The organism is Streptomyces atratus (assembly GCF_040655115.1).
In the GTDB taxonomy this organism is placed as follows: Bacteria; Actinomycetota; Actinomycetes; order Streptomycetales; family Streptomycetaceae; genus Streptomyces; species Streptomyces atratus_D.
Genome location: NZ_JBFAJH010000002.1, coordinates 79,981 through 192,334, shown reverse-complemented (window position 1 = coordinate 192,334; position 112,354 = coordinate 79,981). Strand labels below are relative to the sequence as shown.

The 112,354-nt window shown below is 70.3% G+C and carries 104 protein-coding genes, 1 tRNA gene and 11 pseudogenes (1 of these 116 cut by a window edge); 50 read left to right on the top strand and 66 right to left on the bottom strand.

Annotation, left to right across the window (positions count from 1 at the left end):
• From AB0I23_RS03885 to AB0I23_RS03860, 6 genes and pseudogenes are all read left to right on the top strand, one after another.
• On the top strand, positions 1-278 hold the end of the coding sequence (locus AB0I23_RS03885; protein ID WP_359106561.1) for an amidohydrolase family protein. It extends 991 nt beyond the left edge of the window; the window shows 278 of its 1,269 coding nt (coding positions 992-1,269); its start codon lies beyond the left edge, outside the window; its stop codon occupies positions 276-278.
• Between the two features lie 34 nt (positions 279-312).
• Positions 313-969 carry an SDR family oxidoreductase gene (locus AB0I23_RS03880; protein WP_359106559.1) on the top strand — a complete coding sequence of 219 codons (657 nt, stop codon included), beginning with the start codon at positions 313-315 and terminating at the stop codon, positions 967-969.
• A gap of 448 nt (positions 970-1,417) precedes the next feature.
• Complete coding sequence (locus AB0I23_RS03875; protein ID WP_359106557.1) at positions 1,418-2,596, top strand: PP2C family protein-serine/threonine phosphatase; 1,179 nt, start codon at positions 1,418-1,420, stop codon at positions 2,594-2,596.
• Positions 2,572-2,676, top strand: a pseudogene (locus AB0I23_RS03870) (telomere-protecting terminal protein Tpg); the annotation flags it as partial. The gene AB0I23_RS03875 and the pseudogene AB0I23_RS03870, both read left to right, overlap by 25 nt.
• The gene (locus AB0I23_RS03865; protein WP_359106956.1) at positions 2,659-2,796 is read left to right on the top strand and encodes a hypothetical protein; all 138 of its coding nucleotides are present in this window, start codon (positions 2,659-2,661) and stop codon (positions 2,794-2,796) included. The pseudogene AB0I23_RS03870 and the gene AB0I23_RS03865, both read left to right, overlap by 18 nt.
• A gap of 512 nt (positions 2,797-3,308) precedes the next feature.
• A pseudogene (locus AB0I23_RS03860) lies at positions 3,309-3,539 on the top strand (site-specific integrase); the annotation flags it as partial.
• 180 nt (positions 3,540-3,719) lie between these two features.
• Here the strand turns inward: AB0I23_RS03860 and AB0I23_RS03855 are convergent.
• A tRNA-Tyr gene (locus tag AB0I23_RS03855) sits at positions 3,720-3,801 on the bottom strand.
• Between the two features lie 168 nt (positions 3,802-3,969).
• Between AB0I23_RS03855 and AB0I23_RS03850 the strand changes: the two genes are divergently transcribed.
• From AB0I23_RS03850 to AB0I23_RS03840, 3 genes are all read left to right on the top strand, one after another.
• On the top strand, positions 3,970-4,458 hold the full coding sequence (locus AB0I23_RS03850) for a YajQ family cyclic di-GMP-binding protein (RefSeq protein WP_030926258.1): 489 nt from the start codon (positions 3,970-3,972) through the stop codon (positions 4,456-4,458).
• Positions 4,459-4,649: 191 nt separating this feature from the next.
• Positions 4,650-5,159 carry a methylated-DNA--[protein]-cysteine S-methyltransferase gene (locus tag AB0I23_RS03845; protein ID WP_359106555.1) on the top strand — a complete coding sequence of 170 codons (510 nt, stop codon included), beginning with the start codon at positions 4,650-4,652 and terminating at the stop codon, positions 5,157-5,159.
• Between the two features lie 75 nt (positions 5,160-5,234).
• The gene (locus AB0I23_RS03840; protein WP_359106553.1) at positions 5,235-5,894 is read left to right on the top strand and encodes an alpha-ketoglutarate-dependent dioxygenase AlkB family protein; all 660 of its coding nucleotides are present in this window, start codon (positions 5,235-5,237) and stop codon (positions 5,892-5,894) included.
• A 14-nt stretch (positions 5,895-5,908) separates the two neighbouring features.
• Here the strand turns inward: AB0I23_RS03840 and AB0I23_RS03835 are convergent, their stop codons facing one another.
• Together AB0I23_RS03835 and AB0I23_RS03830 are read right to left on the bottom strand one after the other, a co-directional pair.
• A complete protein-coding gene (locus tag AB0I23_RS03835; RefSeq protein WP_359106551.1) occupies positions 5,909-6,181 on the bottom strand; it encodes a GlsB/YeaQ/YmgE family stress response membrane protein in 273 nt (90 codons plus the stop codon).
• A 286-nt stretch (positions 6,182-6,467) separates the two neighbouring features.
• Positions 6,468-6,767 carry a YccF domain-containing protein gene (locus tag AB0I23_RS03830; RefSeq protein ID WP_359106549.1) on the bottom strand — a complete coding sequence of 100 codons (300 nt, stop codon included), beginning with the start codon at positions 6,765-6,767 and terminating at the stop codon, positions 6,468-6,470.
• A 110-nt stretch (positions 6,768-6,877) separates the two neighbouring features.
• Between AB0I23_RS03830 and AB0I23_RS03825 the strand changes: the two genes are divergently transcribed.
• On the top strand, positions 6,878-7,279 hold the full coding sequence (locus tag AB0I23_RS03825) for a YccF domain-containing protein (RefSeq protein ID WP_359106547.1): 402 nt from the start codon (positions 6,878-6,880) through the stop codon (positions 7,277-7,279).
• 348 nt (positions 7,280-7,627) lie between these two features.
• Here the strand turns inward: AB0I23_RS03825 and htpX (AB0I23_RS03820) are convergent, their stop codons facing one another.
• The 12 genes from htpX (AB0I23_RS03820) to AB0I23_RS03765 all read right to left on the bottom strand — a co-directional run bounded on the left by htpX (AB0I23_RS03820) (position 7,628) and on the right by AB0I23_RS03765 (position 19,157).
• The gene (gene htpX / locus AB0I23_RS03820; protein ID WP_359106545.1) at positions 7,628-8,491 is read right to left on the bottom strand and encodes a zinc metalloprotease HtpX; all 864 of its coding nucleotides are present in this window, start codon (positions 8,489-8,491) and stop codon (positions 7,628-7,630) included.
• A 215-nt stretch (positions 8,492-8,706) separates the two neighbouring features.
• Entirely contained in the window at positions 8,707-9,168 is a 462-nt protein-coding gene (gene mscL, locus AB0I23_RS03815; RefSeq protein ID WP_359106543.1) for a large conductance mechanosensitive channel protein MscL, read from the bottom strand.
• Between the two features lie 106 nt (positions 9,169-9,274).
• Positions 9,275-10,822 (bottom strand): NADH-quinone oxidoreductase subunit N, encoded by a 1,548-nt coding sequence (locus AB0I23_RS03810; RefSeq protein ID WP_359106541.1) that lies wholly within the window; start codon positions 10,820-10,822, stop codon positions 9,275-9,277.
• Positions 10,819-12,369, bottom strand: a complete 1,551-nt coding sequence (locus AB0I23_RS03805) for a complex I subunit 4 family protein (protein WP_359106932.1) — start codon at positions 12,367-12,369, stop codon at positions 10,819-10,821. The genes AB0I23_RS03810 and AB0I23_RS03805 overlap by 4 nt, the downstream gene beginning before the upstream one ends.
• A 27-nt stretch (positions 12,370-12,396) precedes the next feature.
• Positions 12,397-14,397 carry an NADH-quinone oxidoreductase subunit 5 family protein gene (locus tag AB0I23_RS03800; RefSeq protein WP_359106539.1) on the bottom strand — a complete coding sequence of 667 codons (2,001 nt, stop codon included), beginning with the start codon at positions 14,395-14,397 and terminating at the stop codon, positions 12,397-12,399.
• On the bottom strand, positions 14,394-14,807 hold the full coding sequence (nuoK, locus tag AB0I23_RS03795; protein WP_359106537.1) for an NADH-quinone oxidoreductase subunit NuoK: 414 nt from the start codon (positions 14,805-14,807) through the stop codon (positions 14,394-14,396). The genes AB0I23_RS03800 and nuoK (AB0I23_RS03795) overlap by 4 nt, the downstream gene beginning before the upstream one ends.
• Complete coding sequence (locus AB0I23_RS03790) at positions 14,807-15,361, bottom strand: NADH-quinone oxidoreductase subunit J family protein (RefSeq protein WP_359106535.1); 555 nt, start codon at positions 15,359-15,361, stop codon at positions 14,807-14,809. The genes nuoK (AB0I23_RS03795) and AB0I23_RS03790 overlap by 1 nt, the downstream gene beginning before the upstream one ends.
• Complete coding sequence (locus AB0I23_RS03785) at positions 15,358-15,945, bottom strand: NuoI/complex I 23 kDa subunit family protein (protein WP_266982664.1); 588 nt, start codon at positions 15,943-15,945, stop codon at positions 15,358-15,360. The genes AB0I23_RS03790 and AB0I23_RS03785 overlap by 4 nt, the downstream gene beginning before the upstream one ends.
• Positions 15,945-16,913, bottom strand: coding sequence for a complex I subunit 1/NuoH family protein (locus tag AB0I23_RS03780; protein ID WP_359106533.1), 969 nt, complete (start codon positions 16,911-16,913; stop codon positions 15,945-15,947). The genes AB0I23_RS03785 and AB0I23_RS03780 overlap by 1 nt, the downstream gene beginning before the upstream one ends.
• Positions 16,910-18,139, bottom strand: a complete 1,230-nt coding sequence (locus AB0I23_RS03775) for an NADH-quinone oxidoreductase subunit C (protein WP_359106531.1) — start codon at positions 18,137-18,139, stop codon at positions 16,910-16,912. The genes AB0I23_RS03780 and AB0I23_RS03775 overlap by 4 nt, the downstream gene beginning before the upstream one ends.
• Positions 18,136-18,765, bottom strand: a complete 630-nt coding sequence (locus tag AB0I23_RS03770; RefSeq protein WP_359106529.1) for an NADH-quinone oxidoreductase subunit B — start codon at positions 18,763-18,765, stop codon at positions 18,136-18,138. Before AB0I23_RS03770 ends, AB0I23_RS03775 begins: the two co-directional genes overlap by 4 nt.
• A complete protein-coding gene (locus AB0I23_RS03765; protein ID WP_266358778.1) occupies positions 18,756-19,157 on the bottom strand; it encodes an NADH-quinone oxidoreductase subunit A in 402 nt (133 codons plus the stop codon). Before AB0I23_RS03765 ends, AB0I23_RS03770 begins: the two co-directional genes overlap by 10 nt.
• A 177-nt stretch (positions 19,158-19,334) precedes the next feature.
• Here AB0I23_RS03765 and AB0I23_RS03760 point away from each other — a divergent pair, with 177 nt between their 5' ends.
• From AB0I23_RS03760 to AB0I23_RS03735, 6 genes are all read left to right on the top strand, one after another.
• Positions 19,335-20,534: a sensor histidine kinase gene (locus AB0I23_RS03760; RefSeq protein ID WP_359106528.1), complete on the top strand. Its 1,200-nt coding sequence runs from the start codon at positions 19,335-19,337 to the stop codon at positions 20,532-20,534.
• Between the two features lie 249 nt (positions 20,535-20,783).
• On the top strand, positions 20,784-22,139 hold the full coding sequence (locus tag AB0I23_RS03755) for a sensor histidine kinase (protein WP_359106526.1): 1,356 nt from the start codon (positions 20,784-20,786) through the stop codon (positions 22,137-22,139).
• A 203-nt stretch (positions 22,140-22,342) separates the two neighbouring features.
• Positions 22,343-23,002, top strand: coding sequence for a response regulator transcription factor (locus AB0I23_RS03750; protein ID WP_037693221.1), 660 nt, complete (start codon positions 22,343-22,345; stop codon positions 23,000-23,002).
• Between the two features lie 261 nt (positions 23,003-23,263).
• On the top strand, positions 23,264-25,237 hold the full coding sequence (locus AB0I23_RS03745; RefSeq protein WP_359106524.1) for a 2-oxoacid:acceptor oxidoreductase subunit alpha: 1,974 nt from the start codon (positions 23,264-23,266) through the stop codon (positions 25,235-25,237).
• A complete protein-coding gene (locus tag AB0I23_RS03740; protein WP_359106522.1) occupies positions 25,230-26,309 on the top strand; it encodes a 2-oxoacid:ferredoxin oxidoreductase subunit beta in 1,080 nt (359 codons plus the stop codon). The genes AB0I23_RS03745 and AB0I23_RS03740 overlap by 8 nt, the downstream gene beginning before the upstream one ends.
• Positions 26,310-26,613: 304 nt before the next feature.
• The gene (locus AB0I23_RS03735; protein WP_359106521.1) at positions 26,614-28,569 is read left to right on the top strand and encodes an APC family permease; all 1,956 of its coding nucleotides are present in this window, start codon (positions 26,614-26,616) and stop codon (positions 28,567-28,569) included.
• Positions 28,570-28,749: 180 nt separating this feature from the next.
• Here the strand turns inward: AB0I23_RS03735 and AB0I23_RS03730 are convergent, their stop codons facing one another.
• A complete protein-coding gene (locus tag AB0I23_RS03730; protein ID WP_359106519.1) occupies positions 28,750-29,145 on the bottom strand; it encodes a winged helix-turn-helix transcriptional regulator in 396 nt (131 codons plus the stop codon).
• Positions 29,146-29,253: 108 nt separating this feature from the next.
• Between AB0I23_RS03730 and AB0I23_RS03725 the strand changes: the two genes are divergently transcribed.
• Positions 29,254-30,114 (top strand): SDR family oxidoreductase, encoded by an 861-nt coding sequence (locus AB0I23_RS03725; RefSeq protein ID WP_359106518.1) that lies wholly within the window; start codon positions 29,254-29,256, stop codon positions 30,112-30,114.
• 130 nt (positions 30,115-30,244) lie between these two features.
• Positions 30,245-31,237 carry an EamA family transporter RarD gene (gene rarD, locus AB0I23_RS03720; RefSeq protein ID WP_359106516.1) on the top strand — a complete coding sequence of 331 codons (993 nt, stop codon included), beginning with the start codon at positions 30,245-30,247 and terminating at the stop codon, positions 31,235-31,237.
• A gap of 340 nt (positions 31,238-31,577) precedes the next feature.
• On the opposite strand, the gene AB0I23_RS03715 is transcribed toward rarD, so the two are convergent.
• Positions 31,578-32,402 (bottom strand): SAM-dependent methyltransferase, encoded by an 825-nt coding sequence (locus AB0I23_RS03715; RefSeq protein WP_359106514.1) that lies wholly within the window; start codon positions 32,400-32,402, stop codon positions 31,578-31,580.
• Positions 32,403-32,697: 295 nt separating this feature from the next.
• Here AB0I23_RS03715 and AB0I23_RS03710 point away from each other — a divergent pair, with 295 nt between their 5' ends.
• Positions 32,698-33,501, top strand: a complete 804-nt coding sequence (locus tag AB0I23_RS03710; RefSeq protein WP_359106512.1) for an HAD family hydrolase — start codon at positions 32,698-32,700, stop codon at positions 33,499-33,501.
• 131 nt (positions 33,502-33,632) lie between these two features.
• Positions 33,633-34,187 (top strand): flavodoxin family protein, encoded by a 555-nt coding sequence (locus AB0I23_RS03705; RefSeq protein ID WP_359106510.1) that lies wholly within the window; start codon positions 33,633-33,635, stop codon positions 34,185-34,187.
• A gap of 267 nt (positions 34,188-34,454) precedes the next feature.
• Here AB0I23_RS03705 and AB0I23_RS03700 read toward each other — a convergent pair whose 3' ends face one another.
• The 4 genes from AB0I23_RS03700 to AB0I23_RS03685 form a co-directional block, all read right to left on the bottom strand.
• Entirely contained in the window at positions 34,455-35,339 is an 885-nt protein-coding gene (locus AB0I23_RS03700) for an ABC transporter permease (RefSeq protein ID WP_359106508.1), read from the bottom strand.
• Positions 35,326-36,312, bottom strand: coding sequence for an ABC transporter ATP-binding protein (locus AB0I23_RS03695; RefSeq protein WP_359106506.1), 987 nt, complete (start codon positions 36,310-36,312; stop codon positions 35,326-35,328). Before AB0I23_RS03695 ends, AB0I23_RS03700 begins: the two co-directional genes overlap by 14 nt.
• 89 nt (positions 36,313-36,401) lie before the next feature.
• Positions 36,402-37,652 carry a LolA family protein gene (locus tag AB0I23_RS03690; RefSeq protein WP_359106504.1) on the bottom strand — a complete coding sequence of 417 codons (1,251 nt, stop codon included), beginning with the start codon at positions 37,650-37,652 and terminating at the stop codon, positions 36,402-36,404.
• Positions 37,653-37,939: 287 nt separating this feature from the next.
• Positions 37,940-38,950 carry a polyprenyl synthetase family protein gene (locus tag AB0I23_RS03685; RefSeq protein ID WP_359106502.1) on the bottom strand — a complete coding sequence of 337 codons (1,011 nt, stop codon included), beginning with the start codon at positions 38,948-38,950 and terminating at the stop codon, positions 37,940-37,942.
• Positions 38,951-39,599: 649 nt separating this feature from the next.
• Between AB0I23_RS03685 and AB0I23_RS03680 the strand changes: the two are divergent.
• The 4 genes and pseudogenes from AB0I23_RS03680 to AB0I23_RS03665 all read left to right on the top strand — a co-directional run.
• Positions 39,600-40,122: pseudogene (locus AB0I23_RS03680) on the top strand (CocE/NonD family hydrolase); the annotation flags it as partial.
• A 137-nt stretch (positions 40,123-40,259) separates the two neighbouring features.
• A complete protein-coding gene (fahA, locus tag AB0I23_RS03675; protein WP_359106500.1) occupies positions 40,260-41,489 on the top strand; it encodes a fumarylacetoacetase in 1,230 nt (409 codons plus the stop codon).
• Entirely contained in the window at positions 41,486-42,166 is a 681-nt protein-coding gene (locus tag AB0I23_RS03670; protein WP_359106498.1) for a GOLPH3/VPS74 family protein, read from the top strand. Before fahA ends, AB0I23_RS03670 begins: the two co-directional genes overlap by 4 nt.
• A 175-nt stretch (positions 42,167-42,341) precedes the next feature.
• Positions 42,342-42,950: a Uma2 family endonuclease gene (locus tag AB0I23_RS03665; RefSeq protein ID WP_359106930.1), complete on the top strand. Its 609-nt coding sequence runs from the start codon at positions 42,342-42,344 to the stop codon at positions 42,948-42,950.
• Positions 42,951-42,978: 28 nt separating this feature from the next.
• On the opposite strand, the gene recQ is transcribed toward AB0I23_RS03665, so the two are convergent.
• The 15 genes from recQ to AB0I23_RS03590 all read right to left on the bottom strand — a co-directional run bounded on the left by recQ (position 42,979) and on the right by AB0I23_RS03590 (position 61,198).
• The gene (gene recQ / locus AB0I23_RS03660; RefSeq protein ID WP_359106496.1) at positions 42,979-45,021 is read right to left on the bottom strand and encodes a DNA helicase RecQ; all 2,043 of its coding nucleotides are present in this window, start codon (positions 45,019-45,021) and stop codon (positions 42,979-42,981) included.
• 203 nt (positions 45,022-45,224) lie between these two features.
• Positions 45,225-46,889 carry an NADH-quinone oxidoreductase subunit NuoN gene (gene nuoN, locus AB0I23_RS03655; protein ID WP_359106494.1) on the bottom strand — a complete coding sequence of 555 codons (1,665 nt, stop codon included), beginning with the start codon at positions 46,887-46,889 and terminating at the stop codon, positions 45,225-45,227.
• Positions 46,886-48,457 carry an NADH-quinone oxidoreductase subunit M gene (locus tag AB0I23_RS03650; protein ID WP_359106492.1) on the bottom strand — a complete coding sequence of 524 codons (1,572 nt, stop codon included), beginning with the start codon at positions 48,455-48,457 and terminating at the stop codon, positions 46,886-46,888. Before AB0I23_RS03650 ends, nuoN begins: the two co-directional genes overlap by 4 nt.
• A gap of 5 nt (positions 48,458-48,462) precedes the next feature.
• Positions 48,463-50,358 carry an NADH-quinone oxidoreductase subunit L gene (gene nuoL, locus AB0I23_RS03645; RefSeq protein WP_359106490.1) on the bottom strand — a complete coding sequence of 632 codons (1,896 nt, stop codon included), beginning with the start codon at positions 50,356-50,358 and terminating at the stop codon, positions 48,463-48,465.
• Positions 50,359-50,372: 14 nt separating this feature from the next.
• A complete protein-coding gene (gene nuoK, locus AB0I23_RS03640; RefSeq protein ID WP_037693122.1) occupies positions 50,373-50,672 on the bottom strand; it encodes an NADH-quinone oxidoreductase subunit NuoK in 300 nt (99 codons plus the stop codon).
• Entirely contained in the window at positions 50,669-51,496 is an 828-nt protein-coding gene (locus AB0I23_RS03635) for an NADH-quinone oxidoreductase subunit J (protein WP_359106488.1), read from the bottom strand. The genes nuoK (AB0I23_RS03640) and AB0I23_RS03635 overlap by 4 nt, the downstream gene beginning before the upstream one ends.
• Complete coding sequence (nuoI, locus tag AB0I23_RS03630; RefSeq protein WP_359106486.1) at positions 51,493-52,107, bottom strand: NADH-quinone oxidoreductase subunit NuoI; 615 nt, start codon at positions 52,105-52,107, stop codon at positions 51,493-51,495. Before nuoI ends, AB0I23_RS03635 begins: the two co-directional genes overlap by 4 nt.
• The gene (nuoH, locus tag AB0I23_RS03625; RefSeq protein ID WP_359106484.1) at positions 52,100-53,527 is read right to left on the bottom strand and encodes an NADH-quinone oxidoreductase subunit NuoH; all 1,428 of its coding nucleotides are present in this window, start codon (positions 53,525-53,527) and stop codon (positions 52,100-52,102) included. The genes nuoI and nuoH overlap by 8 nt, the downstream gene beginning before the upstream one ends.
• Positions 53,524-56,070 (bottom strand): NADH-quinone oxidoreductase subunit G, encoded by a 2,547-nt coding sequence (locus AB0I23_RS03620; RefSeq protein WP_359106482.1) that lies wholly within the window; start codon positions 56,068-56,070, stop codon positions 53,524-53,526. The genes nuoH and AB0I23_RS03620 overlap by 4 nt, the downstream gene beginning before the upstream one ends.
• The gene (gene nuoF, locus AB0I23_RS03615) at positions 56,067-57,449 is read right to left on the bottom strand and encodes an NADH-quinone oxidoreductase subunit NuoF (RefSeq protein ID WP_359106480.1); all 1,383 of its coding nucleotides are present in this window, start codon (positions 57,447-57,449) and stop codon (positions 56,067-56,069) included. Before nuoF ends, AB0I23_RS03620 begins: the two co-directional genes overlap by 4 nt.
• Positions 57,446-58,207: an NADH-quinone oxidoreductase subunit NuoE gene (gene nuoE, locus AB0I23_RS03610; protein WP_359106928.1), complete on the bottom strand. Its 762-nt coding sequence runs from the start codon at positions 58,205-58,207 to the stop codon at positions 57,446-57,448. Before nuoE ends, nuoF begins: the two co-directional genes overlap by 4 nt.
• A 29-nt stretch (positions 58,208-58,236) precedes the next feature.
• On the bottom strand, positions 58,237-59,559 hold the full coding sequence (locus AB0I23_RS03605; protein WP_359106478.1) for an NADH-quinone oxidoreductase subunit D: 1,323 nt from the start codon (positions 59,557-59,559) through the stop codon (positions 58,237-58,239).
• Entirely contained in the window at positions 59,559-60,269 is a 711-nt protein-coding gene (locus AB0I23_RS03600) for an NADH-quinone oxidoreductase subunit C (RefSeq protein ID WP_359106476.1), read from the bottom strand. The genes AB0I23_RS03605 and AB0I23_RS03600 overlap by 1 nt, the downstream gene beginning before the upstream one ends.
• A complete protein-coding gene (locus AB0I23_RS03595; protein ID WP_030926341.1) occupies positions 60,266-60,820 on the bottom strand; it encodes a NuoB/complex I 20 kDa subunit family protein in 555 nt (184 codons plus the stop codon). Before AB0I23_RS03595 ends, AB0I23_RS03600 begins: the two co-directional genes overlap by 4 nt.
• An 18-nt stretch (positions 60,821-60,838) precedes the next feature.
• On the bottom strand, positions 60,839-61,198 hold the full coding sequence (locus AB0I23_RS03590; RefSeq protein ID WP_003992243.1) for an NADH-quinone oxidoreductase subunit A: 360 nt from the start codon (positions 61,196-61,198) through the stop codon (positions 60,839-60,841).
• A gap of 783 nt (positions 61,199-61,981) precedes the next feature.
• Between AB0I23_RS03590 and AB0I23_RS03585 the strand changes: the two genes are divergently transcribed.
• Positions 61,982-62,791, top strand: a complete 810-nt coding sequence (locus tag AB0I23_RS03585; protein WP_359106474.1) for a C40 family peptidase — start codon at positions 61,982-61,984, stop codon at positions 62,789-62,791.
• Between the two features lie 165 nt (positions 62,792-62,956).
• On the top strand, positions 62,957-63,469 hold the full coding sequence (locus AB0I23_RS03580; protein ID WP_359106472.1) for a DinB family protein: 513 nt from the start codon (positions 62,957-62,959) through the stop codon (positions 63,467-63,469).
• Between the two features lie 126 nt (positions 63,470-63,595).
• Here AB0I23_RS03580 and AB0I23_RS03575 read toward each other — a convergent pair whose 3' ends face one another.
• Positions 63,596-64,879, bottom strand: coding sequence for a geranylgeranyl reductase family protein (locus AB0I23_RS03575; RefSeq protein ID WP_359106470.1), 1,284 nt, complete (start codon positions 64,877-64,879; stop codon positions 63,596-63,598).
• Positions 64,880-65,233: 354 nt separating this feature from the next.
• Entirely contained in the window at positions 65,234-65,929 is a 696-nt protein-coding gene (locus AB0I23_RS03570) for a demethylmenaquinone methyltransferase (protein WP_359106468.1), read from the bottom strand.
• 146 nt (positions 65,930-66,075) lie between these two features.
• Here AB0I23_RS03570 and AB0I23_RS03565 point away from each other — a divergent pair, with 146 nt between their 5' ends.
• From AB0I23_RS03565 to AB0I23_RS03555, 3 genes are read left to right on the top strand one after another with little or no spacing between them, the layout of a single operon-like run.
• Positions 66,076-66,585 (top strand): SigE family RNA polymerase sigma factor, encoded by a 510-nt coding sequence (locus tag AB0I23_RS03565; RefSeq protein ID WP_359106466.1) that lies wholly within the window; start codon positions 66,076-66,078, stop codon positions 66,583-66,585.
• A gap of 11 nt (positions 66,586-66,596) precedes the next feature.
• Positions 66,597-67,517, top strand: a complete 921-nt coding sequence (locus tag AB0I23_RS03560; RefSeq protein WP_359106464.1) for a hypothetical protein — start codon at positions 66,597-66,599, stop codon at positions 67,515-67,517.
• Entirely contained in the window at positions 67,507-68,424 is a 918-nt protein-coding gene (locus tag AB0I23_RS03555) for a DUF3152 domain-containing protein (protein WP_359106462.1), read from the top strand. Before AB0I23_RS03560 ends, AB0I23_RS03555 begins: the two co-directional genes overlap by 11 nt.
• A 15-nt stretch (positions 68,425-68,439) precedes the next feature.
• Here AB0I23_RS03555 and AB0I23_RS03550 read toward each other — a convergent pair whose 3' ends face one another.
• From AB0I23_RS03550 to AB0I23_RS03535, 4 genes are all read right to left on the bottom strand, one after another.
• Complete coding sequence (locus AB0I23_RS03550) at positions 68,440-69,093, bottom strand: amidohydrolase family protein (RefSeq protein WP_359106460.1); 654 nt, start codon at positions 69,091-69,093, stop codon at positions 68,440-68,442.
• Positions 69,094-69,300: 207 nt separating this feature from the next.
• The gene (gene mqnC, locus AB0I23_RS03545) at positions 69,301-70,500 is read right to left on the bottom strand and encodes a cyclic dehypoxanthinyl futalosine synthase (protein WP_359106458.1); all 1,200 of its coding nucleotides are present in this window, start codon (positions 70,498-70,500) and stop codon (positions 69,301-69,303) included.
• A gap of 72 nt (positions 70,501-70,572) precedes the next feature.
• Positions 70,573-72,294 carry a serine/threonine-protein kinase gene (locus AB0I23_RS03540; RefSeq protein WP_359106456.1) on the bottom strand — a complete coding sequence of 574 codons (1,722 nt, stop codon included), beginning with the start codon at positions 72,292-72,294 and terminating at the stop codon, positions 70,573-70,575.
• Between the two features lie 370 nt (positions 72,295-72,664).
• Positions 72,665-73,543 carry a menaquinone biosynthetic enzyme MqnA/MqnD family protein gene (locus tag AB0I23_RS03535; protein WP_359106454.1) on the bottom strand — a complete coding sequence of 293 codons (879 nt, stop codon included), beginning with the start codon at positions 73,541-73,543 and terminating at the stop codon, positions 72,665-72,667.
• 374 nt (positions 73,544-73,917) lie between these two features.
• Between AB0I23_RS03535 and AB0I23_RS03530 the strand changes: the two genes are divergently transcribed.
• The gene (locus tag AB0I23_RS03530) at positions 73,918-74,121 is read left to right on the top strand and encodes a cold-shock protein (RefSeq protein WP_037693088.1); all 204 of its coding nucleotides are present in this window, start codon (positions 73,918-73,920) and stop codon (positions 74,119-74,121) included.
• A 120-nt stretch (positions 74,122-74,241) separates the two neighbouring features.
• Positions 74,242-74,319 (top strand): annotated as a pseudogene (locus AB0I23_RS03525) (MerR family transcriptional regulator); the annotation flags it as partial.
• Here the strand turns inward: AB0I23_RS03525 and AB0I23_RS03520 are convergent.
• Positions 74,312-74,437, bottom strand: a pseudogene (locus AB0I23_RS03520) (amidohydrolase family protein); the annotation flags it as partial. The pseudogenes AB0I23_RS03525 and AB0I23_RS03520 sit on opposite strands and share 8 nt — an antisense overlap.
• Before the next feature lie 298 nt (positions 74,438-74,735).
• Here AB0I23_RS03520 and AB0I23_RS03515 point away from each other — a divergent pair.
• The 3 genes from AB0I23_RS03515 (at position 74,736) to AB0I23_RS03505 (ending at position 78,441) form a co-directional block, all read left to right on the top strand.
• Positions 74,736-77,699: an AfsR/SARP family transcriptional regulator gene (locus AB0I23_RS03515; RefSeq protein WP_359106452.1), complete on the top strand. Its 2,964-nt coding sequence runs from the start codon at positions 74,736-74,738 to the stop codon at positions 77,697-77,699.
• Between the two features lie 201 nt (positions 77,700-77,900).
• Positions 77,901-78,074 carry a hypothetical protein gene (locus AB0I23_RS03510; protein ID WP_359106450.1) on the top strand — a complete coding sequence of 58 codons (174 nt, stop codon included), beginning with the start codon at positions 77,901-77,903 and terminating at the stop codon, positions 78,072-78,074.
• 190 nt (positions 78,075-78,264) lie between these two features.
• Positions 78,265-78,441 carry a hypothetical protein gene (locus AB0I23_RS03505; RefSeq protein WP_359106449.1) on the top strand — a complete coding sequence of 59 codons (177 nt, stop codon included), beginning with the start codon at positions 78,265-78,267 and terminating at the stop codon, positions 78,439-78,441.
• A gap of 60 nt (positions 78,442-78,501) precedes the next feature.
• Here the strand turns inward: AB0I23_RS03505 and AB0I23_RS03500 are convergent, their stop codons facing one another.
• From AB0I23_RS03500 to AB0I23_RS03490, 3 genes are all read right to left on the bottom strand, one after another.
• Positions 78,502-78,897: a hypothetical protein gene (locus AB0I23_RS03500; protein WP_359106448.1), complete on the bottom strand. Its 396-nt coding sequence runs from the start codon at positions 78,895-78,897 to the stop codon at positions 78,502-78,504.
• Positions 78,897-79,184, bottom strand: coding sequence for a hypothetical protein (locus tag AB0I23_RS03495; RefSeq protein WP_359106446.1), 288 nt, complete (start codon positions 79,182-79,184; stop codon positions 78,897-78,899). Before AB0I23_RS03495 ends, AB0I23_RS03500 begins: the two co-directional genes overlap by 1 nt.
• A gap of 152 nt (positions 79,185-79,336) precedes the next feature.
• The gene (locus AB0I23_RS03490; protein ID WP_359106445.1) at positions 79,337-79,885 is read right to left on the bottom strand and encodes a hypothetical protein; all 549 of its coding nucleotides are present in this window, start codon (positions 79,883-79,885) and stop codon (positions 79,337-79,339) included.
• Between the two features lie 189 nt (positions 79,886-80,074).
• On the opposite strand from AB0I23_RS03490, the gene AB0I23_RS03485 reads away from it, so the two are divergent.
• Entirely contained in the window at positions 80,075-80,695 is a 621-nt protein-coding gene (locus AB0I23_RS03485) for a hypothetical protein (RefSeq protein ID WP_359106926.1), read from the top strand.
• 205 nt (positions 80,696-80,900) lie between these two features.
• On the opposite strand, the gene AB0I23_RS03480 is transcribed toward AB0I23_RS03485, so the two are convergent.
• A complete protein-coding gene (locus AB0I23_RS03480; RefSeq protein ID WP_359106443.1) occupies positions 80,901-83,312 on the bottom strand; it encodes a serine/threonine-protein kinase in 2,412 nt (803 codons plus the stop codon).
• A 175-nt stretch (positions 83,313-83,487) separates the two neighbouring features.
• Positions 83,488-84,393, bottom strand: a complete 906-nt coding sequence (locus tag AB0I23_RS03475) for a VOC family protein (RefSeq protein ID WP_359106441.1) — start codon at positions 84,391-84,393, stop codon at positions 83,488-83,490.
• A 299-nt stretch (positions 84,394-84,692) separates the two neighbouring features.
• Here AB0I23_RS03475 and AB0I23_RS03470 point away from each other — a divergent pair, with 299 nt between their 5' ends.
• A complete protein-coding gene (locus AB0I23_RS03470; RefSeq protein WP_359106439.1) occupies positions 84,693-85,340 on the top strand; it encodes a TetR family transcriptional regulator in 648 nt (215 codons plus the stop codon).
• A 147-nt stretch (positions 85,341-85,487) separates the two neighbouring features.
• On the opposite strand, the gene AB0I23_RS03465 is transcribed toward AB0I23_RS03470, so the two are convergent.
• Positions 85,488-85,862 (bottom strand): nitroreductase family deazaflavin-dependent oxidoreductase, encoded by a 375-nt coding sequence (locus AB0I23_RS03465; protein ID WP_359106437.1) that lies wholly within the window; start codon positions 85,860-85,862, stop codon positions 85,488-85,490.
• Between AB0I23_RS03465 and AB0I23_RS03460 the strand changes: the two are divergent.
• From AB0I23_RS03460 to AB0I23_RS03435, 6 genes and pseudogenes are all read left to right on the top strand, one after another.
• Positions 85,798-86,196, top strand: a pseudogene (locus AB0I23_RS03460) (thiolase C-terminal domain-containing protein); the annotation flags it as partial. The gene AB0I23_RS03465 and the pseudogene AB0I23_RS03460 overlap by 65 nt on opposite strands.
• A 39-nt stretch (positions 86,197-86,235) precedes the next feature.
• Positions 86,236-86,913, top strand: coding sequence for a pyridoxine/pyridoxamine 5'-phosphate oxidase (locus tag AB0I23_RS03455; RefSeq protein ID WP_359106435.1), 678 nt, complete (start codon positions 86,236-86,238; stop codon positions 86,911-86,913).
• Positions 86,914-86,979: 66 nt separating this feature from the next.
• Positions 86,980-87,891 carry a zinc metalloprotease HtpX gene (htpX, locus tag AB0I23_RS03450; RefSeq protein ID WP_359106433.1) on the top strand — a complete coding sequence of 304 codons (912 nt, stop codon included), beginning with the start codon at positions 86,980-86,982 and terminating at the stop codon, positions 87,889-87,891.
• A 10-nt stretch (positions 87,892-87,901) separates the two neighbouring features.
• Positions 87,902-88,486, top strand: a complete 585-nt coding sequence (pspAB, locus tag AB0I23_RS03445; RefSeq protein WP_359106431.1) for a PspA-associated protein PspAB — start codon at positions 87,902-87,904, stop codon at positions 88,484-88,486.
• Between the two features lie 101 nt (positions 88,487-88,587).
• Entirely contained in the window at positions 88,588-88,995 is a 408-nt protein-coding gene (locus AB0I23_RS03440) for a hypothetical protein (protein WP_359106429.1), read from the top strand.
• 22 nt (positions 88,996-89,017) lie between these two features.
• Positions 89,018-89,608, top strand: coding sequence for a DUF1707 SHOCT-like domain-containing protein (locus AB0I23_RS03435; RefSeq protein ID WP_359106427.1), 591 nt, complete (start codon positions 89,018-89,020; stop codon positions 89,606-89,608).
• On the opposite strand, the pseudogene AB0I23_RS03430 reads toward AB0I23_RS03435, so the two are convergent.
• Positions 89,520-90,011: pseudogene (locus tag AB0I23_RS03430) on the bottom strand (Zn-ribbon domain-containing OB-fold protein). The gene AB0I23_RS03435 and the pseudogene AB0I23_RS03430 overlap by 89 nt on opposite strands.
• A gap of 171 nt (positions 90,012-90,182) precedes the next feature.
• On the opposite strand from AB0I23_RS03430, the gene AB0I23_RS03420 reads away from it, so the two are divergent.
• Both AB0I23_RS03420 and AB0I23_RS03415 read left to right on the top strand, forming a co-directional pair.
• Positions 90,183-91,373: a flavin-containing monooxygenase gene (locus tag AB0I23_RS03420; protein ID WP_359106425.1), complete on the top strand. Its 1,191-nt coding sequence runs from the start codon at positions 90,183-90,185 to the stop codon at positions 91,371-91,373.
• Positions 91,374-91,592: 219 nt separating this feature from the next.
• Positions 91,593-92,051 (top strand): carboxymuconolactone decarboxylase family protein, encoded by a 459-nt coding sequence (locus tag AB0I23_RS03415; protein WP_359106423.1) that lies wholly within the window; start codon positions 91,593-91,595, stop codon positions 92,049-92,051.
• Between the two features lie 71 nt (positions 92,052-92,122).
• Here the strand turns inward: AB0I23_RS03415 and AB0I23_RS03410 are convergent, their stop codons facing one another.
• From AB0I23_RS03410 to AB0I23_RS03390, 5 genes are all read right to left on the bottom strand, one after another.
• The gene (locus AB0I23_RS03410; protein ID WP_359106421.1) at positions 92,123-92,356 is read right to left on the bottom strand and encodes a hypothetical protein; all 234 of its coding nucleotides are present in this window, start codon (positions 92,354-92,356) and stop codon (positions 92,123-92,125) included.
• Positions 92,357-92,555: 199 nt separating this feature from the next.
• Positions 92,556-93,551, bottom strand: coding sequence for a helix-turn-helix domain-containing protein (locus tag AB0I23_RS03405; protein ID WP_359106419.1), 996 nt, complete (start codon positions 93,549-93,551; stop codon positions 92,556-92,558).
• A 275-nt stretch (positions 93,552-93,826) separates the two neighbouring features.
• The gene (locus tag AB0I23_RS03400; RefSeq protein ID WP_359106417.1) at positions 93,827-94,210 is read right to left on the bottom strand and encodes an ATP-binding protein; all 384 of its coding nucleotides are present in this window, start codon (positions 94,208-94,210) and stop codon (positions 93,827-93,829) included.
• Positions 94,211-94,461: 251 nt separating this feature from the next.
• Positions 94,462-96,957, bottom strand: a complete 2,496-nt coding sequence (locus tag AB0I23_RS03395) for an ABC transporter permease (protein ID WP_359106415.1) — start codon at positions 96,955-96,957, stop codon at positions 94,462-94,464.
• Complete coding sequence (locus AB0I23_RS03390) at positions 96,954-97,769, bottom strand: ABC transporter ATP-binding protein (protein ID WP_359106413.1); 816 nt, start codon at positions 97,767-97,769, stop codon at positions 96,954-96,956. Before AB0I23_RS03390 ends, AB0I23_RS03395 begins: the two co-directional genes overlap by 4 nt.
• A 175-nt stretch (positions 97,770-97,944) precedes the next feature.
• Between AB0I23_RS03390 and AB0I23_RS03385 the strand changes: the two are divergent.
• Positions 97,945-98,124, top strand: a pseudogene (locus tag AB0I23_RS03385) (flavin reductase); the annotation flags it as partial.
• Between the two features lie 74 nt (positions 98,125-98,198).
• Here the strand turns inward: AB0I23_RS03385 and AB0I23_RS03380 are convergent.
• The 3 genes from AB0I23_RS03380 to AB0I23_RS03370 all read right to left on the bottom strand — a co-directional run bounded on the left by AB0I23_RS03380 (position 98,199) and on the right by AB0I23_RS03370 (position 101,282).
• Positions 98,199-99,530 carry an MFS transporter gene (locus AB0I23_RS03380; RefSeq protein ID WP_436846868.1) on the bottom strand — a complete coding sequence of 444 codons (1,332 nt, stop codon included), beginning with the start codon at positions 99,528-99,530 and terminating at the stop codon, positions 98,199-98,201.
• 151 nt (positions 99,531-99,681) lie between these two features.
• Entirely contained in the window at positions 99,682-100,053 is a 372-nt protein-coding gene (locus AB0I23_RS03375) for a DUF2809 domain-containing protein (protein WP_359106411.1), read from the bottom strand.
• The gene (locus tag AB0I23_RS03370; RefSeq protein WP_359106922.1) at positions 100,050-101,282 is read right to left on the bottom strand and encodes an MFS transporter; all 1,233 of its coding nucleotides are present in this window, start codon (positions 101,280-101,282) and stop codon (positions 100,050-100,052) included. Before AB0I23_RS03370 ends, AB0I23_RS03375 begins: the two co-directional genes overlap by 4 nt.
• Before the next feature lie 149 nt (positions 101,283-101,431).
• Between AB0I23_RS03370 and AB0I23_RS03365 the strand changes: the two genes are divergently transcribed.
• On the top strand, positions 101,432-102,421 hold the full coding sequence (locus tag AB0I23_RS03365) for a GlxA family transcriptional regulator (protein ID WP_359106409.1): 990 nt from the start codon (positions 101,432-101,434) through the stop codon (positions 102,419-102,421).
• A gap of 85 nt (positions 102,422-102,506) precedes the next feature.
• Here the strand turns inward: AB0I23_RS03365 and AB0I23_RS03360 are convergent.
• Positions 102,507-102,809: pseudogene (locus tag AB0I23_RS03360) on the bottom strand (Zn-dependent alcohol dehydrogenase); the annotation flags it as partial.
• Here AB0I23_RS03360 and AB0I23_RS03355 point away from each other — a divergent pair.
• A pseudogene (locus AB0I23_RS03355) lies at positions 102,789-103,271 on the top strand (cyclase family protein); the annotation flags it as partial. The pseudogenes AB0I23_RS03360 and AB0I23_RS03355 sit on opposite strands and share 21 nt — an antisense overlap.
• Here AB0I23_RS03355 and AB0I23_RS03350 read toward each other — a convergent pair.
• From AB0I23_RS03350 to AB0I23_RS03335, 4 genes and pseudogenes are all read right to left on the bottom strand, one after another.
• A complete protein-coding gene (locus tag AB0I23_RS03350; protein WP_359106407.1) occupies positions 103,255-103,752 on the bottom strand; it encodes an ATP-binding protein in 498 nt (165 codons plus the stop codon). The pseudogene AB0I23_RS03355 and the gene AB0I23_RS03350 overlap by 17 nt on opposite strands.
• Before the next feature lie 434 nt (positions 103,753-104,186).
• Positions 104,187-104,534 (bottom strand): annotated as a pseudogene (locus AB0I23_RS03345) (acyl-CoA dehydrogenase family protein); the annotation flags it as partial.
• Positions 104,535-105,074: 540 nt separating this feature from the next.
• Positions 105,075-105,596: an EF-hand domain-containing protein gene (locus tag AB0I23_RS03340; protein WP_359106405.1), complete on the bottom strand. Its 522-nt coding sequence runs from the start codon at positions 105,594-105,596 to the stop codon at positions 105,075-105,077.
• Positions 105,597-105,689: 93 nt separating this feature from the next.
• On the bottom strand, positions 105,690-106,064 hold the full coding sequence (locus AB0I23_RS03335) for an STAS domain-containing protein (RefSeq protein ID WP_359106403.1): 375 nt from the start codon (positions 106,062-106,064) through the stop codon (positions 105,690-105,692).
• Positions 106,065-106,344: 280 nt separating this feature from the next.
• On the opposite strand from AB0I23_RS03335, the gene AB0I23_RS03330 reads away from it, so the two are divergent.
• Complete coding sequence (locus tag AB0I23_RS03330) at positions 106,345-106,965, top strand: RNA polymerase sigma factor (RefSeq protein ID WP_359106401.1); 621 nt, start codon at positions 106,345-106,347, stop codon at positions 106,963-106,965.
• Between the two features lie 35 nt (positions 106,966-107,000).
• Complete coding sequence (locus AB0I23_RS03325; protein WP_359106920.1) at positions 107,001-108,293, top strand: zf-HC2 domain-containing protein; 1,293 nt, start codon at positions 107,001-107,003, stop codon at positions 108,291-108,293.
• 122 nt (positions 108,294-108,415) lie between these two features.
• Here AB0I23_RS03325 and purU read toward each other — a convergent pair whose 3' ends face one another.
• Positions 108,416-109,294 (bottom strand): formyltetrahydrofolate deformylase, encoded by an 879-nt coding sequence (gene purU, locus AB0I23_RS03320; protein WP_359106399.1) that lies wholly within the window; start codon positions 109,292-109,294, stop codon positions 108,416-108,418.
• Positions 109,295-109,322: 28 nt separating this feature from the next.
• Positions 109,323-109,769 (bottom strand): SCO4402 family protein, encoded by a 447-nt coding sequence (locus tag AB0I23_RS03315; RefSeq protein ID WP_359106918.1) that lies wholly within the window; start codon positions 109,767-109,769, stop codon positions 109,323-109,325.
• Between the two features lie 174 nt (positions 109,770-109,943).
• On the opposite strand from AB0I23_RS03315, the gene AB0I23_RS03310 reads away from it, so the two are divergent.
• Positions 109,944-111,224, top strand: a complete 1,281-nt coding sequence (locus tag AB0I23_RS03310; protein ID WP_359106397.1) for an ABC transporter substrate-binding protein — start codon at positions 109,944-109,946, stop codon at positions 111,222-111,224.
• Positions 111,225-111,301: 77 nt separating this feature from the next.
• Here AB0I23_RS03310 and AB0I23_RS03305 read toward each other — a convergent pair.
• Positions 111,302-112,354: hypothetical protein (locus tag AB0I23_RS03305; RefSeq protein WP_359106395.1), on the bottom strand; the 1,053-nt coding region annotated here is incomplete at its 5' end.

Here is a 112,354-nt window from a genome sequence, read left to right as displayed (position 1 = left end):
CCGAGGACGCATACGACGCCGTCTCCACGAGCGCCAGGAAAGCCATGGGACTGCCCGAGATCCGCGTCGAGGCGGGCTTCCCCGCCGAACTCCTCGCCGTACGGGGCGAAGAGCTCTCCGGCGCGCTCTCGCTCGCGTACAGCCGGATCGTCGTGCACCGCGGACGCGTGGTGGCCCGCACCAGCGCGGTCCGCGAGTACTGCGACTCCGAGACCGTCGTCGCACTCGATCTGCCCCGCCAGGCCCGTCCTGGCCCCGGGCCGGACGGCGGATCCTGAGCGGGGCGGCGCGGCGCGGCGTACGGTCGTGACTATGCGCATTGTCATCGCAGGTGGACATGGTCAGATCGCGCTGCGGCTGGAGCGGCTGCTCACTGCGCGCGGAGATGAAGCGGTCGGCATCACCCGCAGCCCGGAACAGAGCGAGGACCTCCGGTCGGCAGGCGCCGAACCGGTTGTCCTGGACCTCGAGTCGGCCTCCGTGGAGGACCTGGCCGAGGTGCTGCGCGGCGCCGACGCCGCGGTCTTCGCGGCCGGCGCGGGCCCGAACAGCGGTACGGCCCGCAAGGACACGGTGGACCGCGGCGCGGCAGTCCTGTTCGCGGACGCGGCGGAACGCGCGGGCGTACGGCGCTGCATCGTGGTCTCCTCCATGGGCGCCGACCCGGACCACCCGGGCGACGAGGTCTTCGACGTCTATCTGCGGGCCAAGGGCGCCGCCGACGCGTACGTACGCTCCAGGACCGCACTCGACTGGACGATCCTGCGCCCCGGAATGCTCACCGACGACGCAGGCACCGGGCAGGTCCTGCTGGCAGTCTCGACGGGGCGCGGAACGGTACCGCGTGACGACGTTGCGGCGGCGCTGCTGGAACTGCTGGACACCCCCGCGACCGCGGGACTGACCCTGGAACTGATCTCGGGGAACGTGCCGTTGGCAGTGGCGATGAAGGACGTCGCGGGGAACTGAGCGGGGCGACGAGGGAGGAGCGCAGAGCCCGAACGCCCCCCGCTCTCCCTCGTACGAAGTTCCTTCGGTCGAACGGGTGACCATCCACCGCCCGCGTCGTTGATCCTCCCGACGGCCCGTAAGCCCCGCCGGGAGGAGGACCCATGCGTCGCTCTGCGGCCCTGATCCGCACAGCCACCTGCCGCGTCGCACGCGGCCTCCGCAAGGACACCAAGGGCTCCGCTCACAGTCGCGCGGATCCGCTGCCGTCCGCCCTCGTTGCCGTCAGGACTGCCGTCACTGCCGCTGTCGCAACGGCTCCGGAGGGCGCATTGAGCCCGCTGGGTTCGGGCAGCTCGGAAAGCCAGCCACCGCTCACGGTCCACTCCTGAGGCCGCGCCTGCGTGGTTGCTGCTGTCACCGTCTCCTGCGGTCGCGGGGCGATCCGTAGCGGTGCAGTGTGGAAGGCGTGGGCTCCAGGCAGGGACGTGCGGGTCTCGGGCAGCCGTGGCAGCCAAGCCACCTGCTGCTGCTGATTCCTGTTGTGCTCATCGTGGTGATCACTGCCGCGGATCTCGCGAGTGGGCCAAACATCGTTCTCGGCCCCCTGCTGGTGGTCGCGCCCGCGCTCACCGCGTGGTTCGCGGGCCCCTGGACGACAGGTGGCATCGGGGTCCTGGCCATGGCGGGTGAGGCGGTCAGCGGCTGGCACACCGGAGCGCTGTCCTCGCGGAACGTGGTGGTGGAGATGATCGCTATCGCGGTGATCACCTCGTTGATCGTGTTCCTGTGTGCGGTGCGCGACCGGCACGCACGCCAGATGGCCCGGGTCCGGTCGGTCGCCGAGGCCGCCCAGCGGGTGCTGATGTGGCCGCTGCCGAGCCGGCTCGGCCCGCTGCGGCTCGCCTGTGTCTATCTGGCTGCCGAGGAGGAGGCCGATGTCGGCGGCGACCTGTATGCCGCCGCCCGCACCGACAACGCGGCCCGCGTGATGATCGGCGACGTGCGGGGCAAGGGCCTGCCCGCCCTGGGCGAGGCCGCCCTCCTGCTCGGCGCCTTCCGCGAGGCCGCCCACCAGCACGCCTCCCTGCCCGATCTGGCCGCTTCCCTGGAACGGAGCATGACCCGCTACCTCGCCGACTTCGAGCCGGAGGGCGAGGCGGGAGAACGCTTCGTGACCGCTCTTCTGGTCGAGATCGCCGACACCGAGCCCCTGGTCCGCATGACCAGCTGCGGTCACCCGGCACCCCTGCTGCTCGGCCCGGACAACACCGTCCACGTGCCCCGCCTCCACCCCGGGCCCCCACTTGGCGTCGGCGTCACGGATCCCGACAACCACGTCGTCGATGTCCTGCCCTTCGGCCCTGGGGACACGCTGGTCCTGTACACCGACGGTGTCATCGAAGCCCGTGACCAGAACGGCGTCTTCTACCCGTTCGCGGAACGCGCAGCCCAGTGGACCGACCAGCCTCCCGAGGCGCTGCTCCACCACATCGAACGCGACCTGCTCGCCCACACCGGCGGACGCCTCGGCGACGACGTCGCCCTCCTCGCCATCCGCCGGGCCCGCATCCCGCACCCGGACCACCACCTTCAGCGCGTCCAGCGCGACACGCCGGCGTCAGCGGGCAGCAGCTGTGGGACATAGCCGCCGAGGGCCTGGTCGAGATCTACTTCCGTGACCGCGGCCGTCGCGCGCATGGTCTGCTGGTGGAGTTCACCGACATCGGCCTCGTGGTTCCCCCGTTGCCTCTGTCCGATCGGGCACGCAACGGGCACGCAGGGCTCGGCATTCCGCTCGTACCGCTGTCGATCTTCGCCTTCTTCCGCTCCGTCATGGGGGCGTAGTTCGTGGTATCGCGTCCCGACGTACGCGGCCTCCACCGCGCTCCCACCCCCAACCGACCCCCGACTCCCATCCCGTACGCCGACGACCCACACACCGTGGAGCAGGCGTCGTTCATGGCGGACGGGATGAAAGCTCCCCGCGCACGCCACGATGGACCCGCAGTCGGAAGCGGCGCCCCCTCATCCCGGTGCCGGCCGGTCCTCCGCCGGAGGCACTGTTCCGACCTCGGCTGTGCCGTCTCAGTCCAGCCCCGGCCTGGTCTCCGTCCCCTTGTGGGCGCGGGCGGGCGACGGCGCGCCGCCCTGGTGACGAAGGCAAGGAGGGCGGCGCGGCGGCGACCGACCGGCGCCGCCGGGCTGTGCGCGGCACCTCCGATCCTCGATCGGCCTGTTTGCAGTTCAGGAGGCCGGGAGCGATGGCGAGCGAAGCGAGCTCTCGATGGAGGAGAGAAACTCTTACCGCGCTCGCACAGTGACGGCTTTCAAGAACACTGCGATTGGAGCGGCTTGACCTCGCAGAGGCAGAAGCCGTGTCCCTCCTCACGCGTCGTCTCCATGATCTTCGCCATGCCGGGGTTTCGTTCTGGCTGAGTTCCGGCGTGGACCCGATGGAGTGCGCCCGGCGGACGGGGCACACGATCGCAGTCCTCTTCCGCGTCTACGCGAAGGTGCTGGCACCGACGCAGGAGCGAGCCAACCATCGGATCGATGCGGCGCTGCGTGAGTGGAACGAACCGGAGTGAGGATGCCACCTGTCCCCCCGGCAGACAGGTGGGAGACACGGCCTGATCAAAGGCGGGACACCGGCGATACGAGGTGAGACAAGCCGCCCGTTTCGGCCTCCTCCCTCAGGCACATCCGGAGCATGCAGAAACCCCCGCTGATCTGCTGTGTTAACAGGTCAGCGGGGGTTTCCCGTTCTGTGGCGGCGCCAGGGTTCGAACCTGGGTAGGCTGAGCCGGCAGATTTACAGTCTGCTCCCTTTGGCCACTCGGGCACACCGCCTCGAACGACGCGTCGGAACCTCGTTGAACGGGGCTCCTTGGCGACGACGTAAACGATACCTGATGCCCCGGGGTGCTCCGCCACCTGATTGATCAGTGCTCATGGCCGTGGGCGATGGCTAGGCTTTACGTCGTTCCCCCAAGCATTCGACGCAAGGAGCCACACGTCATGGCCGACTCCAGTTTCGACATCGTCTCGAAGGTCGAGCGGCAGGAGGTCGACAACGCCCTCAACCAGGCCGCCAAGGAGATCTCGCAGCGTTACGACTTCAAGGGCACGGGCGCCTCGATCTCCTGGTCGGGCGAGAAGATCCTGATGGAGGCGAACGGCGAGGAGCGGGTCAAGGCGATCCTCGACATCTTCCAGTCCAAGCTGATCAAGCGGGGCATCTCGCTCAAGTCGCTGGACGCGGGCGAGCCGCAGCTGTCCGGCAAGGAGTACAAGATCTTCGCCACGATCGAGGAGGGCATCTCCCAGGAGAACGCCAAGAAGGTGGCGAAGATCATTCGCGATGAGGGCCCGAAGGGTGTCAAGGCGCAGGTCCAGGGCGACGAGCTGCGGGTCAGCTCGAAGAGCCGGGACGACCTGCAGGCCGTCCAGGCGCTGCTGAAGGGCCAGGACTTCGACTTCGCCGTGCAGTTCGTGAACTACCGGTAGGTCCGTCTCCCGGTCGTCCGTCCGGGCGCGGGTGGGGCAGGCCGGGAGAGGTGCGCCGGCCCGCCTCGCATCCCATCGGACGTACTGTCCGAATACCGCCGGTCGCAGGTGGCGGGCGGACGCAGACTTGTCCGTACGGAAAGGCGATTCGGATGATTCGTCACCCCGTACGGAGAGGAGAGGGACCGGCCATGACCATGTACGCGACCGTCGACAGCCCGCTGGGTGAACTGCTGCTGGTCGGCGAGGAATCACCGGTCGCCGTCGACGGTGTGGCGCTCGAGTCGCTGTCCCTGCCGGGTCAGAAGGGCGCCGTGATCGTCCAGGACGGGTGGATCCATGCGCCGGAGGCCTTCGCCGGGATCGCCGCGCAGCTGAGGGCGTACTTCGAGGGGCGGCTGACCCGCTTCGACATCACGTACGCGGAAGGTCGGGGCACGGAGTTCCAGCGGCGGGTGTGGGGGGCGCTGGACACCGTCCCGTACGGGGAGACGGTGTCGTACGGGCAGATCGCCGAGCGGATCGGCGCACCCGGGGCGGGCGTGCGGGCCGTGGGGACGGCGATCGGCCGCAATCCGCTGCTGGTCGTGCGCCCGTGCCACCGAGTGATCGGCGCGGACGGGGCTCTGCGGGGTTACGCGGGCGGGCTGGAGCGCAAGGAGCAGCTCCTGGGGCTGGAAGGTGCTCTGGCGGTGCGCTGAGCGGCTGTGTGCCGGGTTTTTGCGCACGGAGCGGTTGCGCGCCGAGCGGCTGTGTACGGATGGACGGTGGGCTGAATGACGGGTCTCTTCCCCAGGCCGCGGGCTGTCGTGGCGCCGGGGGCCGTGCATGTGCCGGGGTGGTTGCCGGTGGAGCGCCAGCGGGAGCTGGTCGAGGCGTGCCGGGAGTGGGCGCGGGGGCCGGTGCCGCTGCGGCACACGGTGTTGCCGGGCGGCGGGGTGATGTCCGTCCGGACGGTCTGTGTGGGGTGGCACTGGCAGCCGTACCGGTATTCGCGGACCGCGGATGATGTGAACGGGGCGCGGGTCGCCGAATTCCCGGACTGGCTGGCGGAGCTGGGGCGTGCGGCGCTGGTCGAGGCGTACGGGGAGGAGAGCCCGGTCGAGACGTACGCACCGGACACGGCGCTGATCAATTTTTATGACGGCGCGGCGAGGATGGGCATGCACCAGGACAAGGAGGAGCGGTCCGGTGCGCCGGTGGTCTCGCTCAGCATCGGTGATACGTGTGTCTTCCGCTTCGGCAACACGGAGGACCGTGGACGGCCGTACAAGGATGTGGAGTTGGCTTCCGGGGACCTGTTCGTGTTCGGTGGGGAGTCACGTTTCGCGTTCCACGGTGTGCCGAAGGTCTGTCCGGGGACGGCCGATCCCGCGACGGGCATGAGAAGTGGTCGGCTCAATCTGACCCTGCGCGAGACCGGGTTGGGTGCCTGAGTCGCGGACGGGTGTCAGTGGCGGTCCCGGGAGTTCCCGAAGAGCAGCCGGTAGACGATGAGCAGCACCAGCGAGCCGCCGATGGCCGAGATCCATGTCGCGGTGTCGTAGAAGTTCTCGGATATGGGGTGGTCGAGGAAGCGTGAGGAGATCCAGCCACCGATGAAGGCGCCGGCGACTCCGATGAGGGTGGTGCCGACGAGCCCGCCCGGGTCGCGGCCCGGGAGCAGCACCTTGGCAATGATTCCGGCAAGCAGTCCGAGAATGATCCAACCGATAATGGTCATGCTGCCGAACCTACCCCTCACTTGGTTGTGAAACCCAAGACGTCGGACGGGCGTGGACGGTTGCTGGACGAGCAGCAGGTCACAGCCTGTTCATATACGGCTGGTGCAGTCCGGCCAGGGCTGCGGGTCCATTGCTTCGTCGTCGGCGTCCTCCCCGTACCAGCCGGTTCCGTCCAGCCATGTGCGCAGCCAGGTGGCGAGATCGGGCTGGTCGGTGTACGTGACGTGGCCGTTTCGGCGGATGCGCTGCCCGGCTCCCCCGTTGCCTCCTGGTCGTGCTGTCGTCCTATCGGGTGGCGAACGGCTGGTCCGTGCGGACGATTTCCTTGCCGAAGGGCATGAGGGAGACCGGGAGCATCTTGAAGTTCGCGGCGCCGAGTGGGATGCCGGTGATCGTGATGCAGAGGGCGATTCCGGTGGTGATGTGACCGAGGGCCAGCCACCAGCCTGCGAGAATCAGCCAGAGGACGTTGCCCACGCAGGAGGGTGCGCCGGCGTCGCGGCGGTCGACGACGATGTAGCCGAAGGGCCACAGTGCGTAGATGCCGATGCGGAAGGCTGCGAGACCGAACGGGATCGTCTCCATACGTTCCCGATCACGCTGCAAGGGCGCTCCGGTTCCGTCTGAAGGTGTGACCTGCTGATACTGGTGGTAGCAGGACCGTACGGGCGGACCCACCTGGAGAGGTGTCGATCATGAAGCTGTTCAACCTGCTGCTGAACATCATCTGGCTCGTCTTCTGCGGCATCTGGATGGCGATCGGCTACCTCATCGCCGCGCTGATCTGCTTCGTCTTGATCATCACCATCCCATTCGGCATCGCGTCCCTACGCATCGCCGGCTTCGTTCTCTGGCCGTTCGGCCGCACCACCGTGGAGCGGCCGGGCGCTGGAGTCGGGTCGCTCATCGGGAACGTGGTCTGGGTGATTTTCGCGGGATGGTGGCTGGCTCTAGCCCACTTGGTCACGAGCATCCCACTGTTCCTGTCGATCATCGGTATCCCTTTTGGGTGGGCCAACCTGAAGCTCATCCCGATCTCGCTCATGCCGTTGGGGCGTGAGGTGGTCCGATCGGACGATGGGTTCGCCGGACGATAGACGCTGACCAAACCCAACACGGACCCCGGCGAGACACCCCAGAACGGCGCGCCCCTGACCCCCCTCATCCATTGAGGGGGGTGGATCCAGTGGCTGACACACAGGTCATCTGGCTCCCGGGCAAGACGTTGTCTCCTGCCGAGCGCGCGTTACTCCTGCGCATTCTGTTCGGGCCACGGGGACGTCGTCAGCGGAACTCCGGAAACACCGACGGCGCGTCAGATACCCGAGCTGCTTTGGACGTTCAGACACACATCCCGGCAGCGGCCGGCACCGCCCCGGGGCCGGCCGACTGATGGGGAGTCGACGTGTCCCGCAGGACCAGCCATATGACGTTCAGGATCGTCTTCATGGGCGACGACCTGCCATCTGCTCAAGTCGGGCGATGCGCTCCGCCATCGGCGGGTGCGTGGAGAACATCTTGGACATGCCCTGGCCGGGACGGAAGGGGTTCGCGATCATCATGTGGCTCGCGGTCTCGATCTTCGGCTCTGGCGGCAGGGGGAGCTGTTTTGTTCCGGCGTCCAGTTTGCGCAGGGCGCCGGCGAGGGCCAGGGGGTCGCCGGTCAGTTGGGCACCCGAGGCGTCTGCCTCGTATTCGCGGGAGCGGCTGACGGCGAGTTGGATGACGGACGCGGCGAGCGGGCCGAGGATCATGATCAGCAGCATGCCGAAGATACCGGGGCCTTCGTCGTCGTTGGACCGGCCGACCGGGATCAGCCATGCGAAGTTGACCAGGAACATGACGACGGAGGCGAGTGCTCCGGCGACTGACGAGATCAGGATGTCGCGGTTGTAGACGTGGCTGAGTTCGTGGCCGAGGACGCCTCGCAGTTCGCGTTCGTCCAGGATCTGCAGGATGCCTTCGGTGCAGCACACTGCGGCGTTGCGCGGGTTGCGGCCGGTGGCGAAGGCGTTGGGTGCCGGGGTCGGGGAGATGTAGAGCCGTGGCATGGGCTGGCGGGCCGCGGTGGAGAGTTCGCGGACCATGCGGTAGAGCTGTGGCGCCTCGAATTCGCTGACCGGGCGGGCCCGCATGGCCCGTAGTGCGAGTTTGTCGCTGTTCCAGTAGGCGTAGGCGTTGGTGCCGACGGCTACGAGGAGCGCGACGATCAGGCCAGTACGTCCGAAGAAACTGCCGATGACGATGATGAGTGCGGACAGGCCCCCGAGGAGTACGGCGGTTCTCAGCCCGTTGTGCCGGCGGTGCACGGTACGCCCTCCAAGTGGTGCAGCAGGGGAACCCTTGCTTGGTGGTGCTCCACTCCCCAGTGGAGCCTCCTGTACTGGTCAACGCCAGGCGAGGAGAGCTAGTTCCCTTGTGCGCGCGACCGGAGGGCAGGGCCTGTCCGGCTGTTCGGGCCGGAGCAGGCACTGGGCCGTACGGGTGTCGAGGCGGGGTGCGGGCGGGAGGGCGCCGGGGCGGGTCAGCGCTGGGCGGGGAGTCCGGCGAGCGCGAGGGCCTCGGGGTCGGGCTTGATCTCGCTGGTGCAGTGGGCGCAGCGGGAGGCGATGGCCGGGATCGCCGTGTAGCAGCGGGGGCAGTCGCGCAGGGCGGCCTTGATGTCGATCTTCTCCTCGGCCTTGGCCGAGAAGCGGTCCTGGACCTTCGTCATGGGGACGACGACGCAGAAGTAGAGGACGGCGGCGGTGATCAGAAAGGCGATGGCGGCGCTGACGAACAGTCCGTAGGGGAACTTCACGCCCTCGACCTGGAAGGCGGCCCTGCTGAAGTCTCCGGTGCCTCGGGTGATGACTCCGATCAGCGGCACGATGAATGCGTTGCTGAATCCTGTGACGACTGCGGTGAACGCGGCTCCGACGGCGAGCCCGATCGCCATGGAGATCACGTTTCCGCGCAGGACGAAGTCCTTGAACCCGTTCAGCACTGCCCTGGCTCCTCTTTTGTGTGTACGTATGCGTGGTGTGCGGGCATGACCCTGCCCTGCGTGGCCCGGCCGGGGCAAACCGATCTTGGGCGGGGTCGGTGCGTGGTCAGAAGAGGTTGACCGCGGCGAACCTGAGCACCAGCTGCGGGGCTCCGGAGAGCACGATGCCGACGGCGGCGGTGAGGGCGATCGCGGCGGTGAGGGACACCGGTGCTGTCACGCGCAGAGTGGGTGCCGTGCCCGCTGCGCCTGCCAGAGCCGCCGCCTCGGGCTCTTCCGGTCCGCGGAAGAGTGCCGTCGTCCACTGGAGGTAGTAGTAGAGCGCGATCACGACGTTGACGGCCATGACGACCGCGAGCCAGCCGAGGCCTGCGTCGACGGCGGCGGAGAAGACCGTGACCTTGGCGAAGAGACCGATGATGCCTGGCGGCAGTCCGGCGAGGCAGAGCAGGAAGAAGGCCATGGCGAGGGCGGCGAGGGGGCGGGTGGCGTACAGGCCGCGGTAGTCGGAGAGACGGTTGTCCGGGCTCGTGCGGGAGACGAGGGCGGCCACCGCGAAGGCACCGAGGTTCACGACGGCGTACATGAGGGCGTAGGCGACGGTGGAGCCGATCTGGTCGTCGCTGGAGTACGCGGCGGAGGCGATCGGCACCAGGAGATATCCGGCCTGGGCGACGGACGACCAGGCGAGGAGGCGTACGGCGCTGCGGGTGCGGGTGGCGGTCTGGCGGAGGGCGGCGACGTTGCCGATGGTCATGGTGAGTGCGGCGACGACGGCGAGTGCGGGGCCCCAGACGTCGGCGTATGACGGGAATCCGATCACGGTGACGAGGATGAGCCCGGAGAAGCCGACTGCTTTGCCGACGACCGAGAGGTAGGCGGCGACGGGGAGCGGAGCGCCGACATAGGTGTCGGGGACCCAGAAATGGAAGGGTGCGGCGGCCGTTTTGAAGGCGAAGCCGACGAGGGTGAGGGCGACGCCCGCCTGGGCGAGGGTGTCGAGCTGTCCGGGGACGTCGTCGAGGCGGGTGGCGAGCTCCGTGAGGTGGAGGGTGCCGGTTGCCGCGTACACGAAGCTGACGCCGAGGAGCGTGACGGCGGTCGCGACGACGGAGGAGAGGAAGAACTTCAGGGCCGCCTCGGAGGAGCGCCGGTCGCCACGCTTGATGCCGACGAGGGCGAAGGCGGGCAGGGAGGCGACTTCGAGGGCGACGACGAGGGTGGCGAGGTCGCGGGCGGCGGGCAGGAGTGCGGCGCCGGCCGCGGAGGACAGCAGCAGGAACCAGAACTCGCCCGCGGGGAGCTTGCGGGTGTCGCCGAGGGAGAGCAGTGCGGTGAGCAGGGCGCCGCCGAGGACGAGGACCTGGATGATCAGGGCGAAGTGGTCGGCGGTATAGCTGCAGGCCGTGCCGGTGCCGGTGCCGGCGGTGAGACAGAAGGTGGAGTGGTCGCCGTCGCGCAGGGGGACGAGGAAGGCGAGTGCGGCGACGAGGCCGGCGATGGTCGCCCAGCCGAGCAGCGGCTTGCGCTGCTGGGGAAGGAAGAGGTCGGCGACCAGGATGATCAGGGCGACCGTCGCGACGATGACGGGGGGCGCGATGGCGAGCCAGTCGACGGACTGGACGAGGCTGGTGGTCTCGGCCGCTGTGGTCACGACTTCCCTCCTGCGAGGAGCTTCTGCACGGCCGGGTCGGTGAGGCCGAGGAGGATGGCGGGCCACAGGCCGGCGAGGACGGTGAGGGCGGCGAGCGGTGTCCAGGCGGCGAATTCGTACGTCTGGATGTCGGCGATGCGGTGCGGTTCGTCGCGCTTCTCGCCCATGCAGACCCGTCGTACGACGATGAGCATGTACGCGGCGGTGAGCAGGGTGCCGAACGCGCCGATCGACATGAAGGTGAGGAAGGCGGGGCGGCTGAGGCCGTCGGCCGGGTCGAAAGCGCCGAACAGGGCGAGCATCTCGCCCCAGAATCCGGCGAGGCCGGGCAGGCCGAGCGAGGCGACGGCGGCGAAGGCGAGGAGACCGCCGAGGCGGGGGGCTCGGCCGTAGAGGGCGGCCCCGGTGGCGCCGGAGAGGGTGTCGAGGTCGGCGGTGCCGTAGCGGTCCTTGACCGCGCCGGCCAGGAAGAACAGCAGGCCGGTGATGAGGCCGTGGGCGATGTTGGCGAAGAGCGCGCCGTTGACGCCGGTGGGGGTCATGCTCGCGATGCCGAGGAGTACGAAGCCCATGTGGCCGACGGAGGAGTACGCGATCAGGCGCTTGAGGTCCCCCTTGGAGCCGGGACGGGCGAGCGCGAGGCAGGCGAGGGATCCGTAGACGATGCCGACGACGGCGAACGCGGCGAGGTAGGGCGCGAAGGTCTGCATGCCGTCAGGGGCGATGGGGAGCAGGATGCGGACGAATCCGTACGTGCCCATCTTCAGCAGGACGCCCGCGAGGAGCACCGAGCCGACGGTCGGGGCGGCGGTGTGGGCGTCCGGGAGCCAGCTGTGCAGCGGCCACATCGGGCTCTTGACGGCGAGCCCGATGCCGATGGCGAGAACGGCGATGACCTGCACGGACGAGGTGAGTCCACGGCCGTTGTCAGTGGCGAGTGCCACCATGTCGAAGGTGCCGCTCTTCAGTCCGATGAGGAGCAGGCCCAGCAGCATGATCACTGAGCCGAGCAGTGTGTAGAGGATGAACTTCCAGGCGGCGGCCTGCTTCTGCGCGCCGCCCCAGCGGGCGATGAGGAAGTACATCGGGATGAGGACCATCTCGAATGCCAGGAAGAACAGCAGCAGGTCGAGGACGGCGAAGGTCGCGAGGGTGCCGGACTCGAGGACGAGGACGAGTGCGACGAAGGCCTTCGGGGAGGGGCCCTCGGGCATTTTGAAGTAGCTGTAGAGCGCGCAGAGGAAGGTCAGCAGCGCGGTCAGTACGAGAAGGGGGAGCGAGATGCCGTCGATGCCGAGGTGGATGCGGACGTCGAGCGCCGGGATCCAGCTGATGTCGGTGGTGGCCTGCATCGTCGAAGGGTGGTCGTGGTCGAAGCCGAGGGCCAGGACGATCGCGGCGGCGAGGACAGCGCCGGTGACGGTCACGCCGTGGCGGAGCACCGCCTGGTCGGGGCTCTTTCCCTTCAGTCCGGGCGGGGCGGGCAGGAGCGCGGCGACGGCGCCGATGAGCGGGCCGACGACGATGAACGCGAGAAGGAACTGCATCACGGATTCGCTGATATCGATCACGGCTCACGACCCGGCGTTGACATTGGCAAAAACGACGGCGGCGATCGCCAGGACAAGGGAACCGGCGAGCAGTGCGCTGAGGTAGGTCTGCACGTTGCCGGTCTGGGCGCGGCGGACGGCGGTGCCGAGCCAGCGTGCACCGGTGCCGGAGCCGCGTACGTAGGTGTCGACGACCTCGCGGTCCAGGAAGCGGACGAGGCTCGCCGCGGCCTGGACGGGGCGGACGAACAGTTTCGTGTACAGGGCGTCCAGGTGGAAGCCGGTGGCGGCGTGGCGGTGGAGCGGGCCGAGCAGGAGCCGTCCGGGGTCGGCGGGGTCGGGTGCGCCCGGGGTGTCGCCGTATCCGGCGGTGTGGTGGGTCATGGCCTCGGCCTCGACGAGTGCGGGTTCGGCGTCGGGGTGGGCGACGACGGCACCGGCCGGGGTGCGGGCGGCGAGGGCCGTGGTGTGGCGCCAGGCGCCGTAGGTGACGAGGCCGCCGACGAGGCCGACACCGGTGGAGAGGACGGCGGTGGTCAGGGTCGGGGTGAGGCTGTGGCCGTCGAACCAGTCGGTGATCACACCGACGGTGAGTCCGAAGGCGATGGTGGGGATGGCCAGGACCCAGAGGACGGCGGTCATCGCGACGGGCTGCCTGCCGTGGTCGGGGGTCGCGGCGCCGCGGCCGCGGAACGCGAGGAGCCAGAGGCGGGTGGCGTAGGCGGCGGTGAGGACGGCGGCGAGCAGTCCGGCGACGAGGACGGTCCAGCCGGCGGCGGCCGGGGCGACGTGGCGTTCGCCGAAGGCGGTGTGTTCGGCGGCGACAAGGACGGCTTCCTTGGAGAAGAAGCCGGCGAACGGCGGGATGGCGGCGAGCGCGAGGAGGGCGACGGTCATCGTCCAGTAGGCGTCCGGGATGCGCTTCGCCAGGCCGCCCATGCGGGACATGGCGGTCAGTGAGTTGGTCCCGGCGGCGTGGATGACCACGCCGGCCGCGAGGAAGAGGACGGCTTTGAACGCGCCGTGGGAGAGGAGGTGGAAGACGGCGGCCCCGCGGTCGCCGACGGCCAGGGCGCCGGACATGTAGCCGAGCTGGCCGATGGTCGAGTAGGCGAGGACGCGCTTGATGTCGTCCTGGGCGAGCGCGGCGAGTCCCGATCCCATCATCGTGACCGCCGCCATGACGGCGAGGACGACGAGGGCGGCGCCGGATTCGGCGAAGACGGGGAGGAGCCGGGCCACGAAGTAGATGCCGGCGGCGACCATCGTCGCGGCGTGGATCAGCGCGGAGACGGGAGTCGGGCCGGCCATCGCGTCGGGCAGCCAGGTGTGCAGGGGGAACTGTGCGGACTTGCCCGCGACGCCGGCGAGGAGCAGCAGGGCGATGAGGGTGGGGTGGTCGAGCCCGCCGTTGGCGACGGCGCCGAGGATGCCGGTGATGCGGAAGGTGCCGGTGTCGGCGGCGAGCGCGAACAGGCCGATCAGGAAGGGGACGTCGCCGAGCTTGGTGACCAGGAACGCCTTGAGGGAGGCGGCGCGGGCTTCGGGCGTCTCCCAGTAGTGACCGACGAGGAAGTACGAGCAGATGCCCATGACTTCCCAGCCGACCAGCAGCACCATCAGGTCGCCGGAGTAGACGACGAGCAGCATGGCGGAGGTGAAGAGGGAGACCAGGGCCGCGTACGAGGGGTAGCGGGGGTCGTCGCGCAGGTAGGCCGTCGAGTAGATCTGCACGCAGGTCGCGACGAGGCCGACCAGGACGGCGACGAGGACCGCGAAGCCGTCGAGGTGGAGGGCGAGGTCGATCGGGACCGAGCCGGTGGGGGTGAGCCGGGTCGACGCGTCGATGGCCGGGCCGCCGCCCTGGCGTGCGGCGACGACGGCGGCGATGACGGCCGTGGCGAGGGTGGGGAGGATCGCGAGGGGGCGTACGTAACCGGGGGCGGTGCGGCCGAGGAGCAGGCCGGCGGCGGCGCCCAGGAACGGAAGGAGGGGGACGAGGACGGCGAGGGTCGTGGTGGTCACGCGGTGGCCTCTGCCTTCTTTGCCTTCCCTGCCGGAGCAGTGGCCTGGTCTTCGGTGCCGGTGGTGTCGTCGTCCTCGCCGCCGGGGAGGGTTTCGGCGGCGTCGGTCTCGGCGGTGTCACGGAGGCGGTCGACATCCGCGCTGCCGCGGTTGCGGTAGACGGCGAGGACGATCGCGAGGCCGATGCCGATCTCGGCTGCCGCGATGGCGATGGTGAAGAGGGTGAGGGCCTGGCCGGAGTGCAGGGCGTCGCGGAGCCAGACGTCGAAGGCGACCAGGTTGAGGTTGACGGCGTTGAGCATCAGCTCGACGGACATCAGGACCAGGATCGCGTTGCGCCGTGCGAGGACTCCGTACAGCCCGGTGCAGAAGAGGAGGGCGGCGAGCACTGCGGGATAGGCGAGGTGCATCAGCTCTGCTCCTTACTGCGCTTGCGGGACAGGACGATCGCGCCGACGAGGGCGGCGAGCAGCAGGACGGAGAGTGCTTCGAAGGGCAGGACCCAGTGCCGGAAGAGGAAGGCGCCGGTGGCTTCGGTGGATCCGTGTGCCGGTCCGTCGAGGTCGATCCAGGTGGTGCGGAAGGCGTCCACGACGACCCAGACGAGGGCGCCTGCGGCGGCGGTCGCGACACCGAGGGCCGCCCAGCGGTTGTCGGAGTCGGCGTCCGGGGAGCGGCCGATGGGGGCCTTGGTGAGCATCAGCCCGAAGAGAAGGAGGACGACGACGGAACCGACGTAGATCAGTACCTGCACCCAGGCGATGAATTCCGCGGTCAGCAGGAGGTACTCGACGGCGAGGCCGCCGAGCGCCACGACCAGCCAGAGGGCGGCATGCACCAGCTGTTTGGTCGTGACGGTGATGAGGGCCGCGCCGAGGGTGGCGACGCCGACCAGGACGAAGGCGATCTCGATGCCGGTCGGGGAGAGGAAGACGGGGTGGGCCGCGGCTGCTGCGAGGGTCACTCCTTTCCTTCCTCTTCTTCCTGCTGCGGGGTCTGCTGAGCTTGCTGGGCTTCCTGGGCGCGCTGGGCTTCGAGCTTCTCCGCCGTCTTGCGGGCGGCGGCGATCTCCTTCGGCTCCTCCGCGCCCGGGTCGAGTGCGGGCGGCTCGGGCACCGTCCACATCCATTCGCGGAGCTTGTCCCGCTCATGGGTGAGTTCGAGGATGTCCGTCTCCGCGTACTCGAACTCCGGCGACCAGAACAGCGCGTCGAAGGGACAGACCTCGATGCAGATACCGCAGTACATGCAGAGGGAGAAGTCGATGGCGAAGCGGTCGAGGACGTTGCGGCTGCGTTCGCGGCCGCCCGGTGCGGCGGCGGGCACCGTCTCCTTGTGGGAGTCGATGTAGATGCACCAGTCCGGGCACTCACGGGCGCAGAGCATGCAGACCGTGCAGTTCTCCTCGAACAGCCCGATGACGCCGCGGGAGCGCGGCGGGAGTTCGGGCTGGACGTCGGGGTACTGGGCGGTGACCGTCTTCTTCGTCATCGTCCGCAGGGTGACGGCGAGGCCCTTGGCGAGGCCTGAGCCGGGGATCGGAGGCATTAGCTGATCGCCACCTTCACGATGCCGGTGAGCGCGATCTGCGCGAGAGCGAGCGGGATGAGCGTGGTCCAGGCGAGCTTCTGCAGCTGGTCCTCGCGGAGGCGGGGGTAGCTCACCCGCAGCCAGATGACGACGAAGGCGAGGACCGCGATCTTGAGGAGCGTCCAGACCCAGCCGAGTCCGTCGGCGCCGAGCGGGCCGTGCCAGCCGCCGAGGAAGAGGACGGTGGTCAGTCCGCACAGGACGACGATGCCCGCGTACTCGGCGAGCAGGAACAGGGCGAAGCGGAGGCCGGTGTACTCGGTGTACGCGCCGAAGATGATCTCCGAGTCGGCGACCGGCATGTCGAACGGCGGGCGCTGCAGTTCGGCGAGTCCGGCCACGAAGAAGACCAGGGCGCCGACGATCTGCCAGGGCAGCCACCACCAGTGGAAGGCGTTGACGATGCCGGGAAGGGAGACGGTGCCCGCGGCCATCGCGACCGAGGCGGCGGCGAGCAGCATCGGAAGTTCGTACGCGAGGAGCTGGGCGGCGGTGCGGAGGCCGCCGAGGAGGGAGAACTTGTTGGCCGACGCCCAGCCCGCCATCAGTGAGCCGAGCACTCCCACGCCCATGACGGCGAGTACGAAGAAGATGCCCGCGTCGACCACCTGGCCGACCGCGCCCTCGCCCGGGCCGATCGGAATGGCGACGAGTACGAGGAGGTACGGGAGGAGGGCGACGGCGGGAGCGAGCTGGAAGATGCGGCGGTCGGCCTCGGCCGGGACGATGTCTTCCTTCTGCGCGAACTTCACGCCGTCGGCGACGAGCTGGGCCCAGCCGTGGAAACCACCCGCGTACATGGGGCCCAGGCGGCCCTGCATGTGGGCCATCACCTTGTGTTCGGTCTGGCCCACGACGAGGGGGACGGTCATGAACACCGCGAAGACGATGATGAGCCGGAGGGCGACATCGAGTACGTCGTTCACGCGGTATCGCCTCCGGCGGGGTGGTCGGGGTTCTCGGGGTGGTCGGGGTTCTCGGGGGTGGCCGCGGATTCGGTTCCTTCGGGGGTGGGGCCGCTGCGCGGGGCCTCTTCCCCACCCGCCTCTTCCCGAACCGGGGGCCGGGGCGTATCCCGTTCGGGGGTGGGGCCGAAGGCGGGGCGGGCGTGGTGCCAGGGCGCGTCCGCGCTGCGGGGCTTGGACGCAGGCCCCGGGGCTGCGGTCTCCGGCGTCGGTCCCGAGGGCGCGGTCTCCGAGGGTGCCGTCCCCGGAGCTGCCTCGTGGGGCACTGTCGGTTCGGAGGCCTTCGAGTCCGGAGCCGCGGTGCCCGGAACGTCGGACTTCGGCGTGGTCGCAGAAGCCGCCGGTTCCGTCGCTGCCGAGCTCTGCTCCACCGGCGCCGCCTGCTGGCTCGCCGAGCCCTGGGACGCGCTGCGGGTGCGGCGCGGGGCCGCGGTCGGCGTGGTGGCCTGCGGGGTGGTCCCGGTACCTGCGGCGGCCGGGGCGGCCGGCTCGGGCTGCTGGCTTGCCGAGCCCTCGCTCACACTGCGGGCCCGGCGCACGGGGCGGTCGCCCGCGGGGCGGGCTGCTCGGGCCGGACGGGTCGGGGCGGGTGGGAGCTGGCCCTTGAGGGGCCCCCATTCGTTCGGGTCGGGGACACCCGGCGGCAGCATGGTGCGCCGCTTGGGACCGCCGTGCTCGGACTCGCCCGGTTCCTTGGCGCCCGGCCATGCCTTGGCGACCCTCGCCGCCAGGACGAAGTCCTTGCGCAGCGGGTGGCCTTCGAAGCCTTCGGGGAGGAGAAGGGGGACCAGGTGCGGGTGGCCCTCGAAGTCGATGCCGAACATTTCGTGGGTCTCGCGCTCGTGCCAGGCGGCGCCCGCGTAGACGCCGACCGCGGTCGGAAGGACCGCGGCGTCGTGCGGCACGGTCGTACGGAGCAGGAGCCGGCGGACCTTGCCCGCCGTCGGGGCGGCGACATGGGCGCAGACGCGGAAGCCGGTGCCGGGTTCGTCGACTGCGCTCAGCCAGTCGAAATAGGTGCAGCCCAGCAGGGAGCGGGCCGTTTCGAGGGCGTTGGTCCAGGCGGCCGGCGGGACGTCGACGGTCAGCAGGTCGTAGGCGTGCTCCGCCGTGGCGTCCTCGCCGAAGAGTTCGGTGACGGCTTCCGGCAGGCGGTCGTAGGCTTGCGCAGTTTCCGGGTCGGTCACTTCTGCTCCTCCCCCGGGGCCGACGGGGCGGCGACCAGGCCGCTGCGGAGTGCGGCGGTGGAGGGGCGGCCGCCGCCGGTCGCGTACCGCTCGCCCAGCGACTCGCGGGCAATCTTCTCCTGGAGCTTGAGAATGCCCTGGAGCAGGGCTTCCGGGCGCGGCGGGCAGCCCGGTACGTACACGTCGACGGGGATGATCTGGTCGACGCCCTTGGTCACGGAGTACGAGTCCCAGTAGGGGCCGCCGCAGTTGGAGCAGGCGCCGAAGGAGATGACGTACTTGGGCTCGGGCATCTGCTCGTACAGCCGCTTGACTGCCGGGGCCATCTTGTCCGTCACCGTGCCGGAAACGATCATGAGGTCGGCCTGGCGGGGTCCCGGTGCGAACGGGATCACGCCGAGGCGGATGAAGTCGTGCCGGGCCATGGAGGCGGCGATGAATTCGATGGCGCAGCAGGCGAGCCCGAAGTTGAAGACCCAGAGGCTGTAGCGGCGGCCCCAGTTCAGGATCACCTTCATGGGCTCCGGTGCGAGCCGGGAGAGCGCGCCGAGCCGTTTCGGTTCGGGCAGCAGCGTCGGTTCGGGCCGGTGCAGCGGCTCGGGGGTCTGCGGGCTCGTCACGTCCATTCGAGGACGCCCTTCTTCCATGCGTAGAGCAGTCCTACGGCGAGGAAGCCGAGGAAGATGAACATTTCCACCAGTGTGGTCGCACCGTATCCGGGTGCTGCAAATACAGTCGCCCATGGGAACAGGAAGATCGAGTCGACAGCGAAGATCACATAGAGGAATGCGTAGACGTAGTAGCGGATCTGGGTGTGTGCCCAGCCCTCGCCGACGGGGTCCACGCCGCATTCGTAGGTGAGGAGCTTCTCCGGTGTCGGTACCACGGGGCGCAGCAGTCGGCCCGCTCCGAAGGCGACGGCGACGAACAGCACGCCGATCACGGCGAGTAGTCCGACGACCGAGTAGCTGTGGAAGTAGTCCGACGCGAGAACGGTCGATTCCGGCAGGTCCGCCACGTAGGCCACGTCCGCCCCTCCGCTCCCTCGTGCCTGTTCGAGTCTGTACGCACGGGAGTCTAGGCCCTGTTAAAGAAGCGGTAAGCAGCCGCGTCGGGCAACGGGTGGGGTTATCCCTACTTCGCCCCACCCATGAACCCCATGGCGTGCGCAGGTCCGGCCCGGCAGGCTGGGCGCATGACCATGAACCCCCCGGCGCCCGACAACGACCGGCCGCCGCCCGCCCGCTTCGCGCTGGATCCGTGGACGTGGAAGGAGATCTCCTATCTCCTGTCCAACCTGCCGATGGCGGTTGCCGGGTTTGTTTACACAGTTTTCATGATCGGTATCGGGGTGGGACTTTCCGTCACTGTGGTGGGTCTGCCGTTGCTCGCCGGCGGGCTGCAGGGGGCGCGGCTGCTCGGCAGGGCGGAGCGGGGCCGGGCCCGTGCGCTGCTCGGGGTGCGTATCGACGAGCCGAGCGCGACCGCGCTGGGCCGCCGTGACCGTGGCGTCTTTCCGTGGCTGTGGTCGAGTCTCAAGGATCCGGTGGGCTGGCGAGCGGTGCTTTACACCTTCATGCGGCTGCCCTGGGGCGTGCTCACGTTCGTGGTGTCGTTCCTGAGTCTGTTCGTCCTGTGGCCGGTGCTGCCCTTCACGGCGCGGCTGCTGACCAACGCGGACCGGGCGATGGCGCGGGGGCTGCTCTCGCCCTCGGACGAGCTGGAGCGCAGGATCGCCGAGCTGGAGTCGGACCGGGGTGTGGTCGTGGACACCGCCGCCGCCGACCTGCGGCGCATCGAGCGCGATCTGCACGACGGCGCGCAGGCCCGGCTCGTCGCCCTCGCCATGGGGCTGGGTCTGGCGAAGGAGAAGCTGACGCAGGACCCCGAGGCCGCCGCCCGCATGGTCGACGAGGCGCACGGCGAGGTGAAGGTCGCCCTGCAGGAGCTCCGCGACCTCGCCCGGGGGATCCATCCCGCCGTCCTCACCGACCGCGGCCTGGACGCCGCGCTCTCCGCCATCGCCTCCCGCTGCACCGTCCCGGTCACGGTCGAGGTGGACCTGGCGTCGCGGCCCGCGCAGGCCATCGAGGGCATTGCCTACTTCACTGTGTCCGAGCTGCTGCAGAACGTCAGCAAACACAGTGGGGCGGGTTCGGCGTCCGTCGAGGTGTGGCGGTCGGGGGAACGGCTGCTGATCCAGGTCAGTGACGACGGCCGGGGCGGGGCGCGGATGGACGGCGGTACGGGGATGTCCGGGCTTGCGGAGCGGCTGGGGGCGGTGGACGGGCTGTTCGTCCTGCGCTCGCCGGTCGGCGGGCCGACGACGGTCGCGGCCGAGCTGCCCTGGCGGGACCGGGGCGGGGACGGCGCGGGCACCGCGAAACGGCCGTAGGGCCTTTCTTCTCGGATCGTGCCGGGCCCCGCGGGTCCGGTACGCGCGTCGGACCCGGCTCCCTGATTCCGGCCTGATCCGAAGGAGGGGGCCATTCCTCGGCCTGGGGGGTGGGGAAAACCCCCGGTCGAGAAGGGATACCGGCCTCATGGTGCGGAGTCCCGCAGGACAGCACTCTTGACGTACCGGCCTGTACGGGCTGTCGAAGAGGAACCACTCCACCCGCCGAGCAGAGAAACGGACGGCACCATGGCCACGGCATACGGACCGGACACTCGCGACCCTCAGCGGTCCGGTGCCGGCCCCGAGGACCACCCCCCGGTGAAGAGCGTCGTTCCGGCGGTGCTGCGCGCGCCGTTCGAGGCGAGGACCTGGCGCGAGTTCGGCTATCTGTTGCTGAGTCTGCCCATCAGTGTGGTGCTGTTCGGCCTCGCGGTCTCACTGACCTCCGCCAGTGCTGGTCTGCTGATCACGTTCCTCGGCATTCCGCTCCTGGCCGGCACCCTGGCCATGTGCCGCGGTTTCGGTGCGATGGAGCGGGTCCGGGCGCGGGGGCTGCTGAGGCTCCAGGTGGCGGATCCGGCGCCGGTGCGCGGCAGGACCGGAGGGCTGATGTCCTGGGTCGGCGCGGTGCTGAGGAACGGGGCGTCCTGGCGGCACCTTCTCTATGCACTGCTGCACTTCCCGTGGGCGGTCTTCGCGTTCACCGTCTCGTTGAACTTCTGGGCGTACGGGTGGGCGGCCCTCACGTATCCGTTGTGGCAGTGGGTCTTCCCGGCGTACGCGGGGGTCGACGGCATCCAGCTGTACGGCGACGCCACGCACGACATCTATCTCGACTCGCCCTTCGAGCTGGCCATGACCAGTGCGTTCGGTCTGGTACTCGTGCTCGTCACCCCGTGGATCATCCGTGGTCTGACGTCCGTGGACCGGGTGATGGTGTACGGGCTGCTCGGGCCGTCCCGGCTGGCATCGCGCGTCTCGGAGCTGGAGTCGGACCGGGGTGTGGTCGTGGACACCGCCGCCGCCGACCTGCGGCGCATCGAGCGCGATCTGCACGACGGCGCGCAGGCCCGGCTCGTCGCCCTCGCCATGGATCTGGGTCTGGCGAAGGAGAAGCTGACGCAGGACCCCGAGGCCGCCGCCCGCATGGTCGACGAGGCGCACGGCGAGGTGAAGGTCGCCCTGCAGGAGCTCCGCGACCTCGCCCGGGGGATCCATCCCGCCGTCCTCACCGACCGCGGCCTGGACGCCGCGCTCTCCGCCATCGCCTCCCGCTGCACCGTCCCGGTCACGGTCGAGGTGGACCTGGCGTCGCGGCCCGCGCAGGCCATCGAGGGCATTGCCTACTTCACTGTGTCCGAGCTGCTGCAGAACGTCAGCAAGCATGCGTACGCGACGCGTGCGACGGTTGATGTGTGGCGTACGGCCGACCGGCTGATGCTGCAGGTCACCGACAACGGGCGTGGTGGCGCGGACCTGTCGGCGGGCAGCGGTCTGGCCGGTCTGACCGAGCGGCTGGACGCGGTGGACGGCATCCTGGCCGTCGACTCCCCGGTGGGCGGGCCGACGCGGGTCACGGCCGAGCTCCCGTGGCGCGGCTGAGGCGGACCGTCCGGCCCGCCGACGCCACCCGTCTCCCCTCCTCACGACCGTCTCCTCGCCCCACCCGTCCCTTCAACCATGCGGCACCGTCCCCATCCGCGGGCCGATGCTGGGATGCTTGAGGGGCCAGGGGACGGATTTCCGTCGGCCGCGGGCCGACGGACCAGTGCAGTGGGGGAAACAGCGTCGTGGTGGAGGACAGGGTGCGGGTGGTCATCGCCGAGGACTCGGTACTGCTGAGGGAGGGGCTCACCCGGCTGCTGACCGATCTCGGGCATGACGTCGTCGCCGGGGTGGGGGACGCCGAGGCGCTGATCAAGACGGTGAGCGATCTCGCCGCGCAGGACGAACTGCCGGATGTGGTCGTCGCCGATGTGCGGATGCCTCCGACCCACACCGACGAGGGCGTGCGGGCGGCGGTGCGGCTGCGCAAGGAGTATCCCGGCATCGGGGTCCTGGTCCTTTCGCAGTACGTCGAGGAGCAGTACGCGACCGAGCTGCTGGCCGGCAGCAGTCGGGGGGTGGGGTATCTGCTGAAGGACCGGGTCGCCGAGGTCCGTGAGTTCGTCGACGCCGTGGTCCGAGTGGCGCAGGGCGGTACGGCGCTGGACCCTGAGGTGGTGGCGCAGCTGCTGGGCCGGAGCCGTAAGCAGGACGTCCTGGCCGGGCTGACGCCGCGCGAGCGCGAGGTGCTCGGTCTGATGGCGGAGGGGCGGACGAACTCCGCGGTCGCCCGGCAGCTGGTGGTGAGCGACGGCGCGGTGGAGAAGCACGTCAGCAATATTTTTCTGAAGCTCGGGCTCTCGCCCAGTGACGGGGATCACCGTCGCGTTCTGGCCGTTCTGACCTATCTCAAATCCTGAGAACCTGACACTTCGTCAGGTAATGTGCGGGCGGTCGGGGCCCAGGACCAAAGGATGAGCACCGAGAAGCAGCAAGCCACGTCGACAGGCGACCCCGGGGGGTTGAAGAAATATGGCAAAACGGTACAAAGATGCGTCTCATCGTGACGTCCACCATGTGACCGTTCCAGGGAAGGCGACCCTTACCGACGTAGGGTGGGCCTTGGGACCGCCGGCGGGCCGGACGGTTCCGAGCCGCCGCCCCGAGGGAGGTCCAGTTCAGTGACCAGCCAGGTCAGTAGCCCAGCCGGACAGGCTGACGAGGCCGATGACGCCGATCAGGCCAGTGAGACTGTTCTCGGGGGGCAGCGCGCCCCCCGTTCCGAGAAAGCGGGCGTCGGCGAGAAGGAGATCCGCCGCCTGGACAGGGTGATCATCCGTTTCGCGGGTGACTCCGGAGACGGCATGCAGCTCACGGGTGACCGGTTCACCTCGGAGACGGCGTCGTTCGGGAACGACCTGTCGACGCTGCCGAACTTCCCGGCCGAGATCCGGGCCCCCGCAGGCACCCTGCCGGGCGTCTCGTCGTTCCAGTTGCACTTCGCCGACCACGACATCCTCACGCCGGGCGACGCACCGAACGTGCTGGTCGCGATGAACCCCGCGGCGCTGAGGGCGAACATCGGCGATGTGCCGCGCGGCGCCGAAATCATCGTCAACACCGACGAGTTCACCAAACGCCCGATGGCGAAGGTGGGCTACGAGACCAGTCCGCTGGAGGACGGCTCGCTGCAGGCGTACAACGTCCATCCGGTGCCCCTGACGACGCTGACGATCGAGGCGCTGAAGGAGTTCGGGCTCTCCCGCAAGGAAGCCGAGCGCTCGAAGAACATGTTCGCCCTCGGGCTGCTCTCCTGGATGTACCACCGGCCGACCGACGGCACCGAGGCGTTCCTGCGGGCGAAGTTCGCCAAGAAACCGCAGATCGCCGAGGCGAACGTGGCGGCGTTCCGGGCGGGCTGGAATTTCGGTGAGACCACCGAGGACTTCGCGGTCAGCTACGAGGTGGCGCCCGCGACGCAGACGTTCCCCACCGGTACATACCGGAACATCTCCGGGAACCTGGCCCTGTCGTACGGGCTGATCGCCGCGAGCCGGCAGGCGGACCTGCCGCTCTACCTGGGCTCGTACCCGATCACCCCGGCCTCCGACATCCTGCACGAGCTCAGCAAGCACAAGAATTTCGGCGTCCGCACCTTCCAGGCGGAGGACGAGATCGCGGGCATCGGTGCGGCGCTCGGCGCGGCGTTCGGCGGTTCGCTCGGGGTGACGACGACGTCCGGTCCGGGTGTGGCGCTGAAGTCGGAGACCATCGGCCTGGCCGTCTCGCTCGAACTGCCGCTGCTCATCATCGACATCCAGCGCGGCGGCCCGTCGACCGGTCTGCCGACCAAGACCGAGCAGGCGGACCTGCTGCAGGCGATGTTCGGGCGCAACGGCGAGGCCCCGGTGCCGATCGTGGCGCCGAAGACGCCGGCGGACTGCTTCGACGCCGCGCTCGACGCCGTCCGGATCGCACTGACGTACCGCACGCCGGTGTTCCTGCTCTCGGATGGATATCTCGCCAACGGATCCGAGCCGTGGCGGATCCCGGAGGTCGACGAACTCCCCGACCTGCGCGTGCAGTTCGCCTCCGGACCCAACCATGAGCTGGCCGACGGCACCGAGGTCTTCTGGCCGTACAAGCGCGACCAGCACACCCTGGCCCGCCCGTGGGCCGTCCCCGGCACTCCCGGCCTCGAACACCGCATCGGCGGCATCGAGAAGCAGGACGGCACCGGCAACATCTCGTACGACCCCGCGAACCACGACTTCATGGTCCGCACCCGCCAGGCGAAGGTCGACGGCATCGAGGTCCCCGACCTGGAGGTCGACGACCCCTCCGGCGCCCGGACCCTGGTGGTCGGCTGGGGCTCCACGTACGGCCCCATCACCGCCGCCGTCCGCCGGCTGCGGGCGGAAGGGCAGCCGATCGCGCAGGCCCATCTGCGCCACCTCAACCCCTTCCCGCGGAATCTGGGCGAGGTGCTGGAGCGTTACGACAAGGTGGTCGTCCCGGAGATGAACCTCGGCCAGCTCGCCACGCTGATCCGGGCGAAGTACCTGGTGGACGCCCACAGTTACACCCAGGTCAACGGAATGCCGTTCAAGGCCGAGCAGCTCGCCACGGCTTTCAAGGAGGCCATCGATGCCTAACACCGACCAGGCACTCCCCACCGGGCTCCCGGCACTGCAGCTGGTACCCAAGGCCGAGGCCAAGCAGTCCATGAAGGACTTCAAGTCCGATCAGGAAGTGCGCTGGTGCCCCGGTTGCGGTGACTACGCGGTCCTCGCCGCCGTGCAGGGGTTCATGCCCGAGCTCGGTCTGGCGAAGGAGAACATCGTCTTCATCTCCGGTATCGGCTGCTCGTCCCGGTTCCCGTACTACATGAACACGTACGGGATGCACTCGATCCACGGCCGGGCCCCGGCCATCGCCACCGGGCTGGCGTCCTCGCGGCGTGACCTCTCCGTCTGGGTCGTCACGGGCGACGGCGACGCGCTGTCCATCGGCGGCAACCACCTCATCCACGCGCTGCGGCGCAATGTGAACCTGAAGATCCTGCTGTTCAACAACCGGATCTACGGGCTCACCAAGGGGCAGTACTCCCCCACGTCCGAGGTCGGCAAGATCACCAAGTCGACACCGATGGGCTCGCTCGACGCCCCGTTCAACCCGGTGTCGCTGGCCCTCGGCGCGGAGGCGTCCTTCGTCGCCCGCACCGTGGACTCCGACCGCAAGCACCTCACCGGCGTGCTGCGCGAGGCGGCCGCCCACCCCGGCACGGCGCTGGTGGAGATCTACCAGAACTGCAACATCTTCAACGACGGCGCCTTCGAGGTCCTCAAGGACAAGGACCAGGCCGAGAACGCGGTGATCCGGCTGGAGCACGGGCAGCCGATCCGCTTCGGCACCGGGCAGTCCAAGGGCGTCGTGCGCGACCCGGCCACCGGCGACCTCAAGGTCGTCGAGGTCACCGCGGAGAACGAATCGCAGGTCCTGGTCCACGACGCCCACGCCGCCAGCCCCACCACGGCGTTCGCCCTGTCCCGGCTCGCCGACCCCGACACACTGCACCAGACCCCGATCGGGGTGCTGCGCAGCGTCGAGCGGCCGGTGTACGACACGCGGATGACCGAGCAGCTGGACACCGCGGTCGAGCAGAACGGCAAGGGCGATCTGGCCGCGCTGCTCGCCGGCAACGACAACTGGACGGTCGTCGGCTGAGAACCTGTCGGGTGGCCTTCGATCGGAGAGCGGACGCGACATGGTGCGTGCGATTCCAAGGCGCCGGGATGGCCTTGGACGGGGTCTCCCCTGCTCGAACGAAGCTGAGAGCTTGGGGAAGGAGCCACCAGGGCGTTTCGGCAACGCCGGAAGCGTGCGTGCCAGGGCGTGGCCGCCCGATCAGAGGTCACCCGACAGGCCCTGATCCGCCGGACACCCCCTGGGACGCCGTGAAGCGCACCGTACGGGTGCCCGGCCGGGGAGTCTTCACCGCTCCCGGCCCGGCACCCGATCTCATGTGCCCATGGCCCTGGACCGTCCCGCGTACCGCATCAAACGACACCTGCTCGGCAAGCCCCTCACCACCGAGCGCATCAGTGAGGAGAAACTGAACAACCGGACGGCGCTCGGGGTGCTCGCCTCGGACTGCATCAGTTCGTCCGCGTACGGCTCCGAGGAGATGCTCCGGGTCCTCGTGCCCGTCGTCGGGGCGGCCGCCTTCACCCTCCTCATGCCGGTGACCGGCGCGATCCTGCTGGTCCTGCTGCTTCTGACGCTCTGCTACAGCGATGTCGTCATGATCTACACGCGGGCGGGCGGCTCGTATGTCGTCGCCCGGGAGAACTTCGGGCCGAACGTCGCGCAGATCGCCGCCGTGGCGCTGCTCGTCGACTACATCGTGACCGTCGCCGTCCAGGTGTCGGCCGGCACGAACGCCCTCATCTCCCTCGCCCATCTGTCCGGGGGCGGCTGGGCCGGCCTGGACCATCTCCAGCTGCCGGTCTCCGTCGCGGTGATCGCGCTGCTCGCGTACGGGAATCTGCGCGGCATCCGCGAGGCGGGCCGGGCCTTCGCGCTGCCCGCCTATCTGTTCATGGCCGCGGTCGGTCTGGTGCTGCTCGTCGCCACGGTGCGCGGGCTGACGAGCGGGCTGCCGCACGCCGATCTGCATGCCGCCGGGGTGGTTCCGCTGGGATCACCCGGCAGCGGCTGGGCGTACGGCGCCTCGCTCTTCATCGTGCTGCGCTCCTTCGCCAACGGCGGCTCGTCGCTCACCGGACTCGAAGCGATCTCCAACGGCATCTCCGCGTTCCGTGAACCGCAGGGCCGCAACGCCCGCCGCACCCTCATCGCGATGAGCTGTGTACTCGGCGTCCTCGTCCTCGGCGTCTCCACGCTGGCGCACTTCACGCATGCCGTCCCGTACGCCGACGGCACACCCACCGTCATCGCGCAGGAGGCCCATCTCGCCTTCGGTGCCGGCCCGGCCGGGACCGCTGGGCTGGTCTTCGTCCAGCTGGCGACCGCGCTGGTCCTCTACACGGGCGCCAACACGCCCTTCACCGGCTTCCCGTTCCTCGCCAGTTTTGTCGCCGAGGACCGTTTCCTGCCGCGGGTGCTGACCCGGCGCGGACACCGTCTGGCCTTCTCCAACGGGATCATCGCGCTCACCGTCGTCTCGCTGGCGCTGCTGCTGGTCACGGGCGCCAGCGTGGACAAACTGGTGGCGCTGTACGCGATCGGCGTGTTCACCGCTTTCACCATGGCGGGGGCCGGGCTCACCGCGTACCACCTGCGCCGCCGCGAGCGGTACCGCCGGCTGAAGATCGCGGTCAACGGACTGGCCGCGGTCATCTCGGCGGCCGTGGTGCTGATCTTCGCGGTCACCAAATTCACCGAGGGCGCCTGGCTGGTCGTGATCGTCTTTCCGCTCGGCGTCTGGGCGCTGATGCGGATCAACCGCGAGTACCGGCGCGAGGCCGCCGCACTGCAGAGCCTCCAGGCACCGGGCGCCGACCGGCCGCGGGTCCGGCGCCATCTGGTGTTCGTCCTCGTCGAGACGCTGGACCTGGCGACGCTGAAGGCACTGCGGTACGCCCATGAGCTGCGCCCGGACGAGATCCGGGCGGTGCACTTCGCGGTCGACGAGGCGCACGGCAGGCGGCTGGCCGCCCGCTGGGAGGCGACGGCCGCGACCTCCGTGTCGCTGGAGCTGGTGGCCTGCCCCGACCGGCGGCTGCGCCATGCGATGCGGGAGCTCGCGACCCGCACCACGGCGGACGGACAGACGTCGCTGACGGTACTGGTGCCGCGGCGGCTGTACTCGAACGCGCTCGGGAAGCTGCTGCACCGGGGCACCGCCGAGGCAATGGCGAAGGCGCTGGTCCAGCTGCCGCACGTGGCGGTGACGATCCTGCCGTTCGATGTCTCGCAGGCGCTGCGGGCGCTGGAGGAAGGACGGGCTCCTCAGCCGGACTGAGAGCCTGTCGGGTGACCTTCGATCGGAGAGCGGACGCGGCATGGTGCGTGCGATTCCAAGGCGGCGAGATGTCCTCGAATGGGGTCTCCTCTGCTCGAACGAAGCTGAGAGCTTGGGGAAGGAGCTACTAGGACATCTCGGCAACGCGGGAAGCGTGCGTGCCAGGGCGTGGCCGCCCGATCAGAGGTCACCCGACAGGCTCTGAGCCTGCTTCCGGGCGTCGTACGACTCGCGGGCGGCGTGTACGGCGTCGACACGCCGCTCCGTCCAGCGCGCCAGCGCCCACACCTGCTCGGCGGCCTCCTTGCCCAGCTCGGTGAGCGTGTAGTCCACCCGGGGCGGGATCACCGGCTTGGCATCCCGGTGCACGAAGCCGTCGCGCTCCAGCGTCTGGAGGGTCTGGGCCAGCATCTTCTCGCTGACGCCGCCGACCTCGCGGCGCAGCTCGCTGAAGCGGTACGAGCGCTCCAGCAGCGCGGCGAGGACGAGGACGCCCCAGCGGCTGGTGACGTGTTCGAGCACCAGGCGGGAGGGGCACATCCGCCGGTTCACATCGGGCACCTTGCTCACGCTCATACCAGTACCTTACTTCGAAGTGGGTACTTTCTTCTGGTTAGTGCATCCCCTAAGGTGAGCGAGAGAGAGCAAACAAGGATCAGAGCCATCAAAGAGGAGAAATCCCCCATGAGCATCGTCGTCACCGGAGCTACCGGAGCCCTCGGCCGTCTTGTCGTCGACCGACTGCTGGAGACCGTGCCCGCCGACCGGATCGCCGCCGTCGTGCGCAACAAGGAGAAGGCCGCCGGCCTCGCCGCCCGCGGCGTCGAGCTCCGGGTCGCCGACTACGACCGCCCGGAGACCCTCACCGACGTCTTCAAGGCCGGGGACCGGGTCCTGCTCATCTCCGGCAGCGAGGTCGGCAGGCGCGTACCGCAGCACACGGCGGTCATCGACGCGGCGAAGGCGGCGGGCGTCGCGCAGCTCGCGTACACCGGCGTACTGGGCGGCCCGGACGCCGACTTCCAGCTGGCCGCCGAGCACAAGGTCACCGAGCAGCTGATCCTCGACTCCGGCCTGCCGTACACCTTCCTGCGCAACGGCTGGTACACGGAGAACTACACGGCGAACCTCGCCCCGGTCCTGGAGCACGGCGCCGTCGTCTCCAACGCGGGCGACGGCCGGGTCGCCTCCGCCACTCGCGCCGACTACGCGGCCGCCGCGGCCGCCGTACTGACCGGCGAGGACCACCTCGGCAAGGCCTACGAGCTGAGCGGCGACGTCGCCTGGTCGTTCGCCGAGTACGCGGCCGAGGTGGCGAAGGCCACCGGCAAGGAGATCGCGTACAACAACGTCCCGGCCGCCGTGCACCAGGAGATCCTGGTCGGCGCCGGTCTGCCCGAGGGCTTCGCCGCGATCCTCGTCGACGTCGACGAGGCGATCGCGCGCGGTCTGCTCGCCGGTACGAGCGACGACCTGGCCCGTCTGATCGGCCGCCCGACGACGCCGATGGCCGAGACGGTGGCCGCCGCGGTCGCCGCCGGCTGAGCCCTTCCTCAGGACCGGACGGACCCGGTGTCATGACCGTATGGCGATACGGCTATGACACCGGGCCCTCCCGGCGTTACCGTCATGCAGTCGACAGAGCAGTTGACGCGAGGGATGCCGGGGAGGGCCCGTGAAGGGGACAAATGAACAGCGGGCGGGCTTGCTGTCCGGCATCGGCGCCTATGGTCTGTGGGGAATCGTCCCGCTCTTCTGGCCGCTGCTGAAGCCGTCCGGCGCCATCGAGATCCTGGCCCACCGCATGGTCTGGTCGCTCGCCGTCGTCGGTATCGCGCTGCTCGCGCTGCGCCGCTGGGCGTGGATCGGCGAGCTGATACGCCGGCCGAAGAAACTGGGCCTGATCACGGTCGCCGCGGCCGTGATCACCGTCAACTGGGGTCTGTACATCTGGGCCGTGAACAGCGGCCACGTCGTCGAGGCATCGCTCGGCTACTTCATCAACCCCCTGGTCACCATCGCCATGGGCGTCCTGCTCCTCGGCGAACGGCTGCGCCCCGTGCAGTGGGTGGCGGTCGGCACGGGCGTCGCGGCCGTGCTCGTGCTGGCGATCGGTTACGGACGTCCACCGTGGATCTCGTTGACGCTGGCGTTCTCCTTCGCGACGTACGGCCTGGTGAAGAAGAAGGTCAACATGGGCGGCCTGGAGTCGCTCGCCGCCGAGACAGCGGTGCTGTTCCTGCCCGCGCTCGGTTATCTGCTGTGGCTCGGCCTGCAGGGCGACTCGACGTTCGTCTCCGGAGGCGCCGGCCATGCAGCGCTGCTCGCCGCGACGGGTGTCGTGACGGCCACGCCGCTGGTCCTCTTCGGTGCGGCGGCGATCCGCGTCCCCCTCTCGACGCTGGGCCTGCTGCAGTACCTGGCGCCGGTCTTCCAGTTCGTCCTCGGCATCCTTTACTTCCACGAGGCGATGCCGCCTGAGCGCTGGGCCGGGTTCGCGCTGGTGTGGCTGGCGCTCACGCTGCTCACGTGGGACGCGTTCCGGACGGCGCGGCGGACGAGGGCGCAGGCCGCGCGGCTTGCGGCGACGGCATCGAGGACGGCGCCGGAGCAGACGTCTCCGGAGGCCGGCGCGGGCTCCTCCTCGTACGCAGCCCGAGAGCAGTGATCAGCGCGCCCAGCGTCACCATCGCCACCGGCACGACGAGAGCCGCGCGGAAGGCGTCCAGGGTGGGGGGTGGCTCCGCGCGTGCCGTCCGTTCCCGCCGAGGCGAGCCCGTACACGGCCGTCACCGCGGAGATGCCGACCGCCGGGCCGAACGGGGTCGAGGTGTGGACGGCGGTCGTCACGAGGGCCTCACCGACGACGCGGGGCACGCACGCTCGGCGTACGGGATCACCGAGGACGCCCTCGTCCTGGCCCGCCCCGACAACGTGTGGGGCTGATCGAGCGGGCCACGGACCACGGGGCCGTCGCGGGCCACCTCGACAGCGCCATCAATGTGCCGCTACGGCTTGCGGCCCACCCCACTGTAGGCATCGACTGACGTCGAGGTGCCGGACGCACTGCCGGGTTCAGGGCGCCACTGCGTGACCTGGGCGATTCCGGGGTCGACCAGGTCGAGGCCGTCGAAGTATCCGGTGATCTCTTCGAGACTGCGCACGTAGTAGGGGACCGCTCCGCTGGAGTTGTACGCCTCCGACGCTGCGACCATGCCTGCGCTGGTGGAGGTGGAGTCGCTGATGACCAGATAACTGCCGGACGGCAGGCCTGCCATGAGTTGGGATATGAGACCTCTGGCCTGGTCGTAATCGGCGACGTGGCCAAGAGTATTGAGGATCATGAGGGCAACCGGCTGAGAGAAATCAAGCGTCTTCGCGGCGGCCTTCAAGACGGCCTCGGGCTCATACAGGTTGGCGTCGAGATACGCCGTTTCTCCCTCAGGCGTGCTGGTGAGCAGCGCGCGGGCATGGGCCAGTACCAGCGGATCGTTGTCGACATACACGATCCGCGCATCCGGTGCGACCCGCTGGGCGACCTCATGGGTGTTGTCGGCGGTCGGCAAACCGGTTCCAATGTCCAGGAACTGACGGACCCCCTGCTCCCCGGCCAGATACCGGACCGCGCGCCCGAGGAAGTGACGGCTCGTGAGTGCTACGTCGACGAGTCCGGGGAAGATCTCCTTGATGTGGTCTCCGAGCTCACGGTCCGGCTCGTAGTTGTCCTTGCCGCCCACGAAGTAGTTCCAGAAGCGCGCGGAGTGCGGCGTACTCGTGTCGATCCGTGCGCGTATCTCCGCGGCGGAATCGAGTCTGGGGTCACGGTCTGACACGGGGGTGCCTCCTGCGGGTCGTTGTTCAGGCGATCACTCACAACCTAGACGTTCCCGCAGCTCTGTGCGCACGCTTCCGGCCGTCCCAAGTTCTCGTCATGGGCGGGGCTTTGGCGGGTGTCACCAGCACATGGACTCAGGACCGACAGCAGTGATCGGCATGCACGATCGATCGCTCGCTCTGCGTAGTTCCTGCGCATATGCTCCTGCCGGGCTGTCCACCGCGCCCCGATCCCCGACCGTCCGCGCAGGTCAGGGCCGTACGCCCGGAAGCGGATCTCCCTAGGGTTGTGGCATGCCCACACCCACATATGCCCTCGTCGCCACGGACCTGGACGGCACCCTGCTGCGCCGCGACGACACCGTGAGCCCCCGCTCCCGTGCCGCGCTCGCCCGGGCCGCCGCGGCGGGGGCCCGCCACATCATGGTCACCGGACGGCCGGTGCCCGGTATACGGGACCTGCTCGCAGGGCTGGAGTACCGGGGTCCGGTGGTCTGCGGGCAGGGCACGCAGCTGTACGACGCCGGGGCCGGGCGGATCATTCGCGCGGCCACCCTGGACCGGGACCTGGCCGACACCGCGCTCGGCAAGATCGAGGCCCAGGTCGGGCCGGTGTTCGCGGCCGTGGACCAGGACGGAACCGACGGGCGGACACTGATCGAGCCGGGGTACCTGATGCCCCACCCCGCATTGCCCGCCGTACGGGTCGGCCACCGCGAGGAACTGTGGGCGGCGCCGATCATCAAGGTCCTCGTCCGCCACCCCGATCTGACGGACGACGCCCTCGCGGACGCGGCCCGCGCGGTCGTCGGCGACCTGGCGACCGTCACTCTGTCCGGCCCCGGCACAGTCGAACTCCAGCCGTACGGCGTCGACAAGGGCACCGGGCTGGCCCTGGCGGCCGAGGCCCTGGGCGTGGATCCGGCGGCCACGATCGCCTTCGGCGACATGCCCAACGACCTGCCGATGTTCCGCCGGTCCGGGCACAGCGTCGCGATGGCCAACGCCCACCCCGAGCTCAAGGCGGCAGCGGACGAGGTGACGCTGACGAACGAGGCGGACGGGGTCGCGGTGGTGCTGGAGCGACTGTTCGGCTGATCCCGACCCGTGCGCGTGTTCCCGGCGGCGCACCGGGCGCCCGGTTCAAACATCTATGCACGTGCATATAATGTGGACGCGCATAGTCGGTGCGCGCAATGCATCCGATGCATCCATGGGGAGACGCCGCCATGACCACCACTCGTTCGTTCCTGTTCCTGCTCGGCAGCAGCCGTTCCGACGGCAACACCGAGGAACTCGCCCGGCTCGCCGCCGAGCAGCTGCCTCCCGAGACCGAGCAGCGCTGGCTGAACCTGAACGAGCTGGCACTCCCCGACTTCGAGGACCTGCGGCACGAGGGCGACGGCAGCTACCGCGCGCCCACCGGGAACGCCGCCACCCTGCTGGACGCGACGCTCGGCGCGACCGATCTGGTGCTGGCGTCGCCGCTGTACTGGTACGCCATGTCCACCTCCACCAAGCGGTACCTGGACCACTGGTCGGGGTGGATGCGGGTGCCCGGCGTCGACTTCAAGGAGCGGATGGCCGGGCGGACCCTGTGGGGCGTCACCGCGCTGGCGACGGCCGACCCGAGCGTGGCCGAGCCGGCTACCGGAACGCTGCGCACGATCGCGTCGTACATGCGGATGGAGTGGGGCGGGATGCTGCTGGGGCTCGGCAACCGGCCCGGTGACGTACTGGACGACACGGCCGCCGCCACCCGCGCCAAGACCTTCTTCGGCTGACCGGAGCGCCGGCCGTCAGTTGCCGGGCCCGCTCCGGTACCGCCGCACCGGGAACGCGACCACCAGCGCGGCCACCACGGCGACGACGGCCGGTTCGGCCGTGCCGATCCCGGAACCGGACACGAGCAGCACGGCCGGCAGGATGACGAGGGCCAGGGGGTGTCCGGCCCTGATCCGCCGGACATCCCGTAGGTGATCCCGTCAAACCGGTCGGGGGACGGCTCGCCCGGCCGACGGCACGGACGGGCCCGGCGAACGCCCGCCCGCTCAGGCCGTGATGTCCTTCGCCGTGAAGCGCGCCCACGCCGCCGAGCCGAACACCGCCGCGTACAGCCCCTGCAGCCCCAGGTTCTTGACGATCCCGTCCCAGTAGACGGGATCGCGCAGCAGGTCCGCGAAGGACATCCAGTAGTGCGGGAAGAGATACGGGTGGATGCCGCTCAACTGCGGAATCGTGTCCAGGATCTGCACGGTGATCAGCACCCCGACCGTCGCGGCCATCGCCGCGATCCCGCTGCCGGCGAGTGTCGAGACGAACAGCCCGAGCGCCGCGAACCCGATGAGTGACGCCGCCACCGTCACCGCGATCAGGCCGGCCCGCAGCAGCCCCTCGCCGACGCCGATCCGGGTCCCGGAGATCGTCGTGACTTCCCCGACCGGGAAGAGCAGCGCCCCGACGGCGAGCGCCGATACCGCCACGACGAGGGTCGCGGTCAGGCAGAACGCGAGGGTGGCCGTGTACTTGGTGAGCAGCAGCCGGGTCCGGCCCGCGGGTGCGACCAGCAGATAGCGCAGGGTGCCGGCACCGGCCTCGCCCGCGATCGCGTCGCCCGCGACGACGCCGACGGCCAGCGGCAGGAAGACCGGAAGCGTCACCGCGAGGGCGGCGAAGACCAGGAACAGGCCGTTGTTGGTCACCTGGGAGAGGAACGCCGGGCCCCCGCCGTGGGGCGGTCCGGCAGGCGAGCCGTCGCTCGTCTGGATCCTCACCGCGATCCCGATCAGTACGGGGACGGCGGCCAGCACCCCGAGCAGCGCGAGCGTGCGCCCCCGGCGCAGGGTCGTGGCCAGTTCGGAGCGGAGAATCCCGAATGTCCACAGCGGGTTGCGGGACCGTCCCGCCCGTACGGGGGCGACTTCAGCCTGCGACATCGAAACCCTCTCCGGTGAGTGCGACGAAGGCGTCCTCCAGCGAGGCCCGCTCGACGCCGAAGGACCGTACGCGTACGCCGCCGTGGACCAGCGCCCCGCTCAGGTCGGCGAGTTCGACCTCGCGCGGTGGGGGTTCGGCGGTGACCCGGTCGCCGTCGACGGCGATACCGGTGACGCCGTGTTCCTTGAGGACACGGGCGGCGTCGGCGGGGTCGGGGGTGGTGACGGCGAGCCGGCCGCGGGTGCCGGCCGCGAGGTCGGCGACCGGACCCTGGGTGATCAGCCGCCCGCGGGCCATCACCGCGGCGTGTGTGCAGACCTGTTCGATCTCGTCGAGGAGGTGGGAGGAGAGAAAGACGGTGGTGCCGTCCGCCGCCAGTTCCCGGACCAGGGTGCGGATCTCGCGCATGCCCTGCGGGTCGAGTCCGTTGGTCGGCTCGTCCAGGACGAGGAGGCGGCGCGGCTGCAGCAGGGCGGCGGCGAGCCCGAGGCGCTGCTTCATGCCCAGCGAGTACGCCCTCGCCTTCTTGCCCGCCGCGGCGGCGAGCCCCACCCGGTCCAGGGCGGCGGCGACCCTGGCGTGGCGCGTGCGCGGATCGGCGGTCGGGTCGGCGGAGTCGTACCGTACGAGCTTGTCCCGGCCGGTCAGGAACCCGTACAGCGCGGGTCCTTCGATCAACGCCCCGACCTGCGGGAGTACGGTGCGGGCGGCGCCCGGCATGGGGTCGCCGAGGACCCGGGCGGTGCCGGACGTCGGGGCGATCAGCCCCATCAGCATCCGGATCGTGGTGGTCTTCCCTGAGCCGTTGGGCCCGAGGAAGCCGAAGACACTGCCTTCGGGGACGCCGAGGTCGAGTCCGTCGACGGCGAGCTGGCCACCGCGGTACCGCTTGGTGAGACCCCGGGTCTCGATCACGGCCGTTCCGGTCCGGGTCACCACCGAGGACTCGGTCACGGCACCGGGCTCTGTCATGCGCAACTCCCCATGGTTCGGGTCACGGAACGCCCCGCCGTACGGAGGGTACGGCGGGGCGGTGGTGCGGTGCGGCAGGTGCGGGAACGTCAGTTGGCGGCGTCGGCTGCCTCGACGAGCGCGTCCTTGGTGACCGCACCGACGTAGACCTTGCCGTCGTCCGTCATCAGGGCGTTGACCAGGCGGGTCTTGAAGACCGTGCCGGAGCCGAACTTTCCGGTGACCTTGTCGCCGAACGAGTCCAGGAACTGCTGGGCCGCGGGCGGAACATCCGCGGAATTCTCCGACGAGGGGAGCCCCCCGCCGCCCGGTGCCTCGATCGCGTAGATCGCGCCCCAGCCCTCGCCGATGACCTTCGCGCCCTCTCGGCCGGCGAACCCGTCCAGACCGGCCAGGCCCTCCGGCCCCGTCGCGCCGTTCTTCTCCGCCCGCTTCTCCGTCTTCGCCTCGTCCGCCTCGGTCACCTTGGTGCCCTTGGGCGGGGTGAACGTGAACGAGGACGCGGCGGGCTTGCCGAAGTCGACGCTGGTGAACCCGGCGTCGATCGCCGCCTTGCCGCCGCTGCTCGGGGAAAGGGTGAACTTCAGCGGTACGCCGTTCTTCGCGTCGACCGCGACCGTGATCGCGCCGATCGTCGAGCCACCCTGCTTGGGCTTGATGACCAGCTTGTACGCGTCGCGCCCGGCGACCTGCGCCGTGCCGCCGACCGTGACCGAGGTGGTGGAGTCCGCCGCCTTCAGCGCCTGTTCGGCCAGCGCCTTCGGCGTGGCCGGCACGCCGTCCGGGGTGGTGTGCCCGCCGCGCTTCTCCGCGTCCGGGGCCTTGTCGATGGTCGCGTGGTACGCCTCGTCGGACTTGCTGTCGTACGCCCAGAGCTGGTCCCCGTTGCGGATCACGCTGTACTCGGCGGCGCTGTCCAGGATGGAGACGCGCTGCTTGTCGGGGCCGTCGGCGGCCACCCGCAGCGTGTGCGTGCCGGAGGCGAGCTCCGTCAGCCTGTCCTTCGGGGCGGCGCTCGAACCGCCCTGCTCGTCGCCGCCGGCGCTCCGGGCGAACGACTCGGTCAGACCGCCCAGCGACGGGATGCCGAGGTCGGTGCTGACCCGCACCGTGCCGGAGAGCTGCTGGGTGTCCGAGGCGGCGATCTTCTCGATGAGCTGCTGTGCGCTGATCTTCGGCAGCTGGGGATCACCGGAGTCCGCGAGCGCCGGGACCAGACCGATCGTCGCGGCCGCCACCCCCGCCACCGCGACGGGGACGACGTAACGGGCCGCCTTTCTGCGGGCGGCCGTGGTGCTCGTGGCGCTGCCGGTGGTCTCTGCGCTGTCGTTCGGTGCCATGTGTGCCCTACCTCCGTGGTCGGCGGCTTCCGTCCGGATGCACTCGCCCACTCCATGCCGCCGTTCTCACCCGATGTGGTCAGGAGTGGTTGTTCTCCATCTGACCAAAATCACCGGGCGGAATCATCAGCCCCCGGAAGCAACCGCGCATACCTCTTCGGTATGACACCACACGGTCGTCCCTCCCCCGACCCGTAGGGGGAGGGCCGTCGAACGTCCCCGGGTCCGGTCGTCAGGACCGGGAGCCTCTCGTCCGGATCATGCCGGCTCGCGGGGCCCGGAAGACCCTAGCCCGCGCGGTGCACCACGGCGTCGCACAGCTCTTCCAGTGCGGCCTTCGCGTAGCACTCGGGGAGCGACTTCAGGGCCGCCCGCGCCTCCTCCGCGTACCGGACGGTGTCGCGTCGGGCCTGCTCCAGCGCCGGGTGCGCACGCAGCCGGCAGAGCGCCTCGGCCAGCCGGTCGTCGTCGCTCAGGTCGCCGTCCAGCAGCTCCAGGAGCTCCAGGTCGTCCGGCTTGCCGCCGGCCGCCGCCTGCGCGCGCAGGCGCAGGACGGGAAGCGTCGGGATGCCTTCGCGCAGGTCCGTGCCGGGGGTCTTGCCGGACTCGTGGCTGTCGGAGGCGATGTCGAGCACGTCGTCGGCGAGCTGGAAGGCGACGCCCAGCCGTTCCCCGTACTGGGTGAGGATGTCCACGGCGGACTCGTCGGCGCCGGCCATCATCGCGCCGAACCGGCAGGCCACGGCGATCAGCGAGCCGGTCTTGCCGCGCATCACGTCGAGGTAGTGGTCGACCGGGTCGCGGCCGTCGCGCGGGCCCGCGGTCTCCAGGATCTGTCCGGTGACCAGGCGTTCGAACGCCTCGGCCTGGATGCGTACGGCCTCCGGGCCGAGGTCGGCCAGGATGTGCGAGGCGCGCGCGAAGAGGAAGTCGCCGGTGAGCACGGCCACCGAGTTGCCCCAGCGGGTGTTGGCACTGTCGACGCCGCGGCGTACGTCCGCCTCGTCCATCACGTCGTCGTGGTAGAGCGTCGCGAGATGCGTCAGCTCGACGACCACGGCGGACGGCACGACACCCGGCGCGTCCGCGTCGCCGAACTGGGACGCGAGCATCGCCAGGAGCGGCCGGAAACGCTTGCCCCCGGCGCGTACGAGATGCTGCGCGGCCTCTGTGATGAAAGGGACTTCGCTCTTGGTGGCATCCAGCAACCCCGCCTCGACAGCGGCCAAACCGGTCTGGACAGCGGCCTCAAGAGCCTGGTCCCGCACGCTCAGTCCGAACGGCCCGACGACGGTCACGAGGGGATCTCCTGTCTGCTGGCGATCACACGGAATGTCGATGTGTCGCTGTCATCACTCAAGTCAGCGTATCCGGTCCCGTTTGGATCACCGTGGGCGCCTTCCCGCCACCATCGGTATGTTCGTGATCAGCTCATACGATCAGGAGTAGCCCCTTTGTCCCACAGCACTGCCGCTCACGACCTGGCAGAGCCACCACCCGCCGACGACCACGTCTTTTCCGGCCGGCCACGGGGCTGACGACCCTGTCCGGCCCGGAGGTCCGGGGCGGTTCTCGTTCCTCGGCACACAGGCCGTCCCGGTCCTCCAAGTCGCCGCACGGCGGCGAACCGGCACCGTGGCGAACGGCACCGCGACGCCGGCCGGTGCGGCCGGCATCGCGGCCGGCCCCTGGCTCAGGCGCACCATGCACCCCGCCCACCGAGGTACCGCCATGCACATCCGGACCACATTCCCGTATGACACCACCCATGAGGACGTCCGCATCCTGCTGCCGGACGGCACACGGCTGTACGCGCGGATCCGGCGGCCGGTCAACGGCGACCCCGTGCAGGCCGCTCCTGGAGTACCTGCCGTACCGGCTGAGCGACTGGACGGCACCGCGCGACTGGCAGCGCCACCCCTGGTACGCGGGCCACGGCTACGCCCCTACTGGCCGTGGATCTGGCCGCAGGCCGGTTCGACCGCTTCACGCCGGACGCGGACGGCAGCTTCGTCGAACTGCCGGTGCGCCGCCACACCGAGGATCCCTCGATCAGGTTCGAGCAGGCGGAACTGTCGGAGCCGCTCGGGGTCGTCCAACCGGTGACACTCGACGAGCCGCGACCCGAGCGGCTGGTCGTCCGCGATGTCGCCCAGGGCGAATGGCGGCTGGAGGTCGACCCGCGCCACGGCGGTACCCGCGTCCACCCGGACGGTCTCGAATTCACCGAGGACGCGGTGGAGACGTAAACGATCCAGGAGAACGACCCGCTGTCCGCCCGCACCCGCTCCGACCGGACGATCCGGCTGCACCGGCCGGAGATGGCCTGGGACGCGCGGATCGAGACGCGGTCCGAGATCCGTGCGGACGAGCCGACTTCATCACGTCCGACGAGGTGGTGTGCAAGGACGGCGGCGAGATCGTCTTCCACCGGACCTGGGAGAAGCGGATCCCGCGCACAGCGGGCTGAAGAGACCGCCGCACCCCCACTCATGTGGGGGTATGCCGGAACTTTCCGGTCATTGCGCGCAGTTGAGGCACTGCCGCGGGGCAGCGACACCGACGTAACGTGTCCCCCAAGCGACCTGGAAAGCGAGGCAGCAACAGATGCCCGAGCAGAGCAGCCCGCTCGATCTGGCCGAGGGCGACCCCTTCGGTCCGCACAACCTTCCGTACGGGGTGTTCTCCACCCACGACCACCCCGAGGACCGCCGGATCGGCGTCCGTATCGGCAACCACGTACTGGACGCCGGAGCCGCTGCGCACACGCTCGGCTCGCCCTGCACCCAGCTCCTCACCCAGCCGGACCTGACCGCGCTGCTGTCGGCGGGCCGCACGGCGTGGCGGGACGTCCGGCGGGCATTGACCGCGTGGGTGACGGTCCCGGCGCACCGCCCGGACATCGAGCCACTGCTGCACCCGCTCGGGTCGGTGACGCTCCATCTGCCGTACGCGGTCGCGGACTACGTCGACTTCTACGCCAGCGAGAACCACGCCACCAACGTCGGAAAGATCTTCCGGCCGGACGGTGCCGCACTGACGCCGAACTGGAAGCACCTCCCGATCGGTTACCACGGCCGGTCCGGCACCGTCGTCGTCTCCGGCACGGATGTGGTGCGCCCATCCGGTCAGCGCAAGGCGCCCTCCGACACCGCCCCGCTCTTCGGCCCCTCGGTCAAGCTGGACATCGAGGCCGAGGTCGGCTTCGTGGTGGGTGTCCCCTCGGAGCAGGGGCGACCGGTCGCGCTCGGCGAGTTCCGCGACCATGTCTTCGGGCTCTCGCTGCTCAACGACTGGTCGGCGCGTGACCTCCAGGCGTGGGAGTACGTCCCCCTGGGCCCGTTCCTCGGCAAGTCCTTCGCCACGTCCGTATCGGCGTGGGTGACGCCGCTCGAAGCGCTGGAAGCGGCCCGGATCGCCCCGCCCGCCCGGGACGTCCCGCTGCTCCCGTACCTCGACGACACCGGCGAGGAGGAGCCCGGCGGCCTCGACCTGCGGATCGCGGTCGCGATCAACGGGCAGCTGGTGGCCGAGCCCCCGTTCGCCACCATGTACTGGACGGCGGCCCAGATGCTGGCCCACATGACGGTGAACGGCGCCTCGCTGCGCACCGGCGACCTGTACGGCTCCGGCACGGTCAGCGGCGCCGAGCCCGGACAGCGCGGCTCGCTCCTGGAGCTCACCTGGAACGGCAGTGAACCGCTGGAACTCCCCGAGGGCAAGCGGACCTTCCTGGAGGACGGCGACACCGTGACGATGACGGCCTGGGCACCGGGACCGGACGGCACACGGGTCGGCCTCGGCGAGGTCACGGGACGGATCGTGCCCGCGTCGTGAACCCCACTCTCCCGGAGCCCACGCTCCCCGAGGAACTGCTCCTGCTTGCCCTGGACCCGCGGCGCGGCAAGCCGTACTGCCGAAACCGTTTCCTGGAGTACGCGGTGGCGGGCGCGGTCCTCGCGGAGCTGGAGCTCCACGGCCGGATCGCCGAACAGCTCGGCCGGATACGGGTGATCAGTCCGCTCGCTCCCCAGGACCCGCTCCTCGCGCAGGTCCTGGGGAGCCTGCCCGCCCCGGACGAGGGCGGGCTCGCGGGCGGCGTCAGCGCGAAGCGGTGGATCCGGCGGACCGGCCGGTACGTCGAGGAGCTGTGCCTGGAGCATCTGGTGGGCCGCTCGGTCCTGCGCAGGGAGACCCACCGGCTCCTCGGTCTGCTCCCCTACCACCGCCACCCGGCGGCGGACCCGGCCGGACCGGCCGCGGTCCGGGAACGCTTCGCGGCCGCCGAGGCAGCCGGCTTCCCGGACCGGCGCAGCCGCACACTGGCCGCGCTGATCTCGGCGACCGGCCTGTCGGGCGCCGTGGCACAGGGCGGCTGGAGAAGCCGTTCGACGATGCGCGACCTGGTGCACGACGAGTGGACCGCGTACGCGGTGCGCCAGAACGTACGCCAGGACAAGGCCGACCGGAACGGCACAAGTGCGGGGGGCGGCGGGGGCGGCGGGGACGACTGACCAGGGCAAGGTGGCCGGGGACAGGCGCCTGACCGGTGGCTGACCGGGGCAGAGGCCGGCCGGGTCTCCCGACGGTCAACAGTGCGCGGGGCGTTCACACGTTCGGTGGAGCCCTATCCCATTCCCGGCGGATACGCTGGAAAGTCCCGCGAGACTCCGACGCATGGGAGCACTGATGAGCGTCGAACCCGAGGCCCCCGAGCCGCGGTGGGCGGTTCCGCCCGTGGGCGGCTGGACCGCCGATGACCTGGACCGGCTTCCGAATCTGCCTCCGCACACGGAGCTGATCGACGGGAGCCTTGTTTTCGTGAGTCCGCAGAGCCTGTTCCGTTCACGGGCGGTCGACTTCTTCAACTGGCAGTTGCAATCACTGGCACCAGGCGACCTTGAGGTGGTGCGCGAGTTCACCATCGACATCGACCGCTACAACCGGCCCGAACCCGACGTGATCGTCGTCGACGGCGAGGTCATTCAGGACCCGGACCAGACCCGCTTCCCCGCGGAGTCGGTACAGCTGGCCATCGAGGTCGTGTCTCCCGAGTCGCGGTCGCGGGACCGGGAGACCAAGCCGGTGAAGTACGCCCGGGTCAAGATCCCGCACTTCTGGCGGGTGGAGAACCAGGACGGCCGAGCCGTGGTCTACGTCTTCGAGCTGGAACCCGCCACCGGCGCCTACATCTCCACCGGCATCTTCCACGACCGGATGAAGGTCTCCGTGCCCTTCCCGATCGATCTCGATCTCACCGCGATCACCCCGCGACGGCGGGCGGCGGACCCGGAGTAGTCCGGCCCCCGCCGCCCGGCCCCGGGGCTCACTCGTACTCGGGTGGTTCCTCGTCCCAGCCGAACTCCGGGTCCGCCGCCGGAACCGCCTGCGCTCCCGGAACCGGGGCCGACGTCGGGGCCGGAACCGGGGCCGACGTCGGGGCCGGAGCGTGGTGCGGGACCGGTGCGGGTACCGCCTCCGGCTCCTCGGGCCCCGCGTCCCCGAACAACACCAGCACCTCCAGCACCCCCTCCCCGTATGTCGCCAGCTTCTTCTCGCCCAGGCCGCCGACACCACCCAGCTCCTCCAGGGAATCCGGCCGCACCGTCGCGATCTCGCGCAGCGTCGCGTCGTGGAAGATGACGTACGCCGGGACGCCCTGCTCCTTCGCCCGGGCGCCGCGCCAGGCGCGCAGCGCCTCGAAGACCGGTACGGCCTCCGGGGCCAGTTCGGCGACGGCCGCCGAGGCCTTCGCCCTGCGTTCGCCCTTCGAGGAGCGCGACGCGGGCTTCGCCGCCTCTTTGCGGAGCCGCACCTCGCGCTCGCGGCCGAGCACCGAGCCACTGTCCTCCGTCAGCACCAGCGTGCCGTACTCGCCCTCGACCTCCAGCAGGCCCTGGGCCAGCAACTGTCGGACCACGCCCCGCCATTCCGCCTCGGACAGCTCCTCGCCGATGCCGAAGACCGACAGCTGGTCGTGGTCGAACTGGATGACCTTCGCGGTCTTGCGGCCCAGCAGGATGTCGATGATCTGGCCCGCGCCGAACTTCTGGCCGCGCTCCCGCTTCAGCCGGACCACGGTGGACAGCAGCTTCTGCGCGGCCACCGTGCCGTCCCAGGTCTCGGGCGGGGCGAGGCAGGTGTCGCAGTTGCCGCAGGCCGCCGTCTGCGGCTCTTGGCCGAAGTACATGAGCAGTCGGGCGCGGCGGCAGTCGGCGGTCTCGCACAGGGAGAGCATCGCGTCGAGGTGGGCGGCCGCGCGGCGGCGGAACGCCTCGTCGCCCTCGCCGCCCTGGATCAGCTTGCGCTGCTGGACGACGTCCTGGAGGCCGTACGCCATCCAGGCCGTGGACGGCAGCCCGTCGCGGCCCGCGCGGCCGGTCTCCTGGTAGTAGCCCTCGACCGACTTCGGCAGGTCGAGGTGGGCGACGAACCGTACGTCCGGTTTGTCGATGCCCATGCCGAACGCGATCGTCGCCACGACGACCAGACCGTCCTCGCGCAGGAACCGCGCCTGGTGGCGCGCACGCGTCCCGGCGTCCAGACCCGCATGGTACGGAACCGCCTCGATGCCGTTGCGGCAGAGATACTCGGCGGTCTTCTCCGTCGAATTGCGCGACAGGCAGTAGATGATGCCGACATCCCCGGCGTGCTCCTCCTTCAGGAAGGCGAGCAGCTGCTTCTTCGGATCGGACTTCGGCACGATCCGGTACTGGATGTTGGGCCGGTCGAAACTGGCGACGAAGTGTTTCGCGTCGGGCATGCCCAGACGCTGGGTGATCTCCTGGTGCGTGGCGTTCGTCGCCGTGGCCGTCAGGGCGATCCGGGGCACGTCGGGCCAGCGCTCGCCGAGCACGGACAGGGCCAGATAGTCCGGCCGGAAGTCGTGGCCCCACTGCGCGACGCAGTGCGCCTCGTCGATGGCGAAGACGGAGATCTTTCCGCGGGCGAGCAGATTGAGTGTGGAGTCCAGGCGGAGCCGCTCCGGCGCGAGGTACAGCAGGTCGAGCTCACCGGCGAGGAATTCCGCCTCCATGACCCGGCGCTCGTCGAAGTCCTGCGTGGAGTTGATGAACCCGGCGCGCACACCGAGCGTCCTCAGCGCGTCGACCTGGTCCTGCATGAGCGCGATCAGCGGTGACACGACAATGCCCGTACCGGGTCTGACCAGGGCCGGGATCTGGTAGCAGAGGGACTTCCCGCCACCGGTGGGCATGAGGACGACCGCGTCCCCGCCCGACACCACATGGTCGACGACCGCTTCCTGTTCGCCGCGGAACGTCTCGTACCCGAACACCCGGTGCAGCGTCTGCTGCGCTTCGGTCTCGGCGCTCTCGGTCACATCCATGGTCCCGCCCGTCCCGCTCATCGCTCTGTCCCCCGGGGTCCGTCCCGTTCTGTCCTGCGCCGTCCCCTGCCACGATAAGCGCCGCCGGGGACAACGCCCGCCACGCTTGACATACCGCGCTGCCTGCCGGTCCCGGAACGCCGATCGCCGGGCGGTCTCGGAATCGAGCCCGCCCGGCGATCGCGAGTGGAACGGCAACCGGGAAACCGGTCGGCCGCTCCGCGTCACCTCACGAACACTCCCGACTGGCTCGCCAGGTCGAGGAAGTACTGCGGGGCCAGGCCCAGCACCAGGGTGACCGCGACGCCGACCGCGATCGTCGTCATCGTCAGCGGGGACGGGACGGCGACCGTCGGGCCGTCCGCCTTCGGCTCGCTGAAGAACATGAGCACGATGACCCGGATGTAGAAGAACGCGGCAATGGCCGACGAGATCACACCGACCACGACCAGGCCGCCCGCGCCGCCCTCCGCCGCCGCCTTGAAGACCGCGAACTTTCCGGCGAAGCCGGAGGTCAGCGGGATACCGGCGAAGGCCAGCAGATACACCGCGAAGACCGCGGCGACCAGCGGGGAGCGCCGTCCGAGGCCCGCCCACTTCGACAGGTGTGTCGCCTCGCCGCCCGCGTCGCGCACCAGCGTGACGACGGCGAACGCGCCGACCGTCACGAAGGAGTACGCCCCCAGGTAGAAGAGCACCGAGGAGATGCCACTGGGGGTCGTCGCGATGACACCGGCGAGGATGAAGCCGGCGTGCGCGATGGAGGAGTAGGCCAGCAGCCGCTTGATGTCGGTCTGGGTGATGGCGACGATCGCACCGCCCAGCATCGTGACGATCGCGACGGCCCACAGCACCGGGCGCCAGTCCCAGCTGAGGCCCGGCAGCACCACGTACAGCAGGCGCAGCAGCGCACCGAACGCGGCGACCTTCGTGGCCGCGGCCATGAACCCGGTGACCGGGGTCGGGGCGCCCTGGTAGACGTCCGGGGTCCACATGTGGAACGGGACGGCGCCGACCTTGAAGAGCAGCCCGGTCAGGATCATCGCGCCGCCGATCAGGAGCAGCACGTCGTTGCCCATGGTGTCGGCGAGCGCCGGGTCGATCTGGGTGACGGAGCCGTCGACCACGTTGGCGATGGTCGCGTACGAGACGGAGCCCGCGTACCCGTACAGGAGGGCGATCCCGAAAAGCAGGAACGCCGACGAGAAGGCGCCGAGCAGGAAGTACTTCACCGCCGCCTCCTGCGACATCAGCCGCTTGCGGCGGGCGACGGCGCACAGCAGGTAGAGCGGGAGGGAGAAGACTTCCAGGGCCACGAAGAGCGTCAGCAGATCGTTGGCCGCCGGGAAGACCAGCATGCCCGCCACGGAGAAGAGGACCAGCGGGAATACCTCGGTGGTGGTGAAGCCCGCCTTGACCGCGGCCTGCTCGCTCTCGCTGCCGGGCACCGAGGCGGCCTGTGCGGCGAACGAGTCGACGCGGTTGCCGTGCGCCACGGGGTCGAGCCGGCGCTCGGCGAAGGTGAAGACGGCGACCAGCGACGTCAGCAGGATGACGCCCTGCAGGAACAGGGTGGGGCCGTCGACGGCGATGGCACCCATCGCGGCGATGTGCGCCTTCGTCGTGCCGTACCCCCCGGCCGCGAGGCCGATGACCGCGGCGAACGCGGCGGCGAGGGCGACGACGGTCAGGAAGACCTGTGTGTAGTAGCGGGCCCGGCGCGGCACGAAGGCCTCGACGAGTACGCCGACGACGGCGACACCGATCACAATGAGGACCGGGGTCAGCTGGGCGTACTCGATGACCGGCGCCTTGAACTTCTCGTCCGGGGCGGCCGCTGTCACCTCGCCCGCCATTGTCCACAGGCTGTGGACAGCTGTTGCGCTCACTTGGCGGCCTCCACCTCAGGCTGGGGGTCCTTCTTGTGTACGTCCGACATGGTGTGCTGCACCGCCGGGTTGACGATCTCCGTGAGCGGCTTCGGGTAGACGCCCAGGAAGATCAACAGCGCGACGAGCGGGAGGACCACCACCAGCTCCCGGACCTTCAGGTCGGCCATGCCCTGGACCTCGGCCTTCACCGGGCCCGTCATCGTCCGCTGATAGAGGACGAGGACATAGAGCGCGGCGAGCACGATGCCGGAGGTGGCCACGATGCCGGCCGCCGGGTAGGCACTGAACGTGCCGACCAGGACCAGGAATTCGCTGACGAACGGCGAGAGGCCGGGCAGCGACAGAGTGGCGAGTCCGCCGATCAGGAACGTGCCTGCCAGAACCGGCGCCACCTTCTGCACCCCGCCGTAGTCGGCGATGAGCCGCGAACCGCGCCGGGTGATCAGGAAGCCCGCCACCAGCATCAGCGCGGCCGTCGAGATCCCGTGATTGACCATGTAGAGCGTGGCGCCCGACTGGCCCTGGCTGGTCATCGCGAAGATGCCCAGGATGATGAAGCCGAAGTGCGAGATCGACGCGTAGGCGATCAGGCGCTTGATGTCGCGCTGGCCGACGGCGAGCAGCGCCCCGTACACGATGCTGATCAGCGCGAGGACCAGGATCACCGGCGTCGCCCACTTGCTGGCCTCCGGGAACAGCTGGAGGCAGAAGCGGAGCATCGCGAAGGTGCCGACCTTGTCGACGACCGCGGTGATCAGGACGGCGACCGGGGAGGTCGCCTCACCCATGGCGTTGGGCAGCCAGGTGTGCAGCGGCCAGAGCGGGGCCTTCACCGCGAAGGCGAAGAAGAACCCGAGGAACAGCCAGCGTTCGGTGCCGGTCGCCATGGAGAGCGAGCCGCTTGCGCGGGCCTCGGCGATCTCGGAGAGCGAGAAGGTGCCCGCCACCACGTACAGGCCGATGACGGCGGCCAGCATGATGAGCCCGCCGACCAGGTTGTAGAGGAGGAACTTGACCGCGGCGTACGAGCGTTGCGCCGCGGCGTTCTCGTCGCTGCCTGTGTGGGCCCGGTCCCCGAAGCCGCCGATGAGGAAGTACATCGGGATGAGCATGGCTTCGAAGAGGATGTAGAAGAGGAAGACGTCGGTGGCCTCGAAGGAGAGGATCACCATCGCTTCGACCATCAGGATCAGGGCGAAGAAGCCCTGGGTGGGACGCCAGCGCGAGGACTTCGTCTCCAGGGGATCGGCGTCGTGCCAGCCGGCCAGCATGACGAACGGGATCAGCAGGGCGGTGAGCGCCAGGAGCGCCACCCCGATGCCGTCCACACCCAGTTCGTACCGGACGCCGAAGTCCTTGATCCAGGCGTGCGATTCGGTGAGCTGGTAGCGGGCGCCGCCGGGCTCGAAGCGGGCGAGCACGACGCCCGCCAGGACGAGCGTGGCCAGCGAGAAGAGCAGCGCCAGCCATTTGGCTGCGGTGCGCCGGGCGGCCGGGACGGCGGCGGTGGCGATCGCGCCGATCGCCGGGAGCGCCGCCGTCGCTGTCAGGAGGGGAAAGGACATGGTGATCAGACCGCCCTCATCAGCAGGGTCGCGGCGATGACGACCGCCGTACCGCCGAACATCGAGACCGCGTAGGAGCGGGCGTAGCCGTTCTGCAGCTTGCGCAGCCGGCCGGAGAGCCCGCCCATCGATGCGGCCGTGCCGTTGACGACCCCGTCGACCAGGGTGTGGTCGACGTACACCAGGGAGCGGGTGAGGTGCTCGCCGCCGCGGACCAGGACCACGTGGTTGAAGTCGTCCTGGAGGAGATCACGGCGGGCGGCCCGGGTGAGCAGCGAGCCGCGCGGGGCGACCACCGGGACCGGTCCGCGCCCGTACATCGCCCAGGCGATGGCCACGCCGATGACGAGCACCACCATGGTGGCGGCGGTGACGGTCGCGGCACCGACCGGGGCGTGCCCGTGGTCGTGTCCGGTGACCGGCTCCAGCCAGTTCAGGAAGCGGTCGCCGATGGAGAAGAAGCCTCCGGCGAAGACCGAACCGAACGCCAGGACAATCATGGGGATCGTCATCGACTTCGGGGACTCGTGCGGATGCGGCGCATGACCTTCCGCGTCGGGCTGCCAGCGCTTCTCGCCGAAGAACGTCAGCAGCATCACGCGCGTCATGTAGAACGCGGTGATCGCGGCTCCCAGCAGCGTGACGGCGCCGAGGATCCAGCCCTCGGTGCCGCCCTTGGCGAACGCCGCCTCGATGATCTTGTCCTTGGAGAAGAAGCCGGAAAGTCCGGGGAAACCGATGATCGCCAGATAGCCGAGACCGAAGGTGATGAAGGTGACCGGCATGTACGTCCGCAGGCCGCCGTACTTCCGCATGTCGACCTCGTCGTTCATGCCGTGCATGACCGAACCGGCGCCGAGGAAGAGCCCGGCCTTGAAGAAGCCGTGGGTCACCAGGTGCATGATCGCGAAGACATAGCCGATCGGGCCGAGCCCGGCGGCCAGGATCATGTAGCCGATCTGCGACATCGTCGACCCGGCGAGGGCCTTCTTGATGTCGTCCTTCGCGCAACCGACGATCGCACCGAACAGGAGCGTGACGCCACCGACGACCACGACGGCCAGCTGCGCGTCCGGGGCGGCGTTGAAGATCGCGCCGGACCGGACGATCAGGTAGACGCCCGCGGTCACCATGGTGGCGGCGTGGATGAGGGCCGAGACCGGGGTCGGGCCCTCCATCGCGTCACCGAGCCAGGACTGCAGCGGCACCTGGGCCGACTTGCCGCAGGCGGCGAGCAGCAGCATCAGGCCGATCGCCGTCAGCTTGCCCTCGCCGGTCTCCCCGGTCGAGGCCAGGACGGGACCGAAGGCGAACGTGCCGAACGTGGTGAACATCAGCATGATCGCGATCGACAGGCCCATGTCGCCGACCCGGTTGACCAGGAACGCCTTCTTGGCGGCGGTGGCCGCGCTGGGCTTGTGCTGCCAGAAGCCGATCAGCAGGTACGACGCCAGACCGACGCCCTCCCACCCGACGTACAGCAGCAGGTAGTTGTCGGCGACGACCAGCAGGAGCATCGCGGCGAGGAACAGGTTCAGATAGCCGAAGAAACGGCGGCGGCGCTCGTCGTGCTCCATGTAGCCGATCGAGTAGATGTGGATCAGGGTGCCCACACCGGTGATCAGCAGCACGAACGTCATCGACAACTGGTCGAGCTGGAAGGCCACATCGGCCTGGAAGCCCTCGACCGGGATCCAGCTGAACAGCTTCTGGTGCATCGCCCGGTCCTCGACGCCCTCTCCGAGCATGTCGAGGAAGAGCACCGCACCGAAGACGAACGACGCGGCGGCGAACAGGGTGCCGAGCCAGTGGCCGGAGCGGTCCAGCCGTCGGCCGCCGCAGAGCAGCACGGCCGCTCCGAGCAGGGGCGCCGCGACGAGCAGCGCAATGAGGTTGTCCACGATTCAGCGTCCCCTTACAGCTTCATCAGGCTGGCGTCGTCGACCGAGGCCGAGTGGCGGGAACGGAACAGCGACACGATGATCGCGAGCCCGACCACGACCTCGGCGGCGGCGACGACCATCGTGAAGAAGGCGATGATCTGGCCGTCGAGGTTGCCGTGCATCCGGGAGAAGGTGACGAACGCGAGGTTGCAGGCGTTGAGCATCAGCTCCACGCACATGAACACCACGATCGCGTTCCGCCTGATCAGCACCCCGGACGCGCCGATGGTGAACAACAGGGCGGAGAGATAGAGGTAGTTGACCGGATTCACTTGTTGACCTCCTCTTCGTCCTGGTCACGGCCGAGCCGCTCCTCGGAGCGCTGCTCCAGCGCCTTGAGGTCGGCCAGCGACTCGTTCGACACGTCGCGGATCTGGCCGCGCTGCCGCAGTGTCTGCATGACGGTGAGCTCGGACGCGGTGCCGTCCGGGAGCAGACCGGCGATGTCCACGGCGTTGTGCCGGGCGTAGACACCGGGGGCGGGCAGCGGCGGCAGGTGCTTGCCGCGTACGCGCTCCTGCGACATCTCCCGCTGGGTCCTGGCCCGTTCGGTGCGCTCCCGGTGGGTCAGCACCATCGCGCCGACCGTCGCCGTGATCAGCAGGGCGCCGGTGATCTCGAAGGCGAAGACGTACTTGGTGAAGATGAGGCTGGCCAGCCCCTCGACGTTTCCGCCGTGCGCGGCGTTCGCGGTGCCGAGTCCGTTGAAGCTGTTCAGTGAGGCGTTGCCGATGCCCGCGATCAGCAGGACGCCGAAGCCGAGTCCGCAGCCCGCGGCCAGCCAGCGCTGGCCCTTGAGGGTCTCCTTCAGCGAGTCCGCCGCCGTGACACCGACGAGCATGACCACGAAGAGGAACAGCATCATGATCGCGCCGGTGTAGACGACGATCTGTACGACGCCGAGGAAGTAGGCGCCGTTGGCCAGGTAGAACACCGCCAGGACGATCATGGTCCCGGCGAGGCTCAGCGCGCTGTGCACGGCCTTCTTCATCAGCACGGTGGACAGCGCGCCGATCACGGCGACCGTGCCGAGCACCCAGAACTGGACGGCCTCGCCGGTCGATGTGGTGGAGGCCGCTGCGGCCAGCCCGGTCATGCGTCCACCTCCTCGTCCTTGGCCGCCTGCTCCTTGGACTCCCCCTTGGAGAGCGCGACCTGGCGCTCCGTGCCGGGCGCCGCCTCGGTGACCAGCCCGCGGTAGTAGTCCTGCTCGTCCATGCCCGGGAAGATCGCGTGCGGAGTGTCGACCATGCCTTCCTCCAGGCCCGCGAGCAGCTCGTCCTTGGTGTAGATGAGGCTTTCGCGGGTGGTGTTGGCGAGCTCGAACTCATTGGTCATCGTGAGCGCCCGGGTCGGGCACGCCTCGATGCACAGTCCGCAGAGAATGCAGCGCGCGTAGTTGATCTGGTAGACACGGCCGTAGCGCTCACCCGGGGAGTAGCGCTCCTCGTCGGTGTTGTCCGCGCCCTCCACATAGATGGCATCGGCGGGACAGGCCCAGGCGCACAGCTCGCAGCCGACGCACTTCTCCAGCCCGTCCGGGTGACGGTTGAGCTGGTGCCTGCCGTGGAAGCGCGGCGCTGTCACCTTCTGCTGTTCGGGGTACTGCTCGGTCAGCCGCTTCTTGAACATGGCCTTGAAGGTCACGCCGAAGCCGGCCACAGGATTCTGGAACTTGTCCCCAGGGGACTCCGATGGCTCAGACACCGTCAGCCTCCTTTCCGTCACTCGGACTTCCACCAATCTGACTGCCGTCACTCTGAGTATCCGACCCGCCACTGACAACGAGCTCCCGCTCGTTCCGTGGCCTGCGGCGCGGTACCGGCGGCAGGGTCTGGCCGGGCAGCGGCGGCACCGGGAATCCGCCCGCCATCGGGTCGAACTCCGGCCCGGGCCCGGCTTCCGCCTCGGCCGCCTCGGCCGCCTTGGCCGAGCGGTCCCGGAAGATGTCGGCGACGAAGGAGATCAGCAGGATCGCGATCACGGCCCCGGCGACGTACAGCACGATCTTCGAGAAGTCGTAGCCCTCGTTGCGCAGCGCCCGCACGGTCGCGACCAGCATCAGCCAGACCACGGAGACCGGAATCAGGACCTTCCAGCCGAGCTTCATCAGCTGGTCGTAGCGGACACGGGGCAGCGTGCCGCGCAGCCAGATGAAGAAGAACAGCAGCAGCTGGACCTTGAGGACGAACCAGAGCATCGGCCACCAGCCGTGGTTCGCGCCCTCCCAGAAGGTGCTGATCGGCCACGGGGCCCGCCAGCCGCCCAGGAACAGCGTCGTGGAGACGGCGGAGACGGTGACCATGTTGACGTACTCGGCGAGCATGAACATCGCGAACTTGATCGACGAGTACTCGGTGTTGAAGCCGCCGACGAGGTCGCCCTCGGACTCCGGCATGTCGAACGGGGCGCGGTTGGTCTCACCGACCATGGTGACGATGTAGATGATGAACGAGACCGGCAGCAGGATGATGAACCAGCGGTCCTGCTGTGCCTCCACGATCTTCGAGGTCGACATCGACCCGGAGTAGAGGAAGACGGAGGCGAACGCGGCGCCCATCGCGATCTCGTACGAGATCATCTGCGCGCAGGAGCGCAATCCGCCGAGCAGCGGGTACGTCGATCCGGAGGACCAGCCCGCCAGCACGATGCCGTAGATCCCGACCGACGCGACCGCGAGGACGTAGAGCATCGCGATCGGCAGGTCGGTGAGCTGCATCGCCGTACGGTGCCCCAAGATCGAGACCTCGTTGCCGGACGGCCCGAACGGGATCACGGCGATCGCCATGAACGCCGGCACGGCGGCGACGATCGGCGCGAGGACGTAGACGACCTTGTCCGCCCGCTTGACGATGACGTCTTCCTTCAGCATCAGCTTGATGCCGTCGGCGAGCGACTGGAGCATGCCCCAGGGGCCGTGCCGGTTGGGGCCGATGCGCAACTGCATCCAGGCGACGACCTTGCGCTCCCACACGATGGAGAAGAGCACGGTCACCATCAGGAACGCGAAGCAGAACACCGCCTTGATGACGACGAGCCACCAGGGGTCGGTGCCGAACATCGACAGATCCTCGGCGGCGAGTACGGCGCGGTCGGGTGCCGCGGCCAGTTGAGCGAGGGCAGTCACGCTCGCACCTCCGGTGTGACGTCGGGAGTACCCGGTGCGGCGGGGCCGATCCGGACCAGACCGCCGGGGTGGACACCGGTGTCGGCCGGTACGCCCCGCCCGACGGAGTTCAGCGGCACCCAGACCACCCGGTCCGGCATGTCGGTGACCTGCAGCGGGAGTTCGACGCTGCCGGACGGTCCGGTGACGGCCAGCAGATCGCCGTCCTTCACACCCGTCTCGGCGGCGGTGACGGCGGAGAGCCGGGCGACCGCGGCGTGCCGGGTGCCGGCCAGCGCCGCGTCGCCCTCCTGGAGCCGCCCCTGGTCGAGCAGCAGCCGGTGGCCCGCGAGGACCGCCTCGCCGTCGCCGGGCCGGGGCAGCGGCTGCGCCGACTCGTGCGGGTCGGTGGCGCGTGTACCGGTCCAGCCGCCGAGCCGGTCCAGCTCACGGCGTACGGACCTCAGATCCGGCAGCGCGAAGTGGACGTCGAGCGCGTCGGCGAGCATGTGCAGCACCCGGGCGTCGGTCGGCGCGAGTGTCCGCGTCATCTGTTCGGGCTTCAGCGCCGCCTCGAACATCCGGGCCCTGCCCTCCCAGTTGAGGAAGGTGCCGGACTTCTCGGCCACCGCGGCGACCGGGAAGACGACGTCGGCCCGCTCGGTGACCTCGCTGGGCCGCAGTTCCAGCGAGACGAGGAAGCCGACCTGGTCCAGCGCCTCCAGGGCGCGGGCCGGGTCCGGCAGGTCGGCGGTCTCCACCCCGGCGACGAGCAGCGCGCCCAGTTCGCCGGTGGCGGCGGCCTCGACGATCTGGCCGGTGTCGCGGCCGAACCGGGAGGGGAGTTCGGCGACGCCCCACACGGCCGCCACCTCGTCCCTGGCACGCGGGTCGGTGGCCGGGCGGCCGCCGGGCAGCAGCGACGGGAGCGCGCCCGCCTCCACCGCACCGCGCTCGCCGGCCCGGCGCGGGATCCACACCAGCCGGGACCCGGTCGCGGTGGCCGCCCGTACCGCGGCGGTCAGCCCGCCCGGCACTCCGGCGAGGCGCTCGCCCACCACGATCACGGCGCCCTCGCCGCGCAGCGCCTCGGCCGCCGCGGCTCCGTCGCCGTCTAGTCCGACGCCGCCCGCGATCGCGTCCAGCCACTCGGTCTCGGTACCGGGCGCGGCCGGCAGCAGCGTGCCGCCCGCTTTCTCCAGACCGCGGGTGGCGTGCGAGGCGACGGCGAAGGTGCGCTGGCCGTGCTTGCGGTGGGCCTTGCGCAGCCGCAGGAAGACGCCGGGCGCCTCCTCCTCGGACTCGAAGCCGACCAGCAGGACGGTCGGGGCCTTCTCCAGCGAGGTGTACGTGATCCCGCTGCCTCCCCCGAGTTCTCGGCTTCGCTCGAACAGGGAGGTGCCCCCCTGGTCGCGTCCACGCCCGGCGACGCGGGCGGCCAGGAAGTCGGCCTCCTCGCCGCTGTGCACCCGGGCCCGGAAGTCGATGTCGTTCGTATCGAGGGCGATCCGGGCGAACTTGCTGTACGCGTATGCGTCCTCGACGGTCAGCCGGCCGCCGGTGAGGACGCCGGTCCTGCCGCGTGCGGCGGCGAGCCCGGTGGCCGCGGCAGCCAGTGCCTCGGGCCAGCTCGCCGGTTCGAGGACACCGTCCGCGTTCCGTACCAGCGGCGTCGTGAGCCGGTCCCGCTGCTGCGCGTAACGGAAGCCGAAGCGGCCCTTGTCGCAGACCCACTCCTCGTTGACCTCGGGGTCGTTGGCGGCGAGCCGCCGCATGACCTTGCCGCGCCGGTGATCGGTGCGGGTCGCGCAGCCGCCCGCGCAGTGCTCGCAGACCGACGGCGACGACACCAGGTCGAAGGGGCGGGAGCGGAACCGGTACGCCGCCGAGGTCAGCGCCCCGACCGGGCAGATCTGGATGGTGTTCCCGGAGAAGTACGACTCGAACGGGTCGCCCTCGCCCGTGCCGACCTGCTGGAGCGCGCCACGCTCGATCAGCTCGATCATCGGGTCGCCCGCCACCTGGTTGGAGAACCGGGTGCAGCGCGCGCAGAGCACGCACCGCTCACGGTCCAGCAGCACCTGGGTGGAGATCGGGACGGGCTTCTCGAACGTGCGCTTCTTGCCGTCGAAGCGGGAGTCGGCGCCGCCGTGCGACATCGCCTGGTTCTGCAGCGGGCACTCGCCGCCCTTGTCGCAGACCGGGCAGTCCAGCGGGTGGTTGATGAGCAGCAGCTCCATCACACCCTTCTGCGCCTTCTCGGCGACCGGCGAGGTGAGCTGCGACTTGACCACCATGCCGTCGGTGCAGGTGATGGTGCAGGACGCCATCGGCTTGCGCTGGCCCTCGACCTCGACGATGCACTGGCGGCAGGCGCCGACCGGGTCGAGGAGCGGGTGGTCGCAGAAGCGCGGGATCTCGATGCCGAGGAGTTCGGCGGCGCGGATGACCAGAGTGCCCTTGGGCACGCTGATCTCGATGCCGTCGATCGTCAGCGTGACAAGGTCCTCGGGCGGGACCGCCGCCTCGCCGCCCCCGGAGGGCGCACTTGTGGTGACTGTCATGCGTTCACCCCCTGGTGAGCGTTCTTGTCGTCGGCCCAGGCGGTCGACTTGGCGGGATCGAAGGGGCAGCCCCTGCCGGTGATGTGCCGCTCGTACTCCTCGCGGAAGTACTTCAGCGAGGAGAAGATCGGCGAGGCGGCGCCGTCGCCGAGGGCGCAGAAGGACTTGCCGTTGATGTTGTCGGCGATGTCGTTCAGCTTGTCGAGGTCGGCCATCTGTCCCTTGCCGGCCTCGATGTCGCGGAGCAACTGGACCAGCCAGTAGGTGCCTTCGCGGCACGGTGTGCACTTGCCGCAGGACTCATGGGCGTAGAACTCGGTCCAGCGGGTGACGGCCCGCACGACGCAGGTCGTCTCGTCGAAGCACTGGAGCGCCTTGGTGCCGAGCATGGAACCGGCGGCGCCGACGCCCTCGTAGTCGAGGGGCACATCGAGGTGCTCGTCGGTGAACATCGGGGTGGAGGAGCCGCCCGGGGTCCAGAACTTCAGCCGGTGGCCGGCGCGCATGCCGCCGCTCATGTCGAGCAGCTGGCGCAGCGTGATGCCGAGCGGGGCCTCGTACTGTCCTGGGCTGGCGACGTGGCCGCTGAGCGAGTACAGCGTGAAGCCCGGGGACTTCTCGCTGCCCATCGACTTGAACCAGTCCTTGCCCTTGTTCAGGATCGCGGGAACCGAGGCGATGGACTCGACGTTGTTCACCACGGTGGGGCAGGCGTACAGACCGGCGACCGCGGGGAAGGGTGGCCGCAGCCGGGGCTGGCCGCGTCGCCCTTCGAGCGAGTCGAGCAGTGCGGTCTCCTCACCACAGATGTACGCGCCCGCGCCCGCGTGCACGGTGAGCTCCAGGTCGAGCCCCGAGCCCAGGATGCTCGTCCCGAGGTAGCCCGCCTCGTACGCCTCGCGTACGGCCTCGTGCAGGCGCCGCAGCACGGGGACGACTTCACCGCGCAGATAGATGAAGGCATGCGAGGAGCGGATCGCGTAGCAGGCGATCACGATGCCTTCGATGAGGCTGTGCGGGTTGGCGAAGAGGAGCGGGATGTCCTTGCAGGTCCCGGGCTCCGACTCGTCGGCGTTGACCACCAGGTAGTGCGGCTTGCCGTCGCCCTGCGGGATGAACTGCCACTTCATGCCGGTGGGGAAGCCCGCGCCGCCGCGGCCGCGCAGTCCGGAGTCCTTGACGTAGGCGATGAGGTCGTCCGGGGACATGGCGAGGGCCTTGCGCAGCCCCTCGTAGCCGCCGTGCCGCTGGTAGGTGTCCAGGGTCCAGGACTCCGGCTCGTCCCAGAAGGCGGAGAGGACGGGCGAGAGCAGCTTCTCGGGGCTGGCCCCGCTGCCGTTGCCGCCCCCGTCGTTGATTTCGGCTGCCAACGTCATCACTCCCCCTCCTCTGCTGCGGGACCGGTCGCGCGGTCCTGGTCCTGCGGGGCGTCGGCGCGGGCCGTCTCGCCGCGCGGGGCGACGACCTTCGGGTGCAGCTCCTCGCCCTTCGCCAGCCGGAGGCCGACGAGCGAGGCGGGGCCCGCTCCGCCGGTCGCCTCGACGGCGCCGGGGCGCTGGTCGGGGAAGCCGGCCAGGATCCGCGCGGTCTCCTTGTACGAGCAGAGAGGGGCGCCGCGGGTGGGTTCGACGGTGCGCCCGGCGATGAGTTCGTCGACGAGCTGCGTCGCGCTCTCGGGCGTCTGGTTGTCGAAGAACTCCCAGTTGACCATCACCACGGGTGCGAAGTCGCAGGCCGCGTTGCACTCGATGTGTTCGAGGGTGACCTTGCCGTCCTCGGTCGTCTCGTTGTTGCCGACGCCGAGATGCTGCTTGAGCCGGTCGAAGATGGCGTCGCCGCCCATCACCGCACACAGCGTGTTGGTGCAGACACCCACCTGGTAGTCGCCGCTCGGCTTGCGCCGGTACATCGTGTAGAAGGTGGCGACCCCGGTGACCTCGGCGGTGGTGAGGCCGAGCAGTTCGGCGCACAGCGCCATGCCGGTACGGGAGACGTACCCCTCCTCGGACTGCACCAGGTGCAGCAGCGGCAGCAGCGCGGAGCGGCTGTCGGGGTAGCGGGCGATCACCTCCTTCGCGTCCGCTTCGAGCCTGGCGCGCACCTCGGCCGGGTAGGCGGGGGCGGGGAGCTGCGGCATCCCCAGACTGACTTCCTGACGTGCTTCGGTCACCGGTCGACGCCTCCCATCACGGGGTCGATGGACGCGACGGCGACGATGACATCGGCGACCTGGCCGCCCTCGCACATCGCCGCCATGGCCTGCAGATTGGTGAAGGACGGGTCGCGGAAGTGGACCCGGTAGGGGCGGGTTCCGCCGTCCGAGACGACATGCACGCCGAGCTCGCCCTTGGGCGATTCGACGGCGGTGTACGTCTGTCCGGCCGGGACCCGGAAGCCCTCGGTCACCAGCTTGAAGTGGTGGATCAGGGCCTCCATGGAGGTACCCATGATCTTCTTGATGTGGTCCAGCGAGTTGCCGAGCCCGTCGGGTCCCAGCGCGAGCTGAGCGGGCCAGGCGATCTTCTTGTCGGCGACCATGACCGGTCCGGGGGCGAGCCGGTCGATGCACTGCTCGATGATCCGCAGCGACTGCCGCATCTCTTCCAGACGGATGAGGAAGCGGCCGTAGGCGTCGCAGCTGTCGGCGGTGGGGACGTCGAATTCGTAGGTCTCGTAGCCGCAGTAGGGATCGGTCTTGCGCAGGTCGTGCGGGAGTCCGGCGGAGCGCAGGATCGGGCCGGTGGCGCCGAGCGCCATGCAGCCGGTCAGGTCGAGATAGCCGACGTCCTGCATGCGTGCCTTGAAGATGGGGTTGCCGGTGGCGAGCTTGTCGTACTCCGGCAGGTTCTTCTTCATGGTCTTCACGAACTCGCGCAGCTGGTCGACCGCGCCCGGCGGCAGGTCCTGGGCGAGTCCGCCGGGCCGGACGAACGCGTGGTTCATCCGGAGCCCGGTGATCAGCTCGAAGAGGTCGAGAACGAGTTCACGATCGCGGAACCCGTAGATCATGATCGTGGTCGCGCCGAGCTCCATGCCGCCCGTGGCGATGCACACCAGGTGCGAGGAGATCCGGTTGAGCTCCATCAGGAGCACGCGCAGGACGGTCGCCCGGTCGGGGATCTGGTCCTCGACGCCGAGGAGCTTCTCGACGCCCAGGCAGTACGCCGTCTCGTTGAAGAACGGCGTCAGGTAATCCATGCGCGTGACGAACGTGGTGCCCTGCGTCCAGTTCCGGAATTCGAGGTTCTTCTCGATGCCGGTATGGAGGTAGCCGATGCCGCAGCGGGCCTCGGTGACGGTCTCGCCGTCGATCTCCAGGATCAGCCGCAGCACGCCGTGCGTGGACGGGTGCTGGGGGCCCATGTTGACGATGATGCGCTCGTCGTCGGACTTGACCGCCGACTCGACGACCTCGTCCCAGTCGCCGCCGGTGACTGTATATACAGTCCCCTCGGTCGTGGCGCGAGGCGTTGCATGGGGAGTAGTCATCAGGAGTACGACCTCCGCTGGTCCGGAGCCGGGATCTGGGCGCCCTTGTACTCGACGGCGATGCCACCGAGCGGGTAGTCCTTGCGCTGCGGGAAGCCCTGCCAGTCGTCCGGCATCATGATCCGGGTGAGGGCCGGATGCCCGTCGAAGATGAGCCCGAAGAAGTCGTAGGTCTCGCGCTCGTGCCAGTCGTTGGTCGGATAGACCGCGACGAGCGACGGGATGTGCGGGTCGCTGTCCGGGGCCGAGACCTCCAGCCGGATCAGCCGGCCGTGAGTGATCGACCGCAGGTGATAGACGGCGTGCAGCTCGCGGCCCTTGTCGCCGAGGAAGTGGACACCGCTCACCCCCGTACAGAGCTCGAAGCGCAGGGCCGGGTCGTCGCGCAGGGTTCGCGCCACGGTGAGCAGGTGCTCGCGGGCGATGTGGAAGGTGAGCTCGCCGCGGTCGACGACGGTCCTCTCGATGGCGTTCCCGGGAAGCAGGTCCTGCTCCTCCAGTGCCCCTTCGAGCTCGTCGGCCACCTCGTCGAACCAGCCGCCGTACGGCCGGGACGTGGCGCCCGGCAGCGTCACCGTGCGGACGAGACCGCCGTAGCCGGAGGTGTCGCCGCCGTTGTTGGCGCCGAACATGCCCCTGCGTACGCCGATGACCTCGCCGGTCTCGTCGCGCGGCGCCGGTACGCCGTTGTTGTTCTGCTCGTCGCTCACCGCAGCAGCCCCTTCATCTCGATCAGGGGAAGCGCCTTGAGTGCCGCGTCCTCCGCCTCGCGGGCGGCCTCCTCCGCGTTGACCCCGAGCTTGGAACCCTGGATCTTCTGGTGGAGCTTGAGAATGGCGTCCATCAGCATCTCGGGGCGCGGCGGGCAGCCCGGCAAATAGATATCGACCGGAACAATGTGATCAACACCTTGCACAATGGCATAATTGTTGAACATTCCACCCGATGATGCGCAAACTCCCATGGAGATAACCCACTTGGGGTTCGGCATCTGGTCGTAGACCTGCCGCAGGACGGGCGCCATCTTCTGGCTGACCCGCCCCGCCACGATCATCAGATCCGCCTGCCGCGGCGATCCGCGGAAGACCTCCATCCCGAATCGGGCCAGGTCGTAACGCCCGGCTCCGGTCGTCATCATCTCGATGGCGCAGCAGGCGAGGCCGAAGGTGGCGGGGAAGACGGAGGATTTCCGCACCCAGCCGGCGGCCTGCTCGACAGTGGTCAGCACGAAGCCGCTGGGCAGCTTCTCTTCGAGTCCCATGGTGTGCCCCTCAGCCCCTCAGTCCCATTCCAGGCCGCCGCGACGCCATACATACGCATAGGCGACGAAGACGGTGAGCACGAAGAGCAGCATCTCCACGAGCCCGAAGATCCCCAAGGCGTCGAAGGTGACCGCCCAGGGATAGAGGAAGACGATCTCGATGTCGAAGACGATGAAGAGCATCGCCGTCAGGTAGTACTTGATGGGGAAGCGGCCGCCTCCGGCTGGAGTGGGGGTGGGTTCAATACCGCACTCGTACGCTTCGAGCTTTGCTCGGTTGTATCGCTTCGGGCCGATAAGCGTGGCCATGACCACGGAGAAGATCGCAAACCCTGCCCCGAGGGCGCCGAGCACGAGGATGGGCGCGTAGGCATTCACGCTCCTCGCTCCTTCCAGTCGTCCTTGACCGTTGGACCGCATCGGGCGACCGGCTCGCCACCTCACCAAGATCGTGCACATGTGAGGCAGTTCACAAGCCCGACTGCCCCGCATCCTATGCCTGCCGTCCTGTGATCTGCGACACGGGGTGCTACACCGACTTTGTGATCTCCACCACCTGGCAAAGGATCATGAAGTCGAGTGAGGGGTGATCTTCGTACGCACAGCGGCCGCGTGATCACGAGACGTGACATCTGGTGTTGTTCTTGCTGGTCAAGGCGATGCTCCTTTAACAATCAGACGCCTCGCCCAGCAAATTGGCAATGGACGGCGGGGGGTGATATGCCGATCCGCCCCATTCTGGGGTCACCCGCGCGAGGGGTGCGCGGGGAGCGATGTGGACGGCTGATCACATTCATGACCTTTCGGACGAAAGGTCACTCACCACACCGACCACCGCCCCGACCGCCCCGCCGTCGACGCCACCGCACGCGTCGGCCGCTCGTATGCCCGCCGCGTAACAGTCACACTGTGACCTGCGTCACTTCGCGCGACCTTCAATAAAAGCGGGCTTGGCCATCGGTGTGAACGGATGGTAAGCGACGGGCAATTCGGACGAATTGCTGAAAGTCCGTGATCACAGCGGTGATGAAGCGTGACCGATTTGCCCGTTACGGCGTCAATAAGGGCCGCCAGAAAGCGGATTCACAGATTCCGAACGTAACTGTGTCGCAACACACGTTTCTTGAAGGAAACCCAGGAGCCCTGATAGCGCTAGTACTCATGTCCCTCACCGCTCACATACCCAGCCACCGGAAGCCCCGTCGAAGCGCCCCGAAAACGGCACTGCGGGCCGGAGTTGCCGGTGGCGTCCTCAGCACCATCGCGGTCGCAGCCGCTGCCGGTCCCGCCCAGGCCGAGCCGGTGACCCGGACCATCGAGATGCCCACCCTCACCTCCGGGCTCTCCACCGCCGTCGCCGCGTCCGCCGAGGCCACGCAGCAGGTGGCCCTGGACCTGGAGACGCAGGCCCACGAGGACGCCGCGGCCACCAGCGCGGCCAAGGCCGCCACGAAGGCCAAGGCCGAGGCGGTCCGCAAGGCAGAGGCCAAGAAGAAGGCAGAGGCGGCCGCCAAGGCCAAGGCGGAGGCCGCCCTGCGCGCCTCCCGCTCCGAGGCCCGCACGACGCTCAGCGCGTCCGGCTCCACCGCCGTGGCCTCCTCCTCGTCGAGCGCCACCGGCTCCGCCGCCTCCGTCGTCTCGTTCGTCCGGGCCCAGGTCGGCGACGCGTACGTGTCCGGCGGCACCGGCCCCAACTCCTGGGACTGCTCCGGCCTGGTCCAGGCCGCGTTCCGCACGGTGGGCGTCGACCTGCCGCGCGTCTCGCAGGCCCAGTCGACCGCCGGCACCCAGGTCTCGCTGAGCAACCTCCAGCCGGGCGACATCCTGTACTGGGGCGGCGCGGGCTCCGCGTACCACGTCGGCGTCTACGTGGGCGGTGGCCAGTTCGTCGGTGCGCAGAACCCGAGCACCGGTGTGGTGCTGCGCCCGCTGAGCTACGACCCGCCGTCGGGCGCGGTCCGCGTTCTCTGATTCACAAGCGCGCGAACACGACGAAGGGCCGTCACTCCCCCGCTCGGGAGCGACGGCCCTTCGTCGTGGAACGGGCGGGCCCGGTACTGCCGCCGACGCCCAGGTACCTTTTCCGTTCCCGGATCGGCCTGTGCACGCAGGCCCGGTCGGGGTAACTTCGGTCCCATGGTGCGACCCCGTACACGCCCTCCGTACGAAGCCGACGAGCGGACCCAGTTGCTCGGCTGGTTCGACATGCAGCGAGCGGTCGTTCACTGGAAGTGCGAGGGGCTGTCCGAGACGGATGCGCACCGGGCCGTGCTGCCCGCCTCGCCCCGTCTGACCGCCGCCGGGCTCGTCTCGCATCTGCGCTGGGTCGAGCACTACTGGTTCGAGGTGATGTTCCTCGGCCGGCCCGCCGTGGGGCCGCGGTTCGACCCGGACACCGAGGATGCCGACATGCGGGTCGACGGCATTCCACTCGCGCAGCTCCTCAAGGAGTACGAGCAGCAGTGCGCCGTCACCGACGGCATCGTCGCCGGCCACGCCCTGGAGGACGTGGGCCGTCACCCCGACTTCGAGATCGCCGAGGCGAATCTGCGGTGGATGCTGTTCCACATGATCGAGGAGACCGCCCGGCACGCCGGTCACCTCGATGCCGTACGGGAGATCATCGACGGCGAGAAGGGCTACTACTGACCCGGCCGGGGCGCCGACCGCTCCGGCTCCGTACAGCGGGACAACGGGCTCGACGCCCTCCACGCAGCACGGAGATCGCGGGCGCCCCGCTCGTGGACCGGGCGAGGAAGCGAACGGGAGGGGCGGTCAGGCCTTCGGGGCCACCTTCGAGAGGCCGTTGATGATGCGGTCCATCGCGTCGCCGCCCGTCGGGTCGGTGAGGTTGGCGAGCATCTTCAGCGTGAACTTCATCAGCAGCGGGTGCGTCAGTCCGCGTTGGGTGGCGATCTTCATGACCTTCGGGTTGCCGATCAGCTTCACGAAGGCGCGGCCCATCGTGTAGTAGCCGCCGTAGGTCTCCTTGAGGATCTTCGGGTAGCTGTGCAGCGCCAGTTCGCGCTGGGCGGGGGTCGCGCGGGCGTGCGCCTGGACGATCACGTCCGCGGCGATCTGGCCCGACTCCATGGCGTACGCGATGCCTTCACCGTTGAACGGGTTGACCATGCCACCCGCGTCACCGACGAGCAGCAGCCCCTTGGTGTAGTGCGGCTGGCGGTTGAACGCCATGGGGAGCGCGGCGCCACGGATGGGCATCGTCATGTTCTCCGGGGTGTAGCCCCAGTCCTCCGGCATGGACGCGCACCACGCCTTGAGGACCTCACGCCAGTCCAGCTCCTTGAAGGCGGACGACGAGTTGAGGATGCCGAGGCCGACGTTGGACGTGCCGTCGCCCATGCCGAAGATCCAGCCGTAGCCGGGCAGCAACCGGTCCTGGGGACCGCGCCGGTCCCACAGTTCCAGCCAGGACTCCAGGTAGTCGTCGTCGTGGCGTGGGGAGGTGAAGTACGTACGGACCGCGACACCCATCGGGCGGTCCTCGCGGCGGTGCAGGCCCATGGCGAGCGACAGCCGGGTGGAGTTGCCGTCGGCGGCGACGACGAGCGGGGCGTGGAAGGTGACCGGGGTCTTCTCCTCACCGAACTTCGCGTTCACGCCGGTGATGCGTCCGGTGCGCTCGTCGATGATCGGGGCGCCGACGTTGCACCGCTCGTACAGCCGGGCGCCCGCCTTCTGCGCCTGGCGGGCCAGCTGCTCGTCGAAGTCGTCGCGCTTGCGGACCAGTCCGTAGTCCGGGTACGAGGCGAGGTCCGGCCAGTCCAGCTGGAGGCGGACGCCGCCGCCGATGATGCGCAGCCCCTTGTTGCGCAGCCAGCCGGCCTCTTCGGAGATGTCGATGCCCATGGCGACGAGCTGCTTGGTGGCGCGCGGGGTGAGACCGTCGCCGCAGACCTTCTCGCGCGGGAAGGCGGTCTTCTCCAGCAGGAGAACGTCGAGTCCGGCCTTGGCGAGGTAGTACGCGGTCGTGGAGCCGGCTGGGCCTGCCCCGACGACGATCACATCCGCGCTGTGTTCGGAGAGGGGCTCGGTCACGGTCGGATCTCCCGAAGACTCGAAATCGCGTGCCGCGCGGCACCTGTCCCGTGCAGTCTATGGGGGGCCACCTGGAGCCGGAGGGCGGGTGGGTGCGGGTGAGTCGCGGCCGACCCGGTCCGGATACCCGCTACCCCCTCGCGGACGGTGCCGGCACGATCATCGTCCGTGACAGTCAAGAAGATCACCACCTTGCGCGGCTCCCTCATAGCCGCCACCCTCGCCCTGCTCTGCTCCAGCGGTATGTCCCGGTCCAGCGTCACGTCATGGAGCGTCTGGTCGACCGCAGGGCGGTCGTCGCGAGTACACGGGTGTCGGCGGCTACGGCATGTACGCGAAGCAGGGCCCGGGGCTTCAGACAGCCTTGGAACCCCGGTGGAGCGCGACGACGCCGCCGGTGAGGTTCCGCCAGGCCACCTTCGACCAGCCGGCCTTCCGGAGCATGTCCGCGAGGGCCGGCTGGTCGGGCCAGGACTGAATGGACTCGGCGAGATAGACGTACGCGTCCGGGTTGGAGGAGACGGCTCGCGCCACCGGCGGCAGCGCGCGCATCAGATACTCCTCGTACACCGTGCGGAACGGCGCCCACGTCGGATGCGAGAACTCGCAGATCACGACACGACCGCCGGGCTTCGTCACCCGGTACAACTCGCGCAGCGCCGCCTCGGTGTCCTGGATGTTGCGCAGGCCGAAGGAGATCGTGACCGCATCGAAGACATCGTCACGGAAGGGCAGCTTCGTGCCGTCGCCCGCCGTGAACGGCATCCACGGGTGCCGCTTCTTGCCGACCTGGAGCATGCCGATCGAGAAGTCGCACGGCACGACGTAGGCCCCGGCGTGGGCGAACGGCTGCGAGGACGTCGCCGTGCCCGCGGCCAGGTCGAGGATCTTCTCCGCCGGGCGGGCGTTCACCGCCTTCGCTACCTCCTTGCGCCACAGCCGGGCCTGGCCGAGCGACAGCACATCGTTGGTGAGGTCGTAGTTCGCCGCCACGTCGTCGAACATCGAGGCGACTTCGTGCGGCTGCTTGTCCAGGGATGCTCGGGTCACCCGCCCATTCAAGCAGCCCGGCCGCGGACGCCTCGCGCCGGTCGTGCGTCGGCGCCCGGAGCCGCTCGGAAGCCGGCTTCAACCTTTTGGGCGCGACGCCACTCAGTACAGGGGTGAGACCACCCAGAAACCGGAGAGGGGGACAGATGATCGCAGAGCGCAGTCGGGACTCCACCGGCTTCGAGGAGTTCGCCCGGGCGAACCAACGGCGTCTGTACCGGACCGCATATCTGCTGTGCGGTGATGCGGAGAGCGCCCGCGATCTGACGCAGACGACGCTCGCCAAGCTGTTCCAGCACTGGCACCGGGCGAGCGCCGCCGACCATCCCGCCGCCTATGCGCGCACCGTCCTCACCCGGACGTATCTCGCCGAGCGCCGACGGCGGCTCCGCGACTTCCTGGCCCACAGCCGGGTCGACGCCCCACCCCCCGTGGTGGGTCCCGAGCTGACGGTGACGCTGTTGACCGCCCTGGCCGAACTGCCGCCCCGCGCCCGGGCGATGGTCGTCCTGCGCTACTGGGAGGACCTGGGCGTGCAGACGGTCGCCGAGCTGCTGCGCTGCAGCGAGTCCACCGTCAAGAGCCAGTGCTCGCGCTCGCTCGCCACGCTGCGTACGCGGCTGGGCGACCGGTACCTCTACACCACCCGCAGCTGAGGAGAACCGTCATGGACATGTTTTCGCACGGCGCGCCGGAGGAGACCGGGACGCAGCGGATCAGGGAGGCGATGACGGAGGCGGCCGAGGGAGCGCCACCGCTGCCGGACCTGGTACCGGTCGCACTCGCCGAGGGGCGCAGGCGCCGCACCAGGGTGCGGGCGGCCATCGGCGCGGGGGTGGCCGGGGTGGTGGCGCTCGGGGTGTTCGGTGCGACGCTGCCGTCCTGGGGCACGGGCAACGGCACCGCACAGGTCGGGGCGCCCGCCCCGGGCCGCAGCGACGCGTCCGCGTCGCCCACCCCCACCGGGCCCGCGAGCGACGTCGTCAAGCCGACCTCCGTTCCCAGCGAGCCTCCGCGCACGCCGGTGCACGTCGAGCCCACCCCGGGCGAGTCGTCCATGGCGGACCTGCCCGCCGCCGAGCGCAGGCGGCTGGAGCAGTTCCAGCAGGACGCGGCGGCCTTGTTCGACACGATGCTGCCCGCGGCGTTCGGTACCGTCCGCCCGGTCGATCTGGCGGTCAGCCGGTACCAGGGCGCGTCCAAGGGCAGCGTCTTCCCCGTCGTCTTCTCCGTACGCCCCACCGGTGACTCGTCCGGCAGCCCGGAGGGCGCCCCCTGCCAGGACATCCCGGAGAAGAAGTACCGGTGCGAGGAGGCACAGTTGCCCGACGGCATCGTGGCCCGCGCCGTCACCGCAGCCGGGAACTCGAAGGACGGGAAGGACATCGTCGGTGTGAGCGTCCGCTTCGAGTTCGGGCACAGCACCGTCCTCCTCTCGGCCGACGGCGACGACTCCTCCATGGTCTCGGCGCCGGTCACCGCGGACCAGTTGCTCCACATCGCACGGGACCCCCGCTTCCTGAACCTGGTGCGTTACGCGGACGCGTACCCGATGGAGCCGAAGCAGGAGTCCGTCCGTGGTGGGTGAGGCACGGGGACGCCGGGCGCGTGGCCGCGGCCGCGGCGCGACCCGGCGCGCCCGCCGCCGACGGACCCGGATACGGGTGGTGGGCGCCGTGCCGGTGCCGGGCGCGCTGCTCTGCGGGGCGCTGGTGTGGGGGCCGTGGGGCGGCGGGGACGGGGCGTCGGCGGCGTCGAACACCCCGCGGCCGTCGGTGACCCGGTCGGCCACGGCCGTCGAGCCCGGCTCCCGTTCCGTGCCCGGCAGTCCGGAACCCGTCGGCTCGACAGCCGGCTCCCGCGACGGCGAGAAGAAGGCCGAGCCGCAAAAGCGTGCGGCCGGGACGCGGAACCCGTCCGGGTCCGTGTCCGCCCACGGCTCCGGCACGTTCGTCACCGCCGCCCCGGCGTCCGCGGCCGCTCATGGCACGGGCACCGTCCACCGCTACCGCGTCGAGGTGGAGCGGGGCAGCGGTCCGGCTACCGGTCCGGCCGCCGCCGCGGTCTCCGGGGTGTTCGCCGACCCCCGCGGCTGGACCCGCACCGGGCACGACGCGTTCCAGCAGGTCGGCTCGGGCCCGGCCGGTCTGGTGATCCGTATCGCGACGCCGGACACCGTCGACCGGCTCTGCGGGGCGTACGGGCTGCACACGCGGGGCGAGGTCAACTGCCGCGTCGGCAGCACGGTCGTGGTGAACCTGAAGCGGTGGATGCAGGGGTCGCCGCAGTTCGGCGGGCCGCTCGCCGAGTACCGGGCACTGATCATCAACCACGAGGTCGGCCACTGGCTGGGCCACGGCCACGAGACCTGCCCGGGACCGGGACGCCCCGCGCCCGCGATGATGCAGCAGATCGACGGGTTGCGTGGGTGCGTCGCCAACGCCTGGCCGTACACGGCCACGGGCAGGTACCTGGGTGGCCCGTCCGTTCCCTGACGGGCTCCGGAGCGACTACCGCCGCCGGTACACCAGCCGCCCGCCCAGCACCGTGGCGATGCACGCCCCGGCGCCCGCCGCACAGAGCGCGTCCTCGTCCGGTACGTCGAAGACGGCGAGGTCGGCGCGGCCGCCGACGGTGAGCGGGCCGTGCACGGAACCGGACAGGTCGTACCCCTCCACGAACGGGTCCAGGCTCGGTTCGCCGACCAGGATGCCGGGGGCGCCGACGGCCGAGACCTCCGTCAGACCCGAGCGGGCCACGGCGGTGCGGACGGCCGGGTCGTGGAAGCGGCCCGCGAGGTGCGTCGTGCCGTGCCGCAGCATCTGCTGCAGTCCGCGCCGTACGCTGCCCGCCCGCCGCGCCGCGTCCATCTCCCCGGCCAGCCGTTCGAACGCCTCGCCCCACAGCGGCCGGTCGCCGAGCTCGTCCGCCTCGCGCGGGTCGGGATGGTAGCAGCGGGTGAGCAGCCAGAGCCCGTGCCACTGCCGCAGTCCCGGTGTGATGACGCCCGGCCAGGTGCGGACCCGGGCCGCCGGGTGGGCGGCGACGACCTCGTCGTACGGTCCCACGGCGACGATCCGGTCGCCGTCCACGGCGACCGCGCCCTGCGTGACGGCAGCCGCGCCGACCGGAAGAACCAGCGGCGCGGCGTGAACGGTCAGCAAAGCAGCCCCGGACCGGCCGGCACATGGGGGGCGGCGTCGCGGGGCTGGGCACGCGCATCTGCCGCGCTGTCGTCAATCACCATGTTCCCCGAGCTCTCGGCTTCGCTCGAGCAGGGGAGGCCCCATTCGCCATGCCTCAATCCTCCGCCTTGCAGGTGCACGCACCCGGCCCCGTTCCTTCTCCCACCCCCCATGTGCCGGTCGGCCTCAGTTGGCGCTGAGGAGCTTGAGCTCCGGGTGCGCGGTGCCGCCCTCGATCGCGGTGGACGAGATGTGCGAGACGACGCGCTCGTCGACCGGGTCGTTCGCCGGGTCGTCGTGGACGACGAGGTGCTCGTACGTCGTGGCGCGCTGCGCCGGGACACGGCCCGCCTTGCGGATCAGGTCGATGATCTCCAGGCGGTTGGAGCGGTGCTTGGCACCGGCGGAGGAGACGACGTTCTCCTCCAGCATGATCGAGCCGAGGTCGTCGGCGCCGTAGTGCAGCGACAGCTGGCCGACCTCCTTGCCGGTGGTCAGCCAGGAGCCCTGGATGTGGGCGACGTTGTCGAGGAAGAGCCGGGCGATGGCGATCATCCGCAGGTACTCGAAGAGCGTGGCCTGCGTCCGGCCCTTCAGGTGGTTGTTCTCCGGCTGGTAGGTGTACGGGATGAACGCGCGGAAGCCACCGGTCCGGTCCTGTACGTCGCGGATCATCCGCAGGTGCTCGATGCGCTCGGCGTTCGTCTCGCCGGTGCCCATCAGCATCGTGGAGGTGGACTCGACACCGAGCCGGTGCGCCGCCTCCATGATCTCCAGCCAGCGCTCGCCGGACTCCTTGAGCGGGGCGATCGCCTTGCGTGGCCGGGCCGGCAGCAGCTCGGCGCCGGCGCCCGCGAAGGAGTCGAGACCGGCGGCGTGGATCCGCTGGATGGCCTCCTCCACGGAGACCTTGGAGATCCGGGCCATGTGCTCGACCTCGGAGGCGCCCAGCGAGTGGATGACCAGCTGCGGGAACGCCTTCTTGATCGCGGAGAAGTGCTCCTCGTAGTACTCGACGCCGTAGTCCGGGTGGTGTCCGCCCTGGAACATGATCTGCGTGCCGCCGAGCTCGACGGTCTCCGCGCAGCGGCGCAGGATGTCGTCGAGGTCGCGGGACCAGCCCTTGGCGGTGTCCTTCGGTGCGGCGTAGAAGGCGCAGAACTTGCAGGCCGTGACGCACACGTTGGTGTAGTTGATGTTGCGCTCGATGATGTACGTCGCGATGTGCTCCGTACCGGCGTAGCGGCGTCGGCGCACGGCGTCGGCGGCCGCGCCCAGCGCGTGCAGGGGCGCCGACCGGTAGAGGTCGAGGGCCTCCTCCGGAGTGATCCGGCCGCCTTCGGCGGCTCGGTCGAGGATGGGCTGGAGGTCGGCCTTCTCGGTCACCGGGCTGTCACCTTTCGGCGGTTTTTCAACGGATCCATGGACCGGTTCAGCCTACGCCAGCCCCTCCCGGGGTCAGTTGTCGGACCGGGCGAGTGTGCCGTACGGAAGTCCCGCGCCCCGCTCCTCGGACCGGAAGCGGAGTGTGCCGTCCTGGGCGAGGGTGAAGGTGACGTCGGTCGTGGTGTCCGTGCAGAGCCCGGCGGTACCGGGCCGGTCCGGGTCGGCGCGCTCCCGGAGCGTCAGTTCCTCGGCGGTACCGGAGGAGAGCTCCGCGATGCTGTTGCAGCTGACGGTCACTCCGAGGGTGGAGATGGTGGTGTTCATCCGGACGACGTCCGTGCCCTTCTTCCCCTCGGTGAACACCGCGGTCAGGGTGCCGTGCGGCTGTCCGGTCGTCTTCTCGGTCAGCGGCCCCTTCCAGGTACCGACGAAGGTCTTGGGCAGCGCGGTGACCTGGCCCGGGCCCGGGCCCGCCGGGTTCGGCGACGCGCTGGAGGACGCAGCGGGGGGTTGGGCGACCCCTTCGCCGTGCTCGGCGTCGCTGCCGCCCGGCAGCAGGTCGAGGAGGAGGGCGCTGCCGACGGTCACGGCGGCGAGCGCGCCCGCCACGGCGAGGGCGACGGTGCAGCTGAGCCTGCGGCCGCGGCTCCGGTCGGTGGGGCCGGGTCCGGAGTCGGCGCCGACGGTGACGGAGAACCGGGAGCCGGAGGTGCGGGGGCCGGGCAGCCCGCCCGAGGTGTGGTCCCCCCCGGCCTCGGCCGACGGGAACGTCCGGGGCGGGCGGATCGGCTCGATCGGCGGCCCGAACACTCCGAGCGCGCCGTTGCCGTCGGCGGAGCCGTGGGCGGTGAGGGAGGCGTTGCTGAACGGCACCGGTCCCGACTGCACGGGCCCGTCCTGCGGTTCCAGGTCCAGCAGCGCCACCGCCGAGCGGCTGACCTCACGCTCCAGCGGTCCGGGGAGCCAGCCCGCCGCCACCGCTGCCGCCGCCCCGCCGGGTACCAGCTGCCGGGCGAGCTCCGTCGGGGTGGGCCGGCGCGCCGGGTCCTTCGCCAGACAGGTGGCGATCACGTCCCGCAGCTCGCCCTCGATGTCACCGAGCTCCGGTTCCTCGTGCACCACCTTGTAGAGGAGCACCGCCGAGGAGTCGCCGAGGAAGGGGGCGTCGCCCGTCGCCGCGTACGCGAGCACCGCGCCGAGCGAGAAGACATCGGCGGCGCCCGAGATCTCCAGACCCCGGATCTGCTCCGGTGCCATGTAGCCGGGCGAGCCGACCGAGACCCCGGTGGAGGTGAGCGAGGCGGTGGCGTCGATCGCGCGGGCGATGCCGAAGTCGATGAGGCGGGGGCCGTCGAGGGCGAGCAGGACGTTGGACGGCTTCACGTCGCGGTGGATGAGCCCCTGCCCGTGTACGGCGGCCAGGGCCTCCGCCAGTCCGGCGCCCAGGGCCCGTACCGCCTGCTCGGGCAGTGGCCCGTGCTCGGTGACCGCGGCCGACAGCGGGGGTCCGGCGACGTAGCCGGTGGCGACCCACGGCACGGGTGCGTCCGGGTCGGCGTCCAGGACGGGCGCCGTCCACTGGGCGCCGATCCGCCGCGCGGCGTCGACCTCGCGCCGGAACCGGGCACGGAACTGCTCGTCGAGTGCGAAGTGCGGATGGACGACCTTGACCGCGACGGTGCGTCCGCCCGCGCTGCGTCCCAGATACACCCGGCCCATGCCGCCCGCACCGAGTCTGCCGAGCAACCGGTAGGCACCGATGGTGAGCGGTTCGCCGGCTTCCAGCGGCTGCATATGGACTCCCCCTGTGGACCGGCCGGACCTCCGACCGAAGCCTAGGGGTCGGAGGTCCTGCGATCACAGAGAAACCATCGGCCGATTTCACCCCTATGGGAACGAACCGCGGATTTCGACACGGTAAAAGGCGCGAATGAATCGTTCACTCGATCGAATCCGGGACTCGACCCCGACTCACCTCGTACGCCGTCCCCTATTCGGGATAGGGCGTACGAGCTGTCCGGCCGCGGCATTCGCGGCATTCGCCGGAAAGGAATCCGCGGGCAGTGCGATAAACAGCGCGGGAGGGAACGGGGAAGCCCGGAAGAAGCTTCAGTATTCACCTCGTGCCCGGGGCCATTCCCCCCGCGCAGCGGCCGCTGCCGGATCAGTGGTCGAGCAGCTCGACGTTCACGTCCACCGGGAAACCGGTCGTCGCCCCGGTCCGGCGGGCGAACTCACGTACGCCCGAGAGCTGGTCCGGACCGAAGCGGAAGTCCAGCGTCGTGAAGTACCGCTCCAGCAGTTCCGCGTCGAAGACCTCCCACCGCGCCGCCGTCTCGGCGACCTTGGTGACCTCTTCCAGCGACAGGTCCCGCGAGGCGAGGAACGCCCGGTGCACCTCCTCCACCATGGCCGGGTGCGCGGCGAGATAGTCCTTGCGGGCCGCCCAGACCGCGAAGACGAACGGCAGCCCCGTCCACTCCTTCCACATCTGCCCCAGGTCATGGACCTGCAGACCGAGGCGCGGCGCGTCGTGCAGTGAGGCGCGCAGCGCGGCGTCGCCGATCAGCACGGCGGCGTCCGCCTCCTGCATCATCAGGCCGAGGTCGGGCGGGCAGGTGTAGTAGTCCGGCGTCACCTCGTACCGTTCGGCGAGCAGCAGCTGAGCGAGGCGCACGGAGGTGCGCGAGGTCGAACCGAGTGCCACCCGGGCCCCGTCGAGCTGCTCCAGGGGCAGCTGCGACACGATCACGCACGACATGACGGGCCCGTCGCAGCCGACCGCGATATCGGGGAAGGCGACGAGCTGATCGGCGTTGCGCAGGTACTCGACGAGGGTGATCGGGCCGATGTCGAGGTCACCGCGTACCAGCTGCTCGCTGAGCTTCTCCGGGGTGTCCTTCGACAGCTCCAGGTCGAGCAGGGTTCCGGTCCGTGCCAGGCCCCAGTAGAGGGGGAGGCAGTTCAGGAACTGGATGTGACCGACGCGCGGCCTGCTGCGACGGTCGTCGCCTGCTGCGGGAGAGACGGTTGAATTGTCCACATCGCGAGGCTAGACCCGCGCGGGCATCCCGCCGCCACCGGGCCTCCGGGGCTCGCCCGAACCCACTCCCCCATGCGTTCCGGCCCCGCGCCCCGACGCGCCTTCGGGGCACCTCCGCGTCACCCGAACGACACCCCGGAGCCACCTCCGGCCCCCGTCTTCGTCGGCCCTTCGGCAGGGCAATCAAACATCCGGGTGAAGTGATCTTTCCCTCTACCGTTCCGCGCACGCTGCGTGCTAGGCTCGACGCAAGTTGCAGTTTGGTTTCCCTTGCAGTACAGAGCCTGCGGAGCATGTAACCCGCAGGCTTTTGTAGTTTTCAGACTTCTTTGCAGGTTCTGGAGCAGGGCAACCCTTTGGCCCAAGGAGGGCTTATGGCTACCGGAACCGTCAAGTGGTTCAACGCTGAAAAGGGCTTCGGCTTCATCGCCCAGGACGGCGGCGGCCCGGATGTCTTCGTCCACTACTCCGCGATCAACGCGTCCGGGTTCCGCTCCCTCGAGGAGAACCAGGTCGTGAACTTCGACGTCACTCAGGGGCCGAAGGGCCCGCAGGCTGAGAACGTCAGCCCGGCCTAGTTGCCCGGGTCGGCCGATCGCGGCCGGCATGCAGTACCCAAGGAGCTCCGCTCCCCCGCCTCGGCGGAGGAGCGGGGCTCCTGCCTTGTGTGCCCCGTCCCGGTGCAGGCACCGTGTGCCCACCGCGTCATCGCCCTCAAGGATCTCGGCTTCACGCTCCAGCAGGTGCAGGCCGTCCTCGACGAACAGGTCGGACCGGGGCGCGGACGATGCGCGGGCCGCGGTCGAGGTACGTGGACGGGAGCCGGTCCCGCCAGACATGAGCGGACTCCACCGTGTGGTCGTCCACCGAGGTGATCTTCGGGAAGGTATCCACGGGTACCACGACAGCTGCCGATCTGACGCACCGTCAGCCATCTGAACTCGGCCCCGGTTCCATATCGTTGTCGAGGGCTTGTGCAGAGCGTCACCCACTGCTGACGCGTCCGCCCATAACAAGGCAGACTGTTGAGCGCGATACCAGCGGTAGGGCGCCATCCGGATCCATCCGGACCACATCGGCGCAGCAGCGGTCATTCCGGGCAGAGACACCAGCGGGACCATCAAGATCAGCAGTACCAGCGGGATCGGCGCGACCGGCAGAACTGACGGGGCGAGCAGGACAGGGGGCATCAATGGACCGTGACCACGGACCACGTGTGCGCGTTCCGGAACAGCGCGCTGCGCGGCAGCAGACGACGGGGACCGGCCTGCGGTTTGCCGTGCTCGGCCCCGTACACGCCTGGCGCGACGGCGAACCGCTGGCGTCCGGCTCGCCGCAGCAGCGGGCCCTGCTGGTAGCGCTGCTGCTGCGCGACGGACGCACGGCCACCGCCGCCGAACTCATCGACGCCATCTGGGGCGACGAGCCCCCGTCCCAGGCGCTCGCCGCCGTACGGACGTACGCGTCCCGGCTGCGCAAGATCCTCGACCCGTCCACGCTGATCAGCAACGCCGGCGGATACGCCATACGGAACCGGCCCGACGCGCTCGACCTCACGAGGGCCCAGGAGTTGGCCGCCGACGCGGAGGAGGCGCGGGCGGGCGGGGACCGGTGCCGGGCCCGCACCCTGCTCAACGAGGCGCTGGCGCTGTGGGACGGCGAAACGCTGGCCTCCGTCCCGGGGCCGTACGCCGAATACCAGCGCACGCGACTGGAGGAGTGGCGGCTCCAGCTCACCGAGACCCGGCTCGACCTGGATCTGGAGGTCGGCAGCCACGCGGAGGCGGTCTCCGAACTCACCGCGCTCACCGCGGCGCACCCCCTGCGGGAGCGGCTGCGCGAACTGCTGATGATCGCCCTGTACCGCAGCGGCCGCCAGGCGGAAGCGCTCGCCGTGTACGCCGACACGCGACGGTTGCTCGCCGACGAACTCGGCGTCGATCCGCGCCCGGAGCTCTCGCAGCTCCAGCAGCGGATCCTGCAGGCCGACGAGGAACTGGCCCACCCGGCCGACGAGGCGGCGCCCGCGCCCGCCGCCGTCCGCCCGGCCCAACTCCCGGCGACGGTACCGGACTTCACCGGACGCGCCTCCTTCGTACGCGAACTGGGCGACCGGTTGGCGACGGCGGAGTGTTCGGTCATGGCCGTATCGGCGCTCGCGGGCATCGGCGGCGTCGGCAAGACGACGCTGGCCGTGCACGTCGCCCACCAGGCCCGCCCGCACTTCCCGGACGGCCAGCTCTACGTCGACCTGCAGGGCGCCGGCGCACGGGCGGCGGAGCCGGAGACGGTGCTCGGCGCGTTCCTGCGCGCCCTCGGCACCGCCGACTCGGCGATCCCCGATTCATTGGACGAACGGGCGGCACTGTACCGCTCCACGCTCGACGGCCGCCGCATCCTGGTCCTCCTGGACAACGCGCACGACGCGGCGCAGATCCGCCCCCTGCTGCCCGGCACGGCGGGCTGCGCGGCCCTGGTGACCAGCCGCGTCCGCATGGTCGACCTGGCGGGCGCGCACCTGGTGGACCTGGACGTGATGTCCCCCGAGGAGGCACTCCAGCTCTTCACCCGGATCGTCGGCGAGGAACGGGTCGGCTCGGAGCGCGAGGCCGCCCTGGACGTGGTCGCCGCCTGCGGATTCCTCCCCCTGGCGATCCGCATCGCCGCCTCCCGCCTGGCCGCCCGCCGCACCTGGACGGTCTCGGTCCTCGCCGCCAAACTCGCGGACGAGCGACGCCGCCTGGACGAGCTCCAGGCGGGCGACCTGGCGGTGAAGGCCACCTTCGAACTGGGTTACGGCCAACTGGAGCCGGCCCAGGCCCGCGCGTTCCGCCTGCTGGGCCTGGCGGACGGCCCGGACATCTCCCTGGCGGCAGCGGCAGCGCTGCTGAACCTGGAGGTGCACGCGGCGGAGGATCTGCTGGAGTCCCTGGTCGACACGTCGCTGCTGGAGTCAGCGGCGCCGGGCAGGTACCGCTACCACGACCTGGTGCGGCTCTACGCGCGTGCGTGCGCGGAACGGGACGAACAGCCGCCGGAGGAGCGGGAGTTGGCGCTGTCGCGGCTGCTGGACTTCTATCTGGCCACGGCGGCGGGGGTGTATGCATTGGAGCGGCCTGGGGAGCGCGTGCTCGACCACTTCGAACCTACGCTCTGCCCAGGGCTATCGTTCTCGACCCCCGCAGGGGCGCTGGACTGGCTTTTCAGCGAGTCCAGCGGACTGCTTGCGTGCGCTCGGCAGTCTGCGGCGCAAGGCATGCTCCGGAAAGCCGCTGATCTCCTTATGGCCGCCGTGGATCTGGGCGAATCAGGGGCCAATTCACACCAGTTCACCCAAGCGGCAACTGCGGTCTCCGAGGCAGCCCGGACTGCGGGAGACGTTCAGGCGGAGGGTCGCGCGCGCACCATGCTGACCCATGTGCACAGCATCTCGGGCCGGTTTGCCGCTGCGGAGCACGACGCACGGCGGGCCCTGGAATTGGGGCTGGCCGCCGGAGATCCGGTCTCTTCCAGTCAGGCACCCAACCAACTCGGGATCATCGCCCTCTACGAGAACCGCCACGCCGACGCAGAGGACTACTTCACCCAAGCTCTGGCTGCCTTCCGAGCGGACGACAACAAGTCGGGTGAAGCATCGGCACTTTGCAATATGTCCAGGGTTCACCTGGCCACGGACCGAAAGATGAGTGCGGTCAGCCTGGCCCAGCAAGGCATCTCTCTTTACGAGTCGGACGGAAGGGAGCAGGCCCTCCGCCTGGCCAACGGGAAATACGCTCTCGGCCTGGCCTTCACCGGTGCGGGCCAAACCGCCCAGGCGCGGCAGGTACTCACCGAGGCCCTGACCGTCTTCCGCGACAGCAGGCAGCGGTTCTGGCACGGCATGACACTGTTCCGGCTGGCAGAAGCGGACCTGGCCGAACACAAACCTGCGCAAGCTGCCGCTCAGGCAGAGCAAGCCCTCGCCGTACTGCACGGAATCGGGGGCGAGTGGAGACGTGCGAACATTCTGACCGTGCTTGGCCTCAGTCTCACCTCCCTCGGCCAGACCGATCGGGCGCAGGCCTGTTGGCGTGAGGCACTCACAGTCTTCGATGAGCTCGGGTCGACCGAAGCCAATAGTGTGCGCGCCCTTCTGCATCCAGTCGCAGTGACCTGAGGTTCGCGCACCGCGTTCATCATTCGTTTATCGCCGCACGGCACTCTCTTACTCATCGATCCGCCGCGTCGGGGGGCAGACGGATCGTCATGTGGCCTCACCGCTAGGGTGAACGGCCCTGGAATGCCCGTCCGGCGATCCACGGGGGAACCGCCGGACGGGCACACCCATCCACACCCAGACTTTCAGGAGTTGACCTTCATGGCCGACAACAGCGGAATCCTCAAGCCGACCGACGCGCACGCATCCGACGAGGAGATCACCACGCAGGACGCCCACGCGTCGAGCGAACCCCTCAAGCCGGCCGACGCGCACGCATCTGGCGAGGAGATCACCACCCTGGACGCCCACGCGTCGACGCCGAAGCCCAACTAGACCTAACCCGCACGGGGGACGGCCGCGGCGGCGCGGAGGGGGAGCCGTCGCGGCCGCTGCATGTCCGCACACCATCAGTACAATCGAGTCAATGTTCGGCTGGTTCGCGACTGAGGGGTACCGCCATCGCCCCCCCCTGTCACTAGCGTCACTTCACGTCCGGAAGCTCTCTCCTATCCCAGGAGTTGGAATGACCCGCACGAAGAAGACGCTCGTCGCCGCCGCGTTCGCCGTGGCCCTCGGCCTCGGAGCGACCTCCCCGGCTCTTGCCGACCAGCACGCCACCGGCGACACACCCGTCACCACGCAGGACCAGCACGCCACCGGCGACACATCCGTCACCACGCAGGACCAGCACGCCACCTGAGCCACCCGCACACGAGAGTGGCCCGAGCCAATAGCTCGGGCCTCTTCCGCTTCCGGTGGCCTACAGCCCCCGCACCTGCACCCTCGCCCCGCACAGCTTCCCCATGTCGTCCTCGTCCGAGGTGAAGACCGCCACCCGGCCCGGCTGACGCCCCGCGATCACCGCGAGCGCAGCGTCGATGGCGTACTTGTGGCCATGCAGCCCGGTGGCACCCAGTAGTCCGATCGCCTCGTCTGCGACGTCCCTGGTCACTGGCTCCACGACAACCCTGGACATCGCCCAGTTCCATACAGGTCGCCGGATCTTGCTGTGGTAGGCCTCGATGAGCGTCATGGAGCTCGTCACCACGCGGATTCCTGACTGGTGCGCCTTGGTGAGAATGCCCGTCATCGCCCGGTCCCGAAGTACGGCCCTGGACAAGGCCTCGCTGTCCAGCACAAACGTCATGTCCGGCATCAGGCCGCTTCCGCCCCGCCCTGCGCCACGTCCTGCGCCCTGGATTCCCGCTCCTCGAACCACTGCTCGATCTCACGCAGCTCCGCCGCGGCCGCCGCCTGCTCCTCCTCGGTGAGCGGTCCGCCCCCTTCCTGCATCCACGCCACCAACTCCCCCAGCCGGTCATGCTCGCGCTGGCGCTCTATGGCGCGCGTGACATACGCGCTGAACGCACCGGGGCCGACCTCACTGCGGATCTCCTCCGCCAGCTCCTCCGGCAGAGTGACCGTGTACTTCTTGGTTGCCATACCAATCACCATACTCCCAGCTCTGCCACCTGGACGTCCGATTCACCCCATCCGGTGAAGCACACGCGCCGCCGCACGCCTCTCCCGTACCGTGGCTGCGATGCCGCACGAAGGGGTACGGGGATCGACCGGGGCGCCCCCGTCGGCAGCGGTCAGTGGCTGAGTTCGGCCTCGACCCGGCACTTCTTCACCCGGGACACCTTGCTCGGGCTGTCCATCCGTACGGAGACGGTCGCGCTGTCGACGTCCGTCAGCTCCACCTTCGCCTCGCCGGTGTCGACGGTTTTGCCGAGCGCGTCGAGGAAGGTGACATCGACCTTGTACCTGTGCGTGCCGAGCTCGCTCGAGCTGACCCGGACGGTGGAGGACGTCACGGCCCGCCTCTTGCCCTTGCGGGGCTGGGCGCACCGGATCACGGTCGCCTGGGGCGCGTCGGTCGCCGTGGCGCCGGGGGTCGCGGTCTCGTAGGTGGAGCCGCCGGACGAGCTGCTCGACGAGTCGTCGTAGTCATCGTCGTCGTAGTCGTTGTGGTGGTAGCTTCCGTTGCTCTTCTTGGAGTTGGAGCAGCCGCCGCCGCTACTGCTCGAACCGTGGCTCCTGCCGCCTCGGCCTTTGCCGGTGAGGCTCGAGGTCGAGAAGCCGGTGAGTGCGAGCACGACCACCACCAGGACCGCCGAGAGTTTCAGATGCTGCCGCATCATCGATGCAGCCCCCCTTGTGTTGTTGTCATGTTGCTGTCGAACGACCGCGCGACACTAACGCATGGCGCGCTGGAAGGGCCGTCCGGCCCGTACGCCCCTGGTGGCGGGGGTCAGGGGCCCGGCGTAGCGTCGACGCCGAGAGCGGTGCTGACGCGCGACGCCGGTCCGCACAACCGCAGGAGGCCGATGATGATCCGCAACGTCCTCGGCTCGGTCGTCGCTCTCGCAGGAGCGGCGGCCGCCGTGCTGAGCCCCTTCCGTGACTGGTACGACGGCCGCCTCGGGCGGCAGTACCGGATCGCGGACCTCTTCAACGGCATCAGCGGTGCGCGGCCCGGACTGTGGGGGTCGGTCTGGCTGCCGCTTCTCTTCGCTGCGGCTGTGACGGTGGTGGGCGTGGTGCTCCGGTCCCGGCTGCTGGTCGCGTGCGCGGGGGGCGTCGTCCTCGGCTTCACCGTGCTGTGGATGGTGCGGCAGGGGCAGGCGACCGGGAGCCTGACGGTGGCGGCGGACGGGTCCGGGCTGCAGGTGGGGGTGGCGACCGCCGCGGTGGGCGGGGCACTGATGCTGGTGGGGGCTGCGGTGATGTCGGGGCGGCGGGGCGGGCACAGGCATCCGGGGCGCGTGGACCGGAAGCGGCCCTACCCGGCGCCGGGGTCGGACGATCCGGACACGTGGCCGCCGACGCAGGAGCCGGGGCCATCGGTGCAGACGAGTCCCCTGCCGGAGCCTGAGGCTGACCCGTACACGGGCCCAGAGGCCCAGGACCCGCACCGCCCGCCGGGCCGGTCGAGCCCGTCCGGCGATTGAGGACACAGCGGCCGCCCGGGCGGCCCCCGCGCCCTTGAATCGCCTTGTCCCCGTGGCACACGGTTCCGTGCGCGCACGCGGACGGGCCGGGGTGCGTGCATGGGCCGGGGTCTGCGGACGGGCCGATACGTGCCGGACGAGCGGGGAAATCGAGCCCGTCCGGCGGTTGAGGACAAAGCGGCCGCCGGGCGGGCCCGGTGAACGCCTACGCCCGTGCCCGGTTCCCCGTGCCCGTCCCCTTCAGCGCGTCCAGCGCGTACACGCAGCGGTCCTTGCTGCACGCGTACACCACGCCGCCCTTCGCCACCGGCGACCCCGTGATCTCGCCGCCCGTCGCAAGCTTCCAGCGCAGCTGGCCGCCCGCCGCGTCCAGCGTGTACAGCACGTGGTCCGCGGAACCGAAGTGGACGCGGCCGTCCGCGACGACCGGCGCGCCGACGACCTCGCCGCCCGCGGCGAACCGCCACTTCGGGGTACCCGTCACCGCGTCCAGCGTGTACAGCGCGCTGCCGCTGCCGACATGGACGTTGCCCGCCGTGACCAGCACCGGTTCGATCGACTGGCGCGCCTCCGTCGCGATGCGCCACCGGTCCTTGCCGGTCGTCGCGTCGAGTGCGTACACCGTGCCGAGGTAGTCGGCCAGGTACACCCCGCCGCCGGTGACCGCGGGCCCCGGCGCGAACGCGGGCGGGGACAGGAAGACCGCGGGCGACTCGAAGTGCCACCGCACCAGCCCCGACGCGGTGTCCACCGCGAGGACCCGGGTGCCCGCGGCGACGTACACATAGCCGTCCGCGGCGGCCGTCACCCGTACCGGCACACCCCCGCAGGACGCCGCGTCACCGATCGGGTACGACCAGCGCTCGATGCCCGTACGGGCGTCCACCGCACGCAGCCGGGCGTCCTGCCACAGGTACACCGTGCCGTCGTGGATCGCGGGCCCGGCCTCGGCCGTCTCGAAGTCGGTCTGTACGCCTCCGGTCTCCCACAGCTTCTCGCCGGTGGACGCCTCCCACGCCTGGACGCCGCCACCGCGCGTGCCGGTGACGACGGTGCCCCGGTCGGCCTTGAGCGAGTACACCCAGGCGTCGGTCTGCAGACGCCAGCGTTCGGCGCCGGTCAGCGCGTCCAGGGCGTACAGCGAGGGGCCGTCGGAGCCGTGGATGCGGCCGCCGTCGAGCGTCATCGACCAGGCGACGTCACGGGTCTTGAACTGGCGCCGCCCGTTGCCGACATCCAGCGCGTGCACCTCGAACGACGTCACGTACAGCAGGTCCCCGGCAACGACCGGCGTGCCCCACACGTCGTTCGACATCCGGAACCGCCAGGGCCGCCAGCGGTCCGGCTCCGCGGGCGCCGCATCGGGGGCGTGCGCCGGAGCGGGCAGCGGGGCGGCGGCCGGGGCCGCGCCGTTCGGCCCGGCGGGCGGGCGCACCCACCCGGTCGCGGGACCCGCCTCCGCGCCGGCCATCGCGCGTACGTCCGCGGCACGCGGTCCGGGGCCGATCGGCACCTTCGCCCCGGGCAGCCGCACCGGACCGCCCCCGTCCGACTCCGCCGCCCGAAAAGGTGCGGGGGCGGGGGACGGCGATCTCAGGTCCGCGCCGCTGCGCCACGCCGGCTCCCAGTCCGCACCCGGCGGCGGCTGCTGGGGCGGCGGCGGCACCGGAGCGGGCGCCGGGGCGGGCGGGGCGGGCGGGGCGACGGATGCCACCGCGCGCCCCCCGCCGCGGCGCTGCTCGATCATCGCCGTGGCGGACATCGGCAGCCACGCCGACGCCGTACCGCTGTCGTCGCCGCCGGAGGCGAAGAGGTGCGGGGCGAGCTGGGCCTGCAGATCGGCGGGGCTGGGCCGCAGCCCGGCGTCCATCTGCATGCAGGACTCGATCAGCGGCCGCAGGTCGTCGGGCAGCCCCTCCACATCGGGGCCCTCCCGCAGCAGCATGAAGACCGTCTCGACCGGGTTCGCCCCGTGGAACGGCGCATGCCCGGTGGCGGCGAAGACGAGCGTCGAACCGAGCGAGAACACATCGCTCGCGCCCGTGACACTGCGCGAGTCCCTGGCCTGCTCCGGCGACATGTACGCGGGGGTGCCGACCGCCACGTTGGTCATGGTCAGCCGGGTGTTGGAGACTCCGGACGCGATCCCGAAGTCGATCACCCGCGGACCGTCCTCGACCACCAGTACGTTCGACGGCTTGAGGTCGCGGTGGACGAGGCCCGCGCTGTGGATGGACTGGAGCGCCTCGGCGATCCCGGCGGCCAGCCAGCGCACCGCCTGGGTCGGCATCGGGCCGCACTCATTGACTATTTCCTCGAGCGAGGGGGCGGGTACGTACGCGGTGGCGAGCCACGGCACGGCGGCACGCGGGTCGGCGTCCACCACGGCGGCCGTGTAGAAGCCGCTGATCGCGCGGGCGGCCTCCACCTCACGCGTGAAGCGGACCCGGAAGAGCTGGTCCTCGGCGAGCTCCGTACGTACGGTCTTGATCGCCACCCGTCGGCCGGACGCCGAGCGGGCGAGATAGACCAGCCCCATGCCGCCGGCCCCGAGCCGTCCCAGCACCTCGAACGGGCCGATCCGCCTCGGGTCGTGCTGCGTCAGCTGCTCCACCACTTGCCTGCCACCTCCCCGTACGGACCTCAGGAACAGAAGTCCGCGAAAAACCCGCCCTGTGCAGCGTCTCACCACTGGGCACCACCCGGCGGTGCGCTCCCTGATTGTTCCTGGCCGATGCGATGGTTGCGAACCCGGGGGCGGATCGGGGTGTCACATGTCACTCTGCCGTCTATCAGGACACCGGGTGCTGAAGTACGGCGAACTCGGCGCCCTGGTCGTCGTGCAGGATCACCATCCGCCCGTACGGGATGTCGAAGGGCGGCGCGGAGACCCGGCCGCCGAGCCCGACGGCCGTCTCGGCGGCGGCGTCGCAGTCCTCGACGGCGAAGTAGCTGAGGAAGTAGCTGGGCATTTCGGCCGGGAACGCGTCGGTGATGACGCTGCGTCCGCCGATCGCGGTGCCGGGTCCGGGTTCGGTGCCTTCCGGGGACCACATCCGGAAGTCGGCGCCGGACTCGGAGGCACCCGCACCGCCGGAGCCGGACTCGGCGGTGCCGGACTCGGCGGAGCCGGACTCGACGGGGCCCGCGGCGCCGGTGCCCGGCTCGCCGTGATCGGTGCTCGACTCACCGGTGCCCGGCTCGCCGAGATCGGTTCCCCGGAAGCCGAAGACCTTCTCGTAGAAGGCGTCGACGCGGTCCTTCTGCCGGGTGTACACCTCGGTCCAGCAGAAGGATCCGGGCTCGTTCTGCTTCTCGAAACCGCTGCGGTCACCTGCCTGCCAGAGCCCGAAGACCGCACCACCGGGGTCGGCGGCCTGCGCGAGCACGCCCGCGCGGCCGACCCGGACGGGCTCGGTGATGACCTGGCCGCCCTCCTGCCGGATCAGGGCGACGGTCGCGACGATGTCGTCGGTGGCGAAGTAGATGCCCCAGGCGGTCGGCATCCGGCCGTCCTGCTTCGCTGCGAGTGCGGCGACGAGCTTGCCGTCGCTGAGGGCCTCGGCGCACGCACCCTCGGCGGCGTCCCCGGCCCGGAAGGTCCACCCGAAGAGCCCGCCGTAGAAACGCTTGCCCGCTTCGAGGTCGGGGAGTTGCGCGTCCACCCAGCACGGCGCGGAGCGCGGGAATGCGGCCATGGGCCCGGGTCCTTCCATAGCAGTGACGCTCGTCACACCCAACGTAGCCGCGCACCGCATGTGCCGCGCAGCGAACGACTCCTGTCGAACGAAGATTCGACATCGGAGTTCCATGGCCGTCGCGTCACGGAAAGTTATCCACCGAAGTTGTCCACAGGCTGTTGATAACACTAATCAGGCCGTGGATCGCACCCGCCGAAATCCGGCCACTCCCCCCGCACCACCCCACCGCACCTGCGGACCTCCCCATTTGCAGTCGGCCGAATCGCGCTCCGATCACCCCTCGGTAAGCTGACGGCATGACAGGACAAGTGCGCACCGTCGACGGCCGCGTGGCCGGTCGACGCGGACAGGCGACGCGGCAGAAGCTGCTCGACTGCCTCAGCGAGATGCTCAGCTCCTCGCCTTACCGGGACGTCAAAGTCATCGACGTCGCCCGCAAGGCGGGGACTTCACCCGCAACCTTCTACCAGTACTTCCCCGACGTCGAGGGAGCCGTCCTCGAGATCGCCGAAGAAATGGCCAAGGAGGGCGCCGCGTTGACCGAATTGGTCGCCGGCCGCTCCTGGGTCGGCAAGGCGGGCTGGCAGACCTCCGAAGAGCTCGTCGACGGGTTCCTCGACTTCTGGCGACACCATGACGCGATCCTGCGCGTGGTCGACCTGGGCGCGGCCGAGGGGGACAAGCGGTTCTACAAGATCCGCATGAAAATCCTGAACTCGGTCACCAACTCCCTTACCGATTCGGTGAAGGAGCTCCAGGCCAAGGGCAAGGTCGACAAGGACGTCAGTCCGGCGGCGATGGCGGGCTCGCTCGTCGCGATGCTGGCGGCGGTCGCCTCGCACCAGAAGGGTTTCCAGACCTGGGGCGTCAAGCAGGCGGAACTCAAACCGAACCTGGCACTGTTGGTACATCTGGGCATCACCGGCAAGAAGCCGACGAAATAGCGTCGGACGCCCCCTTCTTCCCGGCTCCTTGCTCGCTTCTTCCTGCACTGGGCTCCGCACGGCAATCCCGGGCTGCCCACCTCCTGTCTCACCGATGGCGGACCACACGATGTGGTCCGCCATCGGCGTATCCGGGCGGCCACCGCGTCACGAAGTGCCGCGCCGCTCCAGCCGGAAGAGCCGGATCTCCCGCTCCACCCGCGCCTGGTACGTGGCGTACGGCGGCCAGAACGTCAGCGCCGCCTGCCACACCTCCGCGCGCTCCGCGCCCTCCAGCAGCCGGGCACGCACGGCGATGTCGTGCCCCTTCCCGTTGATGACGGCGTCGTCCGGATGGGCCAACAGGTCGGCGGTCCAGGCAGGATGACCCGGACGGCCGAAGTTGCTGCCGGTCAGAATCCGGCCGGTGACGCCGTCGCCCTCGGAGCCGTACTCCGGCATGCAGGCCAGTGGAGTGGTGCGCGGGGCCGCGGCCTCGGGCCGGCCGGCCTTCGAGCGTGCCGGGGTGCGGCCCGCCGACATCGATCTGGCGGAGATCTATGAGGCCTTCACATACATGACGCTGGTGACGCTGGAAGACCTCGCCTTCTGCGCGAAGGGCGAGGGCGGTGCCTTCGTCGAGAAGGGCCGCACGGGCCTGACCGGCGAACTCCCGGTCAACACGGACGGCGGCGGCCTCTCCTGCCACCCCGGGATGCCTGGGCTGTTCCTGCTGATGGAGGCGGTACGGCAACTGCGCGGGGAGGCGGGAGAACGTCAGGTCCGGAAGGCGGACGGACGGCTGTCGGAGCTGGTGGCCTCGGGAACGGGCGGCTGGTTCTGCTCGTCGGGGACGGTGGTGCTGGGGCGGGGGTGAGGCGGCGGAGCGCTCCGCGGCCTGATGTCCAATGGCCACATGACCGATACATCGACCTCCGCGCAGCACACCTTCCGGGACCTCCTTCACGCCCAGCGCGTCTGGGACGTGGACCTCCCCGCCTTCGATCCGGCCGCCGCGCCCCGCACCCCGATGCCCCTCTTCCACATCTGGTTCGCCGAGGCGGTGTCCGCCGGGCAGACCGAGCCGCACACCATGACGCTGGCCACCGTCGACGCCGAGAGCCACCCCGACGTACGGACGCTGATGCTGCACGACGCGGACGACCGCGGCTGGCACTTCGCCACGCACGCCACCAGCGCGAAGGGCCGCCAGCTCGCCGAGCATCCGCATGCGGCGCTCGGTTTCTACTGGCCCGCGCAGGGCCGGCAGGTACGGGTGCGAGGTCCGGTCACCGCCTGCACCCCGGCGGAGAGCCGGGCCGATCTGCACGTCCGCTCGACCGGGGCGCTGGCATCGGCTCTGGTGGGGCGGCAGAGCGAGGTGCTCGGCTCGTACGAGGAGCTGAACCGCGCCTCGGACGCCGCATGGGAGCGCGCGCAGGCGGAACCGGAGGCGGATGTGGCGAGCTGGACGCGGTATGTGGTCGAGCCGCGCGAGGTCGAGTTCTTCCAGGGCGACGCACGGCGACGGCACGTACGGCTCCACTACCGCCGGGGCGGCGGCGACTGGACCCGGGAACTGCTCTGGCCGTGACGCGGCACACCGATTCCAACAAGAAAGGGGCACTATGGGAAGCAGGTGAGTTGCTGGAGGCATTCCATGACACGAGCCCGTTCCCGTTACGCCCCCGACCACGGTCTGACCACCCGCATGGTCACCACCATGTTCCTGATCGGACTGCTGTACGTGGTCCTGGTGGGTGTACTCCTCGCGGTGCTGCGCGGCGCCTGGCCGATCATCCTGATCCTCGTGGGCGGTCTGTTCATCGCGCAGTTCTGGTTCAGCGACCGCATCGCCGCCTTCAGCATGGGCGCCCGCGAGGTCACCGCCGAGGAAGCACCCGAGCTGCACGGCACCATCGACCGGATCTGCGCCCTGGCCGACATGCCGAAGCCCCGGGTGGCCATCGCCCGGAGCGACGTACCGAACGCCTTCGCCACCGGCCGCGGCGAGAAGACCGCCCTCGTCTGCGCCACCACCGGGCTCCTGCGCAGACTGGAACCCGAGGAGCTGGAGGGCGTCCTCGCGCACGAGATGTCGCACGTCGCGCACCGGGACGTCGCCGTCATGACGATCGCCTCGTTCCTCGGCGTCCTGGCCGGCATCATCACCCGCGTCGCCCTCTGGGGCGGCTTCTCCCGCAGCAGCCGCAGCAGCGACCCCGTCGGCATCGCGATCCTGCTGATCCCGCTGATCAGCGCCGTCGTGTACTGCCTGAGCTTCCTGCTCACCCGGCTGCTCTCGCGCTACCGCGAACTCTCCGCCGACCGCGCCGCCGCCCTCCTCACCGGACGCCCCTCCGCGCTCGCCTCGGCACTCACCAAGGTCAGCGGGCAGATGGCCCGGATCCCGACGGAGGACCTGCGGAAGGCGGAGCCGTACAACGCCTTCTACTTCGTCCCGGCGTTCTCCTCGAAGGAGAGCCTCAGCAGGCTGCTCTCCTCCCACCCGCCCCTCGAACGGCGCCTCGACCAGCTGGCCCGCATCTCCGCCGAACTCGCCCGCCCGTAAGGAGTCCCCCGTGGGTCTGCTCGACACGATCCTGGGCCGCACCAAACCGGTCCGCCCCGACCTCGACCAGCTCTTCGCCGTTCCGTCCGCCGCCCTCACCCTCCAGGCGGGCGCGGGCTTCGTCCCCACCGGTCTGGGCTCGGTCTGCTTCGCGGGTGTGGAGGGCGGCACCTTCGCCCGCATCCAGCAGGACGTGCGGGAACTGCTCGACGCGGACACGGACCGGGGCGGGACCCCGGTGGAGTTCAGCCACGATTCGTACGGCTACACCTGGCTGCTCGCCCGCCAATCCCCCGACGACGTGGCCGCCCTGGTCAACGACCTGCACGCGGTCAACACCCTGCTCCAGGACGGCGGCTTCGGCCCGCAACTGCTCTGCTCACTGGTCGGCTTCCGGAACGCCGAAGGGCGCTCGCTGGCGCTGGTCTACCTCTACAAGCGCGGCACGTTCTATCCGTTCGCCCCGGTGCCGGGCGGCGCCGAGAAACGCGACAGTCCCCTGGAGCTGCAGGTCAGGGCGACGCTGGGCGACGACTTGCGGGTCGAGGAGGATCTCGCCCGGTGGTTCCCGGTCTGGGGCGCGCCCGGCCTGTGAAGATCAGACGCTGCGCGCCCGCTCCGGCTCTCTTACGACATTGCCGAATGCGGACCGTGTCTCTCTGGTCACGCTACGAAGTCGGCGGGATCCTCGTATCCATGACGAGCAAGAAGCTCCCCGAATGGGTACCGCCCGCGGGGCTCCAACTTCACCTGACCGGGGTCCATTTCGACGCCATCCGGGTCCGCGGCGTACGCGGCGAGGCCGTCCTTCATCACCTCGCCACGCTCACGGACGGCGAACCGGGTCCGGTGGTCCGGGAGGTCGCGGGCGGGCGGTGGACGTACTTCCTGATCCCGCCCGGGATGAGCAAGGAGTACGACTGGCCGCCCGGGGCGACCTGCCTCGGACCGTCGGCGCGGGATCTGTACGTGGGGATCCCCGCGGCGCACGGCAACACATATCCGCTGAGCTGGCGGTGCGGGGCGCCGACGGAGGGGGAGTTCGTGGACGCGGAGCTGCTGCACGCGGTGGTGGTTGCGCAATTGGTACGGGAGAACTGGTGACCCGTTCCGTATCATCAGGTTCATGACTCCTGAGCGCCGGAATTCCGTCAGTCGGCTTCGCGCCTCCGACGCCGACCGCGAAGCGGTGGTGGAGCAGCTCCAGGAGGCGGCGGCCGAGGGCCGCATCGATCTCGACGAGCTGGATACGCGCCTGGGTCAGGCGCTCGGCGCCAAGACCTTCGCCGAGCTGGAACCCCTCACCGCCGATCTGGCACCCGTGCCGCAGAACGCGACGGAGCCACTGGTCATCGAGGGCGGCATCCACGGCCTGGCACGGACCGGACGGTGGAAGGTGCCTGCGCGCATCGACGTGGACGGGGGCATGGGCGGCGCCAAGCTCGACTTCACGCAGACCGAGACCCGGCTGCGCGAGATCGAACTGGAGGTCAGCGGCCAGATGGGCGGGGTTGTCGTGGTCGTACCCAGGGGGTGGGCGGCCCAGACCGACGACGTCCGTCCCGGCCTGGGCGGCTTCAAGGACCGGACCCGGGGCGAGAGGCTCCCGGGCGCACCGCTGCTCCGCCTCAGCGGCACGGGCGGCATGGGCGGAGTGGTCGTCCGCCACCCCAATCTCTGGGAGCGATGGAAGCTGCGCCGCAGCAAGCGGCGCTGAGCCTGCCTCGTCGGACAGCGTCTCCCGGCCGGAAGACCGGAACCGCCTCGCACCCCTCCTCCTGCCGGACGGCGACGCGCAGCTCCATGCCGATGGTGAGGGCCGGCTCCTCGCAGTCGACGATCTCCGTCATCATCCGCTGCCCCTCGGCGAGGTCGACGACGGCCGCCGTGTACGGGACGCGGGAACCGAACGGCGGCAGGTCGTTGCGGTGGACGACGGATCAGGTGCAGAGCGTGGCACGGCCGCTCGCCCACTCCCGGTCGACGGCCCAGTCGTGGATCATCAGCACAAGGAACCAGCCCTTCTTGTCCTTGTGCCGCCAGCTCTCCGGCCACCACAGCCCGAGCCCTGTTCGAAGGACGGCGAGCCACCCGGCTCCGCCGAGCCAGATCGTCCGCATCAGAACCCCTCCCGCTCAACGAATTTGACGGTCCGTCAGTTCACCTGATCCGGCATCGCTGCGCAAAAGGTGCGCAGAACGCAGGGCGAAGCACACCCCCGTGATCAATTCGCAATCGATTCCGCTCTTGACCGAGACCCATCAAGTGAGCGCGCGATTACGCTCCGAACCATGCCCGACAGCACCCCTACCTCCGGTAGCTCCAGCTCCGCGCCCACCGGCATCACGGAACACCGGCCCGTCTACGTCGTCGGCGGTGGCCCGGGCGGTCTCGCCGCCGCGGCCGCCCTGCGCGCGCAGGGGGTGCGGGCCGTCGTGCTGGAGAAGTCCGAGAACGTCGGCGCCTCCTGGCGCCGCCACTACGACCGGCTGCATCTCCACACCACCCGGCGCTGGTCCGCACTGCCGGGGCTCGCGATGCCGCGCCGGTTCGGTCGCTGGGTGGCCCGTGACGACGTGGTGCGCTACCTGGAGAAGTACGTCGAACACCATGAGCTGGAAGTGGTGACGGGCGTCGAGGTGACCCGTGTCGACCGGGCGGAGGACAGCACCGGCTGGCAGCTGACCGCAAGCGGCGGACGGGTCCTGACCGGGCGGGCGGTCGTCGTGGCCACCGGCTACAACCACACCCCGCGGATCCCGGGCTGGGCGGGCCGCGACACGTTCACCGGCGAGCTGCTGCACGCCTCGGACTACCGCAATCCCGCCCCGTACGCGGGCAAGGACGTCCTCGTCGTCGGCATCGGCAACACGGGGGCGGAGATCGCCGTGGACCTGGCGGAGGGGGGCGCTTCCCGGGTACGGATCGCGGTCCGCACCGTTCCTCACATCGTGCGCCGCTCGACGGCGGGCTGGCCCGCGCAGGCGACCGGCATCCTGGTCCGCAGACTGCCGGTGCGCCTGGTCGACCGGGCCGGCCGGCTGATGGCCAGGGCCGCTGTGCCCGACCTCGCCGAACAGGGCCTGCCGCGCCCGGACACGGGCCTCTACTCACGGGTCAAGGACGGAGCCATTCCGGTCCAGGACGTGGGGCTGATCGACGCCGTGCGGGGCGGCCGGGTGGTACCGGTGGCAAAGGTCGACTCGTTCGACAAGGACACGGTGGTGCTGGCGGACGGGACCCGGATCACGCCGGACACCGTGATCGCGGCGACCGGCTACCGGCGGGCGCTCGAAGGGCTGGTCGGACACCTCGACGTACTGGACGCACGGGGCAGGCCGGTCGTGCACGGCGGCCGCACGCCGAAGCAGGCGCCCGGTCTGTACTTCACCGGCTTCACCAACCCGATCAGCGGCATGTTCCGCGAAATGGCCCTGGACGCGGAGAAGATCGCCAAGCGGCTGGCGAAGCGGACCGGCTGACCCCGGGGGCCACGACCCGGGACTTCGCGTCCCGGAGGCCGACGTGCCCGGCGCACCCCCGCGCCTCGTCGTCACGGACACCGCCGAGGGCGTCCTCTCCGGTCCGGAAAAGAAAGTCTCGGGGCCTGTCACATCCGCGCGACGCGTTCCGTCATTGCTGTGAAGGACGAAATAGAGCGGGTGTCACCACAGGCCCCGAAGATCCGGAGGAGCAGCACCATGGAAGCACGGATGAAGAACCCGGCCGCCGTCATCCCCGAGGCCGCGCCCGCCATCCAGGAACTCCTGAAGGCCACCCGGAACCGTGGCGTCCCGGACTCGACGCTGGAACTCGTCCACCTGCGGGCGAGCCAGATCAACGGATGCAGCTTCTGCGTCGACTACGGGGTCCGCAGCGCCAGGAAGGCGGGCACGGCCGACGAGAAGCTGTTCGCCGTGGCGGCCTGGCGCGAGGCGCCGTACTTCTCCGACGAGGAGCGCGCGGCGCTGGCGCTCACCGAGGCGGCGACCCGGCTGAGCGACCGGGGCGACGCGGTGCCGGACGACATCTGGGACGCGGCGGCCGACCACTACGACGAGCAGGGGCTCGCCGCGCTGACTCTCATGATCGGCATCACCAACCTCTTCAACCGCATCAACGCCACCATCAGGCAGCCGGCGGGCGCGCCGACCTGGTAGTCCGTACGCGGAGAAGGGCCGCCGCAGCCGCGGCGGCCCTTCTCGCTGTGCGGGTCTCGGCCGCAGTCCGCCTACTCCCCGGCGAAGACATCCTCGACGGAAGCAGCGCCGGGAGCACGCAGGAGCCAGCGGCTCAGGATGTCAAGGTCGGTGCAGCCTGTGATGCGTTCACGAGCCTCGTCGGGTACATCGACGCCAGCCTGGGCAAGGAAGAGCAAGATGCCCCGCGCGATGCCTTCTGCGCGGCCTTCGTCCCGGATTTCTTCCGACATGAAGGATTTGTAAAAGGAAAGGTCCACAGCCACCAGGTTCCTCCACTGTTGTGCGGCCGGGCGGTTGCCCAAGCCTTGTGCGGTGAGTTCGACGATGGGGTTGGCGATGGTTTCCGGTACGTCCCGCAGAGCGGTCGACAGCGATGACCTCGGAGACCCGGGAGAAAAGTCCCGGGTACTCCTGGAAGATGCGGTGCATCGCCTCGTGGGACGAGCTGACCATGTGGATTTCCTAGAGTTGTTGAGCGGTCGGACGGGAGTTGTCGGTCCGGCAGCCGGAGCACTCTCCTGGCTCCGCAGCGCGGAATGCCAGGTCGCAGCCCTCGCAGTTCTGCAACGGGAGCGGCCGGGGCGGGGAACCGGCCGGGGCCCGGAACGGGGGCGGCGGCGGAAGCCGGGTGGTGAGCCGGTGTGCGAGGAGACCGGCGGGGCGGCGCAGCGGTTCGGGTGGGAGTTCTCCGGTCAGGGCGCGCTCCACGGCGGCGGGGCCGACCTCGCGCTCCAGCCATGCGGCGACTCCCGGAGCCAGGACGTCCACGTCCTGCGCGGAGAGCAGCAGCCGCGGGTCCTGGCGGTGCAGCCCGGCGAGCAGGTCGGCGGCGGTCCGGAGGAGGGACGGGGCGGGAAAGGCCGGCTGCGGTACGAGGAGGGGCGTGGACCGGCTGTGTGGGGCACGCTCGCGGCGTGCTGCGGGGACAGACTCGCGGCGTGGTGCGGGCACTGTGTGGACCCGGGGCCTTGCAGGGCGCGTGTCATCGGGGTCGGGCGTCATGCAGGGCCTGGAAGGCGCGGGCGGACGGTCCGTACGCTGCGGGCGCGGCGGACAGTCACCGCCCGGCAGAGCGCCCGTGAGCCGACGGTCGGCAGGCTGGTTGCAGGAGACCGTGCGGGTGACGATCCGGCCGTTGGCCAGACGCGTCCGGGTGCGTCGCAGATAGCCGTGGGCTTCGAGTTCGCGTAACGCGGCGGCGATCCGGGCCTCGCTCTCCGGGAAGCGTACGGCGAGGTCCTTGATGCCGATCCTGGCTCCGGCGGGCAGGGACTGGATGTGCGCGGCGAGCCCGATCGCGGTGAGGGAGAGCTCGCGGTGCTGGGTGAGGTGGTTGCCCACGACCGTGAAACGGCTGGTGTGCCGGGAGTTGTCGTGCACGACACCGGACGGCGGCGTGGCGTCCCCGCGTACGCGGGACGGGGCGCGCGAAGGCGCGCTAATCTGCTGGGTATCCATCGGGAAGCCTCTTACTTCCTCGGTGGTCAGGCCCTCGATCGGGATTCGCAGTCCCGGCCGGGGGCCGACGCATGTCTGGGGTTGTTCGTCGCGGCGAGCATATGCCAGCCAACCGGCACGAATAGCAGCCAAGTTGGCCAACCTCACTCATGTGGGTGACGGGAGGCAGGTGGGGTTGGGGAGGGTATTTCCCACGTTCTTCAAGGCTTTTGATGTCGTGCGCAGCCGCGTCACGGACCACCGGATCGCGGAGATCCGCGACCCGGTGACGGCGGTCACGGTACGAGGTCGAGTTCGGCCCAGACGGTCTTGCGGGGGATGGGACCGGGGCTGACGCCCCAACGGTCCGCGAGCGCCTCGACGATCAGCAGGCCGCGCCCGGATTCACCGTCGCCGTCCGGGACGGCCACGCCCGCCGGAACGGGCGGAAGGCACTCGCCACGGGCATCGCTCACCTCGATCCGCAGGAGCGCGCCGCCGTCGTGAACCGTGAGGTCGAGCCGGAAGTCCCTGCCCGGTACACGGTCGTGCACCATGGCATTGGCGGCCAGTTCGGCGACGATCTGCACGGCCGACACCGACGGGAGATCCCATTCGCCCAGCTGTGCGGTGGTGCGCAGACGGGCGAGTCTGGCTCCCCGGCGGGTGGGCGAGAGCAACACGGTGAACGTGCGGCTGGGTGCTGGGGGTTGGGGACGGTGATTTCTTGTTTCACGTCACCGAGCGTGGCCGGGCACGCCTACGCCGACCAGTGATCGACTGGATGCGTACGGTGGTTGTCCGGGCTGTCCGGGCTGTCCGGGCTGTCCGGGCTGTCCGGGCTGTCCGGGCTGTCCGGGCTGTCCGGAGCGGACGTGCGGGTAGGTGGTGCCGCCGGCTTCCGGCACGGCCTCGAGGCCGCAGGCCCCCGTCAGCCCTCCCGGTCGCGGAGCGCCGCTCGCGCCGGGAGGGTGACGGCGAGCAGGGCGAGACCCACCGCGGCCGCGGCGAAGGACCCGTACACGAGCGGGGGTACGTACGGGGTCTCGCCGGTCAGGCCGCGCATCATCGGGATCAGGGTGGCCGCGGCGATGGCCGTGCCCAGGACGATGCCGGCCACCGCCACCAGCAGGCCTTCCCAGCGCAGCATGTCCATCACCTGGCGCCTGGTGGCGCCGACGAGGCGGAGCACGCCGAGCTCGCGGCGACGGTCGAGGACGGTCATCACGAGGGTGTTGACGGCCGCGACGGCGGCGAAGCCGCCCAGGACTCCGGCCATCGTGTAGTTGGCCCAGGCGTTGAGCTCGCGGTCGGTGGTCTGCTCGACCGCGTAGCCGGACGCGTCGGCGACCTTGCCCAGCGGGGCGAGGGCCTTCGCGTCTCCGCCACGTACCAGCAGCGTGCTGTCGAAGCCCGAGGTGACGTGGGCGGTCAGGGACGCGCGGTCCATGGTCACCGCCGCGAGGCCGAGCCCGCGGCCGTACACGGCGACGACCTCGGGGCTGGTCCTGGTGCCGTCCGGGAGGTACATCGGCAGCTTGTCGCCGACCTTGACCTTCGCCGATGTGGCGAGCGTCTTGTCGATGGCGACACGGCCCTTGCCGACACGGTCCAGACTGCCGCTGCGCACGTCGAGGTCCTGCACCTTCGCGAGCTGCGCGCCGGAGCCGGAGATGCCCTGGGTTGCCGAGTTCTGCAGCCACCGGTCGCCGCCCGAGCCGACGGGCACGAGCACCTGCGCGTCGAGCAGGCCCACGGCCGCGTCGACGCCGGGTGCGCGGGCGGCCCGGTCGACGGTCTCGGCGGGCAGCCCGGCGGGGTGCGTGATGACGTGGTCCGCGGTGACGCCGGCGCGCAGCTGCTTCGCGGCGACGTGGCTTTCGCTCGTGTGCATGAAGGCGAGCGTCGAGGCGAAGGCCATGGCCAGCACGATCGGGGTGATCGCGGAGGCCAGCCGGCGGGCGTTCGTACGGGAGTTGGCGGCGGCGAGCGCGGCCGCGGCGCCGCGGCCGCGCAGCGGAAGCCCGAACAGCGCCGCGCACAGCCGCGCCACCAGCGGGCCGAGCAGCGCGACGGCCAGCATGAACAGCATGACGACGCCGAGGGCGGCGTTGGCCGCGTCGTCCCCGGCCGAACGGGCGGCCAGGACGGTGAGGAACCCGCCGCCGACGAGGGCGCCCAGGCCCAGCACGGTACGGATCACGCCCGGCCGCAGCCGCTCCACCAACGCCTCGGTGAGCGCCTGCCCCGGCTTGATCTTCGCGGGCCGGCGCCCGGCCGCCCAGCCGGCGGCGAGCGCGGTCAGCAGCCCCATGCCGACGGCGACGACGAGCGGGATCCAGGAGACCTGCAGGTCCACGGGGACCGGGATGGCCCCGCGGTCCTTCAACTGCCCGAACCACCAGTGCGCGAGCCCGATCCCGGGCAGGCAGCCGACCAGCCCGGCGAGCGGCGCGACGAGCAGCGCCTCGGCGGCGACCGCGCGGCGGATCTGCCGCGGAGTGGCGCCGACGGCGCGCAGCAGCGCGAACTCCCGGGCGCGCTGGGCGACGGACAGCGCGACCGTGCCGGACGCCGTGAAAATGGCGACCACGGCGGCGATCCCGCCGAAGGAGCCGCCGAGCCCGGTGAGCGTTTCCTTGGCGTACCCGAGCCCCCGGTCCTCGACGGCGCCGCGGCCGTCGCCGGTGTGCACCTTGGCGCCGGAGCCGGCGATCGCCTTCTTCACGCCGGCGGCGAGGGCGTCGGTGTCCGCCCCGTCCCTCGCCAGTACGGCGATGGCGTCGGCCTTGCCGGGATGCCCGGCGAGCGCGGGGGATTGGGCGTCGGCGAACCAGCCTGTGGCGCCCTTGGCCGTGTCGCCGGATCCGGCCTTCGCCAGCCCGGAGACGCGGAAGCCGGCACGCCCGGTGGCGGTTTCGAGCGCGACGGTGTCGCCGACATCGGCCTTCGCGGCCCGTGCGGCGGCGACGGCGAGCACGACCTCGCCGGTACGGGGCGCGGCCCCGGAGGTGAGCGCGGCGCCGGTGAAGGCGTGCGATCCCCAGCCGTGGCCCGTCAGCGCGCCGTCGCCCTGACGCACCGGGAACGTGAAGTCCGGCACCGCCGCCTCCGCGCCGGGCACGCGGGCCGCCTTGTCGGCCAGCGCCGCTTCCACGCGTGCTGTGTCCGGCAGCGGGTTCGCCGACTCGGAGCGGCTGTCGCCGCTGCCCGTGACGAGGCGGGCGTACTGGTCCGCCGCCGTGACGACCGGCACCCTCGCGTACCGCTCCGCCGGCACCGACGCGCGGGCGCCCGTCTCCAGGAGGATGCCGCAGGCCGAGACGATCAGCGCCGCCATCATCAGCGCGACGAAGGTGCCGGCGAACGACGCGGGTTTGAAGCGCACGGCCGCGCGGGCGAGGCCGTTGGGGGCGAAGCTCCTCACGCCGCGGCCCCTGCCATCGCGCCCGTACGGGAGGTGAGGGCGGCCATGCGCACCGTGATCTGCTCCGCCGAGCCGCGGTCGAGGCCGCCGGCGAAGACGCCGTCCGCGAGGAACAGCACGCGGTCGGCCCAGGCGGCCGCGGCCGGGTCGTGGGTGACCATGACGACGGTGGCGCCGAGGGTGTCCACCGCGTGCCGGAGCAGGCCGAGGACCTCGACGGCGGTGCCGGTGTCGAGGGCGCCGGTGGGCTCGTCGGCGAAGACCACGTCCGGACTGGTGACCAGGGCGCGGGCGATGGCCACGCGCTGTTGCTGGCCGCCGGAGAGCTCGCCGGGGCGGCGCTTCGCCTTGTCGGCGAGGCCGACCTGCGCGAGTACGGCGTCGGCCCGGCGGCGGTCCTGGCGCTGCCCGGCGAGGCGCATCGGGAGCAGCACGTTCTGCTCCACGGTGAGGGAGGGCAGCAGGTTGAAGGCCTGGAAGACGAAGCCGAGGCGGCTGCGGCGCAGCTCGGTCAGCTGGTTCTCGCGCATGCCGGTGATCTCCGTACCGCCGAGGCGCACGGAGCCGGCCGACGGCCGGTCGAGGCCGGCGGCGCACTGCAGGAACGTGGACTTGCCGGAGCCGGACGGGCCCATGACGGCGGTGAACGTGCCGCGCGGCAGGGCGAGATCGATGCCTGCGAGGGCGTGCACGGCGCCGGCGCCGCGGCCGTACTGCCGCCGGACGCCGCGCAGTTCGACGGCGGGACCGGGTGTGCCCTGGGCCTCCGGCCGGTCGTCCGTCTTCTGTCCTTTGCCGCCGCGCAGCCTCATGTCCGTCCTCTCGCGATCTTTTCGAGCCGATAACTCGAAGCTACGGATCACTGTCATTGCGGACCATGGCGGCTGCTGGCGGATCCGGGGTGGGGATAACCCGAGGCACCACCCTCCACTCTTCACGCCTGACACTTCGTCAGTTTCAATGGAAGGCGTGGAGGGACACGCAGGCATGGCCGCCACCGCCGTCCGGAACCTCAGGCCCGTCGGCGCCGCCACCACCGCAGAGCCGGCGCCGCTCGATCCGCTGCCGCGCCCGGATCTGCGGGCCGTCGCCGACGACGAGCGACCGCCCGTCGACGCGTCCGAATTCCGCCGCGTGCTGGGGCACTTCGCCAGCGGGGTCACCATCGGTCGCCGAGAACCTCTCCGCCTGAGACCGGTCAGGCACCGTGCGCCCTTCGATGTCCGACCGCGTCCGGCACGTCAGCCGACTCCGCCGGCGCCGGACGGCTCCCGGACCCGTCGGATCACCAGCGCCATCAGCGCCGCCGTCGCGCACAGCGCCCCCGACGTGTACCAGACCATGTCGTACGAGCCGAACACGTCGCGTGCCACACCGCCGAGGAACGCCACCAGCGCCGCGCCCACCTGGTGGGAGGCGAGGACCCAGCCGAAGACGATCGCGCTGTCCTCGCCGTACTGCTCGCGGCACAGCGCCAGCGTCGGCGGGACCGTGGCCACCCAGTCCAGGCCGTAGAACACGATGAAGAAGACCATCGGCGGATGCACGCTCGGCGCCATCAGCATCGGCAGGAAGAGCAGCGAGACGCCGCGCAACGCGTAGTAGACGGCGAGGAGTCGGCGGGCGTCGAAGCGGTCGGTGAGCCAGCCGGAGAAGACCGTGCCGATGATGTCGAAGACCCCGATGACGGCGAGCAGCGAGGCCGCGGCGGTGATGGGCATGCCGTGGTCGTGGGCCGACGGCACGAAGTGCGTACGGATCAGGCCGTTGGTCGAGGCGCCGCAGATGGCGAACGTGCCCGCGAGCAGCCAGAACGGTCCGGTGCGGGCGGCGTCGACCAGGACGCGTACGGTACGGGCCGCCGCTCCCCGGGCGGGCGCCGGCTTCTCGACGTACGCGCCGCCGTAGGGGGCCAGGCCCACATCGGCCGGGTGGTCGCGCATCAGGAGCCAGACGAACGGGACGACGACCAGGGCGGCCAGGGCGACGGTCACCGAGGCCGGGCGCCAGCCGTGCTCCTCGACGATCCAGGCGCACAGCGGCAGGAACACCAGCTGGCCGGAGGCGCCCGCCGCGGTGAGGATGCCGGTGACCAGGCCGCGCCGGGCGACGAACCAGCGGTTGGTGACCGTTGCCGAGAAGGCCAACGCCATCGAACCGGTACCGAGGCCGACGAGCAGCCCCCAATAGACCATCAGCTGCCAGGCCGCCGTCATCCAGACGCTGGCCAGCGCCCCGGCCGCCACCGCGCTGAGCGCGACGACGACGACCCGGCGGATACCGAACCGGTCCATCAGTGCGGCGGCGAACGGTGCGGTGAGCCCGTACAACGCCATGTCGATCGAGACGGCCAGCCCGATCTCCCCGCGCGACCAGCCGAACTCCGTGTGCAGTGGGTCGATGAGGAGGCCTGGCAGGGAGTTGAAGGCGGCGCCGCCGATGATCGTCACGAACGTGACGACGGCGACGATCCAGGCGCGGTGGATGCGCAGGCGGGAGGGTGCGCGGGACGACGTGCGGGCGGCCGGGCGGTCCTCGTCCCGGGCGGCCGCGCTCTCGGTTGTCTGGGTCACGTCACCCAGCATCCGGTCCTGGGGCATGCTCGTACGAGTGGCCGGAGAGACATGGTTCGCAGGGATCGGGCCATGGGCCTTCAGGTCATCGAGATGCAGAAGTCCGAGGAACGGGACCGGCGGAAGCGCTGACGGCCGCGGGCGCGGCCGGTCAAGGAGCCGCCCGGGCAGCCGTCCCGCGGTGCACGGCCCAGGCCGCCCCCGCCCCCACCGCGTACCAGAACAGATCCGGCGCGTTGAACGTCGAGCCCAGCACCAGACGGGCCACGGTGCTGTGCCGGGACAGTTCCCCGGGCAACCCCGTCAGCTGCAGCAGTTCCACCGCCCAGCTGAACGCCAGCGCCGCCCCGGCCACCACCGGCGGCCTCGCGCGGGGGGCGATCAGCACCACCAGGGCATGGATCAGCACGGTGTAGAGCGCGTCCCCGGCGTACTCGGCGAGGCCGCCGGACGCCACCGCCCGGATTCCGAGCCCGGCCGCGACCGTCAGCGCCACGGCCCCCGCCGCGGTTGCCCGGCTCACCCCATCCGCTCCAGGCGGCGGATCGGGCGGGCCACCAGCAGCACGCCCACCACCAGTGCGTTGATCACCGCTCCGGCCAGCAGAACCTCCGGTGCGCCCACCAGGTCCGCGACCGGTCCCGCCAGTGCCCGGCCCGCGGCCAGCATCAGCAGGGAGCCCGCCACGTCGTACGCGTGCAGCCGGTTCAGGGCCTCCGGCGGTACATGCGTCTGGACCGTCGTCGACCACATCACCAGCCAGAACGCGAACACCCCGCCCGCCACGAACTGCCCGACGCCCAGCGCGGACACCGGCAGCCCGAGCCCCAGCACCACCAGGTTCACGCACACCCCCGTCAACGCGATCGCGCCCGCCGCGAGGGGGCGGCGCGGTCTCAGCCGCAGGGCCAGCAGTCCGCCGACCACGCTGCCCGCGCCGTTCACCGCCATCATCACGCCGTACGTCCCCGAGCCGTGTGCCTCGGTGACCTCGACCGCGGTCAGCGGGAGCATCGGGCCGATCACGGTGAATCCGTACACCGTCCAGATCGCGATCACCCCCCACAGCCAGCTGCGCGCCTTGAACTCCCGCCATCCGTCTACCAGTTCGGCGACGAACGTGCCGCGCTGCGTCGCGTCGGACGGCATCGGGGCGAGCCGCAGCAGGAAGAGGCAGACGCCCGAGACCGCGAACGTCGCCGCGTTCGCCGCGTACACCGCTCCGGCGCTCGCCAGCCCGACCAGCAGTCCCGCGAAGGCCGGGCCCGCCATCGTCATCAGCGCCTCCGAGACCCGGAGTACAGCGTTGCCGCGCTGCACGTCCAGCGACACCCGGGGCACGGTCGACGCGACGCCCGGCTGGAAGAGCGCGGCGCCGACGCCGGCCACCGCGCTCAGCGCGTACACCGCCCACAGCGGAGGATTGCCCGTCGCGAAGGAGACGGCGAGCACCGACGCCCCGACCAGCCGCAGCGCGTCGGCGATGATCATCATTCGGCGCGGGGTGAAACGATCCGCCAGCACGCCGCCGAAGAGCACGAAGAGCGCCAGCGGGCCCATCCAGGCGGCCAGCGCGAAGCCGACGGACGAGTGCGGCCGACCGGCTCCCAGCAGACCCGCGGTGAGGGCCACCGGGATCATGCCGTCGCCGAAGAGTGCAGCGGTACGGGCCATGAAGAAGAGCCGGAAGTTACGGTTCCAGAGCTCGCTTCCCGGATGGTCACCGTCCCGGAGCGCATCCAGGGGCGGCAGCTCGGCCGACGAGTCCAAGGGGGACGACTGCGAGGGTGCGTTCGCGCGGGCCGCGCCGGGAATGCACTCGTGCTCTGCTGACTTTTCCTTCACGTCGGTGACATGTATCAGTTTATGGTCTATACCACTAGGGGTAAGGGAGCCCTGCCGTGAAGCACAGAGTCGTCGTCCTCGCCCTCGACGGGCTGCTCCCGTTCGAACTGGGCATCCCCCAAAGGATCTTCGGCCGGGCGCTCAGTTCCGAACCGCATGACAGGGGCCGGAAACTGTACGAAGTCGTTACCTGTTCCGTCCGCCCACCGGGACCGGTCTCCACCGACGCGGACTTCACGATCACGGTCGAGCGCGGCCCCGAAGCACTGGCCACCGCCGACACGGTCGTCATCCCCGCCTCGTACGAACTCGGCCCCGTCTTCGCCGAGGGCAGGCTGACGGACGAGCTCGCCGCGGCGTTCGCGCACATCAGGCCGGGCACCCGACTCGTCTCGATCTGCACCGGCAGTTACGTCCTCGCCGCCGCCGGGTTCCTCGACGGGCGCCCCGCCACCACGCACTGGTCCTCCGCCGACCACTTCCAGCGGCTGTTCCCGCAGGTCCAGGTCGACCCGGACGTCCTGTTCATCGACGACGGGGACGTCCTCACATCCGCCGGGGTCGCCGCCGGCATCGACCTGTGCCTGCACATCGTGCGCCGCGACCACGGCACGGCCGTCGCCAACGACGTCGCCCGCCGCACGGTCGTGCCACCGCACCGCGACGGCGGGCAGGCGCAGTACATCCAGCGCCCCGTCCCCGAGGCACAGTTCGCGACCACGACCGGTGCGCGCGCCTGGGCGCTCGGGCGGCTTGACCGGCCGATCCTGCTGCGCGACATGGCGCAGCAGGAGTCGATGAGCGTACGGACGTTCACGCGCCGGTTCCGTGAGGAGGTCGGGGTCAGCCCCGGGCAGTGGCTGACCCAGCAGCGGGTGGAGCGGGCGCGGGGGCTGCTGGAGTCCACGGACCTGTCGATCGACCAGGTGGCGCGCGAGGCGGGGTTCGGCACGGCGACGTCACTGCGGCAGCACATCCAGGCGGCGCTGGGGGTGTCGCCGACGGTGTACCGGCGGACGTTCCGGGCGACGGCCGGGGGCCGGTGAGGGCGGGCAAGCACCGGTCCCAGGGCCTTTCGGATCCGCAGGGCGGGCCCTGAGGACTGTCCCGTGATCCCTGACGGGACAACCCTCAGAAGACCAGGACCCCGCGCGCCACCCTTCCTTGGTGCGCGTCGTCCGCCGCCTTCGCGAAGTCCTCCACCGGGTCCGTCTCCGTGACCAGTTCGTCGAGCATGAGGCGGCCGGTCCGGTACAGCTCCGCGTAGAGCGCGATGTCGCGCTGCGGGCGCGAGGAGCCGTACCGGCAGCCGAGGATCGACTTGTCCAGGTACATCGACGAGACCAGGAACGACGCCTCCGCCGTCGCCGCCGGGACGCCCAGCAGGATCGCCCGGCCGTGCCGGTCCAGCAGGTCGATCGCCTGCCGTACGCCGTCACCCCGGAAGACCTCGACGCGGCGGAGGAGTTCGCCGGGATCCGGGTCCGGGCCGGGGACATCGTGCTCGTACGCACCGGGCAGGTCCCGGTGTATCCGGCGGGCGACAGGCACGCGTACGCCTATCCGTCACCCGGCCTGTCGATCCGGACGCCCGAGTGGTTCCATGCCCGCGATGCCGCCGCGGTCGCCGACGACACACTGACCTTCGAGATCTTCCCCGCGGAGATCGAGGACCTGTGGCTGGGCGTGCACGCGCTCGACCTGGTCGAGACGGGCATGCTGCAGGGCCAGAACGGGAACCTGGAGACGTTGTCCACAGCCTGTGCGGAGGAGAAGCGCTACGGCTCCCTGCTCTCCGCCGTACCGGAACCGTTCGTCGGCGCCACCGGTACCCCGGTCGCCCTTCTCCGACCGGCCCCGGACAGGAGTGTCCCTGCCTTTACGCGTGATGTGTGACGGCGCGCGACGGTTCGTACGGGCCCACGCTCTGGGCGCCGATGCCCGGACCGTGCGCGCCCGTCTGCATCTGCACCACCGGCGCGCCCCGGTCCACCTCGCACCAGATCCGCTTCCCGGCACCCTCCGGCTGCCAGCCCCAGCGGTCGGCGAGGCCGTCGACCAGCTCCAGGCCGCGGCCGCCGGTGTCCTCGCCCTCCGCGTGCCGCTGCTGCGGCGGGCGGCAGCTGGTGTCGGCCACCTCGACCCGTACGGTCCCGGCCGCCCCCGTCGCACCGAACAGCATGCGCAGCACGGCCGGACAGCCGGTATGGACGACCGCGTTGGTGACCAGCTCCGAGATCAGCAGGATGAGCGTCTCGGCCAGGGGCTCGTCGTCTCTTATCCCGGACACGACCAGTCTCGACCGCGCCCATCTACGGGCCCGCCCGACCTCCGCGGGATCCGGACCGACCTCCAGCTGAACCTGAAGCACCTGCACCGCTCACACCATCCGAACCGGCGGACACATCGCCTCGCGCCTCCTCAGGATCACGGAACGTGATTCCCTTGCACGACAGCATGGTTGACGTACAGTCACCGCAACAAGCGCTTCGGGCATATTCCAGCGCGAAGGAGTACGCGTGGTGCATACTGTGCGACGCGCGTCGCGGGGAGTCGAACAGCACCGCACCGAAGCCGCGGGGAACGCTCCCCGGGCAGGCCCGACGCTTCTGCGTGGAACGCGAGCAGGGCACCTCGTCCGGACCGGAGTCGCCCTACGGGCAACACCCGGATCGCCCGGTTCCAGAACCACTCGCATCCAACGGAGCGTACCCGAGCGAACGGCAACTGCGGCCCGTGACGAATCACGCAACGGACACAAGCCGGTATCGGCGCCGACCGACTGCACTGCGTAACTCCGCAGCGTGAACCTCAGGTGCTTCCCGCGTCACATGCGTGCACTCCGCACAGATCTGTCGCAAGGGCTTCCTCGGCCTCTGCCGCCGTCAGCCACTGCCCGGCCGGCAGCCACGCCCGCTTGAGGTGCAGATGAATGTCCGCCTCCCAGGTGAAGCCCATGCCGCCGTGCACCTGAAGGCAGTCCCGTGCGTTGCGGACGGCCGCCTCGTCGGCGAGCAGCTCGGCGCCCGCGATCTCGGCCGGGTCCATGGTCACTGCCGCGTACACCGCCGCCCGGGCCAGTTCGGCGCGCACCAGTATCCGGGCGCACAGGCGCTTGACCGCCTGGAAGGCGCCGATCGGCGCTCCGAACTGCTCGCGCCCCGGGCGTGCTGGACGGCCGACGCGGCCGTGATCGGACTGCCGGACGAGGAGCGCGGGGCGCGTCTGCGCGGTCGTCGAGCAGCCGGCCGGGGCGGGGGCGTGAACATCCTGAGCGCGAGCGGGCCGGGCTCGCAGCAGTCCGTCCCCCATCTGCACGTACACGTCGTGCCCCCTTGGCCCGGCGACGGGTTCTCGACCTGGCCCGCCGGGCGGTCCGGGCAACGGGTCGACGGCGATCCCATCGGCCGCCTCGCCGAGGCGGTGGCGGCCCTGTGAGGGTGGGGCCGGGTGCGGTCTCGTCGGAGGCCGCATCCGGCCGGTCAGTGGCGCACTTAGAGCCTGTCGGGTGACCTTCGATCGGAGAGCGGACGCGGCATGGTGCGTGCGATTCCAAGGCGCCGAGACGGCCTCGGACGGGGTCTCCCCTGCTCGAACGAAGCTGAGAGCTCGGGGAAGGAGCTACCAGGGCATTTCGGCAACGCCGGAAGCGTGCGTGCCAGGGCGTGGCCGCCCGATCAGAGGTCACCCGACAGGCTCTTACGCGTCCGGCTCGATCACCGTGAAATAGACGGCGAACGCGGCGACCGCGTCGTCCTCGGCGATCCTGCCGTCGTGGTCCGCGTCCAGGCTCCGCGCGGCCAGTCCCGCCGACTCCTCGCTCGCGCCCAGGACCTTCAGCGCCTGCTCCACGGCGGCCACCGAGGCCGCGCCGTCGTCGTCGTTGTCCGCCACGGCGATCGCCGCGCGCAGGAACGGGCGGGCGATCTCCGCGAAGCGTTCGGGGTTGTCGCGCAGCCGTTTCACGGCCCCGCCCACGAACTCCTCACGGGTGACGCGCTGGTCCCCGTCGACATCGGCGATGCCCGCCATGCCCTGCCAGAACGCCTCGGCCCCGGTGTAGAGTGCCTGCCCCTTGTCGGAGCGGGCCGTCGTACCGAATTCGGCGAGCAGACGGGCCGCGGCGGCGTTGAAATCCGCGCGATCGATGTATCCGTTGCCGTCCTGGTCGAAGGCGGCGAAGCGGAAGGCGATCTTGCGCTCATACTCTGCGCTGTCCATGCGGGGAGCGTACGACGCCTGCGGCCATCACGTGTCACGTACGCGCACCACCGGTGTGACAACCTGGTCTTAACGCCGGGTGGCGGGATGGTTTCAGGCCGAAAGCGGCTGGGCTCCGTCGTCGACGGCCGCGTCCCAGTCGGGGTAGACATCGAACAGACGGCGCACGCCGAGGGCGGCGAGCACCCGGTTGACGTGAGAACCCTCCTCCGCGCCGCGGGCCGGCAGGATCAGCCGCAGTCTCCCGCCGCAGGAGCGCATCAGACGGCGGGCCGCGATCAACACGCTGACGCCACTCGAATCGCAGAACTGCACCTCGGAGAGGTCGAGCACCACGTCGTGACGTCCGACGGCGACCGCGTCATGGACGGACTGGCGGACCGCGGGCGACGTCACCAGGTCCAGTTCGCCGCGTATGTGCAGCACCGTCCATACGCCCTGCTCGGTCTCGGCCACTTTCAGAGTCACGCGACTGGGCCTCTCGTTCCGGGGAATCCGGCGATCCGGAAGTATCTGTTCCTCCTCGCGGCTGCCCCCGCCGCACACTCATGAAACACCGGCGCACGGAAGTAGACACAGACGGGTTTCAGGCAGAAATGATCACTTCAGGTCCGATTCCACCACCCCGGAATGTCGCATTCCCCACCATCCAGGGCGTTCGCAGGGGCGTACTTGCCGCAAAGGCTCATGCGGGGCGAGTGCCGCCGACTACATTCGATGTGACGAGGGGTACAGAGCTGGGGGTCCTATGGCGAAAGACGCACCGCCCCGCTGGGACCGCAAGATGCAGCAGCGGCTGGCACGCGGCGAGGCGGCGGCCCTCGGCGAGCTCTACGACCGTTTCGCCTCGCTCGTCCACAGCCAGGCCCACCGGATGCTCGACGACGAGTCGGCCGCCGACCTGGTGACCCGCGAGGTCTTCGGGTACGTGTGGGAGAACCCCGACGCGTACGACCCCAAGCAGGGCTCGATGCGGTCCTGGGTCGCCCGGCTCACCCACCGCCAGTCCGTGCGGCACCTGCGCGCCGCGGAACCGTCCTCGCTCGCGCGGGGCGCGGACGGCGGCGAGGACGACGAACGCGGCGGGGGCGAGGACGCCGCGGCCCGGCAGGAGCTGGAGGAACGGGTGCAACGCGCCACGGCCGCAGCCCGCGCCGACTACATCGTCGCGTCCATGCCCGCACCGCTGCGGGCCGCGCTGGAGCTCGCGTACATCCAGCGCAGGGACTACCGGCAGACCGCGGCCGACCTCGGGGTGACCGAGGACGAGGCCCGCCGTCGGCTCCGGCTCGGGCTGCAGCTGATCTCCACCGCCGGCACCCGCCCGTTCGACGGGTCCGCCCCGCCCGGATACGGACGGACCCTGTGACCGGCGACGACGACGCGAACGGGCGCGACGACGAGATGCGGGGCGCGCGGCGCATACCGGGACCGCGGGCGGCAGCGGACGACTTCGGCCTCGACGCCGTACCCACGACGATCGGGCCCACGACACCTGAACCGGCGGCACCCGAGCCGGAACCGGAATCTCCCGTGGCGCCACCGCAACCGCCCGCCCCGGTGCTCTCCCACCGCGTGCTCAAGGCCCTCCTCGGCGCCTGGGCGCTGGCCGCCTGTTCCGCCGAGGAGACCGAGGCGGTCGAGACGCACCTCACCGAGTGCGCCGCCTGCGCGGACGAAGCGCTGCGGCTGCGCGACGCGGTCGGTCTGCTGCACACCGACCGCAGCCTGGACCTCGACCCGCTGCTGCGCTCCCGGGTGCTCGAAGGCTGTCTGAGCCGTCGCCCGGCCAAGATCCCGGTACCGGGCTGGGCCGTTCCGTACGACGCGGAGACCGCCCGCCTCGACGCGCTCCTCCGTGACATCGGCAGCTCGGAATGGCATGCGCCGGTGCGGCTGAGGTGGTTCGACGGCGAGCGGCAGCTCAACCGCAAGACGACGGTCGCCGGGGTGATCGGCCATCTCATGACCGTCGACGGGCTGGTCGGCACCGCCCTCGGCCTGGACGATCCGCTCGACGGCACCGGCGGACACGGCCGGAGCGATACCGCCCCCGGCTCCGAGCTCCCGCTCTCCCCCAGGCCGCGCACCGAAAGGTACTGGTCGGCGGCCCGACGGCCGCCCACCCGGGCCGTCCGCGAGCCCTGGCGCGACCAGAGCCACACCCTCATCCGCACGGTGTCGTTCGCCGGCTGCGGGGTCGCCGAGCTGTCCGTCTCGTACGGGGACTTCGCCCTCCCGCTGCAGGACGCCCTGCTGGACCGGGCCTTCGAGTGCTGGGTGCACGGTGGTGACATCGCGGACGCGGTGGACTATCCGTACGAAGCCCCGTCCGCCGCCCATCTCCACCGGATGATCGATCTGGCAGCCCGGCTCCTCCCGGCCGCCCTCGCCCGACGCCGCCGGTCCGGGCTCGCGGCGCCCGCCCGCCATCTGGTGACGGCCGGTTCGCCCGGCCGTTCGCTCCACCTGGAGATCGAGGGCTCGGGCGGCGGCAACTGGCACATCGCCCTGGACTCCCCGGCCGCGCTCGGCTCACCCGACCATGCGGTCGCGCAGGTGGCGCTGGACGGCACGGAGTTCTGCCGGCTGGTCGCGGGCCATGTGTCGCCCGTCGACGCGGCGGCCGGACAGGAGGGCGACGTCGAGGCGATCCGCGACGTGCTCTTCGCCGCGGCGTCGCTCAGCCGACTCTAGGGTCCTTCGTTCGGATCAGGCCGGAAGCAGGGAGCGGCCGGTGTCGCCGTGGTGCGTGCGGCCGCAGGGCGGAGGAGAGAGCCCACGCGGAGCGAATGGGTCTGCTCGAGCGAAGCCGAGAGCTACGCGAAGATCACCGTGCGGCGCCCGTTGAGCAGGATGCGTCGCTCCGCGTGCCACTTCACCGCGCGCGCCAGCGCCTGGCACTCCACATCGCGCCCGATCGCGACCAGCTCGTCCGGCGTCACGCCGTGGCCGACCCGCTCGACCTCCTGCTCGATGATCGGTCCCTCGTCGAGGTCGGCGGTCACGTAGTGCGCCGTCGCGCCGATCAGCTTCACACCGCGGGCGTGCGCCTGGTGGTACGGCTTCGCGCCCTTGAAGCTCGGCAGGAAGGAATGGTGGATGTTGATGATCCGGCCGCTGAGCTGCTTGCACAGATCGTCGGAGAGGACCTGCATGTAGCGGGCGAGGACGACCAGCTCGACGTTCTCCTCCCGGACCAGCTGCAGCAGCTGCGCCTCCGCCTCCGCCTTGGTCTCCTTGGTCACCGGGATGTGCCGGAAGGGCACGTCGTACGAGGCGGCGAGCTCGGCGAAGTCCGTGTGGTTGGAGACGACCGCCGCGATGTCGACCGGCAGCGCGCCGATGCCTGCGCGGAACAGCAGGTCGTTGAGGCAGTGGCCGAACTTGCTGACCATCAGCACGACCCGCATCCGCTCCGAGGACCGGTGGATCTGCCAGTCCATCCGGAACGAGTCCCCGATCGCCGCGAAACTGGCCCGCAGCTTCTCCACGGTCACCGGGGCGTCCGCCGAGAAGTGGACCCGCATGAAGAAGAGACCCGTGTCGTGATCACCGAACTGCTGGCTGTCCTCGATATTGCAGCCGGTCATGAGGAGATAACTCGACACGGCGTGCACGATGCCCTTTTTGTCGGGGCACGAGAGGGTGAGGACGTACTGCTCGGGGGTGGTCTCAGCAGGCTGCGGCGCGGTCATGCCCGTAGCGTGCCACACCGTCCCTGTTTCAGGCGGTCCTGGTCATGATGCGGAGCACGTCCAGGGAGCGCGGCGGCGTGTCGGGGTCGTCGCCGTCGTTCGTGGCGAGCAGCACGTGCGCCTCACGGGCGGCTCGTACGGCCTCCGGCCAGCCGTGGTGCTCCAGGTAGGCGGAGACGGGGGCGTCGGCGCCGACCTGGTGCATGATGCGCAGCACCCGCAGCACGGCGACGTCGACGAGGGCCGCCTCGCCGGAGTCGCGGAGGACTGTCCCGACGTATTTCTCGGCGGACCAGTTGTCCAGCCAGGTGTCCTCGACCAGGCGGTACACGGCGTCGGTGACATCGCCGTACCCCTCCCGGCCGGCCAGCCAGCACTCGTGGTGGAAGACGGGATCGGAGAGCATGTGCAGCGCCGAGCGCACGTTGCTGCGCCAGCGCCACCAAGGAACGTCATTGAGCGGCATGCCGCCCATGGTGGAGGAGCGACGGCCGCGACGGGAAGTGTTCTCCGAACCTTGCTGCACGGTTGTCGATCGTACGTTCCCTTCTCCCGGACGTGCACCGGCCCCCGCAATTCACCTGGACGTCACCGAGCGTTGAACGGAGCACACATCGGCGTTACCCCTGGTGCGGAAATGTCGATTCCCATGACCGGATGGCGACGCCTCACCTCCCCCCGCCCCTACACATTCCTCACATGTACGGCGGCGGCCGGGGCATTGCTGATCACCGGCTGCGGTGCGCTCCCTGGGGCCTCGGGGGTCTCCAGGGAGCCCGTCACCGTCGTGACCTGGGCCCCCGACGGCTCCACCGGTCCGAATACGGAGAACATGGCGGGCATGACGGCCATGGCCCGTGCCTATGCCCGCTGGGTGAACAACAACGGCGGGCTCGACGGTCACAAGCTGCGCGTCATCACCTGCAACGAGGAGGACTCCTCGATCGGCGCAGGGGACTGTGCCCGGCGGGCGGTCGCGGAGAAGGCGGTCGCGGTCGTCGGCTCGTACAGCCCGGAGGGCCACTCCTTCATGGGGACGCTGGAGGCCGCCGGGATCCCGTACATCGGGGGCTACGGGGCCTCCGCGGAGGAGTTCACCAGCTACAACTCCTACCCCGTCAACGGCGGCCAGCCGGCGCTCCTGGCGGGCAACGCCAAGCAGCTCGCCCGCGGTTGCGAGCGGGTCTCCCTGGTGCGTCCCGACACGCTGGGCGGCGACGGCCAGGCGTGGCTCCTCAACACCGGCCTGAAGGAGGAGAAGCGGCCCGCGTCCGCCGACATCCGGGCGGCGGAGGCGGCCACGTCCTACGACCAGGCGGCCGAGCAGGCGCTGGAAGGGGCGGGTCCGTCCGGCGGGTGTGTGACGGCGGTGCTCGGGGACCGCACGGAGACGTTCTTCGACTCCTTCCGCCGTCTCGAACCGGCGGAAGGGTCCGTACGGATCTCGTCGGTCCTCGGCAGCGTCGGCCAGCCGCTGATCAACAGCACCGGCGGCCGGAACAGCCCGTTCGAGGGGGCGTACGTCACCGGCTGGTACCCCGAGTCGGGGGATGCCCGCTGGGACGAGATGCGCGAGGTGATCCAGAAGCACGCGTTCGGCGACAACCGGATCGACCCGGACGACACGGGTGTTCAGACGACATGGATCGCGTACACGGCGCTGAAGGAGATCGTGACGGTGATCGACGCCCCGCACATCACCGGCGGCAAGATCACGACCGCCCTCAACAGGGGCGCCGAGGTCGACACCGGTGGTCTCACCCCGACGCTGCGGTGGCGGTACGAGGACACGCTGGGCTCGTCGGCGTATCCGCGAATCGTGAACCGGAAGGTGACGTTCCAAGTGGTGCGGAAGGGACGGCTGGTGGCCGAGAAGAAGGGGTTCGTGGACGTCACGAACACGCTGTCGGAGGCCAGCGCGAAGGGCTGAGTACCCGCGAGCCCCTCCGGCGGTCGCGAGGTGCGGGGGTGCTGCCCCGGTCACGGGACAGCACCCCCGCACCGCTGTCAGAGCTCCGTCGGCGCCCGCCGCGTCAACCCGTACTTCGCCGCGATCGAGTTCCACAGCCCCGACGCCTGCGTCTTCGCCTTGCTCGCCTCACCACTCGCCCGGTCGGCCTGGGCCTTCTCGGGCGTCGGGCGGGCCTGTCCGTGCTTGCACACCTTCTTGCCGTTCTTGGCCTGTGCGGCCCACGCCGCGTAGTGGTCGTCGGCGGAGGCCGACGCCTGCCACGCCGTGGTGAGCGCGGAGGTCAGCTGCGCGTTGTTCGGCAGTTTGTCGACGGTCAGCCCCTGCAGCCGCGTCACCAGGTCGCGGCGCTGCTTGGCCGCACCCTGCAGATCGGTGACCGCCTGATCCAGGTCGGTGCAGGACTTGGTCTTCTCCACGGCCCCGATGACCGCCGCACGGCTGTTGTTGCTGTCCGCGAGCAGCTTGTCGAGCGCCTCGGCCTGTGGCTTCGCCGGGTCGGCCGCCGCCTGCGTGGAGGGCTCCGCGGCGGGCGAACTCGCTGCGGCCACCGGCTGCTTGTCGTCCGTGCCCTTGTCGTCGCCGCCGCTCATCAGCGCACCCGCGCCGAGCCCGACGACGGCGCAGCCGACGACGACCGCGGCGATCAGCGGGACGTGCGACGGCTTCTTGCGCTGCGCGGCCCGGCCTTGCGGCGGCTCGCTGTGCTGCGGCTGGTAGGCCGCCGTGGGCTGCTGCTGCGGCTGGGCGGCGCCCCGGTACGGCGCCTGCCCCGGGTCGAACCGGGGCATCTGCTGGGTGCTGGCGGCCACCGGCTCATCGGCGCGGAACAGGTTGTCGAACTCGGCGGGAGGCTGCCGCTCACCGGGCGCCCCCGGCCTGATGCCGTACGGGGCACCACCGGGCACCGGCGGAATGTACTGGGTCGCGTCGGCGCCGGAGGCCGGCTGCGCGTGGGCGATGAACTGGGTCGCCTCCGCGGCGCTCTCGGCCGGCACCGGCGGAATGTACTGGGTCGCGTCGGCGCCGGAGGCCGGCTGCGCGTGGGCGATGAACTGGGTCGCCTCCGCGGCGCTCTCGGCCGGCACCGG

Bases quoted from the DNA above. Each gene is read 5' to 3' on its own strand.
- nuoK (WP_359106537.1), bottom strand. From the start codon at position 14,807: ATGCACCTCGCCTATCCCGCAGTGCTCGCCGCCCTCCTCTTCTGCACC.
- AB0I23_RS03560 (WP_359106464.1), top strand. From the start codon at position 66,597: ATGGACATGTTTTCGCACGGCGCGCCGGAGGAGACCGGGACGCAGCGG.
- AB0I23_RS03690 (WP_359106504.1), bottom strand. From the start codon at position 37,652: ATGGCACCGAACGACAGCGCAGAGACCACCGGCAGCGCCACGAGCACC.
- AB0I23_RS03580 (WP_359106472.1), top strand. From the start codon at position 62,957: ATGGTGCGACCCCGTACACGCCCTCCGTACGAAGCCGACGAGCGGACC.
- AB0I23_RS03490 (WP_359106445.1), bottom strand. From the start codon at position 79,885: ATGATGCGGCAGCATCTGAAACTCTCGGCGGTCCTGGTGGTGGTCGTG.
- AB0I23_RS03880 (WP_359106559.1), top strand. From the start codon at position 313: ATGCGCATTGTCATCGCAGGTGGACATGGTCAGATCGCGCTGCGGCTG.
- recQ (WP_359106496.1), bottom strand. From the start codon at position 45,021: ATGAGCGGGACGGGCGGGACCATGGATGTGACCGAGAGCGCCGAGACC.
- AB0I23_RS03415 (WP_359106423.1), top strand. From the start codon at position 91,593: ATGGAAGCACGGATGAAGAACCCGGCCGCCGTCATCCCCGAGGCCGCG.
- AB0I23_RS03770 (WP_359106529.1), bottom strand. From the start codon at position 18,765: ATGGACGTGACGAGCCCGCAGACCCCCGAGCCGCTGCACCGGCCCGAA.
- AB0I23_RS03605 (WP_359106478.1), bottom strand. From the start codon at position 59,559: ATGACTACTCCCCATGCAACGCCTCGCGCCACGACCGAGGGGACTGTA.
- AB0I23_RS03620 (WP_359106482.1), bottom strand. From the start codon at position 56,070: ATGACAGTCACCACAAGTGCGCCCTCCGGGGGCGGCGAGGCGGCGGTC.
- AB0I23_RS03540 (WP_359106456.1), bottom strand. From the start codon at position 72,294: ATGCAGCCGCTGGAAGCCGGCGAACCGCTCACCATCGGTGCCTACCGG.
- AB0I23_RS03505 (WP_359106449.1), top strand. From the start codon at position 78,265: ATGACCCGCACGAAGAAGACGCTCGTCGCCGCCGCGTTCGCCGTGGCC.
- AB0I23_RS03755 (WP_359106526.1), top strand. From the start codon at position 20,784: ATGGCCACGGCATACGGACCGGACACTCGCGACCCTCAGCGGTCCGGT.
- AB0I23_RS03455 (WP_359106435.1), top strand. From the start codon at position 86,236: ATGACCGATACATCGACCTCCGCGCAGCACACCTTCCGGGACCTCCTT.
- AB0I23_RS03585 (WP_359106474.1), top strand. From the start codon at position 61,982: ATGTCCCTCACCGCTCACATACCCAGCCACCGGAAGCCCCGTCGAAGC.
- fahA (WP_359106500.1), top strand. From the start codon at position 40,260: ATGCCCGAGCAGAGCAGCCCGCTCGATCTGGCCGAGGGCGACCCCTTC.
- AB0I23_RS03310 (WP_359106397.1), top strand. From the start codon at position 109,944: ATGACCGGATGGCGACGCCTCACCTCCCCCCGCCCCTACACATTCCTC.
- AB0I23_RS03785 (WP_266982664.1), bottom strand. From the start codon at position 15,945: ATGCCTCCGATCCCCGGCTCAGGCCTCGCCAAGGGCCTCGCCGTCACC.
- AB0I23_RS03565 (WP_359106466.1), top strand. From the start codon at position 66,076: ATGATCGCAGAGCGCAGTCGGGACTCCACCGGCTTCGAGGAGTTCGCC.
- AB0I23_RS03435 (WP_359106427.1), top strand. From the start codon at position 89,018: ATGACTCCTGAGCGCCGGAATTCCGTCAGTCGGCTTCGCGCCTCCGAC.
- AB0I23_RS03325 (WP_359106920.1), top strand. From the start codon at position 107,001: ATGCGGGGCGCGCGGCGCATACCGGGACCGCGGGCGGCAGCGGACGAC.
- nuoE (WP_359106928.1), bottom strand. From the start codon at position 58,207: ATGCCGCAGCTCCCCGCCCCCGCCTACCCGGCCGAGGTGCGCGCCAGG.
- AB0I23_RS03495 (WP_359106446.1), bottom strand. From the start codon at position 79,184: ATGGCAACCAAGAAGTACACGGTCACTCTGCCGGAGGAGCTGGCGGAG.
- AB0I23_RS03710 (WP_359106512.1), top strand. From the start codon at position 32,698: ATGCCCACACCCACATATGCCCTCGTCGCCACGGACCTGGACGGCACC.
- AB0I23_RS03845 (WP_359106555.1), top strand. From the start codon at position 4,650: ATGACCATGTACGCGACCGTCGACAGCCCGCTGGGTGAACTGCTGCTG.
- AB0I23_RS03725 (WP_359106518.1), top strand. From the start codon at position 29,254: ATGAGCATCGTCGTCACCGGAGCTACCGGAGCCCTCGGCCGTCTTGTC.
- AB0I23_RS03835 (WP_359106551.1), bottom strand. From the start codon at position 6,181: ATGACCATTATCGGTTGGATCATTCTCGGACTGCTTGCCGGAATCATT.
- AB0I23_RS03705 (WP_359106510.1), top strand. From the start codon at position 33,633: ATGACCACCACTCGTTCGTTCCTGTTCCTGCTCGGCAGCAGCCGTTCC.
- AB0I23_RS03740 (WP_359106522.1), top strand. From the start codon at position 25,230: ATGCCTAACACCGACCAGGCACTCCCCACCGGGCTCCCGGCACTGCAG.
- AB0I23_RS03465 (WP_359106437.1), bottom strand. From the start codon at position 85,862: ATGTCGGCGGGCCGCACCCCGGCACGCTCGAAGGCCGGCCGGCCCGAG.
- AB0I23_RS03730 (WP_359106519.1), bottom strand. From the start codon at position 29,145: ATGAGCGTGAGCAAGGTGCCCGATGTGAACCGGCGGATGTGCCCCTCC.
- AB0I23_RS03635 (WP_359106488.1), bottom strand. From the start codon at position 51,496: ATGACCGGGCTGGCCGCAGCGGCCTCCACCACATCGACCGGCGAGGCC.
- AB0I23_RS03390 (WP_359106413.1), bottom strand. From the start codon at position 97,769: ATGAGGCTGCGCGGCGGCAAAGGACAGAAGACGGACGACCGGCCGGAG.
- purU (WP_359106399.1), bottom strand. From the start codon at position 109,294: ATGACCGCGCCGCAGCCTGCTGAGACCACCCCCGAGCAGTACGTCCTC.
- AB0I23_RS03405 (WP_359106419.1), bottom strand. From the start codon at position 93,551: ATGGATACCCAGCAGATTAGCGCGCCTTCGCGCGCCCCGTCCCGCGTA.
- AB0I23_RS03340 (WP_359106405.1), bottom strand. From the start codon at position 105,596: ATGGACAGCGCAGAGTATGAGCGCAAGATCGCCTTCCGCTTCGCCGCC.
- AB0I23_RS03830 (WP_359106549.1), bottom strand. From the start codon at position 6,767: ATGGAGACGATCCCGTTCGGTCTCGCAGCCTTCCGCATCGGCATCTAC.
- AB0I23_RS03700 (WP_359106508.1), bottom strand. From the start codon at position 35,339: ATGTCGCAGGCTGAAGTCGCCCCCGTACGGGCGGGACGGTCCCGCAAC.
- AB0I23_RS03485 (WP_359106926.1), top strand. From the start codon at position 80,075: ATGATCCGCAACGTCCTCGGCTCGGTCGTCGCTCTCGCAGGAGCGGCG.
- AB0I23_RS03315 (WP_359106918.1), bottom strand. From the start codon at position 109,769: ATGGGCGGCATGCCGCTCAATGACGTTCCTTGGTGGCGCTGGCGCAGC.
- AB0I23_RS03825 (WP_359106547.1), top strand. From the start codon at position 6,878: ATGAAGCTGTTCAACCTGCTGCTGAACATCATCTGGCTCGTCTTCTGC.
- AB0I23_RS03330 (WP_359106401.1), top strand. From the start codon at position 106,345: ATGGCGAAAGACGCACCGCCCCGCTGGGACCGCAAGATGCAGCAGCGG.
- AB0I23_RS03760 (WP_359106528.1), top strand. From the start codon at position 19,335: ATGACCATGAACCCCCCGGCGCCCGACAACGACCGGCCGCCGCCCGCC.
- AB0I23_RS03530 (WP_037693088.1), top strand. From the start codon at position 73,918: ATGGCTACCGGAACCGTCAAGTGGTTCAACGCTGAAAAGGGCTTCGGC.
- htpX (WP_359106433.1), top strand. From the start codon at position 86,980: ATGACACGAGCCCGTTCCCGTTACGCCCCCGACCACGGTCTGACCACC.
- AB0I23_RS03470 (WP_359106439.1), top strand. From the start codon at position 84,693: ATGACAGGACAAGTGCGCACCGTCGACGGCCGCGTGGCCGGTCGACGC.
- AB0I23_RS03665 (WP_359106930.1), top strand. From the start codon at position 42,342: ATGAGCGTCGAACCCGAGGCCCCCGAGCCGCGGTGGGCGGTTCCGCCC.
- AB0I23_RS03840 (WP_359106553.1), top strand. From the start codon at position 5,235: ATGACGGGTCTCTTCCCCAGGCCGCGGGCTGTCGTGGCGCCGGGGGCC.
- AB0I23_RS03695 (WP_359106506.1), bottom strand. From the start codon at position 36,312: ATGACAGAGCCCGGTGCCGTGACCGAGTCCTCGGTGGTGACCCGGACC.
- AB0I23_RS03515 (WP_359106452.1), top strand. From the start codon at position 74,736: ATGGACCGTGACCACGGACCACGTGTGCGCGTTCCGGAACAGCGCGCT.
- AB0I23_RS03420 (WP_359106425.1), top strand. From the start codon at position 90,183: ATGCCCGACAGCACCCCTACCTCCGGTAGCTCCAGCTCCGCGCCCACC.
- AB0I23_RS03805 (WP_359106932.1), bottom strand. From the start codon at position 12,369: ATGCAGTTCCTTCTCGCGTTCATCGTCGTCGGCCCGCTCATCGGCGCC.
- AB0I23_RS03500 (WP_359106448.1), bottom strand. From the start codon at position 78,897: ATGCCGGACATGACGTTTGTGCTGGACAGCGAGGCCTTGTCCAGGGCC.
- AB0I23_RS03440 (WP_359106429.1), top strand. From the start codon at position 88,588: ATGACGAGCAAGAAGCTCCCCGAATGGGTACCGCCCGCGGGGCTCCAA.
- AB0I23_RS03850 (WP_030926258.1), top strand. From the start codon at position 3,970: ATGGCCGACTCCAGTTTCGACATCGTCTCGAAGGTCGAGCGGCAGGAG.
- AB0I23_RS03475 (WP_359106441.1), bottom strand. From the start codon at position 84,393: ATGGCCGCATTCCCGCGCTCCGCGCCGTGCTGGGTGGACGCGCAACTC.
- AB0I23_RS03510 (WP_359106450.1), top strand. From the start codon at position 77,901: ATGGCCGACAACAGCGGAATCCTCAAGCCGACCGACGCGCACGCATCC.
- AB0I23_RS03595 (WP_030926341.1), bottom strand. From the start codon at position 60,820: ATGGGACTCGAAGAGAAGCTGCCCAGCGGCTTCGTGCTGACCACTGTC.
- AB0I23_RS03650 (WP_359106492.1), bottom strand. From the start codon at position 48,457: ATGTCCTTTCCCCTCCTGACAGCGACGGCGGCGCTCCCGGCGATCGGC.
- AB0I23_RS03735 (WP_359106521.1), top strand. From the start codon at position 26,614: ATGGCCCTGGACCGTCCCGCGTACCGCATCAAACGACACCTGCTCGGC.